Source organism: Thermomicrobiales bacterium, from assembly GCA_023954495.1.
In the GTDB taxonomy this organism is placed as follows: domain Bacteria; phylum Chloroflexota; class Chloroflexia; order Thermomicrobiales; family CFX8; genus JAMLIA01.
In genome coordinates this window covers 1-85,529 of the sequence record JAMLIA010000004.1, presented here as the reverse complement: position 1 = coordinate 85,529, position 85,529 = coordinate 1, and the positions used below count along the sequence as shown (strand labels likewise).

Genomic DNA, 85,529 nt, shown 5'->3' with positions numbered 1-85,529 from the left:
ACCGCCGGAAGTGGGTGATGTATAATGGCGAAGAAGAGCAAGGCGGATCGGATGGTCATAACGCTCGAATGCACGGAGTGCAAAGAGCGACCATACACCTCCGAGAAGAATCGGCGGAATGATCCGAGTCGCCTGGAGTTGCGGAAGTATTGCCCGCGCTGTCGCTCGCACCGGCTGTTCCGCGAGACGCGGTAGCCGCGCTAACAATTTAGGGTCGTAGCTCAATTGGTAGAGCAACGGTCTCCAAAACCGTAGGTTGCGGGTTCGATTCCTGCCGGCCCTGCCCCTTCTCACCAGAGAAGGGATGCACAGAAGTTGAAGCGACGGTTGTGGGGGCGGAGCGTTGACGCTCGCCCCGTCTTTGTGTTGAGAGCCCAGTCATTCTCCGGTATGGCCGCGACATGGTACTGCGGTCTGCCACGGTCCACGCGACGAGGAAGGCGACATGTCGACCAGGACGACAAGCAAGGGCGCGCAGCGCTCGGGACTTATTGGGTCGCTCCAGACGCTGGTGCGGGACACGATGGCGGAAATCCGCAAGGTGTCATGGCCGGATCAGGAAACGACACGGAATCTGACGCTGCTCGTCATCGCGATGGCGGCGATCCTTGGGGCGATTCTGGGCGGGATCGACGCGATCTTTATCCGGATCTGGGAGTGGATCCCGTCCTGACATCGGGTCGGGCTGCGTGGATCCGGAACGGGAGACGAGGAACGGTGGCACGGTCGATTCGCGAGCGCCTGGCGCAAGCCAGAGACGCACAACGAGCCGAAGAGACGGGTTCGCAAGGCCAGTGGTTTGTGATTCACACCTACTCTGGCTATGAGAACAAGGTGCGCCAGAATCTGCTGCATCGCATCGAGTCAATGGACGTTGCCGATCGCATCTTCGAGGTCGTCGTCCCGACTCAGGATGAGATTGAGATCAAGGCTGGCCAACGCCAGACTGTGCAGCGGAAGGTCTTCCCCGGTTATGTGCTGGTGAAGATGGTCATGGACGATGAGTCATGGCACGTCGTTCGCAACACCCCTGGCGTCACCAGCTTCGTCGGGTCCGGCAACAAGCCGATGCCGCTCGGCGATACTGAAGTTGACTCGATTATGCGCGGCATGACTGCCGAAGCACCCAAGATCAAGGTTTCGCTTTCGGTTGGCGACACGGTCCGCATCATGGACGGCCCGTTCGCTGACTTCCGTGGCGCAATCGATGAGATCAACCAGGAGAAAGGCAAGATCAAGGTTCTCGTGTCCTTCTTCGGACGCGAAGTGCCTGTCGAGCTTGACTTCCTTCAGGTTGAGCGCGAGGTGTAAGCGCGCAGATTCGTGCGTGTGCCCGCACCGGAGTGCGGGCATTTCCGTGCCCAGGTAGTTGGTCAGGAAGGGAGACGTTCGAGGATTGGCTAAGAAGATCAGGGCCTACATCAAGCTCCAGATCCCTGCTGGGAAGGCGACTCCAGCGCCGCCGATTGGCCCGGCGCTCGGTCAGCATGGCGTGGCGATCATGAACTTCTGCAAGGAGTACAACGAACGCACCGCCAACATGGCCGGTCAGATTGTCCCGGTTGTGATCACCGTCTTTGAGGATCGGTCATTCACGTTCGTCACCAAGACGCCGCCGGCAGCAGACTTGCTGCGCCGCGCCGCTGGTGTCGACAAGGGTGCAGGTAATGTGAAGACGGCTGTCGGCAAGGTCACTCGCGACCAGGTTCGTGAGATCGCCGAGCTGAAGATGCGCGACCTCAACGCCGTCGACATTGAAGGTGCCATGAAGCAGGTCGAAGGCACCGCGCGCTCGATGGGCATTCAGGTCGTCTAAACACACGTCAACCCGTATTCGGTGGGAGGGGCGTAGCCCCGCCAGAACCACAGAAGGATGCATGCATGGCACAGCACGGTAAGAAGTATCGGAACGCGCTCCAGCTGCTTGAGCCGGATCGCCAGTACGAAGTCAAAGAGGCCGTCGATCTGCTGAAGAAGATGTCTTCGGCAGGCTTCGATGAGACAGTCGAGGTTCATTTCCGCCTCGGCATTGACCCCCGTCAGGCGGATCAGGCAGTTCGCTCAACGGTTACCCTTCCAGCCGGCACGGGCAAAGTAGTACGCGTGCTGGTGTTCGCCGTCGGCGACGCTGCCCGCATCGCGCAAGAAGCCGGCGCGGACTACGTCGGTAGCGATGACCTGGTCAAGCAGATCAATGATGGCTGGCTGGAATTCGACGCGACCATTGCCATGGCCGACCAGATGGGCAAGGTTGGCGGTCTCGGTCGAATCCTCGGACGCCGCGGCCTGATGCCGAATCCTCGCTCCGGCACCGTCGTGCGCACGCCTGAAGATCTTCCTGGCGTTGTCCAGGAACTGAAGGGCGGTCGCGTTGAATTTCGCAACGACCGCACCGGCCTCGTTCACGTGGCCGTCGGCAAGGTGAGCTTCTCTGAAGATCGCATTGTCGAGAACGTCAACGCCATCATTGACGCCATCCAGCGCAACAAGCCATCCGCATCGAAGGGCGTCTATTTGCGGTCGATCACGCTCACCGGTACAATGACCCCCGGTATTCCGCTGGATGTTGCCGCTGCGGTTGCGTCGGCTTCCTAGGGATAGGGACACTATCCGGGAGTACCGCACAACAAACGAAACGCACGCGCCGTAGACAGCCGGGACTCGCTCGCGAGTTTAATCATCCGGCCGAGGTTGCGAGGAACCTGACCGCGATTCATCATGATTCGTGCGAACGCCCTCGTGCCAGCAGGCGCGCGGGCGTTTTCGTTTGAATCTTGAGGAAGGGAGGGAACGGCACATGCCTACGCAAAAGAAGGTCAAGACAGTCGAGGAGCTTGCCGAGGCGCTTTCGCGTTCGACGCTCGTGATTCTGTCTGATTACCGTGGTCTGTCGGTCGCAGACATGCAGAACCTGCGCACGCAGCTGCGTGAGCACAACGCCGAGGTTCGCGTCGCAAAGAACACGCTCACCCGGCTGGCGGCGCGGCAGCATGACATGGAGGCGCTGGAACCGGAGCTCGTCGGTCCGACCGCGATCGTGACCGCGTTCGATGATCCAGTTCAGCCCGCCAAGGTTCTGTCCGATTTTGCCCGCTCGTCGCGCATTCTGCAGATCAAGTCGGCCATGTTCGAAGGCCAGCTGATCAATGCTGAGCAGGTCGAGGCTCTGGCGAGTCTGCCAAGCCGCGAGGTTCTCGTGGCGAAGGTCGTCGGCGGTCTGTCAAGCCCGCTGTACGGCATTGTCGGCGTACTTGCTGCGCCGATGCGCTCGCTCATGTACGTCTTGCAGGCGCGTGTGGATCAGCTCGGTGGCGCCGGCGAAACCGACGCAGCGTAAGACACTGTCTTTGAAATCGTCACAGACTGTGACAGGGAGTGAAATCAACCATGGCAGTATCCGAAGAGAAGATGAACGAACTGATCTCGGCGATCGAAGAGCTGAGCGTGCTGGACCTGTCCAAGCTCGTCAAGGCGCTTGAGGATCGCTTCGGTGTCACGGCAGCCGCGCCGATGGCTGTTGCAGCTGCACCGGCAGCTGGCGGTGGAGCCGGCGAAGCCGTGGAAGAGAAGACTGAGTTCGACGTCGTCCTGACCGAGGTCGGCGCGAGCAAGGTTCAGGTCATTAAGGCTGTCCGCGAGCTGACAAGCCTGGGCCTGAAGGAGGCCAAGGATCTCGTTGAGGCTGCGCCGAAAGCAGTCAAGGAAGGCGTGACCAAGGACGAGGCTGAAGCCGCCAAGGCCAAGCTCGAAGAGGTCGGCGCCAAGGCCGAGGTCAAGTAACCATCTCGTAGGATCCACTCAGAGGCCGTGCCATGTGCGCGGCCTCTGATGTCGTATACTGACTCTGTATTGACGGGGCGTGGCGCAGTCCGGTAGCGCACCGGTATGGGGTACCGGTGGTCGGAGGTTCGAATCCTCTCGCCCCGACCGAAGACCTTCAGAGTTGTGACGAATTCAGATCGCGTTGCTTCCTGGCGAGCTGGGACTCCCAGGATCGTACTGCCGATTCACTGAAGCATCGGCACCGTGCAATGACGCGGGGTACTCCTGCAGAGGAGGGTATGGGAATGTCGACGCCGACATCAGCCCCACGCACGCGTATCATCATCGCCGACGACGAATCCCTGATACGCATGGATTTGCGGGAGATGCTGACACATCTCGGATATGACGTTGTCGGCGAGGCCGGCGACGGCCGCGAAGCAATCGAGCTTTCCGAAAAGCTCCGCCCCGACCTCGTCATGATGGACATCCGCATGCCCGAAGTCGACGGCATCACCGCCGCTCAGGATCTGGCCGAGCGTCGCATTGCGCCGGTCGTCATCCTCACGGCGTTCTCCGAACAATCGCTCATCGGTCGAGCCAAGGAAGCTGGCGTCTGCGGATACCTGGTTAAGCCATTCCGCGAGACTGAGCTGATGCCGGTCATTGAGTTGGCCATGTCGCGGTTCCGCGACATGAGTGAGCTTGAGCGTGAGGTGACCGATCTTCGTGAGGCGCTCGAAACACGCAAGCTCGTTGAGCGGGCCAAGGGCGTCCTGATGGAAGTCCACGGACTGCGCGAGGCTGAGGCGTTCAATCGCATGCGCAAGACGAGCATGGACAATCGCAAGTCCATGCGTGAAGTCGCGGAAGCAATCCTTCTCACCTACGAGGTTCAAATGGGAGCGCCATCGCGACCGTAATCGCTACGTCTCCGACGTTGGCGAGGGAGTCGGCTCAGGCGACACCGGTGTTGGCTGCAGTGTGATGGTCACCGTTACCTGCGTCGGTTCGTCAGTGTACTGAATCCGCGGCGGCAGAATCGCGCGCGGTCGGATGTTGTGCGTCCCGCTTCCCAAGCCATTGACATCCACAACGATCGAGATTTCTGACCCGGTCAACGCGTCAATGTCCTCTTGTGGACCCTCGACAGTAATCAGCGCAGTCGGCGGGTTTACCGTGATTGTGGTGTTGGCTGGGCGATTCAGCACCTGAATCGGGATGTTGTCGAACGTCCGCGTTGCAGTCTGCTGACTGATCTGAACCAGGACGCTGACGACAGACGGTTCGACGGTGACACCCTCAGGAAGCGTCGACGTATCAATCTGCACATCGTTCAGGACGGTTGTCGCGGTCAGGTCGCCGGTATCGATTGGCGTTGTGTACAGGTACTGTATGCCGCTGAGTGCTTCTGTTGGACCGTCGACAAGGATCGTCGAAGGCGATGCCTGCGGATAGCCGAGAACGGCAAACCCCGGCGCAGCAGTGCAACCGCACTGGACAAAGATCGGGATTTCTTTGCCGCGAGAGGCGAGTTCCACTGTCAAAGTGATGCTGGCCGGCTCGATCGTAATGCTCTCAACCGTAGCGTTGTTGGCATCGACCGCAGTTGGTGTGACCTGCGAGGTGAACGACTCGGTGTGGCCGGCGATATCCACCGGGACGATCACCTGCGACACACGCTCAACATTGCGCTGGACACCCGTGATCGTCACCTCGTCAACGTCGACATTGGACTCGGTGACTTCCAGATTGCGTGGCAGATCGTCTGGTGTGAGCAGCTTGACCGGGAACGTCTTCGACACGACTGTGTCGAGCTCAACCGGTATTTCGTCCGGCGTGACTTGTGCTGTCCGCACACCGGACGGCACATCAACGCGGACGCGCTCATTCGCCGCCCCGGGGCCTGTTCGGTCCTCAAGGTTGACCCAGGCGACAATCTCACTCGGATCTAGCGTCTGAATGACTGTCCGCGGTGCCTGTATCCGAACCTCGACAACATCGAGCGGCGTAACGAGCTGCAGGCCGGTCGCCATGTTGCGGATCTCTACCTGAACGTTGTTGGCCAGGTAGGTCTGTTCAGGGTTGTTCTCATTCGTCACCCATGCCCACAGCGCGAACGCAAGGATCAGCGAAAGCAAAAATCGCAGGACGTTTCCGGTATCGGCAACCCGCCGTAGCCACTCAATCATGGGGATTCGACTTATCTGGTAATTGACGACGGCTCGACGACGAGCTCACGTTGTGGGTCGCGTCGCTGTTCGATGGCCGGGAGAACCAGCCGCGTACGCGGTCGATGAAGTTGCGGGTCGCCGAAGGCTTTTCCGGTGGCTGTTCGTCGGCCGACTCGCCAACACGAAGGAGCGAGCGCAGAGCGCGGCGGAGTCGTTCGGCGTCGAGGTTTTCGGTGAGACGCCCGTTGTGCGCGATTGAGATGCGGTTCGTCTCTTCCGAAACGACGATGGCGATTGCGTCCGATTCCTCGGTGATGCCGATGGCAGCCTGGTGGCGCGTGCCGATCTTGCCGCCCGGAATCTCGCGCTCGGAGAGCGGCAGGATGGCGGCTGCGGCGACGATCTTGTCGTTGCGGATGATGACCGCTCCGTCGTGCAATGGCGAGTTCGGGAAGAAGATGTTGATCAGCAGCTGGCGTGAGACAACGCCCTCGATGCGCACACCGCGATCGGCGTATTCCTGCAGCCCCGTCTCGCGCTCCACAACGATCAGTGCACCGTATCCGATGCGGCTCAATTGTGATGCCGCACGGCTGATTTCATCCAGCGTCCGCTCAGCATCGCGGTCGGCGGGGACGGCGAACGGCGGACGCAGCCAGGCGCTGGTGTGGCCAAGCTGTTCCAGTGCGCGCCGCAACTCGGGCTGGAAGATGATCGGGATCGCAACGATCAGCATTGGCCAGGCACGTGAAATGAGCCAGTTCAGCGCCGTCAGATCGAAGATGCGTGATGCAGCGAGGACGGTGACGATCAGGATAATCAGGCCACGGATAAGTTGGGCCGCTCTGGTGCGTTGCGCAAACCAGAGTAACCAGAAGAAGATGAGAGATACCGCAAGGATATCGATCAGAGCACGGGGATCGAGCCTGGTAAATATCCAGGGAAGTTCCGGCATGGCCTACCCTGACGAACGACGGCGACGCTTCTGCCCTGATTGTAGCCGAGCGCGTATGTTCGCTGCCGAATCGGCTGCAACGAATCCCTGCGTTGCTATCGACTGCGCTGCCGGGGACGCCGTGGTGACCGATCGCGGTAGTCCGGCGCATCGATATAGATCGTCGTTGCTAGCTGCCAATCAACGAGCCGCGAGCGAATGCGCGGATCTACTCGATCGAGGTCATTCGTCGTGACGACCATCGGCGCATGCTCGTTGTAACGATGGTTGATGATCTGGAACAGCTTCTCGCGCGCCCAGGGAGTGGCGTTTTCCGTACCGAGATCGTCGAGGACCAGGAGATCAGCGCCGCGAAACGCGCTGAACCGATCGTCGTACGACGCCTCAGAATCGGGCCCGAACGTCGTCCGCAAGTAGTCGAGCAGATCGGGGACCACCGCAAACACTGGGCCCATTTGCAGCTCGTGGAAAGCGTAGTTGGCGATCGCTGCGGCCAGATGCGTTTTGCCGCAGCCATATGGGCCAACGAGAACCAGCCAGCGATGCGGATGCCGCGCGAAGGCGAGCGCCGATTCGAATGCTTCCTGCGCACCACGGATCGTCGGGTCGAACGACTCGAAGGTCATCTCGCGAAATCCCGACATGTCGCTGAACTGTCGAACCTGGCTCTGCGATCGCTGGCGGCGCTCTTCGAGCTTGCAGGTGCAGGGCAGGAGGCGGCTGAAGTTCGGACTGTCCACCGACGCATCCATGCGCAGGAAGCCGGCGCCCTTACAAATCGGGCAGACCCCCTCGTCGGAAGATGTGTGAGTATTTGCCTCGGAGGTGTTTCTCTCGATTGAGATCCCTCTGAGCAGATCCCCGATCGGCTTCATCGATTCTGCCCTCCGTCGCCCAGTTCTCCAGGATGCGTTCTATATAGCGCCAGTTGCGTCGGTTATAGCTGACTGCCTCTTCGATCGCACTCTCGACCCACTCTTCGGGATAGCGTTCCAGCGCGTCGACCAGTCGATCAGCGATGATCGGTGTTACCAGGCCGATATTCTGTTCGTAAAGCCCGAATATTGTCGGTCGCTCCAGGACAAGCTTTCCCTTCCACGGCGCGCGCTCACCCGGGTATATCCGCTCTGGCACGCGCGCAAGACGCTGATTCTCGTCCGTGCCGAGGAGTAGCCAGTGGATGCTCGCCTCATCAACCAAGCGCAGCACCAGCCCGCGCGCGACGACTCGCTCCAGCGCCTCAAGCAGCCGCTCGCTGACGGGCCGGTCGGAGCCATCCGCGCGCGACCCGTGATTGAGCGATGCGTCCGCGAGCAGGGCCGCTTCTGCCACCAGCTCCGTCGTTCCGCCGAGCGTAGCGACGCCAAGCACTATTTTGACATCCAGCGGATTCCAGACATCGCTGATGAGCTTGGCAAGGATTTGCGCCGGAATGGAAGAGTCGAATCCTCCGGCTTGGTCGGACGGCACGGTCGAGTCCTTCTTGAATGGCGTCACACGGGAGCGATCGTTGTTACAGATCCGGCTCGCGGTACATTTCGAGATCCGCAAACCGGGCAGTGCGGTCGAAGAACCTCAAGTGTACCGTGCCAACGGGGCCGTTTCTGTGCTTGGCAATGATGATGTCGGCAATGCCCTTGCGCTCAGTGTCGGGATCGTACACATCTTCGCGGTAAATGAACGCGACGATGTCGGCGTCCTGCTCAATTGAACCGGATTCACGCAGGTCGGAGAGCATCGGTACATGCGATTGGCGTGTCTCGACTGCACGAGAGAGCTGCGCGAGCGCGACGACCGGCACGTTCAGCTCACGAGCCAGTTGCTTCAGCGCACGCGAAATGGTCGAGATTTCTTGCACACGGTTGTCGCTGCGGCCGCCTGCCGTCATGAGCTGGAGGTAGTCGACGATGATGATGTCCAGCCCTCGCTCAGCGTGGAGGCGCCGTGCCTTCGAGCGCAGATCCATGATGCTGACCGAGGCGGTGTCATCGATGTAGATCGCCGCTTCCGACAGGCGACCGAATGCGCGCGTGACGCTGGACCATTCGCTGTCGTCGATGTAGCCGAGCCGCAGCCGGTGAGAGTCGATGCCGGTCTCCATCGACAGCAGACGCTGGACGATCTGCTCGGCCGACATCTCCAGCACGAACAGGCCGACCGTCTTGGCATAGCGGATTGCCGAGTTGTAGGCAATCCCCAGCCCGAGCGACGATTTGCCGACTGCTGGTCTGGCCGCGATGATGATGAGATCCGACGGCTGCAGGCCACCGGTGATCTTGTCCAGATCGGCGTAGCCGGACGGCACGCCGACGATCGTGCCTTTGTTCTGGTGGAGCGTATCGATCCGATCAAAGTACTCCTCAAGGACCTCGCCGATGGTACGAAAATCCTTCGTTGACCGGCGCTGGGACACGTTGAAGATGGCCTGCTCGGCCTGATCGATCGCGTCCTCGATGTTCAGCGAGTCGTCGTAACCGATTGAGACGACATTAGTGCCGGCGCTGATTAAGCGTCGCAGCGTCGCCGTGCGCTCCACGATACGCCCGTAGTACTCGACGTGTACCGAGGTTGGTGTTGCCGCGATCAGCTCGGCGAGATACGTCTCGCCGCCGGTATCGTCCAGGTAGTCTGTGCGCCGCAGCTCATCGACGAGGGTAATGAGGTCAGTCGGCTCGCGGCGATTGTAGAGGTTGATGATTGCTTCGTAGATGACGCCATGAGCCGACCGGTAGAAATCGGTCGGCTTGACATAGGAAGCGATGTGGATCACGGCATCGCGATCGATCAGCAACGACCCCAGCACGGATTGCTCCGCGTCGATATTGTGAGGTGGAAGCCGATCGATCGCCTGCACCATGGTGGGCTACTCCGCCTCTTCGGCTGCCTCGTCCGGCTCGTCCTCGCTGGCCTCGTCCTCGGAAGCTTCCGCCTCAGGGACGTAGTCCGGGTCGAACGCGACGACGGTGATCGTCGGAGTGAGTCGGCCAACCAGCCGGACCGTCACCTCGTGCTCGCCGAGCGAACGGATCGGCTCGTCGAGGTCGACCTTACGGCGGTCGATCTCTTCGCCAACGGCTGCGGCAAGCTTCTCTGCGACGTCGGCCGCTGTGATCGAGCCATACAGGCGGCCCTGCTCGCCAGCGTACCTGCACCTCAATGCGGGTGCCCTGGATGCGCTCGGACAGACCGCGCAGCTCTTCTTCCTGCTTTGCGATCCGCTTTGCCTCGGCTGCCTGTCGCCCGACCTGCTTGATCGAGCCACGGGTCGCAATGGTGGCGATGCCTTGCGGGATCAGAAAGTTCCGCGCATAGCCCGGCGCAACATCCTGGACTGTTCCGGCGTCACCCAACTTGGGGACGTCCTGCATCAAAATGATCTTGACCACGCCCTGCCCTTCCTCACTGTCTGCAACGCGATGTTCGTGCATTCACGTGCCGCGCACGTCTGCTGTGTCATGCTCGTTCGCATTCTGCGCGCGCCGACATTCGCGTTGCGGACGCGCGACCAACAAGTGTATACCGTCGCGGCATTACGTCACCACCACAGCATCAGAATCGCTGTCACGATCGCGAAACACCTCGTAGAGTGCGATCGATCCGGCGACTGCTGCATTCAGAGAAGCGATCTGCCCTGCCATCGGGATTGCGGCGACGATGTCGCATGTCTCTCGCACGAGCCGCCGTATGCCCGCTCCCTCGGAGCCTGTGACGATGACGACCGGTGGCTGCATGCTGACCTCGAACAACGATGACGCCTCGTCGTCACCGGCCAGACCGACGACCCAGAACCCAGCCTCTTTGGCTCGCATGAGCCAGCGGCTGAGGTTGACCTCCTGCAGGATGTTCAGGTGCTCGACTGCGCCAGCCGATGCGTTGACGACAGCCGGCGTGATCGACGCCGCTCGATCGGTCGGAATGATTACACCGGCAATACCGGTGATCTCAGCCGTCCGGAGCAGCGTCCCGACGTTCTGCGGGTCGGCGAGTCCGTCGAGCGCCAGCAGGGCCCGATGATTCGCGGCCAGCTCGGCGAGGTTCAGCACTTCCGCATACGGATAGGCGGAGGTGACCAGGGCGACACTTCGATGGTTGCCGCTGGACCAGCGTGTCGAGGTCATGGCGCGGTGTGCGCTTGACCTCAATACCCCGATCGACTGCTATCTGTGTGATCTCCTGAATGCGCGCATGCTGCTCAATACCGTCACCGACCAGCAGACGCTGGTGGCGACGACGATTCGCGAGCAGCGACTCCCGAACGGCATTCCTGCCGTACAGGATCTCGCTATTGCCGCCAGGCTTTCGCCGTCGACTGTCAGTCCTTGCGCCGCCAGGTCGCTCCGTCGGCCGAGTCCTCAACGATGATCCCTCGTTCTGCTAGCTCATCACGAATCCGATCGGACAGCGTCCACTGTTTCGCTGCCCGCAACTCATCCCGGATTGAGATCAGGAGATCAATGAACGGCGCTGCATCGCCTGTCCCAGAGGAGGTGTTTGCACCGAGCCGCAAGCCGAGCACACCCGCGAGCTGAACGAGCTTGGCTTGCCGTAAACTGCTCGCCCGTTCTGCCGCCACCATCTCATTCTCGTCTCGCAGACGATTGATTTCACGGGCCAACTCGAACAGGACCCCCAGCGCCTCGGGCGTATTGAAGTCGTCGTCCATGGCCTGTTCGAACCGGGCGCGCCAGCCCTCGTCGATTGAAACGTCCAGGATCGGCAAACCACGCAACGCCGTGTACAAGCGGTTGAGCGAAGCCTTGGCATGGTCCAGATTTTCGTCGGCGTAGTTCAGCGGACCCCGGTAGTGACTCGCCAGAATGAACAGCCTCACCACCTCCGGTTGGTAGCGTTGCAATACCTCGCGCACGGTAAAAAAATTGCCCAACGATTTGGACATTTTTTCTTCGTTCACCTGGACGAAGCCGTTATGCATCCAGAAATTAACGTAACGATGACCGCTGGCCGCCTCGGATTGGGCGATCTCGTTCTCGTGATGGGGAAGATGAGATCCGATCCGCCACCGTGGATGTCGATCGTGTTGCCGAGATGTTCCATTGCCATAACGGAGCACTCGATGTGCCAGCCGGGCCGACCTTCACCCCACGGGCTCTTCCAGGCCGGTTCACCGGGCTTGGCTGCCTTCCAGAGGGCGAAGTCCATCGGGTTCTCTTTGCGCGGATCAATTTCGATGCGTGCGCCGGCTTGCATCTCGTCGAGGTTGCGATGGCTGAGCTTGCCGTAGCCATCGAAGCTGGTCACGCGGTAGTTCACGTCGCCGCCTTCGACGACGTAGGCGTGGCCGCTGTCGATCAGATCCTGGATCATCCTGATAATGCCGTCGATCTCCTGCGTCGCACGCGGGTAGACCGTCGCCGGTAGCACGTTCATCGCCGCTGTTTCGTCGAGCCAGTCCTGAATGAGCTGCTCCGAGAGCGCTTCGGGCTCGATGCCAAGCTCCGCAGCGCGGTTGATGATCTTGTCGTCGACGTCCGTGAAGTTCTGTGCGTGGCGGACTTCGTAACCGTTCCACTCCAGATAACGCCGGATGATGTCGAACGTCAGGGCTGACATCGCGTGGCCGATGTGCGCGTCAGAGTACACAGTCGGTCCGCAGACATACATGCTGACGATGCCTGGCTCGACTGTTTCAAAGGGTTCTTTGGACTGCGTCATCGTGTTGTAGACCATCAGTGCCATGATGCTAAGTGCCTTTCTGGCGACATCGCTTTGGACAAACAGAACGGGGGTGGCGTTGCTGTGCCCTCCCCCGTGGTGTCGAGTCTGGCTTCGTACCGGCTTGCCGGCGGGCCGTTTGTTCCTGATCAGGAATCCGTGGAACTCTTGACGGCCTCTTTCGCTTCGGATGTCGTCGTCGACGTTGTTGTTGACGTTGTAGAAGACGACTCCGAGCTCGACTTTGACGGGCTAGTAGAGGGAGCGCCATTGCGGCTATCGTTGATGTACCAGCCGGAGCCCTTGAAGATCACTCCGGCGGGATACACGACGCGCCGCACGCTCGATCCACAGACCGGACCGTCTCGAATCGGGTCGTCTGAAAAGCTCTGGCGAAGATCAAAGCGGTGACCGCACGAATCGCATAGATAGTCATAGGTGGGCATGATTACCAGTAGTCCTTCTGTCCCTGTGCCGCGCGCTTCACGGCTGACATCCCATTATAACCTACGATACACCCACGTCTATTCCAGATCGACCATATCGCCCCAGTTTGGCCCGATCGACGACTCGACTTCCAGCGGCACTGAGAGTGATGCTGCGTCGCGCATTGTTCGCGACACGAGCTCGCGCAATGCTTCGACTTCCGATTCCGGAGTCTCAAACAACAGCTCGTCATGCACCTGCAGGATCATCCGCGCGCGTAGCCGGGACTCCGTCAGCTCTTTCGCGACATTGATCATCGCAATCTTCATGATGTCTGCCGCAGTTGCTTGCAACGGCATGTTGATCGCCGCTCGCTCTGCCGCCATCCGTCGCGGGCCTCCTCCGGCGATGTCCGGCACGTAGCGCCGCCGACCATAGAGCGAGGAGACATAGCCAACCTGTTGCGCTTCGACGATCGTTTGAGCAAGGTAGGCGCGGACGCCGTCGAATTGACCCATGTAGCGCTCGATAAACTGTGTCGCTTCCTGTCGGGACATGCCGGTATCGCGCGACAGTCCGTACGCCTGCATTCCGTACATGATGCCGAAATTCACCGTCTTGGCCGTTGCGCGCATGTCCGACGTGACCTCGTCGATGGGTACGTTGAACACTTGCGCAGCCGTGGCTTTGTGGACGTCGAGCCCGTTGTTGAACGCTTCCAGGAGCGCTTTGTCCTGACTGAAGTGCGCCATGATGCGCAGCTCGACCTGCGAGTAATCGGTCGAGAAGAGCACCGAAGGCTCATCAAACAGGCGTTCTTCAGGAGAGTTGGCAGCAACAAAGGCGCGACGCACTTCACGCCCGAGCGGCGAGCGCACGGGAATGTTCTGCAGGTTAGGATCGGTCGACGACAACCGTCCAGTTGCGGCGATCGTTTGATTAAACGTCGTGTGGACGCGGCCAGTCTTTGGATTCACCTGCAACGGCAGCGCATCAACGTACGTCGACTTGATCTTCCTGACCGTTCGGTGTTCAAGGATGAGGTCGATGACCTCGTGTGCGCCGCGCAAGCCTTCGAGAACTTCCTGCCCGACTGAGAATCCCGTCTTCGTCCGTCGCCCCGATGGCAGACCGAGTTCTTCAAACAGCACTGTTGCCATCTGGCGCGTCGAGCCCAGATTGAACTCGTGCCCGACGAGCGCGTAAATCCGCTCTTCGAGATGCTCAATCTGCGTCGCCATACTCTCCGAGAGGTCTTCCAGGACAGCGACATCGACGGCGATGCCGTTGCGTTCCATTTCAACCAGCACCGGCACGAGCGGTAACTCGATGTCGTTCAGGAGCGGCATCTGTTCTCGAGCAATCAGCTCTTCCTCAAGGATGGGGCGCAGGCGCATGGTGCTCTCAACATCGGCGCCTGCATACGGCACGACGTCGGCGAGCGGCACCTTGTCCATCGTCGTCTGGTTACGACCCGTGCCGATCAGCGAGGTGATCTCGGTCATCTCCCAACCGAGGTGACGGAACGCCAGATCTTTGAGTCCAACACCAGACTCGCCGAGCAGGTACGCGGCGAGCATCGTGTCAAACTCGATGGCGAAATCGGGCAGCCCGGCCTGCACCATGACGGTCAGGTCAAACTTGCCGTGATGGGTGACGACACGGCTGTGTTCGGCGATGGCCGGCCCGATCGTCGCCTGTATATCGTCGAGCGAGGCTGCAATTCCGTCAGGCGACGCGAGCGGTACATACCAGGCTTGATCGGTTGCGGTGGCCACCGCAATTCCAACAAGATTCGCCATGACCGGATGTGTCGAATCCGTCTCGACGTCAACAGAGATCTCAGTTGCGGCGCGAATCTCGGCAGCCAATGCCTCAAGCTCAGTTCGTGAGGCAGCCACAGCGGGCACGGCAATCTGGCCGGCTGGTACGGCGTCTACCGTCGGGGTCGGCTCGCGATGTGACTCAGGTACGCGTGCCATCAGGGAGCGGAAGCCGAGCGTGCGGAACAGCTCAAGCACGGCATCACGATCGAAATCGTTGATAGCGCCGCGTTCAATATCCAGCTCAATCGGTACGTCGCGTACGATGGTCGCCAGTCGCCGACATTGCAACGCCAGTTCCGCATTCTGCGCCAGCGAATTGCGCGCCCTTGGCGGGCTGATGTTGTCGATGTTGGCGAGAATCTCCTCCATGGATGGGTAGGTTGCGATGAGAGTCTTCGCTGTCTTTTCGCCGATTCCCGGAACGCCCGGGATGTTATCGGACTTATCACCGACAAGCGCTTTGAACTCGGTCAGGCGTTCTGGGCCAAAGCCGTAGCGCTCGACGACCGCGTCGCGGTCGAAGACGCGATATTCACCGAACCGTTGCGCGCCGGGGAGGACTACTGTCGTATGGTCGTTGACGAGCTGGAGGAGGTCGCTGTCGCCCGTAAGCAACAGCGCGTCGACGCCCGATTCGTTCGCCTGACGGGCCAGCGTGCCGATCACATCATCGGCCTCGAAGCCATCGACTTCGTAAATCGGTATGTCGAGTGCGTTGATGACTTCACGGATTCGAGCCAATTGACCGCGCATCTCGTCGGGCATCGGTGCGCGATGGGCTTTGTAGTCTTCAAACTCGTCGTGACGAAAGGACTTGCCGATATCAAAGGTGATAATCACGTAATCTGGCTCGTGCGATCGCAACGTGTCCAGCAACATGGCAGTGAACCCATAGGTCGCGTTCGTCAGCTCACCATCCGGTGCGGTTAGCGTCATCGGCAGGGCATGGAAGGCGCGGAATGCCAGCCCGTACCCATCGACGAGTATCAGCCGCTTCCCGCTGGGTGAAGACGTTTTCGCGCTCGCTGCCAAGTCCGGCTCCTCTCGTGCCAATCGTTCTCCGATTATACGTACACCCCGGAACTCGGAGCGCGGCGAACCATTCGGGCCGGTGAGGCGTATTTCAATGTATGTTTGGCTTGTGCACGGCAAGGACCGCCTGTACATAACTCAAACGAGCGTTGCTATACTACTCATGTCGACACTCGCGCCAGCGTAGCCGTCAGCCACACAAAGGAGTGTCCTTCACCCCTAGTCATCTTCCAGAGGATTACTGCAACCCCGAAGACCTCACCGATCTGGCACAGCGTCGCACGTGCAGCCCGCTGCCAGTTTTTTGATACTCGGCACCGCGAGAAGGGACAACGATGGAGTTCGTCGAACAGATTTCCACCGGTGTCAGGGAGAACGTAGAAAAAGTCATCGTCGGCAAGGGGCGCGAGGTCCAACTCGTCCTCGTCGCGTTGCTAAGTCGTGGGCATGTCCTCATTGAGGACGTACCGGGCGTCGGCAAGACTGTCATGGCAAAGGCTATCGCCCGCAGCATCGGATGCACCTTCAAGCGCATCCAGTTCACCCCGGACCTGCTCCCAAGTGATGTAACCGGCGTCAGCATTTTCAATCAGCAACTGGGCTCGTTTGAGTACCGGCCTGGTCCGATCGTGGCGCAGATCGTCCTCGCCGACGAAATCAACCGCGCCACGCCGAAGACACAGTCGGCGCTCCTTGAGGCGATGGAAGAGGCGCAGATCACCGTCGATGGCGTGACGCATCCTCTGCCGGAGCCGTTCGTCGTCATGGCGACTGAGAACCCGATCGAATACGAAGGAACGTTCCCACTGCCCGAAGCGCAGCTCGACCGATTCCTCGTTCGGTTGTCGCTTGGCTACCCGGGGCGCTCCAGCGAGATCGACGTCCTGACGCGGCAGCGTCTCGCGCATCCGCTGGATTCGCTGCAGCAGGTCGTCACCGCCGACGTCCTTAAGCAGGCGCAGACCGAGATTCGCGAAGTACACGTTGACCCGCTCATACAGGAGTACATTGTCGACCTGGTGCTGGCGACGCGCGAGCACGACGACATCTATCTCGGCGCGAGCCCACGCGGCTCGCTGGCGCTCTACACCGCATCGCGCGCCTGGGCGGCGTTGCAGGGTCGCGACTTTGTCACGCCGGACGATGTGAAGGACCTGGCAGTCCCGACGCTCGCCCATCGCATCATCGTCAGTCCGGCCGCCCGTATGAAGGGGATCGACTCCCGCGACATTGTTCAGGATCTGCTGTCGGTCGTGGCGGTTCCCGGCGCGCGCGTGTCGGCGCCGCAGGCGCAGGCAACGAGCGGAGGCTGGCGCGCGCGTCGGAACGCACAATGAACGCGCTAAAGCTCATCATTCTGGCCGTCGTCGTCTTTGCTTTCGGCCAGCTGAATCAGTGGAGCATCCTCGATAAGGTCTTCTTCGCCCTTGTTGGTCTGCTCGTCGTTGCCTGGCTCTGGGGGCGATTCAGCCTGCGCGGGATCACGCTGACGCGCGAGACGAAGGCGGACAGGGCCCAGGTCGGGCAGCCGCTGCTCGAGCGTATTCGGGTGCAGAACTCCAGCAAGCTGGCCAAGCTCTGGGTCGAGATCACCGACCACTCCGACTTGCCGGGCCATCAGGTGTCGCGCGTGCTGAACCTGGGGCCAAACGATGGACGTCGCTGGCGCGTCGAGACGATCTGCTCGCGTCGCGGACGATTCCGCATCGGGCCGTTGACCATACGCAGCGGCGATCCGTTCGGTCTGTTCCCAAGCCAGATGTTCATCCCCGACACGCATGAGCTCCTGGTCTATCCTGCGACGGTTGATCTGAGCGCATTTGCGTTGCCGGTCGGCGAGCTTCCCGGCGGCTCCGCGATTCAGCGCAGGACGCCCTTCGTCACCCCGAACGCATCCGGCGTGCGGGAGTATTTCCCCGGCGATGCCTTCAACCGAATTTCCTGGACTGCGACAGCCCGTACCGGGAAACTGATGGTCAAGGAATTTGAGCTCGACCCGACGGCCGACATCTGGATCGCGGTAGATCTGCAATCCAGCGTTCACGCGGGCGCGTCTGGTCTGGGCGCGTTGCCATCGTTGAGCGGCGATGACGTGCCACTCTCGTTCTGGCTCGATTCGACCGAGGAGTACGCCGTCACCGTTGGTGCGTCGTTGGCGCATCATTTCCTGTCGCAGAATCGGGCTGTTGGCCTGCTGGCGTCGTCGCGTCAGAACGTTGTGATCCCAACCGACCGCGGTGGTCGCCAGATGATCAAGATTCTGGAGCAGTTGGCAGTCATCCGCGCCGATGGCGATATGCCATTCGGAGAGCTCATCCTGGCCGAGGGTGGCCAGTTCTCGCGTAACAGCACCGTTATCTTTGTGACGCCCTCGACGAATGAGGACTGGGTCCAGTCAGTCATTGAGATCGTGAGTCGCCGCGTGCAATGCGTCGCCGTCATCATCGAGCCGACGACGTTCGGAGCGGGGGAATCGAGCCTGTTCGTCGTCAGCACGCTGGCGTCAATCGGTGTGCCGACCTATCTGGTCAAGTACGGCGATGACATCAGTCGCGCGCTGGCTACACATTCGATCACCCCCGGTGGAAAGGCACCCCGCGTGTGAGCCGGTTGGCTCGCTATATTCCTATTCTCGTCCTTGTCATTGCCGGGCTTGGATTGTTGACGATGTATGCGTTTCGCGTCGACTTCTCAACGCCGGACGATACCGAAGTACGAGATGTTGCAGCCGCAGCGGGCTTTGGCACTGCCTGTCTGATCGCCGCGCTGCTGCTCGTGTTCAGCCGTTTGCGTTCAGGACTGAACCCCGTCCGCTTTCCTCCAGTCTGGGTTGGGCTGACTGCCCTGGTGGTAGCTGCGATGGCGGGACTTGCCGCCGCGCATTGGGACTGGCTGCCGGTCGCCGAGCCGTTTGCTGCCGTCACTGCGCTCACCGGGCTGTTCTGCGCGATCGCGCGACTCGTCACACGTTGGCCGAGATCGCAGGCGGTGGACCGTCGTGAGGTGGCGCAAGCGACAGTCTGGGGTATGTTCGCGGCCACCGGCATGGCGCTCATTCTTCAGCTTGCGTTCGCCGTCATGGCCGTTTTCGCGGTGCTCGGCGGGCTCGCGCTCGTCGATACGTCGCTGCCCCGTTCGCTGGTGGATCGGCTCTCGGGGACGGGCGGGATTGAGGACCTCGGGTCCGGCATGCTGCAAACGCTGACGGTCGCGCTCGGCGTTTCAGCGATGTATGCGATCGTCGCGCCACTCACTGAGGAGTTCACCAAGCTCCTCGGCGTCGTCTTCGTCCAGCGCAACAGGGTGACAACAGGCTATTCGGGGTTCGTCACCGGTGCCTGCGTCGGACTCGGATTCTCCGTCATTGAGACGTTGGGATATGCGCTCGCGGCAGGAAGTGCCTGGCCGTGGTTACTGCTTGTTCGCGCGCCGGTCGCGTTCATTCACGTAACTGCATCGTCGTTAGCTGGTTATGGTTGGCACCGGCAGCGGAGCGCTGGCGGGTTTCGCGTCGTGCCGTATTTGATCGCAGCAATTCTCGTCCATGGTGCCTGGAACGGCTTGACCGTATCGGCGATGCTGATGTCAGCATCTATTGAAAGCGCCAACGATCCTCCGGTCGCGACAATCCTGGGCATCCTGCTGATCGTCGCGTTGCTGGCGATGGTGCTTACCGGCTGCATAGCCTGGACGATCATTGCAGCACGCAAGCTTGGCCAGGAAGCGCAACAGCCCATCCAGCAGCTATTGCAGGAACCTCGTCAATCGCTGGAATTGCCGGGCATCCGACTTGATCGTTCCGAGGTGCGGGGGATAACCACGTGAATCGACTTGCACTCCGTGAGGGCTGGTCGACGTTCATTCTGACGTCGCTGGTCGTCTTTGTCGCCATTTGGTCGATCCGTCAGGCCGACTGGGCCGATGGACTCCAGATTTTGAATCGCATCATGATTTATGGTCTGGTTGCTGGATTGATCGTTGCAAAACAACGACGCATCCCCGGCTGGGTCGCGCATCTCATTGCCATGGTCGGCGGTGCCGGGGTCGTCCTGTTTCAGATGACGGAATATCTGGACGATCGGATCGGTAGCCGCAGCGACAAGCTCTCGTGGCTGGCGGATCGTGGCGGACGCTGGATCGATCAGATCGCAGGCGGTCAGCAGACGGACGATCTGTATCTGTTCGTCCTGTTCATCTCGATCACGACGCTCATGCTGGCCTACAGCTCTGTCTGGTTCGTGTTCCGCGCGCGCTGGGTCTGGCCAGCGCTCATCTTCCCGGGCATATTGCTGTTCATCAATCTTGGTTATAGCCACCGAGTGCCAACGGGCCTCGTCGTCTTCTACCTGTTCTTTGCGCTTCTGCTGCTCGTGCGCTTCCGCATGCTGGAGCGCGAGACACGCTGGCGACGAATGCGCATTGACTACCCGGATTCCATCGGCTGGAAAGCGATGTGGGCGGCGACCTATCTGGCCATGTTCGTGTTGATGTTCGGCTGGATATTCCCCGGCAGCGTCCAGAGCGGTCGCGCGCACGATGCCTGGCTCTCTGTCGACGGTCCGTGGCGCTCGGTTGAGCAGCGGTTCAATAGCTGGTTCGCTGGACTGCGAGGTCCGGGCGCAGGCGGCGTCGGCGGATTCGCAAGCTTCGCCGATAGCTTCGAACTAGGAGGTTCGCTGCGATTGAGCGACACGCCTGTTGTCCTGGTCACGGGCGAGTCGACCGCACCGTACCTGGCGGCCCATCGCTACGCAGTCTATACCGGTCGCGGTTGGCTGTCGGACGTCACGCAGGACCGCGATGAGAACGGACAGCTTCGCGAAATCCCATCGCAGGTCATGCTGCAGGCCGGTGAAGCGGTCGATGTCGGTGATCAGGCGCTCGAAACGCGTGAGAAGACCAGTTACACGATTCGTGTCGAACGACCACGCGGCAGCCTGATCTTCGCGCCGGAGACCTTCCTGAGCGCTGATGTTGGAGCGAACCTTGTCGTGCCGTGGACGACGGTAACAGGCGTTCAGGTTGATCTGAGCGGGGAAACGCTTCCAACTGTGCCGCGCGAAATGGAGCGCATTGCGACACTCTTGCAGGAATACGACTTCACGCCCGAGGATGTCGCAGAGCCAACTGCGACGGCGGAAGAGCAGGAGACGCCGGAGGCCGAACCGACGGCCACTGCGACGCCAGAGGTAGATGTTCCGCCGCGACTACGTCCAGAGTCAGAAGACATTGTTGCGGAGCGACAGGCGCTCGCAGAACGCGGCATCACGTTCGAGTACACCGTCAACTACGACACGTATCGCGCGACAACCCTGACATACGCTGGCGAGTTCCCGGACCTTACCGAAGTTGAGGCGGTCTATGCCCGCGATGGATTGGCAACAGGCGAGTCGTACAAGGTCGATGCGCTTGAGACAGACGCCAAGTCGGAGGACTTGCGGCTGGCATCCGGTGCAGCGCCGCAGGAAGTTCGCGATCGCTACTTGCAGCTTCCTGACACCGTCACGCAGCGAACGCGCGATCTGGCCCACGAGGTCACTGCCGGAGCCACGAACCCGTACGACATGGCGAAGACGATTGAGACGTACCTACGCAACTCGATCGAATACAGCGAGGACGTCGCGGTGCCACCGGCCGATCAGGATGTCGTCGACTATGTGCTGTTCGATTCTCACAAGGGCTATTGCGAGTATTACGCCTCCGCGTTTGTCGTGATGGCGCGCGAGATGGGACTGCCGACGCGCATGGTCACCGGCTTCTTCCCGGCAGATCGTGACAAGGATGCCGGTGGGTTCCTCTACCGCGAACGCAACGCGCACGCATGGCCGGAGGTCTACCTCGACGGTTACGGCTGGGTGCCGTTCGAGCCAACTGCAGCGCGCTCGGCTTTCAACCGCGAACCGGCTCCAGCGCCAAACACTGCTGCCGGTCCAATCGACCGTGAATCTGGCGGCGTTGGCGGCATGCTCCCGGATGACAGCGAGTTCCTACAGGAGCAGAACCAGCTACCAACAGGATCGGGTGTCGGGACTGTGCAGCGCGACGAGCCGGTCACGCGGCTTGAGTGGGCGATCCGCGGCGGAATCGTTGGCCTGCTGCTGGCAGCGCTCGTCGCTGCATTCTTCTGGCTGCGCGGCATGCGCGGACTGTCGCCAGCTGAACAGCTTTACGCGAAGGCAATCCGCGGAGCTGACTGGGGCGGCGTGCGGACGCAGGCATCAATGACACCGAGGGAGCTTGCGGCGACAATAGCCGAAGAAGTACCGGGCAGTCGTGGGCCGGCATCGTATCTCGCCGATCTCTATTCGCGGGCGACCTATAGCGGTCGCGAGGTGCCGCAAACCGACTTCCTGCGTGGTCGCCAGGCGTGGGCGCGTTTGCGCGGTCTGCTCGTCAAGCACTTCTTCAGTCGTTTGGTGCCGTGGAACTCAAGCCGGCAGGACGATGATGACGAGACCGCCTGGTAGCAATTCATCGAGGAGGAACGGGTGGGGACGGTTGTCGTCATCGGGAGCAGTAACACTGATCTCGTGAGCAGCGCCGAGCGATTGCCGCGTGCCGGCGAGACGGTGCGGGGCGATGCGTTCGCGACGTACCCCGGCGGCAAAGGCGCGAACCAGGCGGTAGCAGCGCGCCGAGCTAGCGCCAACGTCAGGTTTGTTGGCGCAACCGGAGACGATGACTTCGGCAAGGCGCGGCGTCAGGAACTGCGCGACGAAGGCATCGACGTGACGTACCTGGCCGAGCACCAGGGCGCGACGTCCGGGGTGGCGCAGATAATCGTCGATGCGCACGGTGAGAATCAGATCGTCGTCGTACCTGGCGCGAACGATCTCGTCGACCCAGCCTCAGTTATCAAGGCGCTAGAATCAGATTGCTCAGTTATATCGATGGTTCTGGAGATCTCATTCGACGCCGTCTTGGCGGCGCTGAACGCTGAGCATAGCGCCACAAAGGTCGTCAACGCCGCGCCGTTCGATTCGCGGATCATGGCGCATCTCGATCAGGTGGACGTCCTCATCTGCAACGAATCCGAGGCCGCCGCCGTGCTCGGCCGACCGTTCGATGTCAGGGATGAAACCGCAACAAAGCGCGCCGCCGAAGACCTGATCGGGCACGGGCCGACGGCTGCAATCATCACGATCGGCGCGGGCGGGGCAGTTGTTGCCCACGCAGATGGAACGCAGCTGATCAGGGCCCCGAAGGCGAAGGTCGTTGATACGACCGGCGCGGGCGATTGTTTCTGCGGCGTCTTCGCGGCCTGGCTCGCAAGTGGCGCATCGTTGCGTGAGGCGACGGCCGCCGGAGTGGTTGCGGGATCGCTGTCGGTCAGCATCGCTGGCGCGCAACCGTCCATGCCGAACCGCGCGGCGATCGAGTCCGCCATGTCCGACCAGCCACTCGCGTGACAATTCGGCGCTTCGACCTCGACGCACCCGGCTTGTTCTCCGATGCCAAGGATTCTGCCTCGACCCTGGCGGGAGCTGACTGGCTCGACATCACTGACCCAACATCGTCCGAGTTGCACGTGCTGGCGGAGCGCTACCGGCTCCACCCTCTTGCACTTGAAGACATCGAGGTACGGCTGCAGCGCCCAAAAGCGGAGGAATATCCCGGACACCTCTTCGTCGTGCTGTATGCACTTGACGCACAGAGTGACGGTCGCCCGCAGATGCGCGAGCTATCCATCGTTGTGACCAGCGAGACTGTCATCACTCTGCATCACACCAAGCTTCCCCAGATTGATGCTGCCGCGCATCGTTGGGCGGAGCACTGTCAGGGGAATGCGCACGTGTCCCCGGCGATGCTGCTGTACACGATTGCTGACACGGTGGTAGACGGCTACTTCCCGTGCATGGACGTCATTGGCGATCAGATCGAGGATCTCGAAGCGCGAGTATTCGATCACGGCAGTACTGGGACGGTCGAGGAGGTATTCAGGCTGAAGCGCCTGCTTCTTGATGTCCGTCGTGTCGTTGCGCCGACGCGGGACGTGTTCAACGCATTTACCCGGCGCGAGCTGCCGCTTCTCGGCGAAGTGTCCATCGCCTATTTTCAGGACGTTTATGACCACGTCATTCGCGTCACTGAGACGATCGACAACTACCGCGAGATTCTCTCGACGATCATCGATGTCCATCTCACGGTCGTCTCGAACGACCTCAATCAGACTGTGCGAACGCTCACCGTTGCCAGCATCATCCTGATGACATTGGCGCTGATCGCCGGAATCTACGGCATGAATTTCGACACCATGCCGGAGCTGCATTGGCACTACGGCTACTACGCAGTGCTGATCGGCATGGTCGTTCTCACCGTCGTCCTCGCCTGGGCATTTCGGAAGTTGCGCTGGTGGTGACAGCACCCGGCCTAAATGAGTGACGGCCGCGCCGGTTCCTTCGGCATGAAGTACTCCGAGACCGGGAAGTCGTCGAGCCGCTTGCTCGCGCCCGCTCGCAGAAACGAATCAGTCCACCAGAAGATGTTCTCGCGGCGGACGTTCTGGCGCATGCGCCGCATGCGTGTGCGACGCTCCGTCTCGGGCATGACGATCGCCTGATTGATGGCTTCGGCCATGCCCTCGATGTCATTGGGATTCACCATGATGGCCCCGCGATGAAGTTGGGCTGCGCTGCCGGCGAACTCGCTGAGAATGAGTACGCCGTCGCCGTCAACATTGCAGGCGCAATACTCCTTTGACACGAGATTCATGCCGTCCTTGAGCGACGTCACCAGGCAGATGTCTGACATGCGGTAGTAGGCGAGCAGCTCGATGGGTTCCAATGACCGATAGAGATAGTGGATCGGCACCCACCCTGGCTGCGTGAACTCACCGTTGACGTTGCCCACCAGCTGCTCGATCGACTCGCGTTGCGCGCGATATTCGGGAACATCAGTACGGCTGGGGATGACCACCTGAATGAGCGTGATGTTTCCTTGCAGTGCCGGATAGCGTCGCAGCGCGTCCTGGAACGCGACAATCCGCTCGGGGAGTCCCTTGGTGTAGTCGAGTCGGTCGATGCCAAGCACCATCTTGATGTTAGCCAGGCGATGAGACGAACGCTCCATCTCATGAATAACTTCGCTGGAGCGAGCCTGCTCGTCGAACGATGCGTAGTCGATCCCGATTGGGAACGAGCCGACGCGCGTCACGTGGTCGTCGTGCTTCACCGAGAAGGAACCACGAGTTCGGGAGATCTCGATCTCGGGCGTCAGGTTGCGCACGCAGTGAATGAAGTTGCGCGTGTCGCGGGCTGTCTGGAAACCGACGAGGTCAAATTCCAGCAGGGCTCGCAGAATCTGGAATCGCCAGGGCATGCGCAGGAAGATGTCGAGCGGCGGGAATGGAATGTGGAGAAAGAAGCCGGTGCGTCGCCTGACGCCGAGCGCCTTTAATTGCTCGGCAACGTTCATCAGGTGATAATCGTGGATCCAGACATAGTCTTGCGTCTCTGTACTTTCAGCAACCGTGCTGGCGAAGATCCGGTTCGCTGCCAGATAATCGTGCCAGTAATGTGGCTGAAAGTTGCAACGCGACAGCATATCGTGGAACAGCGGCCAGATGACTTCGTTTGCAAATCCCTGGTAGTAGCCTTCGATGATTGAATCCGGCAGATCGACAGCGTTGAGTGTATAGCCTGTGCCGTCTGCCGCATTCGCCAACGCCTCATGAACCTTGGGGTCTGTCTGCGTTCCGGGCCAACCGATCCACATGCCACCACGATTGCGGAGAACTGGCGCGAGCGCCGTGATCAGTCCGCCGGCCCCCGGTTGCACATTCCAGCCACCGTTGTCGTCTGCCGAAAGCACGACGGGAAGACGATTCGATACGACAACGAGCCGCTTCAGGTCGCTTTCGTTATGAGCCTGCGCCATGATGGATCTCCCGTCCTGCCCAATATGTCAGCATGTCGCGGACGGCTTCGCAGCTATCCAGGTGGCCGATCGCCTGCGTTACGGCATTGGCCGGGCCAACCTTGATTCCGATACCTCGGCCGGCGAGAGCTCTGAACGCGTCTTCGTCGGTGTCATCATCACCAATATAGATCGGCAGAATATCGGCGGGTGCGGAATCCAGCATCTCGCTGATGACAGTGCCTTTGGTTCGGCCTTTCGCTCGGAGCTCCAGCCCACCGTTGAAGGGCCGGAAATCGACGAGGTCCGAGTCGCTCAATGTTCGCCACTGCTGTTCCAGTCGCGACACCATGTCGGCGGCCGCTGTGGCATCCAATCCACGCACATGTGCGGCGACGCTCGCGGCTTTGCGCTCCACTCGTTCGGCCGGGAAGATGCGCATTGCCATTTCGCGCGCCGAGTCCAGCAGCAGGCGTTGTTCGGCTGGCAATGGGATGACCTGATAACCGCCGTCAGGCGTTCGGTATTCGTAGCCGTGTGCGCCGGAGATCGTCATTCCCAGCTCGCCAATGAGCGTCATGATCTCGGAGATCGGGCGACCGGACACGATCGCGACGTTCGTTCGCGGCTGGTCGTTGATGGCTCGAATTGCGTCCATCGATCCGGGCAACGGATATGCCTGCATTCGGTCGGAGTGGAACGGAGCCAGTGTGCCGTCAAAATCGAGGAAGAGAGCCACAGACGGAGCACGCACAACGCGATCCCAGAAATCGTTGACACCCCCAATCGATGGAGGTTCGACAACCAGAGGCGCTACGTGTGGTTCCGTCATACCGTGCCTCTCGTTGGCGCGATGCGCTGGGGAAGCGCAATTCGGAGTTGGGTACGCACTGAAGCGTGTCGTCGCAGCCGGTGCCTGCACGGGCAGCGGGCGCGGAACTCTTTGCGGAAGGGGCGGGATTCGAACCCGCGAGGCGAGAGGTCCCGCCTACGCGCTTTCCAGGCGCGCGCACTAGGCCAACTATGCGACCCTTCCCCGAACACAAATCAGCCGCCTGCATGCAGCGCCCAGCTCTATCGTCGCTGTGTGCTGAACGCGAGCGGCTATTGGTCGGTCTGCGGAGAGGGCGGGATTCGAACCCGCGGTGACCTCATCAGCCACACCGATTTTCGAGATCGGCACCTTCAACCACTCGGACACCTCTCCGTGGCGAAGTATACCGGACCCGAATTGGCGCGCCAATGAGCTGCGCGCTGGATACGCGGGCAACGCAAAGGCCCTCGCACAGCGAGGGCCTGCTCAAGTACGCCCGGAGGGATTTGAACCCCCGACCTTTTGGTCCGCAACCAAACGCTCTATCCCCTGAGCTACGGGCGCATATTGATTGTGTCGCTGACGAGCAGCGCGTTGGAAATCATAGCATAGCCATCAGGTGAACTCCACCTGTGCAGAGATCCGCTTCGTCCATTTGTCACGAGCATCAACCGTGCTTGACAAGATCCTCGCGGACGCCGTATCATGCCACGGTACGCGCACTGTAGCGTCTTCGTGCGAAAAGGATTCCCCATTGCCGCGATTGGTCTTGCAGCCGAATTTGCTGAGTGAGCCGACGTCTTCGGACTGTCCGGCCAATCAGTCGTTCGTGCACGAGTCCATTATTCGCGGCGTAGTACTCATTCTTATTACGAATGAGACATAAGGGGGCGCGCGAAATACGCTGACAGGATAGACCGATGAATCGCGAGCCTCCCAATGCGGGAGGCTCGTTTCATTTCTGACGCAGATGGGTATCTGGGGTTTGAAGGGTATGGAGGGCAGGGCATAGATGGTGGCAACAACACCTGAGGAATCCGGCGCAGCGCCGGCAGCATCGCAACCCAGGTCAGTCGCGAAAGCTGCTCCGAGCATCGGCGCGCGAGTTCTGTGCGAGGCGCTTGTTCGAGAGGGCGTTGACACGGTCTTCGGCTACCCCGGCGGCGCAGTCATTCCCTTATACGATGTCCTCCCCGAGTTCCCGTCAATCCACCACGTTCTGGTGCGGCATGAGCAGGGTGCCGGGCACGCTGCTGATGGCTACGCCCGCGTGACTGGCAAGGTCGGTGTTTGTCTGGCGACATCCGGGCCGGGCGCGACGAACCTCGTGACGCCGATTGCCACTGCCATGCTCGACTCGATCCCGATGGTCGCCATCACTGGCCAGGTGGGGCAGCACTTCATCGGCAGCGACGCGTTCCAGGAGATCGACATCACCGGAATTACGCTGCCGATCACGAAGCACAACTTTCTCGTGCGCCACGCCGCCGACATCGGCCCAACGATCCAGAAGGCGTTTCATCTGGCGAAGTCGGGCCGCCCCGGTCCGGTGCTCGTCGACATCCCGAAGGATGTGCTGCTGGCTGCGTCCGAGCTTGGCGCGGCGGAATCGCTCGATCTGGTGGGATATAAGCCGACCTACACGCCGCATCGGCGGCAGATTCGCCTGGCTGCGCAGGAAATTCGCAATGCGCAGAAGCCGTTGATTCTGGCTGGCCACGGTATTCTGCTCTCTGGCGCGATGGATGAGTTGAAGACGCTTGCCGAGAAGGCGCAGATACCGGTCGGCCTGACGCTGCTGGGCATCGGTGGCCTCGATCAGAATCACCCACTATGCCTCGGCATGGTCGGTATGCACGGCTTCGCTCATGCGAACCGCGCGATCTACGAAACTGACGTGCTCATCGGGGTCGGCATGCGATTCGACGATCGTGTCACTGGCCGGGTCAGCGATTTCGCGCCGAACGCACGCGTAGTGCATATCGACATCGACCCGGCGGAGATCGGCAAGAACATCGAAACCACAGTGCCGGTCGTTGGGGATGCACGTCAGGCATTGGCGCTGCTGAATGCCGAGCTTGAAGAGTTGCGTCACGATGAGTGGATTGAGTCCATCGCCGAGTGGCGACGCACTCCACCATATCGCCCGCACGCGAACGACGCGGTGCTCCAGCCGCAGTTCGTGATGGAGCGACTTTGCGAGGCGACTGACGGCAATGCGATCGTCGTCACCGATGTCGGTCAGCACCAGATGTGGGCGGCACAGTACTTCCAATGCAACAAGCCCAACAACTGGGTCACGTCCGGCGGCCTTGGAACCATGGGCTTCGGCGTGCCGGCTGCGCTCGGCGCGGCGCTCGCCAGACCTGATGACGAGGTCTGGGCAGTCGTTGGTGATGGTGGAGTTCAAATGACGTTGTTCGAATTCGCCACGCTCGTTCAGGAGCAGGCGAACGTGAATGTGGTCATCATCAACAACGGCTACCTCGGCATGGTCCGCCAGTGGCAACAGCTGTTCCACGACCGCAACTACTCAGAGACGTTCATCAGCCAGCCCGATTTCCAGATGCTGGCGACCGCATACGGCATGGCCGCGCGGACGGTGACGAGCCGTGATGACGTTGATGTCGCAATTGAGTGGGCCCGTGAGATTGTCGGGCCGACACTGCTCAACTTCGTCGTCGAGCAGGAGATGAACGTCTACCCGATGATTCCGAGTGGTGGGTCGTATGGCGAACTGATCGAGAAGGGTGAGTAAAAGCATGACGCAGCGTTCTCACACATTGGTGGTGCTGGTTGAAGATCACCCAGGCGTGCTGAACCGTGTGATGAGCCTGTTCAGGCAGCGCGGATTCAACGTCAACTCGGTCGCGGTCGGCCACTCTGAAACCACGGGCATGTCTCGTATGACGTTTGTCATCGGTGGCGACGACCGGATGGTTGAGCAGGTGACCAAGCAGCTCTATAAGCTGCTTGAGGTCGTCAAGGTCACTGACGTGACCGGCGAGAACCTGATCCAGCGTGAGCTGGCATTGGTCAAGGTGGCCGCCACCGAGCGCACGCGCGCCGATGTCATGCGCCTGGCCACAGACATCTACCGCGCGCGCTTCGTCGATGCCACCCCGGACACGCTCATCCTTGAGGTGACGGGACCGAGCGACAAGATTGATTCGATGCTCACGATGATTCGGCCGTATGGCATAAAGGAAGTCGCGCGTACGGGCTTGGTGGCTATGGTGCGTGGCACCGGAAACTCGCGCTTGACAGTCGTTCAGGACGCAGTTGCCTGACGTGGCGGTTGAGCCTACAGTACGCGGATACAGGGGCGAAAGAGCGGTTGCGAGTGCACCGCAGTGAACAGGGTTGGGAAGGAACGGGCAGATCGGTGGCGACCATTTATTACGAGGCGGATGCGAACGCAGACGCGCTTCGCGACCGCAAGATCGCGGTCATGGGTTACGGCAGTCAGGGGCACGCGCACGCGCTGAACCTGCATGAGTCCGGTTACGACGTACGCGTCGGCCTGTATGACGGCAGCCGCTCGTGGAAGAAGGCCGAAGAAGACGGCCTCAAGGTCATGTCGGTCGCCGACGCGGCCGCCGAGGCTGATGTCATCATGATCCTGGTACCGGATCATATTCAGAAGAAGCTGTACAACGAAGCCATCGCACCGAACCTCCAGGATGGCAACATGCTGATGTTCGCCCACGGCTTCAACATCCACTTCGGCCACATCTCGCCGCCCGAGAACATCGACGTCGCCATGATCGCGCCAAAGGGTCCTGGACATATCCTGCGCGACACCTATGTCGAAGGCGTCGGCATCCCGGCACTGATCGCCATCCATCAGGATTTCTCGGGAAGTGCCAAGGACGTCGCGCTCGCATACGCGAGCGGCATCGGCAGCACCAAGGCCGGCGTGATCGAGACGACATTCAAGGAAGAGACCGAGACCGATCTCTTCGGCGAGCAGGTTGTTCTCTGCGGTGGCGTGTCTTCGCTGGTGACGACTGCCTTCGAGACGCTCGTAAATGCCGGCTATCAGCCGCAGATCGCCTACTTTGAAGTGCTGCACGAGCTGAAGTTGATCGTCGACCTGATGTATCAGGGCGGCATCAAGTACATGCGCTACTCGGTATCTGACACGGCGGAGTACGGCGACTACGTCTCTGGCCCGCGCGTGATCGACGATCGCGTCCGCGCAACGATGGAGCAGATTCTGGGCGATATCCAGTCGGGTGAATTCGCCAATGAGTGGATTGCCGAGAACGAGGCGGGTCGCGGCAACTTCATGAAGCTGCGCTCCAACGCCACCGGCCATCAGATCGAGCAGGTCGGCGAAGAGCTGCGCGGCATGATGACCTGGCTGCCAAAGAAGACCATTCCGTCCTGATCGATCTTGATCGGCAACTGACGGTTCCAGAGGGCATCCACCCGGATGCCCTCTCTTTGTGTCCCGAGTTCTATACTCGCGCTATGAAACTGACTTGCCACCGCTGCAGATGCGCCATAGAGGAGATGACATGACTCACGGAGATTCGACGCTGCAACGCGTGTTGCCCAACGGACTGACCGCCATTGCACGGCAACAGACGGGCGCGCCGATTGCCTCTCTGTGGGTCTGGTATCGCGTCGGCGGCCGTAACGAGGTTGCCGGAATCACCGGAATCTCGCACTGGCTTGAGCACATGCAGTTCAAGGGAACCGACAAGATCGGGCCGGGTGAGATCTTCCGCACGATCACGGCAAACGGTGGTGCGATCAATGGCTTCACCTGGCTCGATTACACCGCCTATTACGAAACGCTACCGATCGACAAGCTCGATGTTGGGCTGGAGATCGAATCGGACCGCATGGTCAATTCGCGTATCTCGGCGGACGAGGTCGCGAGCGAGCGCACCGTCATCATCTCCGAACGGCAGGGCAACGAGAACAACCCCGGTTTCCTGCTTTCCGAAGAGATTGCCGGTGCAGCATTTCGCGCGCACCCGTACGGCAATGGCGTGATCGGCCACATCTCGGACCTGCAGGCGATCACCCGCGAGGATCTCTACGCACACTATCGACGCTATTACGCGCCGAACAACGCGGTCGTTGTCATCGTTGGCGCGTTGCCTGCTGATGAAGCGCTCGATCGCATTGAGGCGGCGTTTGGCGATATCCCACGGGGCGAAGAAGTCCCGATGGTGCGCACGATCGAGCCGCCACAATACGGCGAGCGGCGGGTGCAGGTGCACCGACCCGCACCGAATCGCGTTGTGCAGATCGTATACCGCGCGCCGGAAGCGGCGCACGTCGATACACCGGCGCTGCTCGTCGCGGAAGCTGTGTTGTCCGGCGGTAAGCCGTTCAGCTTCGGCGGCGGTGCCGCGATGGGGCGGTCGTCGCGACTCTACCGAGCGCTGGTCGCCAAGGGGTTGGCGTCTGGTGCCGGAGCGTCGATGTCGCTCTCGATCGATCCGTACATCTTCGGAGTTTCGGCGACGCTGAGCCCTGATTCCGACGCCGACCAGGTTGAGTCGATCCTCAATGCGGAAGTTCAACGTCTGGTTGACGAGCCGGTCGGCACTACCGAGTTGGAGCGTGTCCGGAAGCAGATCCGGGCGCAGTTCGTCTATTCCCAACAGAGCGCATCCAGCAAGGCGTACCTGCTCGGCGCGCTGGCAGTCGTTGCCCCCGAAATGACGCCGGACGACTTGCTGGATGCGATGCTCGCCGTGACGCCGGAAGAGTTGCAACGCGCAGCTGCGACCTGGCTTGTGCCAAACCATCGGACAACCGGATGGCTCATTCCGAGCGATGCAAGCGGCCAGCCAGCCAGCGCTTCGGTCGGCAGCGCGCCAGCTGGATACGTCCCGGACGCCAATGATCTCGGACTCGACTCGACGATGCCTGCTGCGAGAGAAACGCGCATGCCGAATGGCGTGCGCGTGCTGACGCTGGACGACCAGCCGGCAGAGCAGCCGGTTGTTGCCCGAATCCGCGTGCCCGGCGGTAGCTCCCACGACGGGAGTCAACCCGGGATTGCCCGCTTCGCTGCCGACATGCTCACGCGAGGAAGCGGAGGCAAGACGCTTGATGAACTTGCCGAGGAACTTGACGGCCTGGGAGCATCTGTCTCGGCAGCAGTCGGACGCGAAGCGCTGGATCTCGTGCTGACGTGTCTGCCGGAAGACGTCGAGCGTGTCTTTGAGATCGCTGCCACGACGCTGCTGGACCCACAATTTCCAGACGATCAGGTGTCAATCGTTCGCGGCCAGATCCTATCAGGCCTGCGTCGGTCGCGGAACGACACGCGTGCCGAGGCCGACCATATGCTTCGAGGCGTGCTCTTCCCTGAAGGGCATCCTTACAGAGAGCGTGTTTCCGGATCCGAGGAGTCGGTCGAGGCGATCTCGCGGACAGACCTCGTTGGCTGGCATGCGCGCACGGTTGGCGCTGCCGGAAGTCTGGTCGCAGTCGGAGGTGGCATCAGCCACGATCGGGCTGTGGAGCTCGCGTCGAAGTATCTGGGTGGCTGGTCGGGGCAGTCGTCAATTCAAGAGGGCCCAACAGTAGCAACTCCGGGTCAGCCTTCACGACATAACGCTTCGATTGCCGGCAAGACGCAGGCCGATATTGCGATCGGTCTGCTGTCCATCAATCGCGCTGACCCTGACTATTACGCACTGAACATTGCCAACCTGATCTTCGGACGACTCGGTCTGATGGGGCGGATAGGGGAGTCAGTCCGTGAGCGGCAAGGCATGGCGTATTACGCGTACTCCGGCTTGGAGGCCGGTAGCCTCTCAGGCATATGGAGCGCGCGTGCCGGCGTGAACCCTGCCAACGTTGAACGCGCCATTGAGGCGATTTTAGCCGAGCTGCGCGGCTACCTGTCCGACGGTCCGACAGACCGAGAGATGACTGACGCCGTCTCGTTTGTCACCGGCTCCCTGCCGCTCGGGCTCGAAACGGCCGGAAGTGTCGCGGCGGTGCTTGCTGACATTGGTTTCCACGATCTTGGGCTGGATTATCTGCAACGCTACCGCGCGATTGTGCGTTCTTTGACCGCAGACGACATCGTCCGTGCTGCCCGGCAGCACATCTTGCCAGATGCACTGCAAGTCGTTGTTGTCGGCCCCGAAGAGTAACCGATTGCGTGGTGGCATAATCGATCTGGTCATGAGGCTTAGTGAAACTAAGGGGACATGAGCGAGCAGAGTAGGACGACATACGTAAACTTCTGGGTGTATCAGGTCGATCCGGCCTGGCGAAAGTTGAGCGAAAGCGATCGCAGCACCGCGCGCGATGCGTTTGTTGCGCTGCTTCATGAAGCACCGAGCAAGGGCGTCACGTTGCGCGGTGTGTATTCGACCGTTGGGCTGCGACCGGACAGCGATCTGATTCTGTGGGGCATCAGCGATGATTTCGACGCTCTGCAGTGCTTCTCGATTGCAGTCCGCGATTCGGCGCTCGGTAACTATTTGACGCTCCAGCACTCGTACCCGAGTGTGTCGCTTGGCTCGAAGTACACCAGCGACCATGCCCCGGCGTTCGTGCGTGGTCTTGCGCCGAAGCGCTATCTGTCGATGTATCCGTTCGTCAAGACGCACGAGTGGTACCAGGTGCCGTTTGAGGAGCGACGCTCGGCTATGGCTGAGCATGGTCGGATGGGGCGGGAGTATCCTGACATTCAGACCAACACGGTGTCATCGTTCGGCATCAGCGACTGGGAGTTCGTGGTCGCCTTCGAGGGTGATGACGTCGGCGAGATGGTCCGAATGGTCGAGTATCTCCGCCCGGCAGCGTCACGCCCGTACACCAAGTCCGATACGCCGATCTTCCTCGGTGTCCTCAAGGACCCGCACGAGGCGTTGGCCGACCTGGGCTAGGTGACGATTTGCCCGACAACGAGGAGTTGCGTGTGGGTATCTGGCCAGACGAGGTCCAGTGTGTCGTTACGCTGACGTTCGACGTCGACGCAGAGACACTCTGGGTTTCCGGTGATATGTCCAAGCTTTCGCTCCCTGGCCTGCTATCGCAGGGCACATACGGCGCGAAAGTGGCGGTGCCGCTCATTCTCGAGTTGCTGGAGCACGCGGGCCTGCCGGGCACGTTCTTCGTCCCGGGCTGGACCGCCGAGAACCATCGCGACATCATCGAGCAGGTTCATGCGGCCGGTCACGAGCTGGGTCACCACGGCTGGATCCACGAGCATGCAACCAACCTCTCACTCGAAGACGAGCGCGAGGTGCTCTTGAAAGGCATCAATGCGCTTGAGGCGATCACTGGTGCGCCACCGCGCGGCTATCGATCGCCCGCCTGGGAGTTCTCCGCGAACACGCTGGCGTTGCTTAAGGAATATGGCTTCAGTTACTCATCGAACCTGATGAGCGACTTCCGCCCCTGGGTTCATGAGGAAGCCGATATTGTCGAACTGCCGGTGCAGTGGCTGCTCGACGATGCGCCGTTCTTCCTCTACGGCGGTGGTCGACCACGTCCGATCAGCAGCGCGCAGAACGTCTATCAGGCATGGACCGAAGAGTTCGACGGCATCTACTTGCAAGGCGGACTCTTCAACCTGACGATGCACCCGCAGATCATTGGCCGACCGGGCAGATTACAGATGCTCGGTCGGCTCATCGAGTTTATTCGCGGCTATCCGAATGTCTGGTTTGCCAGTGCTGGCGAAGTTGCGGACTACTGGCGGTCGACGCACGGTTCCGGGGCGTCGGTCGGTCAGTGATACGATTCCGGCAGGCATTTGACTCACCGAGCGACACGGAGTCAGCGTGGTTATAGACGGAATTCAGGATCGCGTCGGGCTCGAAAAGAAGCTGAGCATCGACTCCTATTCAGTCGATCCGACGCGCGCACATATACGGATCATCGATTCGCGTCAGTGCTTGCAGTGCGAACGCCAGCAGTGCATCAACTGCTGCCCGGCTGCATGCTATGCGCCACAGCCCGATGGAACGGTCCTGTTCTCATACGAAGGCTGCGTAGAGTGCGGTACTTGCCGCATTGTCTGTAACGAGTTCGACAATATCGAGTGGACCTACCCGCGCGGTGGGTTTGGGATTCAGTACCGCTTCGGCTAACCGCGCTCGCACGGCAGCCGCGGCGGGAAAAGCCCGGAGAACGGAGCGCATATGTACTGGAGCCGCAAGCACGTCCTGGTTTGCACAGCGCAACACTGCATGCAAAAGGGAGCGATGAACGTCGCAGGGCGACTGCGCATTGAATGCAAACGTCGCGGCCTCGATCATGATGTCATGGTGAACACGTGCGACTCAATCGAACTGTGCGACATCGGACCAAATATAGTCGTCTACCCCGACGGAATCATCTATAGTCACGTCACAACTGCAGATCTGCCCGACATCATCCGCCACCTTGAGGGCGGCGAGGTTGTCGAGCGCCTGGTTCTCTCCCCGGAGACGCCGGAGGAGGCCGCTCGTGAACGCTTCTATCGCGAAGCGACGGCTGATGGGCCGACGATGGTCCGTGTGGACTTCGAAGCGCTGATGGCTACGCACGGGTACGACGAAGCGTGGCTTACGGAGCAGGCCCGTCGTGGGTTCATCGCGCGCAAGGAAGCCGATGGTGTGCCCACGATCACCGTAACGTCGAAGGCTCTGCAGCGCTATCGTATTGAGCTATCACCGCCGGTTGACTGACGTCGGGTAGGTGTTGTTGAGCGATCTGGAACCGCAGCGCGAGCCACCCGTTTCACCTGCTCCGAAAGCGAGCGGTGGCATGCGCTTGCGACGTTGGGCCAGCGACCACCAGAACATCCTCATTCGTATCGGGATCGCGATTGTCGTCGTTTCCGCAATCCTGCTCTTCAACCCGTCGTTCATTGGTTGGGGTGCGGCGGTTACTGCCGCGATCATCGCCGTGCCGATCTCGCGCTTTCGCGCCTATGCCGGTGCGTTCCTTCCGTACGGCGCAGCCTGGTTGATCTTCACCCTCTTGCGGTCGCTCGCCGACGAAACGGGTGTGCAGCTGCGTACGACACAAGTAACCGCAATTGAACGAGCACTCTTTGATGGCCGAATTCCCACGATCTGGTTGCAGGAGCGACTATTCGATCCAGTTCATATCCACTGGTACGACTACGCGACAACGTTCATTCACTGGTCCTATTTCTTCGTGCCGCACGTCGCGGCGATCATCATGTGGCGGAAAGCGCCTGATCACTATCGCCGCTATCTCATCGCCACGGTTATTACACTCGGCATTGGGCTGATGGTCTATTTCCTGTCACCCGCAGCTCCGCCATGGCTGACGGCGGATCGCGCGCCGCAGCAAGACATCTTTCGGGTGATGGCGAACGTCGGTCGACAGATCAACTCGTCGCTTTATGACCGGACCTATAGCGCGCTGGGCGACCCGAATCCGGTCGCAGCAATGCCATCGCTGCATTCGGCGATCACGTTCCTCGTCTTCCTATTCAGCTTGCGCGCGGGCTGGAAGGTATCCGTGCCTATGTTCATCTATTCCATCCTCATGGCCTTCTCACTGGTCTACACTGGTGAGCATTACGTGATCGACACGCTGATCGGCGCGGCGATCGCAACCTACGCGTACGTGTACTCAGGACGCTGGCTGACCGTCACTGCTCCAATTTTCCAGATGGTCAATCGACGAACAGCGCCGCTGATCCCACACGTACCTGTCGGAGCCGAAGGATTGGGACCGAGTCATTGACCGATGATGAGCACCAGGACGATATTGAGCAGGTAGACGGCGAACACACGAATGATCCGGATGACCTCGCCCCGTTTGTCCACCCTGCCGAAGCTGACTTCGCTGCGTTTCTGGACTTCTACCGGATTCGTTGGCAATACGAACCAAAGTCGTTTGCCCTCCGCTGGCGCAATGGGCGGGTCGCCCAGATGTTCACCCCCGACTTCTACCTTCCCGAGCAGGATCTGTTTGTCGAGCTGACCACTATGAAGCAGTCGCTGGTGACGCGGAAGAACCGCAAGATTCGGCGATTGAAGGAACTCTACCCATCGACCAACGTTGTGCTGCTCAACCGCAAGGGTTTTCACGAGCTGCTGGCGCGATTCGGCTACGGTGCGGTCGACATCACGTCGCTGTCAGAAGACGAAATCGAGCGCGTCCTGCTCTCGCAGTCGGAGATACAGCGGCGCGTTCAGGAGCTCGGCGCGCAGATCTCGGCTGACTACGCTGGTGAATCGCTCGTCCTCGTCGGATTGCTGAAAGGTGTGACGTTCTTTCTGGCCGACCTGGCGCGAGCGATCACCCGACCGCTGGTCATCGATTACCTGTCGGTCGCCTTGCCGGACGACTCGCCGGAGGGCATTCACTTCGACCGATCGCTGGACATTGATATTCGCGGGCGACATGTCTTGTTGATCGAAGACATCGTCAACACTGGCTTCACGATGGACTTCGTGTTGGAGTACTTGCGCTCGCAAGAACCGGCCAGCCTCGATGTCTGCGCCTTGCTCGACAAGTCGGAACGACGGATCGTCCCGGTTGATCTACGATATGTGGGATTCGATATTCCCAATGAGTATGTCGTTGGGTACGGACTGGATCACCGCGAGCTGCATCGCAATCTACCATTCATTTGTGTGCTGAGGCGCTCGGCCTACGAGGATGAATCCATTCTCCAGACCAACACGTTCCACACCACAGAACCAGCCGGCAGATGATACGTCGCTTCGTGGTCCTGCTGTGCATCGCCGCAGTCATTGCGGCATGTTCGGCGGGCCGCGATCAGGAACGGCCATCCTCAACACCATCTGCTAGCCCAACTCCCAACGAGATACTCGGTCATCATGTCAACGTACCCGCTGGCCTCATGCTGTCAGTGTTTGCTGAAGGACTGGGCGCGCCGCGTTTCATGGCACTGGACGGTGCCGGAGTTGTGTATGTTGCCGACCGCGCTGGTGGGCGCGTGGTGCGGCTCGTCGATGCGGATTCGGATGGCGTGGCTGATACGCCGGAAGTCGTGCTGAACCGCCTGAATGCGCCGCACAGCATCGCCTTTCATGATGGCTATCTCTATGTGGCCGAAACTGACCAGATCGTCCGAGTCAGCGATGATGACGGCGATGGTCTCTACGAGCAGCCTAAGGTTGTGATTGCCGACTTGCCGACCGGTGGCCACTGGTCGCGCACGATTGTCTTCGGACCGGATGGGATGCTGTACCTGGCCGTTGGTTCGTCTTGCAATGTATGCTGGGAGGACGAGGCGATTCGCGCGACGGTCAGTCGCTACAACGCGGACGGCACTGGCGGTGAGATCGTCGCTGTTGGACTGCGCAATGCAGTTGGCCTGGCGTTTGACGCCGGCGGCCAGCTTTGGGCGACGAACAATGGCCGCGACATGCTGGGTGATGACGTGCCGCCTGAAACACTCAACCTGATAACGGACGGCGCGGATTTCGGCTGGCCGCGTTGTCACGCCGGTGACATCGTCGACCCGGACTTTGGTGGTGATGCGGGCTGCCAGAACGCTGTCCCTCCAGCGGTCGAAATGCAGGCGCATTCGGCCCCGCTCGGACTGACCTTCCTCGATGCACATGCGCTCGACGGGTCTCTTGATGGCGATGCGCTCATTGCGTTCCACGGTTCGTGGAACCGCAGCGAACCGACCGGCTACAAGGTCGTGCGCGTTGTCTTCAAAGATGGATCGCCGACAGGCGAAGTGACCGATCTGGTCAGCGGCTTTCTACTCGATGACGGTGACGCCTGGGGGCGGCCAGTCGATGTACTGCAAATACCGGACGGCAGCGTGCTGATCTCCGACGATTCGGGTGGCCGCATCTTCCGCCTCAGCGTCGCTGGCGAATAGCTGCGTTTACGCGGTGGCGGGCTCAGCGATCTCAAGACGCGTCGCGCCGGCAGACCGTGCGTAGACGGCGAGCGACACAGTGACGACTGCGCCAATTGCACCGAACACGAACCATGGCAGCGATGGGCGACTGAGGTCGCCGGCAAGATCGTAGAGCCAGCCGCCAAGCAGTTGCCCAACCGATCCGCCAATGGCGATTGAAAGCGCCGCGAAGCCAAAGTAGCTGGCCAGCATACCGTCACCACCCTTGGCGGCGATGCCGGCGACGCTCGTGTTGACGACTGGCTCAACCAACACCCGCGAGACGGCGATCAGCGCGACGCTTGCGATGACCATCGGGAACCCTGCGCCGAGCCCAATCCCGCAGAGCGCAACACCAAGAACCGCCACTCCCGTGACGATGATCTGTAGCGAGCCGAGGCGCTTCGACGCCAGCTTGATCAGCGGGAATTGCAGGCTGATCGCGACGAGCGAATTGACCAGATAGATGATCCCGAGCTTGCTCGTCGATCCAGTCAGGCGCTGCGTTTCGAGTGGGACGGTGATGTAGAGCTGGGTATTCAGCAAGTAGTAACCACTCATGATCGCACAGAAGATGACGAATGTGCGGTCAGCAGCCACCACGCCGATCGTCTTGACGAGACCCGGTGGCCGAACGACGCCGACTCGTGACCTGTTGCCGGAAGGAATGAGCAACAGCGTGCTCACCGCTCCGAAGACGTACATGACCGACGCGGCAAGACAGACCGCCGAAAAGCTGGTCTTGATGAGCAATGAGCCGATGACCGGGCCGAGCGCCAGGCCGACATTCGACGCCAGCGACCACATCGCGAATCCTTGCGTGCGGTTCTCGGGCGGCACCAGCGTCGCCATCAGCGCCCGCGCGCTCACCTCGAAGAATGCGCCACCCAACGCTGCAATGAACGAAGCGACCAGCAAGCGCGGCAGGTCGCTAGCCACGACGAACATGACAAACCCGGTTGAGCGGATCATCATGCCAATTGCCAGCACTGGTCGATACCCAACGCGCTCGGCGAGCGTGCCGGTAACGAGCATCAACCCCTGCTGGGAAAACTGACGTACAGCGAGCGCCAGACCAACCATCGCTGCGGTGAATCCGAGCGACTCGGTGTAGTAGACCGAGACGAGGGGAATGAGCATGAAGAAGCCGAGGCTCATCGCGAACGCGGTCAGGAGCATCGACCAGATCGCAACCGGAAGTCTGAACAGGATGCGTTGTCCGACGTGCTCGAGTTCTATCTCGCTCGCGAGCCGCATGAGAACGCTCCATGTCGATGTCCATCTCGGCCCGCCCCCGCCAAGCCGTCCGCGATTGTACTAGACGGGTCGAGGCGGCAGATCAGGCGACCAGGTCGCGCCCGTCCTCATACTGCTTGAATTCTCCGGTCGATACGATTTCCTCCAGATGGCGAACGGTCTCCCAGACATCGACAAATGACGTGTACAGTGGGATGGGCGCGAGGCGAATCACATTCGGTGGCCGGAAGTCGGGTGTAACGCCGCGTGCTTTCAGCGCCTTGATGATCTTCGTCGCTTCAGGATGCTCGAGCGCAACGTGTCCGCCCCGTCCCATTGACGGGTCTGGCGTGCCGATGGCGTACCCGGTCGCTTCTCCGAGCATGCCGCGTGATCGCATCAGGTCCATCAGATACCCGGTGAGTGCCAGTGACTTCGTTCGGATGCGCTCGATACCCGCTTCGTTGTGAATGTCGAGTGCACCGATCAGCGGAGCCGCGCTGAGTACGCCGATGGTGCTGATCTGCCAGCCGGCCGCACCGTCAGCCGCTTCGAAGTCGAAGAGCATGTCGAACTGGCGCTGACGCTGGTAGCCCCACCAGCCAGGCAGGGCGGGCAGTCGATCGAAGTGACGCTGATTGACGTAGAGCGAACCGACACTTCCAGGGCCAGCATTCAGATATTTATAGTTGCACCACATGGCGAAATCGACGCCCCAGGCTGAGAGCTTGTGCGGGACGATGCCGGCTGAATGGGCGCAGTCCCAGCCCAGTGGAATGCCGCGCTCGCGCGCTGCTGCAGTCACGCGTTCCATGTCGAGTAGCTGCCCGCTGCGATACAGGACGCTGGGCAGCAGAGCCAGCGCGACGTCCGGCTGCAGGGCCGCGATGACGTCGTCTTCGTCGATCGTCCGACCGTCGCGACTGGGAACCAGGGCGAGGTCTGCCTGCTCATCGCCGCCGTGCAGGCGAATGTGGGCTTGCAGGGCATAAATATCCGACGGGAAGTCGAGCGAGGTCGCGACGATCTTGCGGCGTTCATGTGTGGGTTGATAGAAGCTCGCGACGAGCGCATGGATGTTGTTTGTGATTGACCCGGTCACAACGATCTCGTCCGGTTCAGCGCCGAACATGGCTGCCTGGCGGCGTCCGAGCTCTTCGCCGAGTGTCAGCCACGGCGGTTGGGCCGACATCCAGCCATTGATTCCGAGTGTCTTCCATTCGTCGAGCGCATTGATTACAGCTGCTTCCGCGTCGCGTGACAACAAGCCGAGCGAATTGCCGTCCATGTAGATCTGGCCGGGCTGGACGTAGAATCGCTCGCGAAATGCGGCGAGGGGATCGTGCTCGTCAAGAGCTTCGGCGTGGCTTCGATCGCGTGTGTCGTTCACTCAATCCTCCGCAGGTTATCTGAAACTTGCTGTCTCGCCGTATCTGGCTGCGTCATCGGAGCACGCGGAGCCAGCCGTCAGCGAACTGAATCCAGTCTTCGCCGGTCACTGCTTCGCGGTTTGAGTCAGTGCGGCAATCATAAGCGAGCGCATCGCTGACGGTCTCGCTGCCGCGATCCGTCCTGATCGTGATCGCGTAGCCACGTCCGGCGATGCCGCGGATGAACGTGTACGCTCGCTCGACTGGTTCGGTGTTGGAGACGACATAGTCGTCGGCGCGTGGTAGCGGCTCGTAAGTGGCGTATTCATCATCCTGCACGGATGGCTGAGCTGTGCCATTCATCAAGTGTGTGATGACATCGGCGAGCAGCGTTCCGCCGACCTGCGCCAGATTGGCATCCAGTTCGTTCTCACGGATTCCAGGCTGATACGTGAGGGGCTGCTGGGCGTAGATTGCACCAGCATCGAACTCGCCGGTGAGGGCATGTATCGATACTGCAGCATTGCCATCGCCTCGACGAAAGGTCCAGAACAACGGATCTGGGCCGCGCCCGACCGGGAGGGGGCTGGGATGGACGTTCAGGCCGCCGAAGCGTGCGAGCCTCACCGTTCGGTGAGGGATACGATGTGGGAAACAGGCGACAGCGATCACGTCCGGTTCGAGCGACCTAATAAGCTGCAATGTGCTTGCTGATCCAGGCTTGTCGATCCAGAACGTTCGGACCGACGGGATTGGCTCGGTGGTACCAACAGTTGGTATTGATGTCAGCGGTCGCACGCGTTCGATCGGCGCGTCGATCCCTGGCGGCCCGGAGGTCAGAAGCGCAATTGGCGCTATTCCTGCAGCCACGCTGGCTGCCAGAACCCCGTGCGTGAACACGCAGTGCATGCCGAACATAATCATTCGCGGAGCGTGAGCAAGATCATCATTGAGTGATAGAGTTAGCGATGATGCGGACTGGTCGCAGCCGCGATTCGATGATTGCGGTATCCCGAGCTGGCTTGGAGGAACAGATGCCTCGAATGGTGATGTGTGTGAAGCTTGGTCGAGAGCTTCCGGGTCTTGAGGCCCCACCATTTCCCGGCCCGCTGGGGTTGCGAATCTTTGAGAACGTGTCAGAAGAGGCATATCGTCTCTGGACCCAGCACGCGACGATCATGATCAATCATTATGGCTTGTACCCTGCCGATCCTGATACCCGCAAGCTGCTGCGCAAGGAGATGGAAGAGTTCTTCTTCGGTGCCGATGCGCAGTTGCCAGACGGCTGGGTCGCACCGGGCGCTGGTGCACCGGCCAAGGGCGGCGCACCCCGCAAGAAATAGCAGCCAGCCTCACCTCCTCGCCGCTGGCGAGGACATCGACACGACTGCGTCAATCTGTATCCGCAGGCGCTCGTGCGCTTCGCGCAGCGTTGCCTCAACGGCTGCCGGTGACTCTCCCTTTGCAAAGATGAATCCCAGATAGCTTGCGCCCTCCGGTAATGGCTCAATCGGGTAGTTTAGCGGAGCCGTGATTTCTATGCCGGTGACGCCGGGTATCGCTGTTGCGGCATCGACGTCGTCGACCGCGCGCAGCACGCCCTTCGCCGGAATCGGGATCATCATGACGCCGACAGCCCCTCCGACCCGGTCCATCGACGGAATAGTCATTCCAACGGCATGACGCAGGATGATCTCTTCCAGGCTCATGCCCGCGCCGAACGACAGAATGGTCGAACACAGTCCGCCGATCGATCGACCGGCGATCTCGACGAGCCATGCGCCAACCTCATTGATACGCAGCTCAGCGTGGATCGGGCCGTGGCGCAGGCCGAGCGCAGCAGCAGCCGCAACCGTCTCACTGCGGATAAGCGCTTGCTCGCTTGCCGATAGCCGGGAGGGTGTGACGTAGATCGTCTCTTCGAAGAATGGACCGACCAGCGGATCGGGCTTGTCGAAGAGCGCGAGGACGTGCAATTCACCGTCGGTAATCAGACCCTCGAGCGCGACTTCAACGCCAGGGATGTACTCCTCGATCAGTACCTCAATTTCCTCGTCGTCCCCGGTGTCGTCGGCGGTGATCGCAATCGTCCGCGCAAACGCCTTAGCCAGCTCGTCCGGGTTATCTGCTCGAATGACGCCACGGCTACCTGATAGACGGAGCGGCTTGATAACGCACGGAAAGGGCACAGAATCGGCGATCACGTACGGATCAGTGTCTGCCGAGAATACCCGGTACCACGGACACTTCACGCCGGCGGCGGCGAGCATGTCGCGCATCACGAGCTTGTCGCGAGCTGCAATGGCCGCCTGTGGCGAATTGTGCGAGAAGCCGAGCTCGCGCGCACCCAGCGCTGCGAGCTCCGTTGCGGCGTCGTCGACCGACAGCAGCGCATCGACATGCTTTTCGCGAGCGAGCCGAACGACATCCGGGAACGCTTGCTCGATGTTGGCGAAGCTGACTGCCAGTTCCGCATGCCAGTACTCGCGCAGCGCCTGGGGCATGTCAACGACGGAGATCACGTCAATGCCAAGGGTTTCGGCTGCGGACAGGAACGCTCCCGCGCGATATGTCTTGGGTGACATCAGCAACATGACGCGAGGAGTCTCGTGTGTTGGAGTTGACATTGCCTGCCTGTTCTTCGGATCACAACGAATCGTTGCACCACACTGAGTTTACCGCCACTGCCAGGCAAATCGCGCAAAACGCATCGCGGAGCGATGAATTGACCAAAGCATCTATCTATGGACAATTGCCTCGTCGGGCTGCACGGAACGCAGATTCACCGGCTGACTTGGAGATTTGAGGGGCAAGAATGAATGAGAAGCTGATTCAGTCTCTTCGCTGGCGCGAAGTCGGGCCGCATCGCGGCGGTCGCGTAGTCGCGGTCGCAGGGCATCCAAACGAACCAGGCACGTTCTATTTCGGGGCCTGCGCCGGAGGGGTCTGGAAAACGACAAATGGCGGCTCACATTGGCAGAACATCTCGGACGGATTCTTCAAGACGGCGGCGGTTGGCTCAATCAACGTTCCAGTCGCCGACCCAAATGTGATCTACGTCGGCACCGGCGAGACCGAAATTCGTAGCAATGTCTCGCACGGTGATGGCGTCTACAAGTCCACCGACAACGGCCACACCTGGACGAATTTGGGCCTGAAGGACACGCGGCACATCGGCGACATTGAGGTGCATCCAACGAACGCCGATCTCGTGTACGTTGCTGCGCTCGGTCATACCTGGGGCCCGAACGAGGAACGCGGTGTTTATCGATCGAAGGACGGCGGCGCGTCCTGGGAGAAGATTCTCTACAAGAGCGACCGCGCTGGGTGTCATGACATTTCGCTGGACGCATCGAACCCGCGCGTCATCTTCGCGGCGATGTGGCAGGCGCAGCGGTATCCACACACGATGGTGAGCGGCGGCGAGGATAGTGGTCTCTGGCGGTCGATGGATGGCGGGGATACCTGGGAAGACGTTACGCGGTTTCCGGGGATGCCCGAGGATGACATTATCGGCAAGATCGGTGTGTCCGTGTCACCAGCCAAAGCGGGCCGCGTCTGGGCGTTGATCGAGGCCGAAAACGGTGGTCTGTTCCGCTCTGACGACTACGGCAACACATGGACGAAGCTGACGGACAACGTCGACCTTCGACGCCGACCGTGGTACTACATGCACATCTTCGCCGACCCGTCTGACGAAAACACCGTTTGGGTTCTGAACCTGAACTGCTGGAAGTCGACGGACGGCGGTAAGACGTTCGAGCAGATAACAACGCCACACGGTGACAATCACGGCCTGTGGATCGACCCGAACGATTCCAGCCGGTTGATCGAGGGTAATGACGGCGGTGCCTGCGTCAGCTTCGACGGCGGGCAGCACTGGTCGACGATTCTCAATCAGCCAACGGCGCAGTTCTATCATGTCACCACCGACAACGAGACGCCATACAACATCTACGGATCGCAGCAGGATAACTGGGCGATGCGTGTGCCGAGCATCGGCCATGAGGGTGCCATCACCTGGAGCGACTACGTCGAGCCGGGCGGTGGCGAGTCTGGCTACATCGCAGTGAGCCCGAATCCACCGCATCGCGTGTTCGGTGGTGGCATCGGCACCGGTCTCGGCCACGGTCGCCTGATTGCCTGGAATCCAGTGAGCGGTCACAAGCGCAACGTGACAGTCTGGCCGGAGATCCACGGGTTCGGTGCCGGAGCAGAGGACCTGAAGTACCGGTTCCAGTGGACATTCCCAATCCACTTCTCACCGAATGATCCGAGCGTGCTGTACGCGTGCTCCAACCACGTCCACAAATCGACGGACGAAGGTGAGACCTGGGAAGTCATCAGTCCGGACCTGACAACCAACAACCCTGAGCTGCTTGGCCCGTCGGGTGGACCGATCACGCACGATAACTCGGGCGCTGAAATTCACTGCACGATCTTCGCCCTGGCGGAGTCCCCGCAGGAGGCCGGCGTCATCTGGACCGGCTCCGACGATGGACTCGTCCACATCTCGCGCGATGGCGGCAAGAACTGGAACAACGTGACGCCCGGTGACCTGCCGCAACCGGCGATGATCTCGATCATCGAGGCGTCACCACACGACGCAGGTACGGCCTACGTTACTGCGACGCGCTACAAGGTCGACGACGTCGCCCCGTACATCTACAAGACGACGGACTACGGCGAATCCTGGAAGCTCGTCACTAACGGCATCCCGGTCGACGACTTCACCCGTGTCGTTCGGGAAGACCCGAACCGCAAGGATCTACTGTACTGCGGCACCGAGGTGGGTCTGTACATTTCCTTCGATGGCGGCGATAGCTGGCAGCCGTTCCAGTCCAATCTTCCGGTTGTGCCGGTTTATGATCTGACGATCAAAAACAGCGACCTGATCGCGGCGACGCACGGTCGCGCATTCTGGGCGCTGGACGATCTTTCGCCGCTCTATCAGGTCGAAGCAGGCATGGAAGCTCGCGACGCCGTCCTGTTCACGCCGCGTGATACCACGCGGATTCGCGTCTACGGTCGTGCGTTTGGTCGCACTCCGGGCGCAACAAACTACAAGATGACTGGTCCAGTGACCGTCGCCTATTTGGCAACTGAGTCACCGAGCGGTGCACCGGAAGAGACGTTCCTGGATGCCGGCACGAACCCGGAGGAAGGCGTCTACATCCATTACTACCTGAAGAACAAGCCCGAAGGCGACGTGTCGCTGGAGATTCTTGATAGCGACGGGAACGTTCTCCGAACCTACTCAAGCTCCACGGACGACAAGCCGCACCTCATTCCCGAGCCGGGCACGCATCGCCTGATCTGGGATCTGCGCGGTGAGCGACCCGTTGCGATGAAGAGTGGTGGTCCAGCAGCAGGGTTCGCGGCGATGATGGACGCAGCGCTCGCTCCGCGCGTCGCCCCCGGCAGTTTCTCGGCGCGACTGACGGTCGGGGACACAGTCGAGACGGTTACATTCAACGTGGCCGCCGACCCGCGTATTGACGCTGACCTCGCTGCCTTGAAGGCGCAGTATGAGCTGAAGACGTCTATCCGCGACGAGGTCTCGCATATCCACGAGTCGCTTGACCAGCTGCGCGGCGTGCGTTCGCAGGTGGCGTCGTGGCTCGATCGCACCGACGGCAACGAAACTGTTCACGAGCAGGCGACGACGCTGAAAGAGCGGCTCGATGACATCGAAGCTATGCTGCAGAACGTCAATGCCGACAAGCCGCGGCCCGGCGCATCGGCGATCCGCGAGAAACTGGTGGCCCTGAGCTCCATGGCGGATGAGTCGGACGACCGACCGACCCAGGGCGCGACCGAAGTGTTCGCCATGCTTGCGGATCAGCTGGAGTCGACGACAGCCGATCTTCGTCGGGCGCTGACAGACGATGTGGCAGCGCTGAACAAGGCGATTGCTGACGCCAAGCTGCCGCCGATCGGCGCGTAACGAAACCACCGCGAATGACTCAGTGTCCGGTCTGACGCATGCGTCAGACCGGACACGAAAACATGTCTCAAGTGTTGCCCTGTTCGCGTGCGGTTTGTTACGGTGACTGTTCGCTTGTTGGGCTTACCAACTCGCGCGACCTTAATCGTCTGATCCGGTGTGATTCCCGACATTCCACTAAACGATGGAGATAGCTTCTGTGGCTCAACGATTCACCAGCGAGCTATGGGCGTCGATCGACTCAATTTACGCTGCGATTGTTGCGCACCCATTCGTTGCAGGCCTCACGGACGGGACGCTTGACGACGAGACGTTTCGCCAATATGCGATTCAGGACGCCATCTACCTGCAGGACTTTGCGCGTAGCATCGCCGCCACGGCCGCGAAAGCTCCCCGAGATGCGTGGGCGGAGACGCTTGCAGAGCACGCACGGTTCATGCTCGTTGGCGAGCGCTCGCTGCATGAAGGCTTCTTCGCCGGCTGGGGCCTCTCCGAAGCCGACGTCTATGCGACACCACCGTCCCCAACCTGCCTCGCTTACACGTCGTATCTGGTGCGCGTCGCCTGGAGCGGCACGTTCGAGGAGGCGCTGACAGCGTTGCTCCCCTGTTACTGGATCTATTGGGAAGTCGGCAAGCTGCTTGAGCAATCGGGCTCGCCGAATGAGCTGTATAGTCGCTGGATCGCAATGTACGCGTCCGACGAGTTTGCCGGGCCGGTACAGACGGTGATTGCGATGCTCGACGACGCGGTTGCCGACTTGCCCGATTCCCGAAGGGAACGACTCCGCCAGCATTTCCTGACGACAAGCCGATACGAGTGGATGTTCTGGGACGCTGCCTACCGCAACGAAGCATGGCCGCTGTAAGCTAGCACCACGCAGGAGATACGGGCGCGGGAATGAATTGCGACCCTCGGCGTTTTTCTCTGGATAGACGAGCTGTGTGAAGTCTCGTTGAAACCGTTGTTATTTGACTGTCTTGCTTCGTGCTGATTTGGAGCAACGATGACGATCGAATCCTCAAGCGAACCCGGTGAATCAGTAATTCACGAACTCCAGCGCATCTACAAGCGCACACTCACGGTGGTCGCGGCGTCGCAGATATTTGCCGGTCTGGGCCTCGCTGCTGGCGTCACCGTCAGCGCGCTCCTTGCCGAAGACATGCTTGGGTCGACCGGGCTGGCTGGATTGCCCAGCGCATTCTTCACACTTGGGGCAGCCATCGCATCCTATGGCATCGGTCGCTTGTCGCAGCGTTCGGGTCGGCGGATTGGCTTGAGCGCTGGGTATGTCGCGGGCGCAATTGGTGGCCTGGGCATCATCCTCGCTGCGGTGTCAGACAGCATCCTGCTGCTGTTCCTATCGCTCATTGTCTACGGTTCCGGGATGTCGACGAACTTGCAGGCACGGTATGCCGGCACCGACCTCGCGCGTCCCGAGCGTCGCGGTCAGGCGGTCAGCACCATCCTCGTCGCGACAACGTTTGGCGCTGTCGCTGGGCCAAACCTCAGTGGCCCGCTTGGCGATCTTGGCGCAACGATGAACATCCCAGAGCTGGCCGGCCCATTCCTGTTGTCGATCGTCGCCTACTCCATCGCCGCTGGAATCCTGATGCTCTACCTGCGTCCGGACCCGTTGCTGTCTGCGCCGAAGTTTGAATCCATCGTTTCACCTCGTGAAGCGTCGTCGGTCGCGTCCATGGGACGAGTCGATCGTCGCGGGCTCACCATGGGTGCTGCGGTCATGGTCGCTACCCAGATCGTCATGGTCGCGATCATGACGATGACGCCGATCCACATGCGCGACCACCATCATGGATTGAGCGCGACCGGTCTTGTCATCGCCGTCCACATTGCTGGGATGTATTTGCCATCGCCGCTGAGTGGCTTTCTGCTAGACCGGCTAGGTAGAACGCCGATCATTATTGCGGCGGCGATGATTCTGCCGCTGTCCGGCGTTGTCGCAGCGTTCGCGCCGACTGATTCTGTCGCTACCCTGGCAATTGCGCTCGGTCTGCTTGGCCTGGGTTGGAACCTCGGGTTCGTCGCCGGCACAGCCATGATCACGGACTCGACACCGCTCGGCCAGCGCGCCTCGATTCAGGGCTCGATAGACGTGATCGTGTCGCTGTCCGGCGCTGGCGCTGGCGTCATGAGCGGCGTCATGGTCGCGACGACCAGCTACGCCGCGCTGTCGATCTTTGGCGGAACGCTGGCCGCTGTCGCGCTCCTGCCAATCGTCGTGATGTCGCAGGGCCAAAACAAGGCTCGCCCACGAGCTAGCATCGACCCGGCGACATAGGGACAGTGCGTCCGTTCATGAGTCAGACGACTTCTTTATCCGCTGCCGTCTCCGGATTTAACCCGAACTCATCGGGTGTGGTGCATTCGGATTGCGCATAGCGCACGCGCAACTGCATGACAACAGAAAGGCTGAGGCAGAAATGCCTCAGCCGTCCCAAATCTTTGTTATTCCACACGACTCGTCTCGTGTGTGTTCTTGGCGGAAGCGACGGGATTCGAACCCGCGATCTCAGCCTTGACAGGGCTGCATGTTAGGCCACTACACCACGCCTCCACAGCGCCCGAAGGATACACTGGCCGTCGATTGGGTGTCAAGGCGAGCCGGCCTGCGTGGGTGGGGTTTCGGCAACGACGTCCGTACGCCCGCGTCCGACTGCACGAAGTAGGATCTGGCGTTCTTCTGGGCCGAATACACGCGTCACCAGAGTGAGTGTTAGAAACACGGCCCCCCCGGCAATCGCCCCAAAGAAGGGGCCCGCTTCGGCCGCCGTTTCGTAGCTGACCGCTCCAGCAAGGACACCCGCGACCGTTGGTTTCCACAGCGGGCGGAGGTCGTCGAACCGCAGGGGCAGGGCAGTTCGGTGTGTTGCAACGAAGAACGTGCCGAAGATGACCAGCTCGGTGGCGACAGTGACGATGGCTGCGCCGCGTGCACCGTGAGTCGGGATCAGGAGCAGATTGAGACCAAGGTTGAACGCCACTGCCAGCCCGAACACCGGCACGATCCGACGTTGCTCGTTCATCGCCACCAGCACGTACTGGACGATGCCGTTCAGGAACGAGAGCGGGGCGAACAGGATGAGAATCTGGAGCAGCGTCGACGCCTCGGGCAGATAATCGCGACCAGCAAGCACGTGGATCGCCAGCTCTGCACCCCCGACGACGACCGCCACGATGCCCCACGCCAGCCAGACCAGCAAATGCACCGCCAGGCGCTGCACGCGGCGGAGCTGCGCCATGTCACCGCCACGAACAGCGAGCGCCGGGAACATGGCCAGCGTCACGTAGGCCGGAATGATCGTCACCAGGTTGATCAGCTTGTAGGCCGCGTCATAGAGGCCAAGCTCGCGGTCGCCCTGAAAAGACTGGACGAGGAAGACGTCTACGCGAAAGAACAGGTTGACGAGGAGTGCTCCGGCCAGGAGCGGCCAACTCTCGCGGGCCAGCCTGACGGCAGTGTGGCGATCGAGCGACCAGATGATGCGATCGCGAACGATCATCCGGTACGCCCGTGCATAGAGTACGGCAGACGCTGACGAGGCGATCAGCGCGGCCACTGCGACGCCAACCACCTCAAGGTGGGAGGCGGCAAGGAGGACGACAAGCGGTGCCTTCGACACACTCACCGTCACGTTGAGCCAGGCGGCGACGGTCATGCGTTCGAGGCCGTTCAGGACTGAATTGACCGCCTCGGTGAAGCTGCTCGGAATGATCGACGCGAGGAGCAGCAACGCGGCGGTGACCGAATCGCCTGCGAGATCGCCGCGCTGGTATCCAAGCAGCAGGTAGCCACCGGCGGGGATCGTCGCGGCTGCCAGAACCGCGATCCGGAGCAGTGTCGTCGAGCCGGTGATGCGCCCGGCGAGGGTTGGGTCGCGGGCGACGTCACGCGTCGCGAGCAGGCTCAAGCCGAAGTCGGAGATCGTCTTGACATAGAGCCAGACAATCACGGCTACGGCGTAGCGACCGTTGCCGACCGGGCCGAGCAGGCGCAGGATCACAATGGCGACAGCCAGATCGACGAAACGGACGACGAGCTGCGATGCGATTGGGACGGCGCTGTTGCGGGCGATTCGTCGGACGGCATCCTCGTCGCGTTTCGCTGTTGCGCCGGGGGCTATCGTGACGCTCCAGCCGCCGACGATGAGGGCCACGAATGAGACGATGACGCCGCAGACGATGATCGTTGGATTCGTGAGCAACTCTGCCATGGTCTATGCGCGAAGCCAGAGCCAGGCAAACACAACGAAGCACATCCCGAGCAACACGACATAAAATACACCAGCGATCAGGAGGATCGACAATTTCGCGTGCCGGTCCCAGAATCCCTGATCCTGCGCGCTGTCGTCGGGTTGTGTCGTGGGGGGAGAGTCGCGTTCGGCCATTAGCTCATTTCGATTGCTCGTGCGTAGACTCGCCGTGTCGCCTCTGCGGTCCGTCGCCAACTATAGCCTGCTGCTTGCGAGAGCCCGCGCGATCCGAACTCTTCGCGGTCAGCTGTGCCCTGAAGCAGTGTCGTGATACGGTCGGCAATCTCAGATGGGTTCGCAGGGCTGGCGTAGGACGCAGCGTCACCTCCGACCTCGCGCAAGACGGGGATGTCGCCAGCTACGACCGGGACGCCACGCGCCATGGCCTCAAGCACCGGCAAACCAAAGCCCTCGTACCAGGAGGGGTAGGCGAACACCGATGCGCGGGCGAAAGCGTCCTCAAGCTGGTCATCAGTAGCTGAATCAAGCCAGGTAGCCCAGCCCTGCTGTTCCGCGGCGCAAATTGCCTCGACGATGCGATCTGACTTCCAGCCAGCGCGTCCGACGACGACCAGCTTCGCTTCGGGCACGTGCGTCCGCACCTCGTCCATCGCCGCTATCAGCGCGAGATGATTCTTGCGAGGCTCAACGGTTCCGACAATCAGCACGACGGGTTCGTCTGGAACGGTGCGAACCATCGGCCCGGTCGGCAATCGGACGCCGTTCGGTATCGCGACGACCCGCTCGCGCACATCGGGATATGACTCAGCGATCTCGACAGCCACTGACGCGGATACGGCAATGATCTGAGCACTTCGCGCCAGTGTCCGCGGAACCGTGTTGGTCAGGTAGCGCACCAGTCGTTCGTCGCCGAATTCAGGTACGCGGAGGAACGAAAGATCGTGAACCGTCGTGACCAGCGGCATCCGGGTCGGTGGCGCGACGAAGTCAGTGGCGTGAAAGACATCGACGTTGTTGATCAGGACATCAACTGGAAGCGGCATACGGAGGCGTTGCCAAAAAACGGTCGACCAGCGATAGCCGCCCGGGATCATGCGAACAGTCCGCGCAGCGCCGGGAGGGAGTGAATCGAGCAACTCGTTGCCTTGGGAGCGGTCGGCAGCACACACGACCTGGAAACTGTCGGATGGCTCGAGCGTGACCAGCTCACGAAGTAGCTCGCGGGCATAGCGACCGACGCCGGCAATCTGGGTAGCGGCAGCGGTTGCGTCGTAGGCGATTCGCATCGCAGCTACTTGCGCTTGGTGATGAAGTACAGCAGCCCACCAATGATCACAACACTATAACTGGCGATTGTGCGATCAATGATGGCGACAGCGGTTGCCTGGGCGGCAGTGACACCGAAGAGCTTAACAGCGAGAACAGTCCCGCCCTCGACAAAGCCCATGCCGGCCGGTGTGAACGGAACGGTCGTCAGCAGGCTGGCGAGCAGGGCGACAAAGAGGGCGGCCGAGATGGAGAGATCCACCCCGATCGCCTGCGCACCAAAATACACGCGCACGCCTTCAAGCAGCCAGACGAAAACGGTCAGTGAGGCGATGGCCACGAAACCGGAGCGCGAAAACGACGTAACGATGCCATCGGCCAGGGTGATGTAGTTCTGCCGGAAGCGCTGCGGCACCAGCCGTTGCAGGTGATGGCTTGCCGTCATCAATGCGATCAGCCCGCCGATGCCGATGACAACCAGCACCGCACCTACGACAAACCAGGGTCGCAACGACGAAGGCACGCTGCCGTGGAACACGAACAGCGCCGACAGCATCATGATGACAACGAGCGCGACGACATCGAGCAGTCGCTCGGCGAAGATCGTGCCGAGTGTTCGGCTGAATGACGGTCCAGCGTGCTTCTTGAGCAGATAACCGCGGTAGGCATCTCCGAGCTTGGCCGGCACGACGCAGTTAGCAAACCAGCCAAGGACGTAGATTTCGGTCAATCCCTTGGTATTCGGGATTGCGTAGCCCGTCTCTTCGCTGATACCGGCGTTCTTCAATAACCGCCGCCAGCGTGCCGCCCGGAATGGGAATGAGCCGTAGTAGGCCGCGAATCCGAGGAAGAGATAGAACGGGTTCGCATTGCGAATCTGCGACCAGACATCGGCGATGTTGATATTGAGCTGGGTGAAGATGAAGTAGATCAGCGCAAACGCGATGATGAACGAAATGATGGTTTGCGGCGAACGCAGACGCTCGCCAATCGATGGCGGCTGCGAGTGCGTCTGGTCAGCTTCTCCGGACACGCTGAGCGAAACCGGCTGGTTCTCTTCAATGATGGATGCGTCGTACGTCATTCCGGCGAGTATTCCACGTCTGTCACGCTCGCGCGCGACAGTCGATGCGCGACGACTGCCAACGCCCAGGCAGAGCTAATCAGAATGCCAAGATTGAGAACATGCAGGTCCTCGAACACGTTGTGTACGTAGACCGCCGTCATTGTTCCTGCCGCTCCGATAGCCACAAACCGTGCCATCAAATCAGTGGATCGAACTGCGACCATCGCAGCGAGGATCAGGAAACTGCCTGCAAGCGTCAGATAGAGAACCAGCCCGATCATGCCTGTCTCTGCCAATGTATGGATGTAGTAGTTGTGCGCGTGACCCTGCGAATAGCGGAACTCCGTCCGCACGAAGTAGTCCGGATATCTGGCGTTGAAGTTGCCAATACCAACGCCGGTTAACGGGTGATCCTCGAACATGTTCCAGCCGGCCTGCCAATGCGCCATTCGCTCGACAACCGCAAAGTTCTCCGGCGTGATCGGAATGGATGCGGCGTTGAACGGTCGGGCTTCGTCAGCAATTGAGGCCAGGCGGTCGGTGAGCGATGCTGGCGCGATGGACGCCAGAACCAGCAGCCCGAGGAGTGTGACGATGGGCGCGGCTGCGATGACGAGCACGACGCGATGGCGCAACGCGAGAAGCCCCGATACAGCGAGACCTGCAGCAACGCCGAGCCACGCCCCGCGTGAGAAGCTGATCAGCACGCCGAGCAACATGACGGCAGCCGACCCGCCCAACAGCGCGAAGATCGCGCTCGACCAGAGTAGCTTCTTGCGCTGTTCGCGGCTGGTCGCAAACCCGCGCAGTCGCGCGACACGGTAGTCGCGAAGGTCGGTCCACACCTGCGACAGCATGTAGACGGCCAGCCACAGCGCCGGAAACAGCGACATCTCCAGGAATCCGGCAAATGAATTTGGTCGGCCAAAGGAACCGTACGCGCGCGAAATCGAGCCGGCAACGGCGAAGCTCGCGGGGCCAAACCCGATGAGACCAAGCACGGTTCCGGCCAGCGACTCTAACGCGCCAGCGATTGCGATCGCAGCCACAAAGCCGAGGATTCGGTTGCGGCTTCCGGTTAACAGGAAGTGCATCACTAGCACAAACGCGACGAGCGCCGTCGACCAGCGAAAGAGCTCCGCCGCTGCAGCACCCGGGTGATTCGCGATCGCGATTGTAAATCCCATCCACGTCAGTAGGGTCAGAAACGGAATGACCAGCCGCGTCCCGCGAAGCGACTCACGCGCAACCAGAAGTGATGCAGCGGTGCACGCAATAGCGACGAGCAGAGCAACGCGCGTTGCGGTTAGCCCTGACACGGCACCGATCTGCTGAACTGGGACGCTGGCGACCAGGAGAGCGACGCTCAGCCACGGATAGCGCAGGAGGACAATGGCCAGGATCGCCATAGCGGCGACGATCGGCATCAGCAGCGGCGAAATGAGTGAGCTTGCGAGTGCCGTCGCCGCGGTGGCAACGCCGACAACGAGCGGCAGACGCGTTCCGGGCGCAGGCAGGGCGACGCGGGCCGCAGACGTTGCCATTATCCCGCGATGCGTTCCACCGTACGGAAGTAGTCAATCGTTTGGGTGAGACCCGCGTCCAGCTCAACCTCCGGCTGCCAGCCCAGCAAGCGGGTTGCCTTCGAGATGTCGGGCCGGCGGCGATCGGGATCGTCCTGCCGCGCCGGCTCGAAGCGCATTCCGGCATCCGAACCGCATCGTTCACTGATGATCGTTGCGATCTCCAGAATAGTCCGTTCGTCAGGGTTGCCGAGGTTGATGACTTCGCCTTGCGTGCCCGGAGTCACCATGGCCAGCCGCAATGCCCGAACCAGATCAGAGACGTAACACAGAGATCTGGTCTGGGAGCCATCGCCAAAAATCACCAGCGGCTTGCGGTCTTCAGCCAGCGAGATGAAGCTAGGGATGACTCGCCCATCCTCGGGATCAGTTCGTGGTCCGTAGGTGTTGAAGATGCGCACGATCCGCGCATCGAGACCCCACTGGCGGACGAACTCCATCGTGATCGACTCTCCGAATCGCTTGCTTTCGTCGTAGCAGGAGCGCGGTCCGATCGGGTTGACGTTGCCGAAATAGTCTTCGGTCTGCGGATGCACAGTTGGGTTCCCATAGGCTTCGCTCGTCGAGGTGTACAGGAATGAGGCCCCAGTGCTCTTGGCGATGCGCAGCAGATTGAGCGTGCCGACTGAGTTGACGAGGTGCGTCTCGATCGGATGGCGCATGTAGCCAACCGGGCTCGCAGGGCTGGCGAGGTGGAATATCTGATCGACGTGGCCAATGTTGAACGGCTCGACAATGTCCTGCTCAACAATGGTCAGCCGAGGGTGGTCGGCGAACGTGCTCAGGTTGATGCGCCGTCCGGTTATGAAACTATCGACGATGACGACGTCAAGGCCGTCATTGAGCAGGCCCTCTGCGAGGTGAGAACCGATGAATCCAGCTCCGCCAGCTACCAGAACGCGCATCCGGGAAGAGTTCCTCTCGTTCTCCGCCGCTCCGTGCTCCAAAGGCGAGCCAGGCGAGGATCCAGGCTGACATTGCCAGGTCGTGCGTGAAATACGCGTTGTCGACCAGACCGTGGATGACAACAGCGAGCAGTCCGAACAGCGCTGCGCCCGCGATGGCATCTTCGTGATCGGTCGCAACTGCCACACGCACCGCACCTATCGTACACGCGAGGGCCGCGAGCAGCGCAAATGCGACGCCGATTATACCGAGACGAATCCAGAAATCGAGGATGAAGTTGTGCGCGTGCGCGGTAAATCGCTCACTCCAGGCAGTCGGATCAATGTAGCGTGGCAGATACGCATAGAGGAATTGATCGTTGCCATAGCCCCGGAATGGCCGGTCGACAATCATATTGAGTGCCGATTCCCAGATCGATAACCGTAGCGAACCGCTGCCACCTGAGAAGAGATCGAGCATCCGGTCGCGCGCGACGACGAGGAGCGCGACTGTAGTTACTCCGCCGAGCGCATAGCCGCCGACGCGCAACATGCGCGGCGCGCGCAGCAGGATCAGCAGACCGACAATGCCAATCGCCAGCAGCGCTCCGCGTGAAAGCGTGGCCACGGCAGCCGCAGCGAGGATGAGACCGACAGGAAGCAGCACGCGACGCATACGTGCGTCCAGCACCCACCAGCCAGCCACGAATACCGCGGTACGCGCGACATACAGCGCCAGCGCATTGGGATGCGGGAATGGACCGGCGACACGCCGGACGCCTTCAACCTGGACGCCTCCGCCGATCAGGTAGTCGCCAAGCCCCTGGGCGGCGGCAGCGAGCGCCCCGACGATAAACGCCCACGCGATCAGGCGGCGGTATCGCCCGGCTGACAGCAGCAGTGCCCCAACGAGGATCATCGGACCGGCAAGCGTCCAGCGCCATTCACGCAGGCTATCAGCTCGATGCGCCATGTCGAATGGCCGTATGGCGAGGAGAACGCCAACCACCGTGAGCGCCGTAATGAGCACGAACAACCGTGACGTGATCGTGTCACGGATGCGGGTGAGTCCGGCTTTGCGTATCGAAGGCGTCCCGAAGATCAGCGCGATGGCGTATTGCGCGCCGAGTCCTGAGGCCGCAGCGGCGAGCAAGAGTTCGGACGCCGGGAACTGCGCGCTTCCGACCGCGATCGGATGGAAGAACCACGGCAGCGTCACGACGGTGGCAGCGAGAACGGCTACCGGCGATACAAATGCCGCGAACGCGATCATCAGCCACAGCAAGGCAACGATCGGCAGCGGCGCGTTCAACACACCACACAACGCAATCACAGCGACGACGTCCGCCGCGATGACGATCTCCCGAGCCTGCGATCGAAGATCGCTAGCGCTTAAAGACACGCGGGTGTCCGATTGCGCGAGTGGGGCGTTGCTGCTCGTTCTCCCGGATTGAGCGGATGTTGGCCAGCGCTCGCTCTGAAAGCGCCAGGACTGCGATGACGAGCAGCGCTGTCGCCGCCAGATTGGCGATCGGCTCGGCAGCTGCCTGGCCGGTCACGACGACCCCGGACACTGAAACACTCTGCCCGTCAGCATTCTCGGCTGCAAGTATCAGGCGATGCCGTTGTCCGGGAAGTCCGGTCGCAATCTGGATGGTCGTGTCAGATGCCTGATCGTCCTCCAGGTCAATGCGCGCGATCGGCGCGGCGGTTGGATCGTCAGCGGGCGGATCGATCCATGCCAACAGGGTTCCACCATCCGGAGATGTGAGCGCCTGGACGAACACGTTCGTGCCGACGAACTCCAGCGCGATTGCCGCATTCGTTGTTGTGCGTGCGTATGGGACGGTGCCAACCGTTGACAGAATCCAGTCGCCATCGGCTGCGACGCCCGGAGCGGTCACGCTGGAGAATCCCTCAGGCAACTGCGCCGAGTTCAGACCGACGGCGTTGAACGATGCACTCAGTGCTGCTGGATCGATGCTTCGCTCGGGCTGAACGAGGACGAGTGCCAACGCCGCCACGTTCGTGATCGCTTCACGGGCGTGAGTGACCAGCGCTTCGTCGGCTGGTCGAGTTAGCGCTACCAGCGCCGCCGAGTAGCGGTCGGTGCCGGGCAGACGACCGAGAATGTCCGAGCTGCCGAGTGCGTCGTCGTCGGGGGTGTTGAATAGCGTTAGCGTCGCGCCGGCCGATAGCGGGATGAGGACATCCGGGGCGAGTGCCGAGTCTTCGCCGCGGATTGCTCTGGACAGGTCGCGATGCCACTCGGCGCTATTTTCGATCCCACAACCGAGGACGTAGGCGATTGCACCCGGGTAGCGTTCAACGAGGGCTTCGGCCACCGCCTGCGCGATAGCCAACCCGCCGACGGCAACGACCGGTCGCGACAGGCAGACTGCCAGCGGTGTCCCCTGCGCAGCGGCGACGATCTCGTCCATGGCCGCCAGAGCCGTCGGTTGGTCGTCCGGCTGGGTGAGTGCGGTGACAATGTCCGAATCGACCTGCACGATCACCAGCGCATACGGTGCGACGCCTCCGGCCCGTAGCCATTGGAGCGATTCGAGTGAGCTGAGCGAGCGAAGATCGAGACCAACGACTTTGTGGCGAGCGAACGGAAGCGGGGCTTCCGGGACGGGTCGGAGCACGGCAGCGCGCGCATCGCGCTCAGCCAGTCCCAGTAGGAGAAAGCCGGCGCACGCCAGACACAGGAGCGACCACGACAGGACGCGACGCACAGGTGACGAGATGTCTGCAATCATCGCGAACCTGAATCGCTCTGACTGGCATCGTGACCCGTTTGTAGTGGCAGGCTTGTGGTTCGCATGGATTGGAGATTATACCAACAGTCGAATCGTCATCTGGCGACCGGGTAGACTTCAGGCGAGTGATCGGGGAGTCACGTGTCGACATCACCACGACTTGGCATTATCGGCGGCAGCGGTCTGTATCAGCTGAGTGCGTTCAGCCAGGCAGAATCGCATGAGATCGAGACACCGTACGGCGCGCCATCGTCGCCGATCAGCGTCGGCACCGTTGGCACCACACCCGTGGCATTCGTGAGCCGACATGGCATCGGGCATCATCACTCGCCAACCGATGTGCCCTATCGAGCGAACATCTACGCTTTGAAGTCTCTCGGCGTCACACACCTCGTTTCGATCAGCGCTGTCGGGAGCCTTAGTGAGGCGATGGCTCCGGGCACGTTTGTCGTTCCCGATCAGATCATCGATCGAACCGTGAACCGCGATCGAACCTTCTTCGATGGTGGAGTCGTCGCGCATGTCTCGATGGCCGACCCGTTTTGCGCAGCTCTCTCCAGCCACGTGGCGGCCTGTGCCGAAACAACGTCGGTGTCGACGAGGCTTGGCGGCACATATGTGTGTATTGAAGGACCGCAGTTTTCTACCCGCGCCGAGTCGAAGATGTTCCGGTCGTGGGGTGGAAGCGTCATCGGCATGACCGCGATGCCGGAGGCCCGGCTGGCCCGCGAGGCCGGTCTCTGCTATGCCTGCCTCGCGATGGTCACTGACTGGGATGTGTGGCACGAAACTGAGGAAGCGGTTTCGGTCGCCGCAGTTGTTGAGACTTTGAACGCAATGACTTCGGCTGTCCAGACGCTGGTCATCGCGCTTGCCGAGGCACAGTTACCGTCCTGCACATCTGCCTGTACGTCTTCGCTGGAGCATGCCATTGTGACTGATCCCGCCCGGATACCAGAGCAAACAGCGGAGCGTTTGCTGCCAATTGCTGGTCGACGCATCGACGACCGCTGATGAAGGCAATCCTCTCCCGCATCCGATTTACTGAGCTGCAGCTCCTCGTTGTTCCGACCATCATGACGATGGTTGGACTGCTGACGATCTATCTCGCCTCAACGCGCGACCTGAACTGGGATTGGCGCGACATCTGGGTGTCGATCGCCTATACCGCAGCCGTCTTCGCAATTTCGATCTGGTTCACGATCACCGGCTTCAAGGGCGATCAGGTGTTGTTTCCGATCGTCGTCTGTATCAGCGGGCTGGGCTTGTTGATGATGCAGCGACTGACGCCGGCGTTGGCGGAGATCGACGAGAGCTACGCGACGCTGGCACGCCAGCAGCTGATCTATCTCGGCGCAGGACTGTTCTTGCTGCTGGCTGTCGTGACGATCGTTCGACGCATCGGCTGGCTCCGCCGCTACAAGTACACATGGGCATTCGGCGGAATCGGCCTGATGATGCTGACGATGATTATTGGTACCGAGCGCTACGGTGCGCGGCTGTGGATCGACGTCGGGCCTTTTACGATCCAGTCGTCCGAGATCTCGAAGATCGCACTCGTTGTGTTTCTGGCTGCCTATCTCGCGGAGAACCAGGAGCTCATCGTATCGACCTACCGGCTCGGACCCTTGCGCCTGCCCCCGATTCCATATCTCCTACCGTTGATCCTGATGTGGGGCTTCTCGATGCTCGTGGTCGTGGCCCAGAACGACCTGGGCACGGCCCTCCTGTTCTTCAGTGTCTTCCTTGCCATGCTCTACATGGCCAGCGGACGCCTCTCGTATGTGATCGCCGGTCTGAGTGCATTTGGCATCGGTGTCTACCTTGCCTACAACCTGTTCGGGCGCGTGCAGTTGCGCGTTGCCAACTGGCTCGACCCATGGCGTGACCCGGTTGATGCTGGCTACCAGCAGATTCAGGGCGAATACGCGCTCGCCACTGGCAAGCTGTTCGGCACCGGCCTGGCGCAGGGACATCCGGCATTCATCCCGGCGGTTCACTCGGACTACATCTTCGCCGCCATCGGCGAGGAGTTGGGACTCTTCGGCACGCTCGCCGTGCTATTGCTCAGTGTCCTGCTCGTCTTCCGTGGGTTTTCCATCTCGTTGCGCGCGCGTGATAGCTTTGGGCGCTTCCTCGCCGCCGGCCTGACTACGATCCTCGCCGTGCAGACGCTCATCATCGTAGGCGGCACCGTACGACTCATACCGCTCACCGGCATCACACTGCCGTTTATCAGCGCCGGAGGTAGCTCGCTGCTGACGAACTTCATCATCATCGGGCTCCTGTTGCGTATTTCAGACCCGGATTTGGCAGGTTAGATGACGACCTTTCTTCGATTTGCCGCCTTCGTCGCCGCACTGCTGGTGGTCGCTTACGGACTCGGCGAAACGAGTGATCAGGCGGATCAGCGCTGGCTGGTGCTGCTGGCCGCTGCCGGCGTCATGTTGTCAATTGCCTGGTGGCCACGCGGCACATCCAGCCTGCCGATCTATAACCGCACGGTCCTGCGCTGGGCGACACTCCTCGTCGTCGCCGTGACGTTGATTTCTGTTCAGCTCGTCAGGATCCAGATTGTCGAGAGTGGCCGCATTGCCGCTCGCAGCGCCGAAGTAGGCGACGGGCAAGTGGTCTCAAACCCGCGCGAACGTTTGCGCGCCCTGCAGGTGCAACGCGGCGCGATCACCGACCGTCATGGGCAGGTACTGGCTGAATCGGTCGAGCAATCCGACGGTACGTTCGTCCGTCAGTATCCGAACATCGAGGCCGCCGGGCTGATTGGCTACTACTCGCCAGCGCTCTACGGATCGACAAATATCGAAGACGCGTATGACTCCTACCTGTCCGGCACCGACGGCGGCAACCCTGCCCAGGAGTGGATCAACGGCGTTATTCATGAGGATCGGCGCGGGTACGACCTGTCACTGACGATCGATATTGACCTGCAGCAAAAGGCTAACGAACTGCTCGCCGGCCGCCCCGGGGCGGTCGTCCTGATGGACGCAGATACCGGCGAAGTTCTCGCGATGGCCGGAGCGCCGTCATTCGATCCGAATCGACTCTATGCCAACACCGGCCAGCAATCCGAAGAGGAAATGGCCGCGATCCGTGCCTACTGGCAGGAACTGGTCGCGAACCCCGATGCACCGCTCGTGTTCCGTCCCACGCAGGGCCTGCTGAATCCGGGATCGACGTTCAAGACGGTGACGGCTTCGGCGATCGTTGATAGCGGTCGTGCGAACGCCGACACGATCTTCCGCGACGACGGCCTGTTCGAGGTTGATGGCCGCGTTATTGAGGAGCCGAATCGGCCGGACTCGACCCAGATCGACTTCACGCTTGAGGAGTCTTACGCGTGGTCACTCAACGTCGTGTTCGCGCAGATCGGCTTGCAGCTGGGCAGCGACACGCTTCTGGACTACGCAGAACGCTTCGGATTCGACTCAGCAATCGACTTCGACATTCCCACCGCCGAGACGCAGATCGCGTCGACAAGGGACGAATTGAACAATCGAGCCTTGCTGGCTGACACCGGCTTCGGGCAGGGCCAGATCCTGGCAACGCCGCTCCAGATGGCGCTCATAGCGGCGACGATCGCCAATGACGGCGTCGTGCCGGATCCGTACGTCGTTGATCATGTGATTGACAGCGAGGGTAAGACGATCGAGCAGTTCAGTGGCGGCGGTGGTCAGCGTGCGATCAGCCCCGAGTCGGCTGCAATCATCCAGCGGCTGATGCAGTCGTCGGCTGAGTTTGGATACGCGAGCGGCATCGAGATCGATGGCGCGACCATCGGCGGCAAGACCGGTACCGCCGAGGTCGGCGAGGGCGAACCACATGCCTGGTACACCGGCTACGCCATCGCGGGCGACCGGCGGCTCGCCGTTGCCGTTGTCGTCGAGCATGGCGGTCCAGGCTCGGAGACCGCGCTCCCAATCGGCGGTGAGATGCTGCGCGCCGCGCTGGAGACAACCCCGTAACATCGTGCGCTCGCGAGGTGGGCGCGCATACATCGAGACGCGCAACTGTCAAGTAAATATGGACCAGTGATTATGCTGTCAGTGGGCTTCAAGTGCCGCGATTTTCGCGTACGAATGGCCAAATGCGGTATAATTAGACGGTTGCAGACCGGAGGAGGAACCGGCAATGCGGCTGGCATCCGACGAGTTTGAAGACCTGGTCGTAGCCGCGCTCGACTCACTTCCGGCAGACCTGCTGGAGCTGATGGAAAACGTTGACGTCACGATTGAGCTTTGGCCAAGTCGTGCTCAACTCGATCGCGTCGGCATCGACCGGGGGACGCTGCTCGGCCTGTACGAAGGCATTCCGCTCACTGAGCGACACAGCTCGTCCTATAACCTGGTGATGCCGGACAAGATCACCATCTTTCAACGGCCGATCGAGCGAATCTGCTCCTCGCACGCTGAGGTGGTTGATCAGGTTCGAACGACCGTAGTCCACGAGGTCGCCCATCACTTCGGTCTCGGCGAAGAGATCCTGCGAAAGTATGGCTGGGGATGAGCTATGACCTCCGCGACGGGGATGAGTCGAACCTGCCGGGCGTGATTGATTTGCTCGGTGAGGGGTTCGCGATCGCGGCAAGTCGGCCATTGCTCGTTCTGCCGCTGATTCTCCTGCAGTTGGTTCTCGTGCTTGCTCCACGATTGACCGTCGGTGGAATTGCCGGTGACGTTGCATCTGAGATTCGGGACCGTGGATCGAACTGGTCGATCGTCGCAGATGAAGTCGAAAGCCTGGAAGGATTCAACATCCTCGAACTGATTGCATCGGGGTCGCCCAGCTTGCAGATTGATGCCCTTTCATCACTGTTGGACGAGGGGCGTGACATACCGGGTTGGCACGAGCGCAGCATCGTCGCGAGCGACCTGCTTGTCCTGCCGTTCATCGTACTCGCCCTTGCTACTGGCGTGATCTTCGTTGCGTTTTTCAGATTGATTCTGGCAGCAGGAATCGGGAGTGGCAACGTCGTCAGCAACGTGCGTCCGCGTTCGTTGCTTGCAGTCGCGTGGCGCTTTGTTGCCGCGGCGATCACCGCCGCTGCGCTGATCCTGCTGGTCAGCTTGCCGGTGATCCTGGCATCGATCGTCCTGGCAGCGTTTGGCCTGCAGGGTGTTGCGTTGCTGTGGTTGCTGCTACTGGTGCCGGTCGTTTGGGGAGCGGTGCATTTCTATTTCGTCGTCCACGCCCTTGTCGTTGATCGCCTGCGTGTGCTGCCGGCGTTCCGGGCGAGCTACCGCGTTGTGCGGCGTGACCGCTGGCAGGCCGCCAGATTCATCTGCGTCTCGCTGCTGATCTCAACAGGATTGACATTCATGCTTGAAAGCATCGCCCGCCGACCGGAGTGGGCAGTCCTGGCCGTGATTCTCAATGCATTTGTGGCAACCGGAACGATCCTCGCCGCAATGATGTTCTATCGCGATCGAGCGAGGTCGCTCGGGCTCATCTCTCTTCAGGAAGGTGCATAGCACTATGGCACAGACAGTTGATACGAAACCAACGAAGCAAACCTACGACGCAAGCAACATCGAGGTCCTTGAGGGACTTGAGGCAGTGCGCCGTCGACCAGGCATGTACATCGGCAGCACAGACATTCGCGGCCTGCATCATCTCATCACCGAAGTGGTTGACAACGCCGTAGACGAGGCTCTGGGCGGGTACTGCGACACGATCCGCATCACGATTCACCCTGACAGCAGCGTCACGGTTGAAGACAACGGTCGTGGTATTCCGGTTAAGAAGCATCCCAAAATGAACACGTCGGCACTGGAAGTCGTGATGACTGTCCTGCACGCCGGCGGAAAGTTCGGCTCGGGCGGCTATGCGATGTCCAGTGGACTCCACGGCGTCGGCGTCTCCGTCGTCAATGGTTTGTCTGACTGGATGATCTCGGAAGTGCGGCGCGACGGCGGACTGTATCGCCAGGAGTACCGTAAGGGTATTCCGACATCGCCGGTCAAGAAGGTCGCCAAGATCGATCCGTCACTGCGTGGCACAACCCAGACGTGGATGCCTGACGCGACGATCTTCGACACGCTCGACTACAACTACGACATGCTGGCGCAGCGGTTGCGCGAGGTTGCCTATCTGACCCGCGGATTGCGGATCGTCTTTATTGACGAGCGCACCGATCGAGAGATGACCTTCTACTTCGAAGGTGGCATCAACTCGTTCGTGCGGCACCTGAACAAGTCGAAGAACCCCGTCCATCCGAAGCCGTTCTACATCAACCGCGAGATAGGCGATTTCATCGTCGAGGCGGCAATTCAATACAACGATTCATACGGCGAGTCGATTCACTCGTTCGCCAACAACGTGAACACGGTCGATGGTGGCACGCACCTGACGGGCTTCCGCTCGGCGCTCACGCGAACGATCAATGACTACGCGCGGAAGAACGGATTCCTCAAGGAGAACGACGATAGCCTCACCGGCGAGGACGTTCGCGAGGGTCTGACCGCCGTCATCAGTGTCAAGCTGCCTGAGCCGCAGTTCGAGGGCCAGACAAAGGGTAAGCTCGGGAATGCACCGATGGCCGGCGCGGTGAACTCTGTCGTTGGCGAGTTGCTGTCTCAGCACCTCGAGGAGAATCCGCAGGCTGCCAAGCGGATCGTCGAGAAGTGCGTCAACGCCGCGCGAGCGCGAGACGCCGCTCGCAAGGCGCGCGAGTTGGTGCAGCGTAAGGGCAGCCTGGAGACATTCTCGTTGCCAGGCAAACTGGCGGACTGCTCAGAGCGCGACCCGGCTCGGTCGGAACTCTACATCGTTGAGGGCGACTCGGCCGGTGGCAGCGCCAAGCAGGGCCGCGATCGACGCTATCAGGCGATTTTGCCGCTGCGAGGCAAGATCCTGAATGTGGAGAAGGCGCGCCTCGACAAGATGCTCCAGAACGCCGAAATTCGTTCGTTGATTACTGCGCTCGGCACGAGCATCGGCGATCAGTTCGACGCTTCGAAGCTCCGATACCACCGAGTGATCGTCATGACTGATGCTGACGTTGACGGCGCACACATCCGTACGCTGCTGCTGACGTTCTTCTTCCGCCACCTGGAGCAGCTCATCACCGACGGTCGGATCTTCATCGCTCAGCCGCCGCTATATCGCGTGCAGTCCGGCAAGGAAGTGCACTGGGTCTATAGTGACGATGAGCTCGATACGCTCATGGCGGGCTACAAGGACAAGAAGGTCGAGATCCAGCGCTATAAGGGTCTCGGCGAGATGAACCCGGAACAGCTCTGGGAAACGACGATGAACGTCGATACGCGCACGCTGCTGCAAGTCACCATCGACGACGCTGTGCGGGCCGATGAGACGTTTGAGATGCTGATGGGTAACGCAGTACCGCCACGGAAGAGCTTTATCCAGACGCACGCACGACAGGTCCAGAACCTGGATGTGTAGCCCCGGCTCAGTTAGTCCGCGAGCGCATCGGGGTGAGCCCTGTTCGCTCGATTGTTGTGGAGGCGCCGATTGGCACGAATCGCAGTGGATGTCCATGGAGGTGACATCGGCGTCGCCCATAACATCGAAGCAGCAACCGACGAGGGGCTGTCGTCCGACATTGAGCTAGTTCTGGTCGGTCACGAGAGCCAGATTGAATCGGAGCTTCGGCGGCTCAATATCTCAACGACGAGGTTTCGCGTCGTCCATGCCGAAGAGGCGATCGGCATGGGAGAATCGGCCTCGCTCTCTGTCCGCCGCAAGACCAACAATTCAATCAGCGTGGCGCTGGATCTCATGCGCCAGGGTGAAGTGGATGCAGTCGTTTCCGCCGGTCACAGCGGGGCGCTGGTGGCAGCGTCGCTGATGATCCTCGGTCGGATCCCGGGCGTGTCGCGACCTGCGTTGGGCACACGCATTCCCTCGAAAGGGCAGACGGCATTCGTTCTCGACATCGGCGCGTTCACCGATCCGCGCCCGGACGTCATGCTGCAGCACGGTCATCTTGGGGCGGCATACGTTGAAGCGATTCTCGGCGTCCAGCGGCCTGCTGTGGCGCTGCTCTCGAATGGTGAAGAGCCTGGCAAGGGCGATGCGCTGACACGCGCTGCACGCGAGCTGTTCGAGGCGTCGGTGCTGAACTTCGTCGGCTATGTCGAGGGCCACGAAATGCTGTCCAAGCCGCCGCACGTCACTGTCACGGATGGCTTCACCGGCAACGTCGCGCTGAAGATCGCTGAGGGAACTGCCAGCTACGTTGCGCGGCTCTTGCGCGATGAACTGACGGCGACAATGCGAACGAAGGTCCTGGCGGCGCTGTTGCGTCCGACCTTCCGCGCGCTGCGAACGCAGATGGATTTTGATGGTATTGGCGGTGCGCCGCTCCTGGGCGTCAATGGTGTAGTCATCGCTGCGCACGGACGCTCGGCACCGCGAGCGCTTGTCGCCGCAATCGAGACGGCCAACAACGCCGCACGAAACGAGCTACCGGCGCGATTGCGCGACACGCTGCCGCGCCAGGCGCGAGCTGAATCGAACAGCGCCGCGCTCACATCCGTTCCATCCTGAGAGCCCGAAGCATAAAACAACGCCGACCCTTCGAAGCTGAAGGATCGGCGTGAATCCAGCATGACGATTGGTGGGCGAGAGTTACTCGCCGCTGACTGCGCGCTTGAGCTGGGTACCCGGTCGGAACGACGGGCTCTTGCGGGATGGAATCGTGATGCGCTCGCCGGTCTGTGGGTTGCGTCCCTCGCGTGCGCCGCGTTCCGAGATGCGGAACGAGCCGAAGCCGGTGATCGTTACCTCTTCGCCCGCAGCGAGACTGTCGCGGATCGCGTCGAACGTAGCCTGAACAATGGAGTCAACCTGCCGCTCTGGCATGTTGGCCTTGCCGGCGACGCTCTTGACCAGATCCTGCTTCCTCATCCTTCGTAGCCTCCCTGTTGAGTCGAGTGGCCGACGCCTATTGTTCGAGACGCACGGCGGATGTCAGACGGCGACTATAGCACAGGTTGCCTGGATACCCAAGGTCCTTTGTGCGTATGTACGCGGGTTTACTTGCTCACCCGCCGATGCCGCATTGCTTCAAACAGCAGGATTGAGGCCGCGACTCCCGCATTCAAGGACTCTACACCAGGCTGAATCGGAATCGCGACCGTGGAGTCCGCGTACGTACGCGACTCTTCCGACGCGCCAAATGCCTCACCGCCAACGACAATCACTGTCGGCTCGTTCCAGTCAACGGCATCGTAGGTTCGATCCGCATTGGCATCTGCGATGACCACAGTCGGACGTTGAGTAAATAAACGATCGACTGCAAATTCGACTGAGCCAACACGGAGCAGGGGAATCTGGAATAGCGCTCCAGCCGTTGCGCGGATGGCTTTCGGATTGAACGGATCGGCGCTTCCCGGCAATAGCGCGATGGCGTCGGCTCCGGCGGCGGCTGCCGAACGGATCATCGTGCCGATGTTTCCGGGATCGCGCACACCATCAATGGCAAGTACCAGCGACGCGTTCCGAACAGCCGGCAAGTCTGGCATCGAAACCAGGGCCACAACTGGTTGTGGATGCTCCGTGAGTGTGACCGACAGAAAGAGCTCGTGCTCGACGACGACGACACGTGCGTGCTGCGCGTAGCGTTCTACAAGATTTGCGGGGATGACGTTTCTGTGCGCTGCGTCGATCAGAAACGCGCGTGGCGTAGCGCCGGATTCCAGGGCCGCTTCGATGCTGCGCAGTCCTTCAACAAGAACTGCCCGTTCACGTTCCCGGGATTTTCGCCGGTGCAGTGAACGGGCTAGCTTGATCGTTGGATTTGCGCCACTGGTAATGATCTCGTCAGTCTGGGGCGAACGGTTGTCGTCCGACACGGTCGAGATCAGTGGCTCAGCTGCGTCTTGGCAAGCTCAACGAACTTCGCGAATGCAGCGTTGTCGCGAACTGCCAGGTCCGCCAGAATCTTGCGATCGACCGCAACACCAGCGCGCGTCAGCCCCTCAATGAAGCGGCCATACGGCAGGCCATGCTCCCGAGAAGCAGCGTTGATACGGGTGATCCAGAGGCGACGCATGTCGCGCTTGCGGACTCGACGGTCGCGGTAGGCGTACTGGCCGGACCGCATAACGGCCTCGTTGGCACGCTTGAACAGCCGACTGCGTGTACCGCGGAATCCTTCGGCGCGATTGAGGACCTTCTTGTGCCTCTTGTGCGAAGCGACGCCGCGCTTGATACGGGCCATAACTCAGTCTCCCTCGTCTCGAACTCGACTATTTCGGCAGCCCGTACGGCAGCAGCCGTCGCACGCGCTTGCGATCCTGCGGCGCGACCTCAAACATGCGGTCGAACGCGCGCTTAGTGCGAGGAGCCTTCCGGCGACGGAAGTGGCTCTTCATTCCTTTGGCGCGCATGATCTTGCCCGAACCGGTGATCTTGAACCTTCGGGCAGCGCCTTTGTTGGTCTTCATCTTTGGCATTGCCTGAACTCCCAACCCTCACTGCACATCGGAACGGCACCGCACTGCGGTGCCGCTGCATATCTGACTCAACGACGAGCTCAGGAAGCTGTCTCGGCTTCCGCCGGTTCCTGTCTGGATTCAGACGTGCCACGAGATGCATCGTTGCGCTGAGCCTCCTTGCGTGGACTCAGCATGACAGACATCGAACGCCCCTCCATCCGAGGGTCCTGATCTACCGTGCTAATGTCAGACAGTTGCTGAACCAGTTGCAGCAGCAGATTTCGACCAATGTCCTGATGGAGCATCTCCCGGCCACGGAACAAGACCGAAATCTTGACCTTGTCACCGGCTTCGAGAAACCGCTGCGCCTGGCGCGCCTTCGTCTGGATGTCATGGTCGTCGATCTTCGGCGCCATGCGGACTTCCTTGAGCGTTGCGCCCTTCGCCTTGCGGCGGGACTCGCGCTCGCGACGGCTCTCTTCGTAGCGGAAACGTCCATAATCCATAAGCCGGCACACTGGCGGAACTGCATTGGGCTGTACCTCTACGAGATCAAGCCCCTTCTCGCGCGCGATATCCAGCGCTTCGCGAGTGGGAATCACCCCAAGCTGCGTTCCGTCTTCATCAATGAGCCGCACTTCGCGGATACGAATTCGTTCGTTCACGCGAACAGGTCGTGCGCCGATTGCCAACCTCCTCAGAATAATCCACGTAATCGTAGGCAGCATTACACTGTGTTCCTGCAGACAGGACACCGATGAAGCCTAACAAAACGGCAACAGCCGGTCAATGAAGATTCGCCACGGCGGTGTCAGATGCGCGCCCATAGATCGTTGTCGATTGCGCTTCAAACACGGGTACCCAGCCAGCATCTGCCAGGCGCTGGGTGACGTCGGCCGGTGCGTCGATGGCGATCGGGCAGACGGTCGATCCCTGCCTCTCCTGCGCTCCAACAATGATGAAGCGCGGCTCCGGTGTCGGCGATACGCGTTCGCCGCCGACAAGTGCATTAGCAGTATCAGTCCGCGCCTGAAGGATCAATCCGATGTCATCGAATTGCCCCCTTCGCCACTGGCTTTCGTGGCCAACCCAGCCGACGACAGTTGGGATGCCGGTGAATGCAGAGATGCGATTCAGCGGTACGCCGTTGAGCACCTGATACGAGCAGCCCGGCCCCTCCGCAATCGTGTCGCCCGGGTCGGCGTGCACGCGTAGCCACTCGATCGTAGCGAAGTCCGAGGGGTTTGCTCTCGCGATGTACTGTTCACCATTCAGCGACTGGCGTTCTTCGAACCCATTCGTCCAGTCACTCGCAGAGAGCGGCAGGTAAGGGAGTGTCGCCAGAATGATCGCGGTAAACGCGGCAGAGAGCATGATCTTTCGTGGCCAAGTTGCCCGCGCCAGCGCGTAGACAACCGCGCCAGCGCTGGCGATCCCGAGGATGAGCCACGCCTGAAAGTAGAGCTTGAAGACTGTATTCATCCGGTCGCCGAAGACATCCTGGATGAAGAAGAACTCGGGAATGAGGATGAGAAGGAACCCGACGCAGAACAGGCCTGAGATCGCGCGGGTGCCCGCGTCGGCAGAGTTCCATGCGAACCAGCCGGCTAGCGCTGCCGGTATTCCGATGAGCAGAACGGCCGGTGCCCAGGCGACGGCAATACCGAGCAACACGAGGCTGGTTCCCAGCAATGGTATCCGGTACCGGTCGACAAATGACAGGATCGCTCGATCCTGAGCAATGGCCACAGCGGCGAACGCTGCAAACATCGCGATCCAGGCTCCGTGGACAATGACAAGATCACGCACTCCGGTTGGGTGCCAGACGACGATGCCGAATGTGTTGACCAGCGTGCCGAGCACCGGCAAGCGTGTGAGCCAGCTCGGCACGGCATCGCTCGGCACGCCGAGCGGTGGGTCGTACTCGATAATGAACGGCAACGCCGCGACCAAGGCGGAGATGGCCACGTAGCCACAGGAGATGAGCCAGCGCCGCCACTGCCTGTGGAACCTGACGGCGAGCGCAAGGCCCACGAGTAGAAAACCCGTCGGTGCGTCCCAGCTATTTGAGGCGTACAGGAGTCCAACTAGCGCTCCGATGGCTAGCAGACGCGGACGGCTCTCGGCTGCGCGACTTCCGATCAGGCTGAGAGCCAGCGCAAGGACAAGCGCAAGCAGCGGCAGGGTCAGCACGTGCGGATGCAGATCGCCGAGCACGAAGGAGAACGCCGGAAATTCGTTGATCGTCGATCTGGAGTCTCCCGATCCGAAGACATTGGTATCAACGATGATGCGGCTTGCTTGCCAGCCAACCCCCTGCCACCAACTCGCGTCGATTGTCCCGCGTGGATCGGACGCGAGGCGACGAATCGTCTCCAGGTTTCCGGAGACGAGGACGAGTAGCGGACCCAGGCCGACAGAAAGCCCGATGGAGCGCCGACGCACTCCAGCCAGCGTCGCCAGTTGCCCTGCACAGGCCATCGCGAGCACCGCGACTGAGGCGAAGATCGTGGCCAGCGCGAGATTGAACCCGATTGCCGGGGGCACACCGCTCAAGCGAATGATCGTCGCGATGCACTGGTAGCCGAAGTAGTAGTAGTTGATCGCGTAGCCGGCGAACCACGGGTCTGGTGCCGGGACGGCAGTCGATTGGCTGACCGAAGTCAGGAGGGCAATCTCCATCGGCTTTTCGGTATTGATGATGGCGGGATTGAAGCTGCGAAACCATGCGTAAGCGAGAAATACCGCGAGCCAGACCGCTTCGCCAATCAGCAGCCAGCACCACGGGAACTGCGGCCGACCGCGTCGCCACCACAGCCCCCACGATGCGATCGACGCGACTACTCCTGCAGTGATCAACACTGGCGTGTTGAACGGAATGCCAAGCATCGCTGCTGGCCACCAGACGATCGCAGTCAGCGTGATGAGCGCAATCGGCCGGATCGTGAGGCCGCGGAGCGGTCCGAGTCCAGCACTGATCCAGCAGCTGAAAGGCAGCAATCCGACGGCGACAACCGAAATGACGAAGTACCAGCGGGCGAGTGCTTCCGGATCGCTCACGGTCGGTGCTCCGCATCGGCAGCCGGAGCCAGTCGAGCGAACTGCGTCACCTCATACACACGCGTTGTGCCCGACTCGAATGCTAATGTCAGGTCGCCACCGAGCATGGTGTCGAATGTGGCGATCCCCTCCGGCGACGCGTAAGGCGTCGTGTCATCTGCCGAGCTCCAGTAGCGTTCGACGTCACCACGATGACGTAGCGCACGTCGTAGCTGCGGAGCAGTTCCAACTTTCTGACAGCATCAGTCGTGTTGTAGATTTCGCGAATGTCCGACATGCGACGGTCGATCCCTGCCGGGTAGCGTTGCTGACGCTGATGTCGATCCCAACCCAGCACAGTCGGCAGACCGGTCGCACTGGAGATGCGCGAACCGTTGCCGCGATACGGACCGATCGACGCTTCGAGAAGTACAGGATTATCCTCGGCGCGATCGTTCAACCACTCGATCGCCGCCAGATCGCCGCTGAACTGGATCTCGTCACCGGTAGCGTTAGTTATTGAGCCACCGTTCATCCACGCGTAGCCATCGAGTGTCAGATAGTCCGGCGAAGACGGCATGTCCTGCGCCAGACGAGATGGCGTGCCCAGCAGCGGATACAGCAGGCCCAGAGCGAGCACCGCAATGCCAACGACAATCGCAACGCGAATGGTGCCGACACCATCAGGTATTGCCGACGAGCGAGAACCGTCCTCGGCAGCGTTGTCAGATACGTCATCGCCATCTGCCTCGAGCGAACGAGTTGAACGGAACGCCAGATCAACGAGTAGCAATGCCGCGCCGCTTGCCAGCAACAGCCAAGCCTGGTTGTAGAACTTGAAGACCGTGTTCATCCGCTGCCAGTCGCCGCCGCTCAGGTCGTCGGCGACGTAGATGACTTCGACGCCAACAAGCAGCGCCGATCCAACGCCGACAATCACCCACGGCACCGAACGCGCCGGCTGGAGCCGGATGACAAACCCGAGTGCAACTACGCCGACAGCCATGGCCACCGCAGCAGCCGGTCGGTAGCCGCTGATCGCGCCGGTAGCTACAGCCGCCGAGAACGCGAGCCCGATACCAACGCTTCCAAACCGTGACGGAGCGTGGACCAGCGACCCGATCCCGAGCAGAACGGCGGCAATCCAGAGTGCTGCGAGACCTCCGGCTGATAGCTGGTTGCCGCGGACTGCCATGACGACGAATGCGAGCGTCCCGGCTACGAGGCAGGTGACGCCCAGGGCGAGTGCATTCTGCCGGATCGGACTCTGCCAATTCCCGGACTGCACGGCATCAACCACGATGGCAATAGCGATGATCGCGAGGAAGATCCCCCAGACCGCCAGGAACTGCGAAAGAGGAGAGCCATTGTTCGTGCGCGTGACGTCGCCGACGACGCTGTAGAAGCGCGAGAAGAACGGCCGAAACATGACATACGCAACAACAAGAGTGAGGAGTCCAGATCCGATGATGCTAATGCGTTGATCGCGATCGCTTCGCGCTGCGACCCAGATGCAGCCACCGAGAATGAGACCGGCGCACAGCGGGGCATCCCACGAATTCGTTACGGCAGTTGTGCCCAGCGCAAGTGCCATCAAACCGAACGTCGGAACAGTAGCAAGCGACATTCGTTCAGCCGACAGGACTACCACCGCAACGAGCGTGAGAACGAGCATGATGACCGGCAGGTCGATGAAGTGCGGGTGCAGGTCAGCCCATAATGCCGAGAAGTACGGGAACTCGTTAATCGTGAAATCGATGACCCTCGTGCTACGCCAGAAGTCGAAAGTCGTCGAAGAAATACTGCGCTGCTGAATGACCTGCACGAGCGCATCGAGGTTGCCGACAATGACCACAGCCACCACGGCGACCAATGCGCCAATCGCCATCATGTTCCGCGACATCCAACGGCGAGACTTTTGCATGCAGAGCGACACAAACGCGACCGTCTGCAGCGCGAGCAAGGCAGGGATCGTCGCGACCCCAAGCTGGAATCCCAGGCTGACGCCAACACCAGTCAGCTTTATGAGCGATGCAATAATGTGCCAGCCGTAGTAGTAGTAGTTGATGATCCCACCGCTGAACCACGGGTCATATGACGGGAAGCTTGTCGAGCGAGAAATCGCTCGCAGGTAGGCCAGCTCGAACGGCTTCTCACCGCCAAACCACGTCTGCCAGAAATCCGGATAGATCGCGCGCAGCAGAAGAAAGAAGCTGAACACGCCGATCCAGATTGCCGAGCCAACAAGCCACGAGCGAACCGACGGTAGCTCGACGCGATAACGCCGTGATATGCGAAACGCATACCAGCCCCAAGCCAACACCGCGACGAAGGCAATTGCCACTGCCACTGTCACACTGCGTGCGGGCCAGAAGTCCAGGCTGGCACCGATCCAGACAAGCCAGGCGACCAGCAGAATCCCGATGAGTCGCGCAGACCACGCTCCACGATCTGGCGACGTCCTGAAGACCTGCGCCGCGACCGGCAAAATGGCAAGTCCGGTCATCTCGATGGCCAAAATCCATAGCAGGATCGCCGCAGGCGTGCTCGACGTCGCCAGCGAGTTCCACCCAGCGTCCTGCGTCGTTTCGATGTCGGACGCTGGAACGCCGAGCATCAGGTCTTTGCTCGGCAAGTACCGCATTGGATACCACGGCTGCGACGCGCCCCATAGGAGTCGATTCCGAATCTCGTCGGTCGAGAGTGATTCGACTTTCCTGTAGATCCGGACGTGGGGATGATCGTAGACGGTGAAGCTCTCGTCAGCACGCGCGTCGTTGAGGCGCAGACCGAACAGTTGCGGATCAACGACCCCTTCGTAGACGAGCTGAAAGCCGAGCTGACCGGCGTCCAGTCTGCGGTAGTAGTCGATCTGGACTGCGTAGCGCCACGGTTCGTTGTCAACAGATTGCGTCAGTCGGTCGCTCGATAACACGACATAATCGACCGACTGAAGATAGCCTGCAATCTGAGCGACTTTGTCGTCAGGCGGCAGATCTCCGTACATGTCAAACGACACGGTGGTGAACGTGTTCTGCGGAGCGCCGGGGTAGGGGAGGGGCAGCGCGTCGTCCCATGTCTCAACCGAAATCGCCGAACCCGATGGGATGTTCTCGTACATCCAGCGAGACGCAGCGATGCGCGAATTCTCGTGGCTGTAGATCGAAACGAATCCGAATCCCCAAATCGCGGTGACAATGAGAATCGTCGCGGTGGCCAGCGCCCTCGGTAATCGCGACCGCGCGGGGAGTGGTCGTCCGAGCATCGCTCCGATCAGGACAGCGAGCACAGGGATCATCGGCAGCGAGTAGCGCATGAAACGCGCTTCGGTCAGGAAGATCGTGAGCCCGTACCCCGCCACCCAACTCAGCAATACCACGTAGGTGAGATCGCGACGCCGCCAGCCGTGGCGGGCGGCCCAGGCGATAGCGACCAGGCCTGCTAATAGAAACGCAGGCCCAAGGCCATACAGAAACAGATTGCGGGCTTCATACAGCCCCGGCGTCAGACCGATGAACTGGCGGGTGAATGGCACATCGAAGTGACCCCGAACGATGTCGGCTTGCGTTGAGATGTCCTTGAAGAACGGCCCGGATCGCACGATGGCGTACGGCTCGAACACGGTGAACACAGCGAGCGCGACAAGACCGGCGAGCGCGAGCTGCCCGAGTACAACTCGCCGGTCGATCGCTCGGACAAGCTCGGAGAGTCCAACGACCGCCAGCGGCAAGAGCAATGCTGCAACGCTCGCTTTGGTTGCGAAGGCGCAACCGACAGGGACACCGAGCGCGACTGCACGTCCGATCGTGCGTTTATCCGCGAAGCGGATTGCGAAGTAGAGCGTCGTCGTCACGAAGAGCGTGAGCCAGGTGTCGACTGTGAAGAAGTGGCTCAACTGTATCGGCAGGACCGCAGTTCCGTACAGCATCGCGGCGATGAGACCCGCGTAACGCCCGGCCAACCGGCGCGCAAGGAGATAGACAACCAGCAACGTGGTCATGTCGACCAGGACGGTGAGCGGCCTGCCGACGCGGTAGATGTCTTGATACGACTGGTAGTCATCGTCGGCGACGAGATTGATGGCCCAGCTGGCGACGCTCTGGACGTACACTGGCAGCGTGCCGTACGCGAATGACAGCGGATTGCCGTCGGGCCCATCGCGACGTGGATTGATCGGGCTGGTCGCCGGATCGAAGAGTGCGCCCAGATCAGACAGTTTCGGCAGGTCAACGCGCTCGGATGAGACAATCGCGATAAAGCGCTCATCCGGATGCAGGTACAGACCCTGGTCCCAGTTCATGCCGTAGATGCGCAGCAGAGCCGCAAGCAGGAACGTTGCCAGCAAGGCGAGCGTATAGGGTGACAGCGGTAACCGGTGTGACTTCATTGCGCGCGCATCTTACCCGGAGCGATCATTCGATGTGCCGATGTTGCCCAATACACCGCTCGATTTCTATACTCGTGGTCGCGCAACGCAACGTATCTGACAGTTCCCACTGCCCAGTCACCTCATATCGAGTAAGTCCGATTTAGCATCTCAGTCACGGATCGTCCGCACGAAGGGAGCCCGAATGTCGAGCAACCTGCGCGTCGTCTTTCTTGGCTCTCCGGAGTTTGCCATTCCATCGCTGCGTGCGCTGGCGAATCATCCTGACATCGAAGTCGCGCTGGTGGTGACGCAGCCCGACCGGCCGTCGGGACGCGGACGGCGACTCACGCCGCCGCCCGTGCGAATGGCAGCCGACGAGCTGGGACTCGTGTCGATGCAACCGGAGACACTGCGCGACGAGTCTGCGATCGAGCTGATTCGGTCGGTGCATCCGGATGTGCTGGTTGTCGTGGCCTATGGCGAGATCCTGCGGCGTGCGGTTCTCTCACTCGCCCCACACGGCTGCCTGAACGTGCATCCGTCGCTGCTGCCGGCGTATCGCGGCGCGACGCCGATTCCGGCGGCGATTCTGCACGGCGACAACGAAACGGGCGTAACCATTATTAAGCTCATAGCCGCCCTCGACGCTGGGCCAATTGTGGCTCAGCATGCAGTCTCGCTGGACCAAACCGAAACGAGCGGCGAGCTTTCAGATCGCCTGGCCGATCTGGCCGCGGAAGTCCTCCCGGAAACGATGTTGGCGTACGCAAGCGGCGACCGGTTCCGCGTGAGCAGGATAATGAGCGGGCGACCTACACACGCGAATGGACTAGCGAAGACGCTCACATCGACTGGTCTCAGCCAGCCCGCCGAATCGAACAGCTCATTCGAGCATCCGATCCGTGGCCCATTGCCTGGACGCAGTTTCGCGGCGAACGGTTGCGCATTCTGCGGCGCCTGCGGAATCCGACACTGAGGACGCATTGCCCGGGAGCATGGCGCTTGTCGACCGCAAGCTGCTCGTGCAGTGTGGCGACGGCGCACCGTAGATCACGCAGGTCCAGCCAGCTGGCCGACGCGCAATGAACGCGTTGGACTGGTGGCGTGGGTTGCGCATCGATGCCGCCGTCCTCGGCGATGAGGTTAGATGATCTGCTTGTTGCGCAACTGCTCGATCCGGTCCTTGTCATAACCGAGCTCGCTCAGGATCTCGTCAGCATGTTCGCCGAGGCGTGGAGGCGGCATGCGAACACTACCGGGAGTATCTGAGAGCTTGATCGCGACACCGGGCAGTCGTAGATCCGGGCAGTCCGCGCGGGATGTCCACGACCATCTCGCGATGCAGAACCTGCGGCAGACTCAGCACTGTATCGAGCGTGTTGACCGGCGAACATGGCACGCCGGCCTGATCCATCGCGCTAGCCCAGGCTGCTGCAGATCGCTCAGCAAGGATTGGCAGCAGCGCCGCGTGCAGCTCGTCGCGATTCGCGCAGCGCTGGACGTTCTTCACAAAGCGCGGGTCTTCGATGAGTTCCGGGTGTTCGAGCGCGCCGCAGAATCGCCGCCACAGCGCGTCGGTAGCGACTGCGACGACGAGGTAACCGTCGTTCGTGGGGAACGCACCATATGGCGCGACGCTGGCGTGAAATGACCCGAGACGACCGGGTGCCTCGCCAGACGCGAAGTAGGATACAGCGTGATAGGTCAGCCACGAAACCTGACCTTCGAGCAGCGAGCTTTCGATCCGCTGGCCTGTGCCAGTGCGCTCGCGGAGGTAGAGTGCCGCCAGAATGCCCTGCACAGCGTTCGCGCCAGCCGTCAGGTCAACGACCGATGTTCCGACGCGCACTGGCGCGCCGTGTTCCTCGCCGGTAATGCTCATCAGTCCGGCGTACGCTTGCATCAGCAAATCGACGCCCGATCGATTGCTATCCGGACCGTCGCTGCCGACCGCCGAGATCGTGCAGTAGACCAGGCGCGGGTTGATCTCGCGGAGCTGCTCGTAGCCCAACCCCCAGCGCTCGGTTGTGCCAGGTCGGAAGTTCTCAATCAGGATGTCCGACTGCTTCGCAAGTGACTTGGCAACTTCCTGACCTGCTTCGCTGGAGAGATCGAGTGCGATGCTGCGCTTGTTGCGATTGGCGCTCAGGTAGTAGGTGCTCTCGCCATTCCAGTACGGTGGGAAGCTGCGGGTGTCGTCGCCACGGCCAGGCGGCTCAACCTTGATGACGTCCGCGCCGAGGTCCCCGAGCGTCATCGCGGCAAACGGCCCAGCCAGGTGCCGACTCAGCTCCAGCACCCGGATTCCCTCTAGCGGTCCACTCATTCGTAAGTGCTCCTTATTTCGGATTCAGGATTATGAGCCAGTGAACGACGGCTCGCGCTTCTCGGCGAACGCTGCCAGCGCTTCGGTGCGATCCGACGTCCACGCGGCGCTGGTGACGCCGTCGATGTGATGATGCGAGGCGGCTGCTGCGCCATCGCAGACTCCGAGATAGATGTTCTCTTTCGTCAACGTCAGCGACATTGGCGAGAGCTTGGCGACTTCCATCGCCAGATCGCGTGCCGCAGCATCGACACCTTCGGCAATGCGATTGAAGATCCCGAACTGCAGTGCTTCTTCAGCACCAACCCAGCGGGCGGTGAGCAACAGATCCTGCGCTCGGGCCATGCCGATCAGGGTGACGAGGTGAAACGCCGGGGACGGTACTGCGACGCGCGGCTCGGGATAGCCAAGACGCGCGCTCGGAGACGCGATGCGCAAGTCGCCGGAGATGGCGATCTCAGCGCCGAGCCCGGCACAGACACCGTTGATTGCTGTGATGACCGGACACGGAAAGCGACGCAGCTTGTCCAGCACGCGGTGCATCAGCGCGACGCGCTTGTGAGCGAAGTCGGCTGTCGCGCCTTGCGACTCCTTGAGATCGATACCGGCGCAGAACCCCGGAGCGGTCGCACCCAGAATCAGCACACGTGGCGGACTTTGCCGCAGCGCATCAAGCTCCGCATCAAGCTGCTCCAGCAACGCCAGGTTCACGGCATTGCGGACGGCAGGTCGGTTTAGCGTCCAGGTCACGATTCCGTCGACGGCCTCTGTCGTCAGCAACGATCTGTCTTCGCTCACTCTACGTCCTCATTTCATTGTGTACGTCCCTCTATTCTCCTACACGTGCGCGTCATAGCGCGAACGCAGATCGGTGCAGCCGATGGGTTACTCCTCGATGGCACCACCGATTCGACGGAGGTGCTCCCGAAAGCTGTATGACCGGTTCTGCCTGCGTTCGGATAGATAGCCCGCAAACTGCAATTGGTAACGCAGTGTGGCTCCGGTGTGCATCTCGGCAGCCTGAGCCCGTTCACTATCACGAATCCGCTGCGCGATTGCCAGAACCGGGCTCATGATTGCGTCGCTTACAGCAATTGCGCCGTCATCATCGATGATGATGAAGTCGGTCCGTTTCACGGTGATGTCGCCTACCTGAGCGGCAATCAGGGCATCGGACGCTCGCTCCCGCGCAGACACCGGGCCCGATGGGCAACTACCGAGACTCATACACGGCAAATCCATCTGAGTGATTTCTGATGAATCGCGGTGACAACCCCAGACAATTACGGCCGCTATACCTGCATTCTGCATTTCCAGCACTACCAGATCGCCAATGCAGGCCTCGGAGGTGCGGCCACCATCATCAATCACGAAAACATCGCCGGGCGTGGCTGTCTCTAACGCCTCAAGAAAGATGTCGACGCTGCCCGCGTGGCGCACTGGCAGAGCGCGACCAACTCTCCGCCGAATGGGACCGACGCTGCACAGTTCGGTCGGCAGAGCTCTCACCGGTGCGCCAATGCGCAGACAAGCATCGGCGATGTGGGCCGTCGAGACGTTCATCGAGGCGGCCTGAATCGACTCGTTGGTGAACGTATGCTGCAAGGTCTTTGCTCCCTGACAATGTCTTGTATTGCGAGCGGGACATGGTTGTCGCTTACTGGCGGCAATTTTGAATCGCTGCGTGAACAGCCTTGATCGTCTGCGTGACATCATCTGAGGTTGTCTGCCAACTGCAGACGGAGATCCTCATGCATCGCATACCCCTCCAGGTCGTTCCACCAAAATACGCTTCGCCACATGCGACGACTTCCGCAATCACTTCATCCGTCCGCCGATCATGGTCTGCGTTTGTTGCTCCCGGTCGATTGTCGAGAAACCGCACGAGTCCCTGGTTGATCTGGGGCGTCCACACGACCTCTGCACCATCGAGTGCGCCGATGCCTTCGACAAGATCCGCAGCATACTGGCATGTGCGCTCGATGAGTTCGGCGAGGCCATCGCGTCCAAGCTGGCGCAAGGCAGCGTAGCTCGCCACTCCGCGGCCTCGTCGCGACCACTCGGGGTTCCAGTCAATCTGGTCACGACCATCGCTAACGGTCGTGATGTAGTTCGCTCTGTAGGAGAGCGATGCCGGGATGAGCGAAGCATTGGAAACGAACGCGTATCCGCTGTCGTAAGGCACGTTGAGCCACTTGTGCCCGTCGGTAGCCCATGAGTCAGCAGCATCAACACCGTTGAGCAGATGGCGGTGCTTCGGACTGGCGGCGGCCCACAACCCAAATGCGCCATCAACGTGAACCCAAGCAGCCTTGGCATGGGCGATCGGGACCAGCTCTTCGAAAGGATCATAGCCACCGATATTCAGGTCCCCGGCCTGCAGCAAGACGATCGTGGGGTCATCAGAAGGCGCGCTCAACGCGTCCCGCAACGTGTCGGGGGCCAGACGGCCAGCGTCGTCGCACGGCAGCTCAACCATGCAACCATTCTCGATACCCAACATTCGGAGCGCGCGGACGACTGAGCCGTGGCGCTCGCCGCTGCTGATGACACGAAACGACGGCGCACCTGTCAAACCGTCACGTTCGACATCCCACCCACGGCGCGCCAACAGCGTGTGGCGGGCGGCTGACAGGCAAGTGAAGTGCGCCATCTGGCAACCGGTCACAAAGGCGAATCCCGCGTCAGCAGGTAAACCAAAGATCTGCTTAAGCCATTCGCCAGCAATCTCCTCAACGACCGCCTCAGCAGGGCTGCAAGCATAGATCGCTGCGTTCTGATCCCAGGTTGACGTAAGCCAATCCGCGGCAAGCGCTGCCGGGAGGGTTCCTCCGATCACCCAACCAAAGAAACGACCACCTGAGCTGCCAATCAGACCGGGAGCCGTGTCTCGCACGAGCTCGTCAATGACGCACTCGGCAGTAAGCCCGCTCTCAGGAAGGGCGCGGTGCAGTGATTCGCGGAGAGATTGGAGTGTCGCTGTTGCCCCAACTGGCTCAATGTAGAGTCGATTCAAATAGGACAGCGCATGCCGCAGCGTTTGCTCCAGGACAGGTCGGTACGGAAGCTCTCCTGATGGGGCCATCCCGGATTCAGAAAGTGAGTTCATCGTGGTCCTCCTGGGTTTGTGTGGCGGACGACGCCGCAGCGTGTCGTTGGCGAATCAGCTCGGGGCGCTTCGATTCGTCGATAACAGAGTAGGTACACGCGACGAACCAGTGAACGAGATTTCGAAAGAGACTCGCAACGGATTCCGCGAAGAATGGTCGTCCTTTGGCTGGAGACCTACGATATTCAGGAACGTTGGGTTTGGTGCTGCGTTTAAGATCTTGAATCAAGGGGATAGCAATGAAGGGATCCAGGAAATGACTGCCAGCGAGGGACGCTTGATTGATTCTTTGACCTGGGATCTCTTGCGAGCGCTCGATGAGAATGCGCGGATGTCGTACAAGGAACTGGCATGCAGAGTCGGCCTTTCCGCGCCCGCAGTCGCAGATCGACTTCGTCGCCTGGAAGATGCCGGCATCATCCGCGGATATCGCGTCGAGCTGAATCCTGAGCGCCTCGGAATGCCGGTTCATGCGATTCTGCGGATGTCCAAATTGACGTCCAGATGCACACGGGTGGCCGACGTGCTGCTGGGAATCCCGGAGATCCTCGAATGCCATCGTGTGACAGGGGCTGACGCCTTCTATATGCAAGTTTCAGTCGCTTCGATTGGGCATCTCGAAGAGTTGGTCGATCGGCTGATGCCCTATGGCCAAATCACAACATCACTTGTTTTCTCATCTCCGGTCCAGCGGCGCACGCTTTCGCAACCGAGTTCGCTAGATTGAATGGAAAGGGCGTGGGGCGTTCAGGATTCGCCAATCAGCCGGATGAGCGCGACCACCAGGAGACCACGTCGTATTGCTCGCTAGATCGCGTGACAGCGGATGATCTTCAGCAATGCGCTGCGTTTGCATGCGCGGCACTCGGACCATTGACAGAACGTGACTGGACTGTTCGGGCGAGCGACCTGGACTGGTCATGCCGGCGAACACTCGACCATGTCATCGATACGCTGATCTTCTATGCATCTCACTTGGCAGCGCGGGCCGAAGGACGTCTGCCGCTTCTTCGAAATGGCGATCCTCAGAGCAGCATTGCCGATCTTCTGATTGCGATGTCAAGCGCAGCCGCTCTGCTAGCTGATGTCGCCAGGTCTGCGCCGTGCCACGCACGTGCATTCCATCCGTCAGGGTATGGGGACGTTGAGGGATTTCTGGCAATGGGTTGCGAAGAGATCCTCGTGCACACCTGGGATATTACCGAAGCGATGAACGTCGATCTTATGCCACCGAGCGATTTGTGCAGTCGAATCGCGCGGCGAGTATTTCCGTGGGCGCCGAACACCGCTGATGGTTGGGATGCGTTGCTCTGGGGTGCCGGTCGAATTCCACTAGCCGACAGACCTCGCCTTGGAAAAGACTGGTGGTATCAGTCCGCGCCTCTGAACGAATGGGACGGCACACGCAACCGGCGCACCGTGTCACCAGGCTGGCGATAGCGTTGTAGGCGAGCGACTCGCTTTCTGTCGGCTCAGTGCCTATGAAGCTTTGCAATGCAAATTGCGGATAATTAGCGTTGTACGCAATACAAAGACACTGCCATCGACCGAAAGGCTCAGCTACTTAGAAGTCTGCGGCCATTGCGCGGTGAATTGAAGCATTCGGCCAACGCAGGGAGGCTGACGGCATATACTTGGCAGGATACGTTACGACGCACGCATGACCAAGGTCGGGAGGGACCGAGGACGATGGCGATCTCAGTTGGGAGCCGGGTTCGTGGCGGCGCGGCAATTGTCCGCGCGTTGGAAGCAAACGGGGTCGACACCGTATTCGGTATCCCGGGCGTCCATAACCTCGATATTTATGACGTCCTGTTCGAGCACCCGACGATGACGAACATCCTGGCTCGTCACGAGCAAGGTGCCGGCTTTATGGCCGACGGCTACTACCGGGCGACCGGTAAGCCGGGCGTCGCGCTGATCGTCACCGGTCCTGGCGTGACGAACGCGGCAACCGCCGCCGGTGAGGCGTTCGCCGATTCGTCCAACGTCTTCTTCATTGCAACCAACCTGGAACGCAAGTACATCGACCGCCTTGAGGGCAATCTGCACGAGATCACCGACCAGATGGCGGTGATGCGCCCATTCGTGAAGTGGGCCAAGCGTGTGATGAGCGCCGAAGAAATCCCGGCCGCCATGGAGGAGGCGTTCACGGCGCTTGCCACCGGCCGACCGCGACCCATCTATCTCGAAGTTCCGATTGACGTCATGGCTGAAGAGTTCGAGCTTGGCGACGTTGAAGCAGCGCCGGGCGCACCGACTGTTGATATCGCCTGCCAGATCGACTCGGCAGCGAATCTGATCGCGGATGCCTCAAAGGTGATGATCTTCGCCGGTGGTGGCGCGTCGTCACACGAGGCGTCGCAGCGTGTCACGCGACTCGCCGAGGCGCTCGGCTCACCGGTCGTTATGTCACTCATGGGCAAGGGCGCGATCCCCGAGGATCATGAGTACGCGGTCGGGGCGTTTGGCTATCGCTGGACGGACGACAACCCGACTACGGAGATCATGCGCGGTAGCGACCTGGCGATCGTCGTCGGCAGCGGCCTGGGCGTGCGATCCAC

The 85,529-nt window shown here is 60.8% G+C and carries 73 protein-coding genes, 6 tRNA genes and 1 pseudogene; 41 read left to right on the top strand and 39 right to left on the bottom strand.

All coding sequences use genetic code 11. The features are described 5' to 3' along the window. Positions 1 to 24: 24 nt before the first annotated feature. The 10 genes from rpmG to M9890_01580 all read left to right on the top strand — a co-directional run bounded on the left by rpmG (position 25) and on the right by M9890_01580 (position 4,685). A complete protein-coding gene (rpmG, locus tag M9890_01625; GenBank protein ID MCO5175657.1) occupies positions 25 to 195 on the top strand; it encodes a 50S ribosomal protein L33 in 171 nt (56 codons plus the stop codon). Between the two features lie 15 nt (positions 196 to 210). Continuing rightward, positions 211 to 283 (top strand) — tRNA-Trp (locus M9890_01620). Between the two features lie 162 nt (positions 284 to 445). Continuing rightward, a complete protein-coding gene (gene secE / locus M9890_01615; GenBank protein ID MCO5175656.1) occupies positions 446 to 673 on the top strand; it encodes a preprotein translocase subunit SecE in 228 nt (75 codons plus the stop codon). A gap of 68 nt (positions 674 to 741) precedes the next feature. Further along, positions 742 to 1,311, top strand: a complete 570-nt coding sequence (gene nusG / locus M9890_01610; protein MCO5175655.1) for a transcription termination/antitermination protein NusG — start codon at positions 742 to 744, stop codon at positions 1,309 to 1,311. An 85-nt stretch (positions 1,312 to 1,396) separates the two neighbouring features. Further along, positions 1,397 to 1,816 (top strand): 50S ribosomal protein L11, encoded by a 420-nt coding sequence (gene rplK / locus M9890_01605; GenBank protein MCO5175654.1) that lies wholly within the window; start codon positions 1,397 to 1,399, stop codon positions 1,814 to 1,816. Positions 1,817 to 1,881: 65 nt separating this feature from the next. Continuing rightward, positions 1,882 to 2,595 carry a 50S ribosomal protein L1 gene (gene rplA, locus M9890_01600; GenBank protein ID MCO5175653.1) on the top strand — a complete coding sequence of 238 codons (714 nt, stop codon included), beginning with the start codon at positions 1,882 to 1,884 and terminating at the stop codon, positions 2,593 to 2,595. 202 nt (positions 2,596 to 2,797) lie between these two features. After that, the gene (rplJ, locus tag M9890_01595; GenBank protein ID MCO5175652.1) at positions 2,798 to 3,337 is read left to right on the top strand and encodes a 50S ribosomal protein L10; all 540 of its coding nucleotides are present in this window, start codon (positions 2,798 to 2,800) and stop codon (positions 3,335 to 3,337) included. Between the two features lie 50 nt (positions 3,338 to 3,387). After that, positions 3,388 to 3,780, top strand: coding sequence for a 50S ribosomal protein L7/L12 (gene rplL / locus M9890_01590; GenBank protein MCO5175651.1), 393 nt, complete (start codon positions 3,388 to 3,390; stop codon positions 3,778 to 3,780). 73 nt (positions 3,781 to 3,853) lie between these two features. Next, positions 3,854 to 3,927 (top strand) — tRNA-Pro (locus M9890_01585). 140 nt (positions 3,928 to 4,067) lie between these two features. Next, entirely contained in the window at positions 4,068 to 4,685 is a 618-nt protein-coding gene (locus M9890_01580) for a response regulator (GenBank protein MCO5175650.1), read from the top strand. A 3-nt stretch (positions 4,686 to 4,688) separates the two neighbouring features. Here M9890_01580 and M9890_01575 read toward each other — a convergent pair whose 3' ends face one another. The 11 genes and pseudogenes from M9890_01575 to polA form a co-directional block, all read right to left on the bottom strand. Beyond that, the gene (locus M9890_01575) at positions 4,689 to 5,954 is read right to left on the bottom strand and encodes a CdaR family protein (GenBank protein MCO5175649.1); all 1,266 of its coding nucleotides are present in this window, start codon (positions 5,952 to 5,954) and stop codon (positions 4,689 to 4,691) included. Next, complete coding sequence (gene cdaA / locus M9890_01570; GenBank protein MCO5175648.1) at positions 5,947 to 6,891, bottom strand: diadenylate cyclase CdaA; 945 nt, start codon at positions 6,889 to 6,891, stop codon at positions 5,947 to 5,949. Before cdaA ends, M9890_01575 begins: the two co-directional genes overlap by 8 nt. A 95-nt stretch (positions 6,892 to 6,986) precedes the next feature. Continuing rightward, entirely contained in the window at positions 6,987 to 7,631 is a 645-nt protein-coding gene (locus M9890_01565) for an ATP-binding protein (GenBank protein MCO5175647.1), read from the bottom strand. Between the two features lie 31 nt (positions 7,632 to 7,662). Further along, positions 7,663 to 8,361, bottom strand: a complete 699-nt coding sequence (locus tag M9890_01560; GenBank protein ID MCO5175646.1) for a DnaD domain protein — start codon at positions 8,359 to 8,361, stop codon at positions 7,663 to 7,665. Between the two features lie 43 nt (positions 8,362 to 8,404). After that, positions 8,405 to 9,694, bottom strand: coding sequence for a replicative DNA helicase (gene dnaB / locus M9890_01555; GenBank protein ID MCO5175645.1), 1,290 nt, complete (start codon positions 9,692 to 9,694; stop codon positions 8,405 to 8,407). 60 nt (positions 9,695 to 9,754) lie between these two features. Next, on the bottom strand, positions 9,755 to 10,048 hold the full coding sequence (locus M9890_01550; GenBank protein ID MCO5175644.1) for a hypothetical protein: 294 nt from the start codon (positions 10,046 to 10,048) through the stop codon (positions 9,755 to 9,757). A 373-nt stretch (positions 10,049 to 10,421) separates the two neighbouring features. Beyond that, positions 10,422 to 11,009: a 23S rRNA (guanosine(2251)-2'-O)-methyltransferase RlmB gene (gene rlmB, locus M9890_01545; GenBank protein ID MCO5175643.1), complete on the bottom strand. Its 588-nt coding sequence runs from the start codon at positions 11,007 to 11,009 to the stop codon at positions 10,422 to 10,424. 194 nt (positions 11,010 to 11,203) lie between these two features. After that, positions 11,204 to 11,554 carry a hypothetical protein gene (locus M9890_01540; GenBank protein ID MCO5175642.1) on the bottom strand — a complete coding sequence of 117 codons (351 nt, stop codon included), beginning with the start codon at positions 11,552 to 11,554 and terminating at the stop codon, positions 11,204 to 11,206. A gap of 153 nt (positions 11,555 to 11,707) precedes the next feature. Next, a pseudogene (gene cysS, locus M9890_01535) lies at positions 11,708 to 12,513 on the bottom strand (cysteine--tRNA ligase). Between the two features lie 200 nt (positions 12,514 to 12,713). Continuing rightward, positions 12,714 to 13,010 (bottom strand): zinc ribbon domain-containing protein, encoded by a 297-nt coding sequence (locus M9890_01530; protein MCO5175641.1) that lies wholly within the window; start codon positions 13,008 to 13,010, stop codon positions 12,714 to 12,716. A gap of 78 nt (positions 13,011 to 13,088) precedes the next feature. After that, positions 13,089 to 15,848, bottom strand: a complete 2,760-nt coding sequence (gene polA, locus M9890_01525; GenBank protein MCO5175640.1) for a DNA polymerase I — start codon at positions 15,846 to 15,848, stop codon at positions 13,089 to 13,091. 335 nt (positions 15,849 to 16,183) lie between these two features. Between polA and M9890_01520 the strand changes: the two genes are divergently transcribed. The 6 genes from M9890_01520 to corA all read left to right on the top strand — a co-directional run bounded on the left by M9890_01520 (position 16,184) and on the right by corA (position 24,207). Further along, positions 16,184 to 17,185, top strand: coding sequence for a MoxR family ATPase (locus M9890_01520; protein MCO5175639.1), 1,002 nt, complete (start codon positions 16,184 to 16,186; stop codon positions 17,183 to 17,185). After that, on the top strand, positions 17,182 to 18,453 hold the full coding sequence (locus M9890_01515; GenBank protein ID MCO5175638.1) for a DUF58 domain-containing protein: 1,272 nt from the start codon (positions 17,182 to 17,184) through the stop codon (positions 18,451 to 18,453). The genes M9890_01520 and M9890_01515 overlap by 4 nt, the downstream gene beginning before the upstream one ends. A gap of 62 nt (positions 18,454 to 18,515) precedes the next feature. Continuing rightward, entirely contained in the window at positions 18,516 to 19,673 is a 1,158-nt protein-coding gene (locus tag M9890_01510; GenBank protein ID MCO5175637.1) for a PrsW family intramembrane metalloprotease, read from the top strand. Next, positions 19,670 to 22,315 (top strand): transglutaminase domain-containing protein, encoded by a 2,646-nt coding sequence (locus M9890_01505; GenBank protein ID MCO5175636.1) that lies wholly within the window; start codon positions 19,670 to 19,672, stop codon positions 22,313 to 22,315. Before M9890_01510 ends, M9890_01505 begins: the two co-directional genes overlap by 4 nt. A 21-nt stretch (positions 22,316 to 22,336) precedes the next feature. Then, a complete protein-coding gene (locus tag M9890_01500; protein ID MCO5175635.1) occupies positions 22,337 to 23,257 on the top strand; it encodes a ribokinase in 921 nt (306 codons plus the stop codon). After that, positions 23,254 to 24,207, top strand: coding sequence for a magnesium/cobalt transporter CorA (corA, locus tag M9890_01495; protein MCO5175634.1), 954 nt, complete (start codon positions 23,254 to 23,256; stop codon positions 24,205 to 24,207). Before M9890_01500 ends, corA begins: the two co-directional genes overlap by 4 nt. Before the next feature lie 11 nt (positions 24,208 to 24,218). Here the strand turns inward: corA and M9890_01490 are convergent, their stop codons facing one another. The 5 genes from M9890_01490 to M9890_01470 all read right to left on the bottom strand — a co-directional run bounded on the left by M9890_01490 (position 24,219) and on the right by M9890_01470 (position 27,081). Then, positions 24,219 to 25,724 (bottom strand): trehalose-6-phosphate synthase, encoded by a 1,506-nt coding sequence (locus tag M9890_01490; protein MCO5175633.1) that lies wholly within the window; start codon positions 25,722 to 25,724, stop codon positions 24,219 to 24,221. Then, positions 25,708 to 26,535, bottom strand: coding sequence for a trehalose-phosphatase (gene otsB, locus M9890_01485; protein MCO5175632.1), 828 nt, complete (start codon positions 26,533 to 26,535; stop codon positions 25,708 to 25,710). The genes M9890_01490 and otsB overlap by 17 nt, the downstream gene beginning before the upstream one ends. Positions 26,536 to 26,649: 114 nt before the next feature. Continuing rightward, positions 26,650 to 26,739 (bottom strand) — tRNA-Ser (locus M9890_01480). 83 nt (positions 26,740 to 26,822) lie between these two features. Beyond that, positions 26,823 to 26,910: transfer RNA gene (locus tag M9890_01475), tRNA-Ser, on the bottom strand. A gap of 98 nt (positions 26,911 to 27,008) precedes the next feature. Next, positions 27,009 to 27,081, bottom strand: a tRNA-Arg gene (locus tag M9890_01470). A 448-nt stretch (positions 27,082 to 27,529) separates the two neighbouring features. On the opposite strand from M9890_01470, the gene ilvB reads away from it, so the two are divergent. From ilvB to M9890_01415, 11 genes are all read left to right on the top strand, one after another. Further along, positions 27,530 to 29,275 carry a biosynthetic-type acetolactate synthase large subunit gene (gene ilvB / locus M9890_01465; GenBank protein ID MCO5175631.1) on the top strand — a complete coding sequence of 582 codons (1,746 nt, stop codon included), beginning with the start codon at positions 27,530 to 27,532 and terminating at the stop codon, positions 29,273 to 29,275. 4 nt (positions 29,276 to 29,279) lie between these two features. Further along, positions 29,280 to 29,807, top strand: a complete 528-nt coding sequence (gene ilvN / locus M9890_01460; protein ID MCO5175630.1) for an acetolactate synthase small subunit — start codon at positions 29,280 to 29,282, stop codon at positions 29,805 to 29,807. Between the two features lie 95 nt (positions 29,808 to 29,902). Further along, a complete protein-coding gene (gene ilvC / locus M9890_01455; GenBank protein ID MCO5175629.1) occupies positions 29,903 to 30,910 on the top strand; it encodes a ketol-acid reductoisomerase in 1,008 nt (335 codons plus the stop codon). Positions 30,911 to 31,040: 130 nt separating this feature from the next. Then, entirely contained in the window at positions 31,041 to 33,650 is a 2,610-nt protein-coding gene (locus tag M9890_01450; GenBank protein MCO5175628.1) for an insulinase family protein, read from the top strand. Between the two features lie 57 nt (positions 33,651 to 33,707). Further along, positions 33,708 to 34,391, top strand: coding sequence for a chlorite dismutase family protein (locus M9890_01445; protein ID MCO5175627.1), 684 nt, complete (start codon positions 33,708 to 33,710; stop codon positions 34,389 to 34,391). 32 nt (positions 34,392 to 34,423) lie between these two features. Continuing rightward, positions 34,424 to 35,245, top strand: a complete 822-nt coding sequence (locus M9890_01440; GenBank protein MCO5175626.1) for a polysaccharide deacetylase — start codon at positions 34,424 to 34,426, stop codon at positions 35,243 to 35,245. Between the two features lie 46 nt (positions 35,246 to 35,291). After that, positions 35,292 to 35,600: a ferredoxin family protein gene (locus tag M9890_01435; protein ID MCO5175625.1), complete on the top strand. Its 309-nt coding sequence runs from the start codon at positions 35,292 to 35,294 to the stop codon at positions 35,598 to 35,600. 177 nt (positions 35,601 to 35,777) lie between these two features. After that, complete coding sequence (locus M9890_01430; protein MCO5175624.1) at positions 35,778 to 36,179, top strand: (2Fe-2S) ferredoxin domain-containing protein; 402 nt, start codon at positions 35,778 to 35,780, stop codon at positions 36,177 to 36,179. 16 nt (positions 36,180 to 36,195) lie between these two features. Continuing rightward, positions 36,196 to 37,212, top strand: coding sequence for a phosphatase PAP2 family protein (locus M9890_01425; protein MCO5175623.1), 1,017 nt, complete (start codon positions 36,196 to 36,198; stop codon positions 37,210 to 37,212). Next, on the top strand, positions 37,209 to 38,189 hold the full coding sequence (gene hpt / locus M9890_01420) for a hypoxanthine phosphoribosyltransferase (protein MCO5175622.1): 981 nt from the start codon (positions 37,209 to 37,211) through the stop codon (positions 38,187 to 38,189). The genes M9890_01425 and hpt overlap by 4 nt, the downstream gene beginning before the upstream one ends. A gap of 149 nt (positions 38,190 to 38,338) precedes the next feature. Next, on the top strand, positions 38,339 to 39,334 hold the full coding sequence (locus M9890_01415; GenBank protein ID MCO5175621.1) for a PQQ-dependent sugar dehydrogenase: 996 nt from the start codon (positions 38,339 to 38,341) through the stop codon (positions 39,332 to 39,334). A 6-nt stretch (positions 39,335 to 39,340) separates the two neighbouring features. Here the strand turns inward: M9890_01415 and M9890_01410 are convergent, their stop codons facing one another. From M9890_01410 to M9890_01400, 3 genes are all read right to left on the bottom strand, one after another. Beyond that, positions 39,341 to 40,612 (bottom strand): MFS transporter, encoded by a 1,272-nt coding sequence (locus M9890_01410; protein ID MCO5175620.1) that lies wholly within the window; start codon positions 40,610 to 40,612, stop codon positions 39,341 to 39,343. 82 nt (positions 40,613 to 40,694) lie between these two features. Further along, a complete protein-coding gene (gene kynU, locus M9890_01405) occupies positions 40,695 to 41,981 on the bottom strand; it encodes a kynureninase (protein ID MCO5175619.1) in 1,287 nt (428 codons plus the stop codon). A 52-nt stretch (positions 41,982 to 42,033) separates the two neighbouring features. Next, positions 42,034 to 42,870, bottom strand: coding sequence for a hypothetical protein (locus M9890_01400; GenBank protein ID MCO5175618.1), 837 nt, complete (start codon positions 42,868 to 42,870; stop codon positions 42,034 to 42,036). Positions 42,871 to 43,010: 140 nt separating this feature from the next. Between M9890_01400 and M9890_01395 the strand changes: the two genes are divergently transcribed. Beyond that, positions 43,011 to 43,304 carry an oxidative damage protection protein gene (locus M9890_01395; GenBank protein MCO5175617.1) on the top strand — a complete coding sequence of 98 codons (294 nt, stop codon included), beginning with the start codon at positions 43,011 to 43,013 and terminating at the stop codon, positions 43,302 to 43,304. A gap of 9 nt (positions 43,305 to 43,313) precedes the next feature. Here M9890_01395 and M9890_01390 read toward each other — a convergent pair whose 3' ends face one another. Continuing rightward, a complete protein-coding gene (locus M9890_01390; protein MCO5175616.1) occupies positions 43,314 to 44,546 on the bottom strand; it encodes an ATP-grasp domain-containing protein in 1,233 nt (410 codons plus the stop codon). Positions 44,547 to 44,776: 230 nt separating this feature from the next. Here M9890_01390 and M9890_01385 point away from each other — a divergent pair, with 230 nt between their 5' ends. The 3 genes from M9890_01385 to M9890_01375 all read left to right on the top strand — a co-directional run bounded on the left by M9890_01385 (position 44,777) and on the right by M9890_01375 (position 50,210). Next, positions 44,777 to 47,908 carry a glycosyl hydrolase gene (locus M9890_01385; protein ID MCO5175615.1) on the top strand — a complete coding sequence of 1,044 codons (3,132 nt, stop codon included), beginning with the start codon at positions 44,777 to 44,779 and terminating at the stop codon, positions 47,906 to 47,908. A gap of 199 nt (positions 47,909 to 48,107) precedes the next feature. After that, positions 48,108 to 48,776 (top strand): thiaminase II, encoded by a 669-nt coding sequence (gene tenA, locus M9890_01380; GenBank protein MCO5175614.1) that lies wholly within the window; start codon positions 48,108 to 48,110, stop codon positions 48,774 to 48,776. Between the two features lie 138 nt (positions 48,777 to 48,914). Continuing rightward, positions 48,915 to 50,210, top strand: a complete 1,296-nt coding sequence (locus M9890_01375; protein MCO5175613.1) for an MFS transporter — start codon at positions 48,915 to 48,917, stop codon at positions 50,208 to 50,210. Between the two features lie 199 nt (positions 50,211 to 50,409). Here the strand turns inward: M9890_01375 and M9890_01370 are convergent. From M9890_01370 to M9890_01335, 8 genes are all read right to left on the bottom strand, one after another. Continuing rightward, positions 50,410 to 50,486: transfer RNA gene (locus tag M9890_01370), tRNA-Asp, on the bottom strand. Between the two features lie 37 nt (positions 50,487 to 50,523). Then, on the bottom strand, positions 50,524 to 52,143 hold the full coding sequence (locus tag M9890_01365; protein MCO5175612.1) for a flippase: 1,620 nt from the start codon (positions 52,141 to 52,143) through the stop codon (positions 50,524 to 50,526). A gap of 173 nt (positions 52,144 to 52,316) precedes the next feature. Then, positions 52,317 to 53,429, bottom strand: coding sequence for a glycosyltransferase family 4 protein (locus M9890_01360; GenBank protein ID MCO5175611.1), 1,113 nt, complete (start codon positions 53,427 to 53,429; stop codon positions 52,317 to 52,319). Between the two features lie 5 nt (positions 53,430 to 53,434). Next, entirely contained in the window at positions 53,435 to 54,493 is a 1,059-nt protein-coding gene (locus M9890_01355; protein ID MCO5175610.1) for a flippase-like domain-containing protein, read from the bottom strand. Next, complete coding sequence (locus M9890_01350; protein ID MCO5175609.1) at positions 54,490 to 56,019, bottom strand: O-antigen ligase family protein; 1,530 nt, start codon at positions 56,017 to 56,019, stop codon at positions 54,490 to 54,492. Before M9890_01350 ends, M9890_01355 begins: the two co-directional genes overlap by 4 nt. Continuing rightward, complete coding sequence (locus M9890_01345; protein ID MCO5175608.1) at positions 56,019 to 56,963, bottom strand: GDP-mannose 4,6-dehydratase; 945 nt, start codon at positions 56,961 to 56,963, stop codon at positions 56,019 to 56,021. Before M9890_01345 ends, M9890_01350 begins: the two co-directional genes overlap by 1 nt. After that, on the bottom strand, positions 56,896 to 58,344 hold the full coding sequence (locus tag M9890_01340) for an O-antigen ligase family protein (protein ID MCO5175607.1): 1,449 nt from the start codon (positions 58,342 to 58,344) through the stop codon (positions 56,896 to 56,898). The genes M9890_01345 and M9890_01340 overlap by 68 nt, the downstream gene beginning before the upstream one ends. Continuing rightward, complete coding sequence (locus M9890_01335) at positions 58,328 to 59,704, bottom strand: hypothetical protein (GenBank protein MCO5175606.1); 1,377 nt, start codon at positions 59,702 to 59,704, stop codon at positions 58,328 to 58,330. The genes M9890_01340 and M9890_01335 overlap by 17 nt, the downstream gene beginning before the upstream one ends. Before the next feature lie 141 nt (positions 59,705 to 59,845). Here M9890_01335 and mtnP point away from each other — a divergent pair, with 141 nt between their 5' ends. The 7 genes from mtnP to plsX all read left to right on the top strand — a co-directional run bounded on the left by mtnP (position 59,846) and on the right by plsX (position 68,230). Then, positions 59,846 to 60,718 carry an S-methyl-5'-thioadenosine phosphorylase gene (gene mtnP, locus M9890_01330; GenBank protein MCO5175605.1) on the top strand — a complete coding sequence of 291 codons (873 nt, stop codon included), beginning with the start codon at positions 59,846 to 59,848 and terminating at the stop codon, positions 60,716 to 60,718. Next, positions 60,718 to 62,025: an FtsW/RodA/SpoVE family cell cycle protein gene (locus M9890_01325; GenBank protein MCO5175604.1), complete on the top strand. Its 1,308-nt coding sequence runs from the start codon at positions 60,718 to 60,720 to the stop codon at positions 62,023 to 62,025. Before mtnP ends, M9890_01325 begins: the two co-directional genes overlap by 1 nt. Then, the gene (locus tag M9890_01320) at positions 62,026 to 63,684 is read left to right on the top strand and encodes a penicillin-binding protein 2 (protein MCO5175603.1); all 1,659 of its coding nucleotides are present in this window, start codon (positions 62,026 to 62,028) and stop codon (positions 63,682 to 63,684) included. Positions 63,685 to 63,850: 166 nt separating this feature from the next. Next, positions 63,851 to 64,225 carry a metallopeptidase family protein gene (locus M9890_01315; GenBank protein ID MCO5175602.1) on the top strand — a complete coding sequence of 125 codons (375 nt, stop codon included), beginning with the start codon at positions 63,851 to 63,853 and terminating at the stop codon, positions 64,223 to 64,225. Continuing rightward, entirely contained in the window at positions 64,222 to 65,190 is a 969-nt protein-coding gene (locus tag M9890_01310; GenBank protein ID MCO5175601.1) for a hypothetical protein, read from the top strand. The genes M9890_01315 and M9890_01310 overlap by 4 nt, the downstream gene beginning before the upstream one ends. A gap of 4 nt (positions 65,191 to 65,194) precedes the next feature. Further along, positions 65,195 to 67,123 carry a DNA topoisomerase (ATP-hydrolyzing) subunit B gene (gyrB, locus tag M9890_01305; protein MCO5175600.1) on the top strand — a complete coding sequence of 643 codons (1,929 nt, stop codon included), beginning with the start codon at positions 65,195 to 65,197 and terminating at the stop codon, positions 67,121 to 67,123. Between the two features lie 69 nt (positions 67,124 to 67,192). Beyond that, positions 67,193 to 68,230: a phosphate acyltransferase PlsX gene (gene plsX, locus M9890_01300; GenBank protein ID MCO5175599.1), complete on the top strand. Its 1,038-nt coding sequence runs from the start codon at positions 67,193 to 67,195 to the stop codon at positions 68,228 to 68,230. A gap of 81 nt (positions 68,231 to 68,311) precedes the next feature. On the opposite strand, the gene M9890_01295 is transcribed toward plsX, so the two are convergent. The 7 genes from M9890_01295 to M9890_01265 form a co-directional block, all read right to left on the bottom strand. After that, on the bottom strand, positions 68,312 to 68,590 hold the full coding sequence (locus M9890_01295) for an HU family DNA-binding protein (GenBank protein ID MCO5175598.1): 279 nt from the start codon (positions 68,588 to 68,590) through the stop codon (positions 68,312 to 68,314). 128 nt (positions 68,591 to 68,718) lie between these two features. Further along, positions 68,719 to 69,537 (bottom strand): RNA methyltransferase, encoded by an 819-nt coding sequence (locus M9890_01290; GenBank protein ID MCO5175597.1) that lies wholly within the window; start codon positions 69,535 to 69,537, stop codon positions 68,719 to 68,721. An 8-nt stretch (positions 69,538 to 69,545) separates the two neighbouring features. After that, positions 69,546 to 69,905 (bottom strand): 50S ribosomal protein L20, encoded by a 360-nt coding sequence (rplT, locus tag M9890_01285; protein MCO5175596.1) that lies wholly within the window; start codon positions 69,903 to 69,905, stop codon positions 69,546 to 69,548. Positions 69,906 to 69,933: 28 nt separating this feature from the next. Beyond that, positions 69,934 to 70,140 carry a 50S ribosomal protein L35 gene (rpmI, locus tag M9890_01280; protein ID MCO5175595.1) on the bottom strand — a complete coding sequence of 69 codons (207 nt, stop codon included), beginning with the start codon at positions 70,138 to 70,140 and terminating at the stop codon, positions 69,934 to 69,936. Positions 70,141 to 70,220: 80 nt separating this feature from the next. After that, positions 70,221 to 70,877: a translation initiation factor IF-3 gene (gene infC / locus M9890_01275; protein ID MCO5175594.1), complete on the bottom strand. Its 657-nt coding sequence runs from the start codon at positions 70,875 to 70,877 to the stop codon at positions 70,221 to 70,223. Positions 70,878 to 70,908: 31 nt separating this feature from the next. Continuing rightward, positions 70,909 to 73,182 carry a DUF2298 domain-containing protein gene (locus M9890_01270; GenBank protein ID MCO5175593.1) on the bottom strand — a complete coding sequence of 758 codons (2,274 nt, stop codon included), beginning with the start codon at positions 73,180 to 73,182 and terminating at the stop codon, positions 70,909 to 70,911. 88 nt (positions 73,183 to 73,270) lie between these two features. Further along, a complete protein-coding gene (locus tag M9890_01265; GenBank protein ID MCO5175592.1) occupies positions 73,271 to 77,548 on the bottom strand; it encodes a DUF2298 domain-containing protein in 4,278 nt (1,425 codons plus the stop codon). A gap of 184 nt (positions 77,549 to 77,732) precedes the next feature. On the opposite strand from M9890_01265, the gene fmt reads away from it, so the two are divergent. Beyond that, entirely contained in the window at positions 77,733 to 78,506 is a 774-nt protein-coding gene (gene fmt, locus M9890_01260) for a methionyl-tRNA formyltransferase (protein MCO5175591.1), read from the top strand. Positions 78,507 to 78,782: 276 nt separating this feature from the next. On the opposite strand, the gene M9890_01255 is transcribed toward fmt, so the two are convergent. From M9890_01255 to M9890_01240, 4 genes are all read right to left on the bottom strand, one after another. Continuing rightward, positions 78,783 to 79,856 carry a CoA transferase gene (locus M9890_01255; protein ID MCO5175590.1) on the bottom strand — a complete coding sequence of 358 codons (1,074 nt, stop codon included), beginning with the start codon at positions 79,854 to 79,856 and terminating at the stop codon, positions 78,783 to 78,785. Positions 79,857 to 79,886: 30 nt separating this feature from the next. Continuing rightward, the gene (locus M9890_01250; protein ID MCO5175589.1) at positions 79,887 to 80,654 is read right to left on the bottom strand and encodes an enoyl-CoA hydratase/isomerase family protein; all 768 of its coding nucleotides are present in this window, start codon (positions 80,652 to 80,654) and stop codon (positions 79,887 to 79,889) included. An 87-nt stretch (positions 80,655 to 80,741) separates the two neighbouring features. Then, entirely contained in the window at positions 80,742 to 81,461 is a 720-nt protein-coding gene (locus M9890_01245) for an RraA family protein (protein ID MCO5175588.1), read from the bottom strand. Positions 81,462 to 81,513: 52 nt separating this feature from the next. Further along, complete coding sequence (locus M9890_01240) at positions 81,514 to 82,965, bottom strand: aminotransferase class V-fold PLP-dependent enzyme (protein ID MCO5175587.1); 1,452 nt, start codon at positions 82,963 to 82,965, stop codon at positions 81,514 to 81,516. A 1-nt stretch (position 82,966) separates the two neighbouring features. Here M9890_01240 and M9890_01235 point away from each other — a divergent pair, with 1 nt between their 5' ends. Beyond that, positions 82,967 to 83,692, top strand: a complete 726-nt coding sequence (locus M9890_01235) for an Lrp/AsnC family transcriptional regulator (protein MCO5175586.1) — start codon at positions 82,967 to 82,969, stop codon at positions 83,690 to 83,692. A 962-nt stretch (positions 83,693 to 84,654) separates the two neighbouring features. Then, on the top strand, positions 84,655 to 85,529 hold an 875-nt coding region (locus tag M9890_01230; GenBank protein ID MCO5175585.1), incomplete at its 3' end, for a thiamine pyrophosphate-binding protein.

Excerpts from the sequence above, each read along its gene's own strand:
- fmt (MCO5175591.1), top strand. The coding sequence starts at position 77,733 with ATGTCGAGCAACCTGCGCGTCGTCTTTCTTGGCTCTCCGGAGTTTGCC.
- M9890_01520 (MCO5175639.1), top strand. The coding sequence starts at position 16,184 with ATGGAGTTCGTCGAACAGATTTCCACCGGTGTCAGGGAGAACGTAGAA.
- secE (MCO5175656.1), top strand. The coding sequence starts at position 446 with ATGTCGACCAGGACGACAAGCAAGGGCGCGCAGCGCTCGGGACTTATT.
- M9890_01335 (MCO5175606.1), bottom strand. The coding sequence starts at position 59,704 with ATGATTGCAGACATCTCGTCACCTGTGCGTCGCGTCCTGTCGTGGTCG.
- gyrB (MCO5175600.1), top strand. The coding sequence starts at position 65,195 with ATGGCACAGACAGTTGATACGAAACCAACGAAGCAAACCTACGACGCA.
- M9890_01540 (MCO5175642.1), bottom strand. The coding sequence starts at position 11,554 with ATGGACGACGACTTCAATACGCCCGAGGCGCTGGGGGTCCTGTTCGAG.
- M9890_01390 (MCO5175616.1), bottom strand. The coding sequence starts at position 44,546 with ATGTCACCCAAGACATATCGCGCGGGAGCGTTCCTGTCCGCAGCCGAA.
- M9890_01410 (MCO5175620.1), bottom strand. The coding sequence starts at position 40,612 with ATGCGGCTCGCGAGCGAGATAGAACTCGAGCACGTCGGACAACGCATC.
- M9890_01375 (MCO5175613.1), top strand. The coding sequence starts at position 48,915 with ATGACGATCGAATCCTCAAGCGAACCCGGTGAATCAGTAATTCACGAA.
- M9890_01450 (MCO5175628.1), top strand. The coding sequence starts at position 31,041 with ATGACTCACGGAGATTCGACGCTGCAACGCGTGTTGCCCAACGGACTG.
- M9890_01265 (MCO5175592.1), bottom strand. The coding sequence starts at position 77,548 with ATGAAGTCACACCGGTTACCGCTGTCACCCTATACGCTCGCCTTGCTG.
- M9890_01360 (MCO5175611.1), bottom strand. The coding sequence starts at position 53,429 with ATGCGAATCGCCTACGACGCAACCGCTGCCGCTACCCAGATTGCCGGC.
- M9890_01365 (MCO5175612.1), bottom strand. The coding sequence starts at position 52,143 with ATGGCAGAGTTGCTCACGAATCCAACGATCATCGTCTGCGGCGTCATC.
- rlmB (MCO5175643.1), bottom strand. The coding sequence starts at position 11,009 with ATGACCTCGACACGCTGGTCCAGCGGCAACCATCGAAGTGTCGCCCTG.
- M9890_01395 (MCO5175617.1), top strand. The coding sequence starts at position 43,011 with ATGTGTGTGAAGCTTGGTCGAGAGCTTCCGGGTCTTGAGGCCCCACCA.
- ilvN (MCO5175630.1), top strand. The coding sequence starts at position 29,280 with ATGACGCAGCGTTCTCACACATTGGTGGTGCTGGTTGAAGATCACCCA.
- M9890_01445 (MCO5175627.1), top strand. The coding sequence starts at position 33,708 with ATGAGCGAGCAGAGTAGGACGACATACGTAAACTTCTGGGTGTATCAG.
- M9890_01515 (MCO5175638.1), top strand. The coding sequence starts at position 17,182 with ATGAACGCGCTAAAGCTCATCATTCTGGCCGTCGTCGTCTTTGCTTTC.
- M9890_01320 (MCO5175603.1), top strand. The coding sequence starts at position 62,026 with ATGACGACCTTTCTTCGATTTGCCGCCTTCGTCGCCGCACTGCTGGTG.
- otsB (MCO5175632.1), bottom strand. The coding sequence starts at position 26,535 with ATGACGGAACCACACGTAGCGCCTCTGGTTGTCGAACCTCCATCGATT.
- rpmI (MCO5175595.1), bottom strand. The coding sequence starts at position 70,140 with ATGCCAAAGATGAAGACCAACAAAGGCGCTGCCCGAAGGTTCAAGATC.
- rplL (MCO5175651.1), top strand. The coding sequence starts at position 3,388 with ATGGCAGTATCCGAAGAGAAGATGAACGAACTGATCTCGGCGATCGAA.
- M9890_01510 (MCO5175637.1), top strand. The coding sequence starts at position 18,516 with ATGTATGCGTTTCGCGTCGACTTCTCAACGCCGGACGATACCGAAGTA.
- M9890_01415 (MCO5175621.1), top strand. The coding sequence starts at position 38,339 with ATGCTGTCAGTGTTTGCTGAAGGACTGGGCGCGCCGCGTTTCATGGCA.
- rplA (MCO5175653.1), top strand. The coding sequence starts at position 1,882 with ATGGCACAGCACGGTAAGAAGTATCGGAACGCGCTCCAGCTGCTTGAG.
- rplJ (MCO5175652.1), top strand. The coding sequence starts at position 2,798 with ATGCCTACGCAAAAGAAGGTCAAGACAGTCGAGGAGCTTGCCGAGGCG.
- M9890_01350 (MCO5175609.1), bottom strand. The coding sequence starts at position 56,019 with ATGGCAACGTCTGCGGCCCGCGTCGCCCTGCCTGCGCCCGGAACGCGT.
- M9890_01295 (MCO5175598.1), bottom strand. The coding sequence starts at position 68,590 with ATGAGGAAGCAGGATCTGGTCAAGAGCGTCGCCGGCAAGGCCAACATG.
- M9890_01325 (MCO5175604.1), top strand. The coding sequence starts at position 60,718 with ATGAAGGCAATCCTCTCCCGCATCCGATTTACTGAGCTGCAGCTCCTC.
- rplT (MCO5175596.1), bottom strand. The coding sequence starts at position 69,905 with ATGGCCCGTATCAAGCGCGGCGTCGCTTCGCACAAGAGGCACAAGAAG.
- M9890_01240 (MCO5175587.1), bottom strand. The coding sequence starts at position 82,965 with ATGAACTCACTTTCTGAATCCGGGATGGCCCCATCAGGAGAGCTTCCG.
- M9890_01385 (MCO5175615.1), top strand. The coding sequence starts at position 44,777 with ATGAATGAGAAGCTGATTCAGTCTCTTCGCTGGCGCGAAGTCGGGCCG.
- rpmG (MCO5175657.1), top strand. The coding sequence starts at position 25 with ATGGCGAAGAAGAGCAAGGCGGATCGGATGGTCATAACGCTCGAATGC.
- cdaA (MCO5175648.1), bottom strand. The coding sequence starts at position 6,891 with ATGCCGGAACTTCCCTGGATATTTACCAGGCTCGATCCCCGTGCTCTG.
- M9890_01400 (MCO5175618.1), bottom strand. The coding sequence starts at position 42,870 with ATGCACTGCGTGTTCACGCACGGGGTTCTGGCAGCCAGCGTGGCTGCA.
- M9890_01530 (MCO5175641.1), bottom strand. The coding sequence starts at position 13,010 with ATGCCCACCTATGACTATCTATGCGATTCGTGCGGTCACCGCTTTGAT.
- M9890_01580 (MCO5175650.1), top strand. The coding sequence starts at position 4,068 with ATGTCGACGCCGACATCAGCCCCACGCACGCGTATCATCATCGCCGAC.
- M9890_01355 (MCO5175610.1), bottom strand. The coding sequence starts at position 54,493 with ATGACGTACGACGCATCCATCATTGAAGAGAACCAGCCGGTTTCGCTC.
- M9890_01575 (MCO5175649.1), bottom strand. The coding sequence starts at position 5,954 with ATGATTGAGTGGCTACGGCGGGTTGCCGATACCGGAAACGTCCTGCGA.
- M9890_01490 (MCO5175633.1), bottom strand. The coding sequence starts at position 25,724 with ATGGCGCAGGCTCATAACGAAAGCGACCTGAAGCGGCTCGTTGTCGTA.
- ilvB (MCO5175631.1), top strand. The coding sequence starts at position 27,530 with ATGGTGGCAACAACACCTGAGGAATCCGGCGCAGCGCCGGCAGCATCG.
- M9890_01345 (MCO5175608.1), bottom strand. The coding sequence starts at position 56,963 with ATGCGCGTTCTGGTAGCTGGCGGAGCTGGATTCATCGGTTCTCACCTC.
- M9890_01255 (MCO5175590.1), bottom strand. The coding sequence starts at position 79,856 with ATGAGTGGACCGCTAGAGGGAATCCGGGTGCTGGAGCTGAGTCGGCAC.
- M9890_01315 (MCO5175602.1), top strand. The coding sequence starts at position 63,851 with ATGCGGCTGGCATCCGACGAGTTTGAAGACCTGGTCGTAGCCGCGCTC.
- M9890_01310 (MCO5175601.1), top strand. The coding sequence starts at position 64,222 with ATGAGCTATGACCTCCGCGACGGGGATGAGTCGAACCTGCCGGGCGTG.